The organism is Serratia sp. YWN4, assembly GCF_055790845.1.
This window is the reverse complement of record NZ_CM147696.1, coordinates 3,507,775-3,623,117: the sequence shown is the minus strand read 5'-3', so window position 1 is coordinate 3,623,117 and position 115,343 is coordinate 3,507,775. Positions and strand designations below refer to the sequence as shown.

Annotated in this window: 109 protein-coding genes (2 of these 109 only partly in view); 85 read left to right on the top strand and 24 right to left on the bottom strand. The window is 53.9% G+C overall.

Annotated elements, in window-relative coordinates:
- The 5 genes in view from ACX9GT_RS17040 to mlaA are tightly spaced (at most 32 nt apart) and all read left to right on the top strand, a layout consistent with a single transcriptional unit that may run on beyond the window.
- On the top strand, positions 1–230 hold the 3' end of the coding sequence (locus ACX9GT_RS17040) for a heme lyase CcmF/NrfE family subunit (protein ID WP_473187883.1). Its footprint begins 1,741 nt before the window's first position; 230 of the gene's 1,971 nt are visible here — the last part of the coding sequence; its start codon lies beyond the left edge, outside the window; it ends in the stop codon at positions 228–230.
- A complete protein-coding gene (locus ACX9GT_RS17035; protein WP_473187882.1) occupies positions 227–778 on the top strand; it encodes a DsbE family thiol:disulfide interchange protein in 552 nt (183 codons plus the stop codon). Before ACX9GT_RS17040 ends, ACX9GT_RS17035 begins: the two co-directional genes overlap by 4 nt.
- Positions 775–1,242, top strand: a complete 468-nt coding sequence (locus ACX9GT_RS17030; RefSeq protein WP_473187881.1) for a cytochrome c-type biogenesis protein — start codon at positions 775–777, stop codon at positions 1,240–1,242. Before ACX9GT_RS17035 ends, ACX9GT_RS17030 begins: the two co-directional genes overlap by 4 nt.
- On the top strand, positions 1,242–2,450 hold the full coding sequence (gene ccmI, locus ACX9GT_RS17025; protein WP_473187880.1) for a c-type cytochrome biogenesis protein CcmI: 1,209 nt from the start codon (positions 1,242–1,244) through the stop codon (positions 2,448–2,450). Before ACX9GT_RS17030 ends, ccmI begins: the two co-directional genes overlap by 1 nt.
- Positions 2,451–2,482: 32 nt before the next feature.
- The gene (gene mlaA / locus ACX9GT_RS17020) at positions 2,483–3,244 is read left to right on the top strand and encodes a phospholipid-binding lipoprotein MlaA (RefSeq protein WP_473187879.1); all 762 of its coding nucleotides are present in this window, start codon (positions 2,483–2,485) and stop codon (positions 3,242–3,244) included.
- Positions 3,245–3,344: 100 nt separating this feature from the next.
- Here mlaA and fadL read toward each other — a convergent pair whose 3' ends face one another.
- The gene (gene fadL / locus ACX9GT_RS17015) at positions 3,345–4,622 is read right to left on the bottom strand and encodes a long-chain fatty acid transporter FadL (protein ID WP_473187878.1); all 1,278 of its coding nucleotides are present in this window, start codon (positions 4,620–4,622) and stop codon (positions 3,345–3,347) included.
- Between the two features lie 403 nt (positions 4,623–5,025).
- On the opposite strand from fadL, the gene ACX9GT_RS17010 reads away from it, so the two are divergent.
- From ACX9GT_RS17010 to sixA, 5 genes are all read left to right on the top strand, one after another.
- On the top strand, positions 5,026–5,322 hold the full coding sequence (locus ACX9GT_RS17010; RefSeq protein WP_473187877.1) for a YfcZ/YiiS family protein: 297 nt from the start codon (positions 5,026–5,028) through the stop codon (positions 5,320–5,322).
- A 147-nt stretch (positions 5,323–5,469) separates the two neighbouring features.
- Positions 5,470–6,612, top strand: a complete 1,143-nt coding sequence (locus ACX9GT_RS17005; protein ID WP_473187570.1) for an IS4 family transposase — start codon at positions 5,470–5,472, stop codon at positions 6,610–6,612.
- Between the two features lie 230 nt (positions 6,613–6,842).
- Complete coding sequence (gene fadI, locus ACX9GT_RS17000) at positions 6,843–8,153, top strand: acetyl-CoA C-acyltransferase FadI (protein ID WP_473187876.1); 1,311 nt, start codon at positions 6,843–6,845, stop codon at positions 8,151–8,153.
- Positions 8,153–10,309, top strand: a complete 2,157-nt coding sequence (gene fadJ / locus ACX9GT_RS16995; protein ID WP_473187875.1) for a fatty acid oxidation complex subunit alpha FadJ — start codon at positions 8,153–8,155, stop codon at positions 10,307–10,309. Before fadI ends, fadJ begins: the two co-directional genes overlap by 1 nt.
- A gap of 424 nt (positions 10,310–10,733) precedes the next feature.
- The gene (gene sixA / locus ACX9GT_RS16990) at positions 10,734–11,219 is read left to right on the top strand and encodes a phosphohistidine phosphatase SixA (RefSeq protein WP_473187874.1); all 486 of its coding nucleotides are present in this window, start codon (positions 10,734–10,736) and stop codon (positions 11,217–11,219) included.
- A gap of 58 nt (positions 11,220–11,277) precedes the next feature.
- Here sixA and smrB read toward each other — a convergent pair whose 3' ends face one another.
- Positions 11,278–11,808, bottom strand: a complete 531-nt coding sequence (gene smrB, locus ACX9GT_RS16985; RefSeq protein WP_473187873.1) for an endonuclease SmrB — start codon at positions 11,806–11,808, stop codon at positions 11,278–11,280.
- A 240-nt stretch (positions 11,809–12,048) separates the two neighbouring features.
- Between smrB and prmB the strand changes: the two genes are divergently transcribed.
- The 7 genes from prmB (at position 12,049) to ACX9GT_RS16950 (ending at position 17,643) form a co-directional block, all read left to right on the top strand.
- Entirely contained in the window at positions 12,049–12,981 is a 933-nt protein-coding gene (gene prmB, locus ACX9GT_RS16980; RefSeq protein WP_473191619.1) for a 50S ribosomal protein L3 N(5)-glutamine methyltransferase, read from the top strand.
- 31 nt (positions 12,982–13,012) lie between these two features.
- Positions 13,013–14,098, top strand: a complete 1,086-nt coding sequence (gene aroC / locus ACX9GT_RS16975) for a chorismate synthase (protein WP_473187872.1) — start codon at positions 13,013–13,015, stop codon at positions 14,096–14,098.
- Between the two features lie 5 nt (positions 14,099–14,103).
- Complete coding sequence (mepA, locus tag ACX9GT_RS16970) at positions 14,104–14,931, top strand: penicillin-insensitive murein endopeptidase (protein WP_473187871.1); 828 nt, start codon at positions 14,104–14,106, stop codon at positions 14,929–14,931.
- 37 nt (positions 14,932–14,968) lie between these two features.
- On the top strand, positions 14,969–15,706 hold the full coding sequence (locus ACX9GT_RS16965) for a PDDEXK nuclease domain-containing protein (protein WP_473187870.1): 738 nt from the start codon (positions 14,969–14,971) through the stop codon (positions 15,704–15,706).
- A 201-nt stretch (positions 15,707–15,907) separates the two neighbouring features.
- Complete coding sequence (locus ACX9GT_RS16960; RefSeq protein ID WP_473187869.1) at positions 15,908–16,708, top strand: sulfite exporter TauE/SafE family protein; 801 nt, start codon at positions 15,908–15,910, stop codon at positions 16,706–16,708.
- 76 nt (positions 16,709–16,784) lie between these two features.
- Positions 16,785–17,330 carry an elongation factor P hydroxylase gene (locus ACX9GT_RS16955; protein WP_473187868.1) on the top strand — a complete coding sequence of 182 codons (546 nt, stop codon included), beginning with the start codon at positions 16,785–16,787 and terminating at the stop codon, positions 17,328–17,330.
- 31 nt (positions 17,331–17,361) lie between these two features.
- Entirely contained in the window at positions 17,362–17,643 is a 282-nt protein-coding gene (locus tag ACX9GT_RS16950) for a YfcL family protein (protein ID WP_459401953.1), read from the top strand.
- A gap of 39 nt (positions 17,644–17,682) precedes the next feature.
- Here the strand turns inward: ACX9GT_RS16950 and mnmC are convergent, their stop codons facing one another.
- Positions 17,683–19,704 (bottom strand): bifunctional tRNA (5-methylaminomethyl-2-thiouridine)(34)-methyltransferase MnmC2/FAD-dependent 5-carboxymethylaminomethyl-2-thiouridine(34) oxidoreductase MnmC1, encoded by a 2,022-nt coding sequence (gene mnmC, locus ACX9GT_RS16945; RefSeq protein ID WP_473187867.1) that lies wholly within the window; start codon positions 19,702–19,704, stop codon positions 17,683–17,685.
- Between the two features lie 170 nt (positions 19,705–19,874).
- Here mnmC and fabB point away from each other — a divergent pair, with 170 nt between their 5' ends.
- The 6 genes from fabB to ACX9GT_RS16915 all read left to right on the top strand — a co-directional run bounded on the left by fabB (position 19,875) and on the right by ACX9GT_RS16915 (position 27,956).
- Positions 19,875–21,089 (top strand): beta-ketoacyl-ACP synthase I, encoded by a 1,215-nt coding sequence (gene fabB / locus ACX9GT_RS16940; protein ID WP_473187866.1) that lies wholly within the window; start codon positions 19,875–19,877, stop codon positions 21,087–21,089.
- Between the two features lie 206 nt (positions 21,090–21,295).
- Entirely contained in the window at positions 21,296–21,721 is a 426-nt protein-coding gene (locus tag ACX9GT_RS16935; protein WP_473187865.1) for a hypothetical protein, read from the top strand.
- A gap of 71 nt (positions 21,722–21,792) precedes the next feature.
- The gene (locus ACX9GT_RS16930) at positions 21,793–22,116 is read left to right on the top strand and encodes a copper-binding protein (RefSeq protein WP_473187864.1); all 324 of its coding nucleotides are present in this window, start codon (positions 21,793–21,795) and stop codon (positions 22,114–22,116) included.
- A gap of 10 nt (positions 22,117–22,126) precedes the next feature.
- Positions 22,127–23,386, top strand: a complete 1,260-nt coding sequence (locus ACX9GT_RS16925; RefSeq protein WP_473187863.1) for a TolC family protein — start codon at positions 22,127–22,129, stop codon at positions 23,384–23,386.
- Complete coding sequence (locus ACX9GT_RS16920) at positions 23,383–24,840, top strand: efflux RND transporter periplasmic adaptor subunit (protein WP_473187862.1); 1,458 nt, start codon at positions 23,383–23,385, stop codon at positions 24,838–24,840. The genes ACX9GT_RS16925 and ACX9GT_RS16920 overlap by 4 nt, the downstream gene beginning before the upstream one ends.
- Positions 24,837–27,956, top strand: coding sequence for an efflux RND transporter permease subunit (locus tag ACX9GT_RS16915; protein ID WP_473187861.1), 3,120 nt, complete (start codon positions 24,837–24,839; stop codon positions 27,954–27,956). The genes ACX9GT_RS16920 and ACX9GT_RS16915 overlap by 4 nt, the downstream gene beginning before the upstream one ends.
- A 350-nt stretch (positions 27,957–28,306) precedes the next feature.
- Here ACX9GT_RS16915 and apbE read toward each other — a convergent pair whose 3' ends face one another.
- Positions 28,307–29,338 (bottom strand): FAD:protein FMN transferase ApbE, encoded by a 1,032-nt coding sequence (gene apbE, locus ACX9GT_RS16910; protein ID WP_473187860.1) that lies wholly within the window; start codon positions 29,336–29,338, stop codon positions 28,307–28,309.
- 265 nt (positions 29,339–29,603) lie between these two features.
- On the opposite strand from apbE, the gene ACX9GT_RS16905 reads away from it, so the two are divergent.
- Positions 29,604–30,707: an SLC13 family permease gene (locus ACX9GT_RS16905; RefSeq protein ID WP_473187859.1), complete on the top strand. Its 1,104-nt coding sequence runs from the start codon at positions 29,604–29,606 to the stop codon at positions 30,705–30,707.
- Between the two features lie 28 nt (positions 30,708–30,735).
- Here ACX9GT_RS16905 and pepT read toward each other — a convergent pair whose 3' ends face one another.
- Both pepT and pdxR (ACX9GT_RS16895) read right to left on the bottom strand, forming a co-directional pair.
- Positions 30,736–31,968 carry a peptidase T gene (gene pepT / locus ACX9GT_RS16900; RefSeq protein ID WP_473187858.1) on the bottom strand — a complete coding sequence of 411 codons (1,233 nt, stop codon included), beginning with the start codon at positions 31,966–31,968 and terminating at the stop codon, positions 30,736–30,738.
- Positions 31,969–32,039: 71 nt separating this feature from the next.
- A complete protein-coding gene (gene pdxR, locus ACX9GT_RS16895) occupies positions 32,040–33,473 on the bottom strand; it encodes a MocR-like pyridoxine biosynthesis transcription factor PdxR (protein ID WP_473187857.1) in 1,434 nt (477 codons plus the stop codon).
- Positions 33,474–33,566: 93 nt separating this feature from the next.
- On the opposite strand from pdxR (ACX9GT_RS16895), the gene ACX9GT_RS16890 reads away from it, so the two are divergent.
- Positions 33,567–34,019 carry a rhodanese-like domain-containing protein gene (locus tag ACX9GT_RS16890; protein WP_473187856.1) on the top strand — a complete coding sequence of 151 codons (453 nt, stop codon included), beginning with the start codon at positions 33,567–33,569 and terminating at the stop codon, positions 34,017–34,019.
- On the opposite strand, the gene flk is transcribed toward ACX9GT_RS16890, so the two are convergent.
- Positions 34,016–35,038: a flagella biosynthesis regulator Flk gene (gene flk, locus ACX9GT_RS16885; RefSeq protein WP_473187855.1), complete on the bottom strand. Its 1,023-nt coding sequence runs from the start codon at positions 35,036–35,038 to the stop codon at positions 34,016–34,018. The two genes, ACX9GT_RS16890 and flk, sit on opposite strands and share 4 nt — an antisense overlap.
- A 181-nt stretch (positions 35,039–35,219) precedes the next feature.
- Between flk and ACX9GT_RS16880 the strand changes: the two genes are divergently transcribed.
- From ACX9GT_RS16880 to ACX9GT_RS16865, 4 genes are read left to right on the top strand one after another with little or no spacing between them, the layout of a single operon-like run.
- Entirely contained in the window at positions 35,220–35,588 is a 369-nt protein-coding gene (locus tag ACX9GT_RS16880; protein WP_473187854.1) for a copper resistance protein, read from the top strand.
- A 49-nt stretch (positions 35,589–35,637) separates the two neighbouring features.
- Positions 35,638–37,662, top strand: coding sequence for a protein-disulfide reductase DsbD family protein (locus ACX9GT_RS16875; protein ID WP_473187853.1), 2,025 nt, complete (start codon positions 35,638–35,640; stop codon positions 37,660–37,662).
- A complete protein-coding gene (locus tag ACX9GT_RS16870; protein WP_473187852.1) occupies positions 37,659–38,363 on the top strand; it encodes a DsbA family protein in 705 nt (234 codons plus the stop codon). The genes ACX9GT_RS16875 and ACX9GT_RS16870 overlap by 4 nt, the downstream gene beginning before the upstream one ends.
- Positions 38,356–38,856 carry a protein disulfide oxidoreductase gene (locus ACX9GT_RS16865; protein WP_473187851.1) on the top strand — a complete coding sequence of 167 codons (501 nt, stop codon included), beginning with the start codon at positions 38,356–38,358 and terminating at the stop codon, positions 38,854–38,856. The genes ACX9GT_RS16870 and ACX9GT_RS16865 overlap by 8 nt, the downstream gene beginning before the upstream one ends.
- On the opposite strand, the gene pdxR (ACX9GT_RS16860) is transcribed toward ACX9GT_RS16865, so the two are convergent.
- Positions 38,853–40,307, bottom strand: coding sequence for a MocR-like pyridoxine biosynthesis transcription factor PdxR (pdxR, locus tag ACX9GT_RS16860; protein ID WP_473187850.1), 1,455 nt, complete (start codon positions 40,305–40,307; stop codon positions 38,853–38,855). The genes ACX9GT_RS16865 and pdxR (ACX9GT_RS16860) overlap by 4 nt on opposite strands.
- Positions 40,308–40,477: 170 nt before the next feature.
- Here pdxR (ACX9GT_RS16860) and ACX9GT_RS16855 point away from each other — a divergent pair, with 170 nt between their 5' ends.
- Positions 40,478–41,467 carry a DMT family transporter gene (locus ACX9GT_RS16855; RefSeq protein WP_473187849.1) on the top strand — a complete coding sequence of 330 codons (990 nt, stop codon included), beginning with the start codon at positions 40,478–40,480 and terminating at the stop codon, positions 41,465–41,467.
- A gap of 57 nt (positions 41,468–41,524) precedes the next feature.
- Here the strand turns inward: ACX9GT_RS16855 and ACX9GT_RS16850 are convergent, their stop codons facing one another.
- Positions 41,525–42,157 carry an FMN-dependent NADH-azoreductase gene (locus ACX9GT_RS16850; RefSeq protein WP_473187848.1) on the bottom strand — a complete coding sequence of 211 codons (633 nt, stop codon included), beginning with the start codon at positions 42,155–42,157 and terminating at the stop codon, positions 41,525–41,527.
- A gap of 5 nt (positions 42,158–42,162) precedes the next feature.
- Positions 42,163–42,600 carry a GNAT family N-acetyltransferase gene (locus ACX9GT_RS16845; protein ID WP_473187847.1) on the bottom strand — a complete coding sequence of 146 codons (438 nt, stop codon included), beginning with the start codon at positions 42,598–42,600 and terminating at the stop codon, positions 42,163–42,165.
- 84 nt (positions 42,601–42,684) lie between these two features.
- Between ACX9GT_RS16845 and pdxR (ACX9GT_RS16840) the strand changes: the two genes are divergently transcribed.
- A complete protein-coding gene (pdxR, locus tag ACX9GT_RS16840) occupies positions 42,685–44,121 on the top strand; it encodes a MocR-like pyridoxine biosynthesis transcription factor PdxR (protein WP_473187846.1) in 1,437 nt (478 codons plus the stop codon).
- A 113-nt stretch (positions 44,122–44,234) separates the two neighbouring features.
- Here pdxR (ACX9GT_RS16840) and ACX9GT_RS16835 read toward each other — a convergent pair whose 3' ends face one another.
- The 3 genes from ACX9GT_RS16835 to ACX9GT_RS16825 are packed head-to-tail and all read right to left on the bottom strand — an operon-like array spanning position 44,235 to position 47,194.
- Entirely contained in the window at positions 44,235–45,755 is a 1,521-nt protein-coding gene (locus tag ACX9GT_RS16835) for a tripartite tricarboxylate transporter permease (protein WP_473191618.1), read from the bottom strand.
- An 11-nt stretch (positions 45,756–45,766) separates the two neighbouring features.
- Positions 45,767–46,198, bottom strand: a complete 432-nt coding sequence (locus tag ACX9GT_RS16830) for a tripartite tricarboxylate transporter TctB family protein (protein ID WP_473187845.1) — start codon at positions 46,196–46,198, stop codon at positions 45,767–45,769.
- 15 nt (positions 46,199–46,213) lie between these two features.
- Positions 46,214–47,194, bottom strand: a complete 981-nt coding sequence (locus tag ACX9GT_RS16825; RefSeq protein ID WP_473187844.1) for a Bug family tripartite tricarboxylate transporter substrate binding protein — start codon at positions 47,192–47,194, stop codon at positions 46,214–46,216.
- A 122-nt stretch (positions 47,195–47,316) separates the two neighbouring features.
- Here ACX9GT_RS16825 and tctD point away from each other — a divergent pair, with 122 nt between their 5' ends.
- Both tctD and ACX9GT_RS16815 read left to right on the top strand, forming a co-directional pair.
- The gene (gene tctD / locus ACX9GT_RS16820; RefSeq protein ID WP_473187843.1) at positions 47,317–47,991 is read left to right on the top strand and encodes a transcriptional regulator TctD; all 675 of its coding nucleotides are present in this window, start codon (positions 47,317–47,319) and stop codon (positions 47,989–47,991) included.
- A complete protein-coding gene (locus ACX9GT_RS16815; RefSeq protein WP_473187842.1) occupies positions 47,978–49,390 on the top strand; it encodes a sensor histidine kinase in 1,413 nt (470 codons plus the stop codon). The genes tctD and ACX9GT_RS16815 overlap by 14 nt, the downstream gene beginning before the upstream one ends.
- A gap of 15 nt (positions 49,391–49,405) precedes the next feature.
- On the opposite strand, the gene ACX9GT_RS16810 is transcribed toward ACX9GT_RS16815, so the two are convergent.
- Positions 49,406–50,305 (bottom strand): DMT family transporter, encoded by a 900-nt coding sequence (locus tag ACX9GT_RS16810; protein WP_473187841.1) that lies wholly within the window; start codon positions 50,303–50,305, stop codon positions 49,406–49,408.
- A 108-nt stretch (positions 50,306–50,413) separates the two neighbouring features.
- Here ACX9GT_RS16810 and ACX9GT_RS16805 point away from each other — a divergent pair, with 108 nt between their 5' ends.
- The 18 genes from ACX9GT_RS16805 to hisP all read left to right on the top strand — a co-directional run bounded on the left by ACX9GT_RS16805 (position 50,414) and on the right by hisP (position 67,910).
- Positions 50,414–51,187, top strand: coding sequence for an AraC family transcriptional regulator (locus tag ACX9GT_RS16805; protein ID WP_473187840.1), 774 nt, complete (start codon positions 50,414–50,416; stop codon positions 51,185–51,187).
- Between the two features lie 74 nt (positions 51,188–51,261).
- The gene (locus ACX9GT_RS16800; RefSeq protein ID WP_473187839.1) at positions 51,262–52,383 is read left to right on the top strand and encodes a DUF3410 domain-containing protein; all 1,122 of its coding nucleotides are present in this window, start codon (positions 51,262–51,264) and stop codon (positions 52,381–52,383) included.
- 89 nt (positions 52,384–52,472) lie between these two features.
- Positions 52,473–53,483 (top strand): aspartate-semialdehyde dehydrogenase, encoded by a 1,011-nt coding sequence (locus ACX9GT_RS16795; protein ID WP_473187838.1) that lies wholly within the window; start codon positions 52,473–52,475, stop codon positions 53,481–53,483.
- Positions 53,483–54,304, top strand: a complete 822-nt coding sequence (truA, locus tag ACX9GT_RS16790) for a tRNA pseudouridine(38-40) synthase TruA (RefSeq protein WP_473187837.1) — start codon at positions 53,483–53,485, stop codon at positions 54,302–54,304. Before ACX9GT_RS16795 ends, truA begins: the two co-directional genes overlap by 1 nt.
- Positions 54,305–54,384: 80 nt before the next feature.
- On the top strand, positions 54,385–55,059 hold the full coding sequence (locus tag ACX9GT_RS16785; protein ID WP_473187836.1) for a DedA family protein: 675 nt from the start codon (positions 54,385–54,387) through the stop codon (positions 55,057–55,059).
- 233 nt (positions 55,060–55,292) lie between these two features.
- Positions 55,293–56,201 (top strand): acetyl-CoA carboxylase, carboxyltransferase subunit beta, encoded by a 909-nt coding sequence (gene accD / locus ACX9GT_RS16780; RefSeq protein ID WP_473187835.1) that lies wholly within the window; start codon positions 55,293–55,295, stop codon positions 56,199–56,201.
- A 120-nt stretch (positions 56,202–56,321) separates the two neighbouring features.
- The gene (gene folC / locus ACX9GT_RS16775; RefSeq protein WP_473187834.1) at positions 56,322–57,587 is read left to right on the top strand and encodes a bifunctional tetrahydrofolate synthase/dihydrofolate synthase; all 1,266 of its coding nucleotides are present in this window, start codon (positions 56,322–56,324) and stop codon (positions 57,585–57,587) included.
- Positions 57,588–58,313: a cell division protein DedD gene (gene dedD, locus ACX9GT_RS16770; protein WP_473187833.1), complete on the top strand. Its 726-nt coding sequence runs from the start codon at positions 57,588–57,590 to the stop codon at positions 58,311–58,313.
- Positions 58,314–58,340: 27 nt separating this feature from the next.
- The gene (locus ACX9GT_RS16765; protein ID WP_473187832.1) at positions 58,341–58,763 is read left to right on the top strand and encodes an SAM-dependent methyltransferase; all 423 of its coding nucleotides are present in this window, start codon (positions 58,341–58,343) and stop codon (positions 58,761–58,763) included.
- Positions 58,760–60,052 (top strand): KGGVGR-motif variant AAA ATPase, encoded by a 1,293-nt coding sequence (locus ACX9GT_RS16760; RefSeq protein WP_473187831.1) that lies wholly within the window; start codon positions 58,760–58,762, stop codon positions 60,050–60,052. Before ACX9GT_RS16765 ends, ACX9GT_RS16760 begins: the two co-directional genes overlap by 4 nt.
- On the top strand, positions 60,045–61,496 hold the full coding sequence (locus tag ACX9GT_RS16755; protein ID WP_473187830.1) for a hypothetical protein: 1,452 nt from the start codon (positions 60,045–60,047) through the stop codon (positions 61,494–61,496). Before ACX9GT_RS16760 ends, ACX9GT_RS16755 begins: the two co-directional genes overlap by 8 nt.
- A 265-nt stretch (positions 61,497–61,761) precedes the next feature.
- Positions 61,762–62,262 carry a colicin V production protein gene (gene cvpA, locus ACX9GT_RS16750; RefSeq protein WP_021178573.1) on the top strand — a complete coding sequence of 167 codons (501 nt, stop codon included), beginning with the start codon at positions 61,762–61,764 and terminating at the stop codon, positions 62,260–62,262.
- A 21-nt stretch (positions 62,263–62,283) separates the two neighbouring features.
- Positions 62,284–63,801: an amidophosphoribosyltransferase gene (gene purF, locus ACX9GT_RS16745; RefSeq protein WP_473187829.1), complete on the top strand. Its 1,518-nt coding sequence runs from the start codon at positions 62,284–62,286 to the stop codon at positions 63,799–63,801.
- Between the two features lie 168 nt (positions 63,802–63,969).
- Complete coding sequence (locus tag ACX9GT_RS16740) at positions 63,970–64,542, top strand: UbiX family flavin prenyltransferase (protein WP_473187828.1); 573 nt, start codon at positions 63,970–63,972, stop codon at positions 64,540–64,542.
- Positions 64,543–64,849: 307 nt separating this feature from the next.
- On the top strand, positions 64,850–65,632 hold the full coding sequence (gene hisJ / locus ACX9GT_RS16735) for a histidine ABC transporter substrate-binding protein HisJ (protein ID WP_473187827.1): 783 nt from the start codon (positions 64,850–64,852) through the stop codon (positions 65,630–65,632).
- A gap of 96 nt (positions 65,633–65,728) precedes the next feature.
- Entirely contained in the window at positions 65,729–66,415 is a 687-nt protein-coding gene (locus ACX9GT_RS16730) for a histidine ABC transporter permease HisQ (RefSeq protein WP_473187826.1), read from the top strand.
- The gene (locus tag ACX9GT_RS16725) at positions 66,412–67,119 is read left to right on the top strand and encodes an ABC transporter permease (protein WP_473187825.1); all 708 of its coding nucleotides are present in this window, start codon (positions 66,412–66,414) and stop codon (positions 67,117–67,119) included. The genes ACX9GT_RS16730 and ACX9GT_RS16725 overlap by 4 nt, the downstream gene beginning before the upstream one ends.
- A 17-nt stretch (positions 67,120–67,136) precedes the next feature.
- Positions 67,137–67,910 (top strand): histidine ABC transporter ATP-binding protein HisP, encoded by a 774-nt coding sequence (hisP, locus tag ACX9GT_RS16720; RefSeq protein ID WP_459401988.1) that lies wholly within the window; start codon positions 67,137–67,139, stop codon positions 67,908–67,910.
- Positions 67,911–67,927: 17 nt separating this feature from the next.
- Here the strand turns inward: hisP and ACX9GT_RS16715 are convergent, their stop codons facing one another.
- From ACX9GT_RS16715 to ACX9GT_RS16695, 5 genes are all read right to left on the bottom strand, one after another.
- Positions 67,928–68,833: a TIGR01777 family oxidoreductase gene (locus ACX9GT_RS16715; protein ID WP_473187824.1), complete on the bottom strand. Its 906-nt coding sequence runs from the start codon at positions 68,831–68,833 to the stop codon at positions 67,928–67,930.
- A 27-nt stretch (positions 68,834–68,860) separates the two neighbouring features.
- Complete coding sequence (folX, locus tag ACX9GT_RS16710) at positions 68,861–69,238, bottom strand: dihydroneopterin triphosphate 2'-epimerase (protein WP_473187823.1); 378 nt, start codon at positions 69,236–69,238, stop codon at positions 68,861–68,863.
- 116 nt (positions 69,239–69,354) lie between these two features.
- Positions 69,355–69,984, bottom strand: coding sequence for a GSH-dependent disulfide bond oxidoreductase (gene yfcG / locus ACX9GT_RS16705; RefSeq protein ID WP_473187822.1), 630 nt, complete (start codon positions 69,982–69,984; stop codon positions 69,355–69,357).
- 222 nt (positions 69,985–70,206) lie between these two features.
- Positions 70,207–70,530: a cupin domain-containing protein gene (locus ACX9GT_RS16700; RefSeq protein WP_459401992.1), complete on the bottom strand. Its 324-nt coding sequence runs from the start codon at positions 70,528–70,530 to the stop codon at positions 70,207–70,209.
- 26 nt (positions 70,531–70,556) lie between these two features.
- Complete coding sequence (locus tag ACX9GT_RS16695; protein ID WP_473187821.1) at positions 70,557–71,723, bottom strand: oligogalacturonate lyase family protein; 1,167 nt, start codon at positions 71,721–71,723, stop codon at positions 70,557–70,559.
- A gap of 448 nt (positions 71,724–72,171) precedes the next feature.
- Here ACX9GT_RS16695 and ACX9GT_RS16690 point away from each other — a divergent pair, with 448 nt between their 5' ends.
- From ACX9GT_RS16690 to ACX9GT_RS16635, 12 genes are all read left to right on the top strand, one after another.
- Entirely contained in the window at positions 72,172–73,746 is a 1,575-nt protein-coding gene (locus tag ACX9GT_RS16690; RefSeq protein WP_473187820.1) for an MFS transporter, read from the top strand.
- 66 nt (positions 73,747–73,812) lie between these two features.
- Positions 73,813–75,876, top strand: a complete 2,064-nt coding sequence (locus ACX9GT_RS16685) for a right-handed parallel beta-helix repeat-containing protein (RefSeq protein WP_473187819.1) — start codon at positions 73,813–73,815, stop codon at positions 75,874–75,876.
- Between the two features lie 321 nt (positions 75,877–76,197).
- Positions 76,198–76,959, top strand: a complete 762-nt coding sequence (gene kduD, locus ACX9GT_RS16680) for a 2-dehydro-3-deoxy-D-gluconate 5-dehydrogenase KduD (protein ID WP_473187818.1) — start codon at positions 76,198–76,200, stop codon at positions 76,957–76,959.
- Positions 76,960–77,002: 43 nt separating this feature from the next.
- Positions 77,003–77,647, top strand: coding sequence for an RpiB/LacA/LacB family sugar-phosphate isomerase (locus tag ACX9GT_RS16675; RefSeq protein WP_473187817.1), 645 nt, complete (start codon positions 77,003–77,005; stop codon positions 77,645–77,647).
- Between the two features lie 93 nt (positions 77,648–77,740).
- Complete coding sequence (yfcE, locus tag ACX9GT_RS16670; protein ID WP_473187816.1) at positions 77,741–78,292, top strand: phosphodiesterase; 552 nt, start codon at positions 77,741–77,743, stop codon at positions 78,290–78,292.
- A 160-nt stretch (positions 78,293–78,452) separates the two neighbouring features.
- Positions 78,453–79,028, top strand: coding sequence for an NUDIX hydrolase YfcD (gene yfcD / locus ACX9GT_RS16665; RefSeq protein WP_473187815.1), 576 nt, complete (start codon positions 78,453–78,455; stop codon positions 79,026–79,028).
- 416 nt (positions 79,029–79,444) lie between these two features.
- A complete protein-coding gene (locus ACX9GT_RS16660) occupies positions 79,445–79,813 on the top strand; it encodes a hypothetical protein (protein ID WP_473187814.1) in 369 nt (122 codons plus the stop codon).
- Positions 79,814–79,887: 74 nt separating this feature from the next.
- Complete coding sequence (locus ACX9GT_RS16655) at positions 79,888–80,778, top strand: carbohydrate ABC transporter permease (RefSeq protein WP_459402001.1); 891 nt, start codon at positions 79,888–79,890, stop codon at positions 80,776–80,778.
- Positions 80,771–81,685 carry a carbohydrate ABC transporter permease gene (locus ACX9GT_RS16650; RefSeq protein WP_459402002.1) on the top strand — a complete coding sequence of 305 codons (915 nt, stop codon included), beginning with the start codon at positions 80,771–80,773 and terminating at the stop codon, positions 81,683–81,685. The genes ACX9GT_RS16655 and ACX9GT_RS16650 overlap by 8 nt, the downstream gene beginning before the upstream one ends.
- Before the next feature lie 13 nt (positions 81,686–81,698).
- Entirely contained in the window at positions 81,699–82,826 is a 1,128-nt protein-coding gene (locus ACX9GT_RS16645; RefSeq protein ID WP_473187813.1) for an ABC transporter ATP-binding protein, read from the top strand.
- Positions 82,827–82,841: 15 nt separating this feature from the next.
- Positions 82,842–84,131, top strand: a complete 1,290-nt coding sequence (locus ACX9GT_RS16640; RefSeq protein ID WP_473187812.1) for an ABC transporter substrate-binding protein — start codon at positions 82,842–82,844, stop codon at positions 84,129–84,131.
- Positions 84,132–84,510: 379 nt separating this feature from the next.
- Positions 84,511–85,206, top strand: coding sequence for an oligogalacturonate-specific porin KdgM family protein (locus tag ACX9GT_RS16635; RefSeq protein ID WP_473187811.1), 696 nt, complete (start codon positions 84,511–84,513; stop codon positions 85,204–85,206).
- A 134-nt stretch (positions 85,207–85,340) separates the two neighbouring features.
- On the opposite strand, the gene ACX9GT_RS16630 is transcribed toward ACX9GT_RS16635, so the two are convergent.
- A complete protein-coding gene (locus tag ACX9GT_RS16630) occupies positions 85,341–86,360 on the bottom strand; it encodes a LacI family DNA-binding transcriptional regulator (RefSeq protein WP_473187810.1) in 1,020 nt (339 codons plus the stop codon).
- Positions 86,361–86,661: 301 nt separating this feature from the next.
- Here ACX9GT_RS16630 and ACX9GT_RS16625 point away from each other — a divergent pair, with 301 nt between their 5' ends.
- The 6 genes from ACX9GT_RS16625 to ACX9GT_RS16600 all read left to right on the top strand — a co-directional run bounded on the left by ACX9GT_RS16625 (position 86,662) and on the right by ACX9GT_RS16600 (position 92,084).
- Positions 86,662–87,105, top strand: a complete 444-nt coding sequence (locus tag ACX9GT_RS16625) for a PTS sugar transporter subunit IIA (protein ID WP_473187809.1) — start codon at positions 86,662–86,664, stop codon at positions 87,103–87,105.
- A gap of 93 nt (positions 87,106–87,198) precedes the next feature.
- A complete protein-coding gene (locus tag ACX9GT_RS16620; RefSeq protein WP_076941594.1) occupies positions 87,199–87,480 on the top strand; it encodes a PTS sugar transporter subunit IIB in 282 nt (93 codons plus the stop codon).
- A 23-nt stretch (positions 87,481–87,503) separates the two neighbouring features.
- On the top strand, positions 87,504–88,883 hold the full coding sequence (locus tag ACX9GT_RS16615) for a PTS ascorbate transporter subunit IIC (protein ID WP_473187808.1): 1,380 nt from the start codon (positions 87,504–87,506) through the stop codon (positions 88,881–88,883).
- Between the two features lie 14 nt (positions 88,884–88,897).
- Positions 88,898–89,743 (top strand): transketolase, encoded by an 846-nt coding sequence (locus tag ACX9GT_RS16610; protein WP_473187807.1) that lies wholly within the window; start codon positions 88,898–88,900, stop codon positions 89,741–89,743.
- Positions 89,736–90,701: a transketolase family protein gene (locus tag ACX9GT_RS16605; protein WP_473187806.1), complete on the top strand. Its 966-nt coding sequence runs from the start codon at positions 89,736–89,738 to the stop codon at positions 90,699–90,701. Before ACX9GT_RS16610 ends, ACX9GT_RS16605 begins: the two co-directional genes overlap by 8 nt.
- An 858-nt stretch (positions 90,702–91,559) precedes the next feature.
- Positions 91,560–92,084, top strand: a complete 525-nt coding sequence (locus ACX9GT_RS16600; protein ID WP_473187805.1) for a fimbrial protein — start codon at positions 91,560–91,562, stop codon at positions 92,082–92,084.
- Positions 92,085–92,169: 85 nt separating this feature from the next.
- Here ACX9GT_RS16600 and pta read toward each other — a convergent pair whose 3' ends face one another.
- Both pta and ackA read right to left on the bottom strand, forming a co-directional pair.
- Positions 92,170–94,329, bottom strand: a complete 2,160-nt coding sequence (pta, locus tag ACX9GT_RS16595; RefSeq protein ID WP_473187804.1) for a phosphate acetyltransferase — start codon at positions 94,327–94,329, stop codon at positions 92,170–92,172.
- A gap of 101 nt (positions 94,330–94,430) precedes the next feature.
- Complete coding sequence (gene ackA / locus ACX9GT_RS16590) at positions 94,431–95,633, bottom strand: acetate kinase (RefSeq protein ID WP_473187803.1); 1,203 nt, start codon at positions 95,631–95,633, stop codon at positions 94,431–94,433.
- Between the two features lie 353 nt (positions 95,634–95,986).
- Between ackA and yfbV the strand changes: the two genes are divergently transcribed.
- The 4 genes from yfbV (at position 95,987) to ACX9GT_RS16570 (ending at position 99,729) form a co-directional block, all read left to right on the top strand.
- Positions 95,987–96,442, top strand: a complete 456-nt coding sequence (gene yfbV, locus ACX9GT_RS16585; protein WP_473187802.1) for a terminus macrodomain insulation protein YfbV — start codon at positions 95,987–95,989, stop codon at positions 96,440–96,442.
- Positions 96,443–96,603: 161 nt separating this feature from the next.
- Positions 96,604–97,098, top strand: coding sequence for a YfbU family protein (locus ACX9GT_RS16580; protein WP_473187801.1), 495 nt, complete (start codon positions 96,604–96,606; stop codon positions 97,096–97,098).
- A 43-nt stretch (positions 97,099–97,141) separates the two neighbouring features.
- A complete protein-coding gene (locus ACX9GT_RS16575) occupies positions 97,142–97,798 on the top strand; it encodes a sugar phosphatase (RefSeq protein ID WP_473187800.1) in 657 nt (218 codons plus the stop codon).
- 95 nt (positions 97,799–97,893) lie between these two features.
- Positions 97,894–99,729, top strand: a complete 1,836-nt coding sequence (locus ACX9GT_RS16570; protein WP_473187799.1) for an SLC13 family permease — start codon at positions 97,894–97,896, stop codon at positions 99,727–99,729.
- A 27-nt stretch (positions 99,730–99,756) separates the two neighbouring features.
- On the opposite strand, the gene yfbR is transcribed toward ACX9GT_RS16570, so the two are convergent.
- Together yfbR and ACX9GT_RS16560 are read right to left on the bottom strand one after the other, a co-directional pair.
- Positions 99,757–100,356 carry a 5'-deoxynucleotidase gene (gene yfbR / locus ACX9GT_RS16565; protein WP_473187798.1) on the bottom strand — a complete coding sequence of 200 codons (600 nt, stop codon included), beginning with the start codon at positions 100,354–100,356 and terminating at the stop codon, positions 99,757–99,759.
- Positions 100,357–100,468: 112 nt separating this feature from the next.
- Complete coding sequence (locus ACX9GT_RS16560; protein WP_473187797.1) at positions 100,469–101,683, bottom strand: pyridoxal phosphate-dependent aminotransferase; 1,215 nt, start codon at positions 101,681–101,683, stop codon at positions 100,469–100,471.
- 852 nt (positions 101,684–102,535) lie between these two features.
- Here ACX9GT_RS16560 and lrhA point away from each other — a divergent pair.
- The 12 genes from lrhA to nuoL all read left to right on the top strand — a co-directional run.
- A complete protein-coding gene (gene lrhA / locus ACX9GT_RS16555; protein WP_473187796.1) occupies positions 102,536–103,471 on the top strand; it encodes a transcriptional regulator LrhA in 936 nt (311 codons plus the stop codon).
- Between the two features lie 706 nt (positions 103,472–104,177).
- Positions 104,178–104,618: an NADH-quinone oxidoreductase subunit A gene (locus tag ACX9GT_RS16550; protein WP_473187795.1), complete on the top strand. Its 441-nt coding sequence runs from the start codon at positions 104,178–104,180 to the stop codon at positions 104,616–104,618.
- A 15-nt stretch (positions 104,619–104,633) separates the two neighbouring features.
- Positions 104,634–105,308, top strand: a complete 675-nt coding sequence (locus ACX9GT_RS16545; protein ID WP_380672640.1) for a NuoB/complex I 20 kDa subunit family protein — start codon at positions 104,634–104,636, stop codon at positions 105,306–105,308.
- A gap of 95 nt (positions 105,309–105,403) precedes the next feature.
- Positions 105,404–107,200, top strand: a complete 1,797-nt coding sequence (gene nuoC / locus ACX9GT_RS16540) for an NADH-quinone oxidoreductase subunit C/D (RefSeq protein ID WP_473187794.1) — start codon at positions 105,404–105,406, stop codon at positions 107,198–107,200.
- Between the two features lie 2 nt (positions 107,201–107,202).
- Positions 107,203–107,736 carry an NADH-quinone oxidoreductase subunit NuoE gene (gene nuoE, locus ACX9GT_RS16535; RefSeq protein WP_459402022.1) on the top strand — a complete coding sequence of 178 codons (534 nt, stop codon included), beginning with the start codon at positions 107,203–107,205 and terminating at the stop codon, positions 107,734–107,736.
- On the top strand, positions 107,733–109,085 hold the full coding sequence (nuoF, locus tag ACX9GT_RS16530) for an NADH-quinone oxidoreductase subunit NuoF (protein WP_473187793.1): 1,353 nt from the start codon (positions 107,733–107,735) through the stop codon (positions 109,083–109,085). The genes nuoE and nuoF overlap by 4 nt, the downstream gene beginning before the upstream one ends.
- Positions 109,086–109,182: 97 nt before the next feature.
- A complete protein-coding gene (gene nuoG, locus ACX9GT_RS16525; RefSeq protein ID WP_473187792.1) occupies positions 109,183–111,918 on the top strand; it encodes an NADH-quinone oxidoreductase subunit NuoG in 2,736 nt (911 codons plus the stop codon).
- Positions 111,915–112,892 (top strand): NADH-quinone oxidoreductase subunit NuoH, encoded by a 978-nt coding sequence (nuoH, locus tag ACX9GT_RS16520; protein ID WP_473187791.1) that lies wholly within the window; start codon positions 111,915–111,917, stop codon positions 112,890–112,892. Before nuoG ends, nuoH begins: the two co-directional genes overlap by 4 nt.
- Before the next feature lie 14 nt (positions 112,893–112,906).
- On the top strand, positions 112,907–113,449 hold the full coding sequence (gene nuoI / locus ACX9GT_RS16515; RefSeq protein WP_473187790.1) for an NADH-quinone oxidoreductase subunit NuoI: 543 nt from the start codon (positions 112,907–112,909) through the stop codon (positions 113,447–113,449).
- A gap of 8 nt (positions 113,450–113,457) precedes the next feature.
- On the top strand, positions 113,458–114,015 hold the full coding sequence (nuoJ, locus tag ACX9GT_RS16510) for an NADH-quinone oxidoreductase subunit J (protein WP_473187789.1): 558 nt from the start codon (positions 113,458–113,460) through the stop codon (positions 114,013–114,015).
- Entirely contained in the window at positions 114,012–114,314 is a 303-nt protein-coding gene (nuoK, locus tag ACX9GT_RS16505) for an NADH-quinone oxidoreductase subunit NuoK (protein ID WP_459402028.1), read from the top strand. The genes nuoJ and nuoK overlap by 4 nt, the downstream gene beginning before the upstream one ends.
- Positions 114,311–115,343 carry the 5' portion of an NADH-quinone oxidoreductase subunit L gene (gene nuoL / locus ACX9GT_RS16500; RefSeq protein ID WP_473187788.1) on the top strand. 815 nt of this gene lie beyond the right edge of the window, so only the first 1,033 of its 1,848 coding nucleotides appear in the window; it begins with the start codon at positions 114,311–114,313; the stop codon falls past the right edge of the window. Before nuoK ends, nuoL begins: the two co-directional genes overlap by 4 nt.

Here is a 115,343-nt window from a genome sequence, read left to right as displayed (position 1 = left end):
TGACCGAGGCGGCCATCGACGGTGGCCTGACGCGCGATCTGTATGCCGCTCTGGGTGAAGAGTTGGAAGAGGGTGCATGGGCGGTGCGGCTGTACTACAAACCTTTTGTCCGCTGGATCTGGTTCGGTGGCGTGTTTATGGCGCTGGGTGGCGTGCTGTGTATTCTCGATCCGCGTTACCGCATGAGCAAAAAACTTAAACGTGAAGCCAAATTGGGGGAACAGGCATGAGACGTAATCTGTTGTTTATTCCGTTAATCTTGTTCCTGCTGTTGGTGGCGGCATTGCTGGTGCAACTGACGCGTAACGCCGGGGGGGAAGATCCAACCATGCTGGAATCCGCATTGATCGGCAAACCGGTGCCGACTTTTAAGCTGGAGTCGCTGGAACAGCCTGGCAAAACCTTCGATCAGGCGGTGCTGCGTAACGGTAAACCGATGCTGCTCAACGTTTGGGCGACCTGGTGCCCCACCTGCCGTGCTGAGCATCAATACCTCAATACGCTGGCCGCTCAAGGAGTTCGCGTCGTTGGGCTGAACTACAAAGACGATCGGGCTAAAGCGATCACCTGGCTTAATCAGTTGGGTAATCCTTATGCCCTCAGTTTGTTCGACGGCGATGGCATGCTGGGGCTGGATCTTGGTGTTTATGGTGCGCCGGAAACTTTCCTGATCGACGGTGACGGCATTATCCGTTATCGCCACGCCGGGGACATGAATGAACGTGTCTGGCAGCAGGAAGTTTTGCCGCTGTACCGCAAATACGGGGGTGATGCATGAGGCTGATGACGCTGATGTTGGCTGCATTGCTGAGTTGGAGCGCGGCGGCGGCGATCGACACCTATCAATTCAATTCGGTTGAGCAGGAGCAGCAATACCGCGAACTGACCGAACAACTACGCTGCCCTAAATGCCAGAACAACAGCATTGCCGATTCCAACGCTATCATCGCGGCGGATATGCGCACCAAAGTGTACGAACTGATGATGCAGGGGCAAAACAAGCAGCAGGTGGTTGATTATATGGTGGCGCGCTACGGCAATTTTGTTACCTATGAACCGCCGGTAACTCCCGCCACGCTGATCCTATGGGTTGGGCCGTTGCTGTTTGTGCTGATCGGTGGGGCGGTGGTGTTATTGCGTACCCGCCATTGCCGGGCGAGTACGGGTCATGAAGATTTCTCCGAACAGGAGCAGCAGCGCTTGGCCGCGTTGCTGAAAGAGACTGAGAGGAAGAAACCCTAATGGCTTTTTGGCTGATGGTTATTGTGCTGTTGATTGGGGCTGCCGCTTTGCTGGTGGTTCCCGCGCTGCGCCAGAGTAAAGAGAATACGGCGACCAGCCGTGATGCGTTGAACAAGGCATTGTATCAGGATCGCCTCAGCGAGTTGGAGCAGGATGAACAGCAGGGCGTAGTGGCAGAACGTCCTGAAATGGTCAAGGAACTGCAACAGAACCTGTTGAATGATATCCCTGGGCAGCAGGAAGGGCGGGCGCGGCCCATCAACCGTTGGGCGTTGGTGCCCGGTGTGCTGGTGGTGGTGGTAGCCGTTGGGTTTTATCTGAAAACCGGCGGGTTGGCTCAGGTTCAGGCTTGGCATCAGGTAGAATCGCAGATGCCTGAACTGCGTAAACGCGTGGCTGATGAGCGTGCTCAACCGCTAACCCAAGAAGAGATTGCCCGCCTTGGGCTGGGGTTACGCACCGCGTTGCAGGATGATGACAGGAATATTAACGACTGGATGATGCTGGGCCGCGTCGGGATGGCGCTCAACAATGCCACCACCGCGACGCAGGCTTTCGCCCATGCCTATCGCCTGGAGCCGAATAACATGGATGTGCGCCTCGGCTATGCCGAAGTGTTGACGCGCTCCAACGATCCGCAAGATAATCAGCAAGCTAACGATTTGCTGCGCAAAATGGCGGCTGAAGATCATACTAATCTTCGGGTGTTCAGCCTGCTGGCGTTTAATGCGTTTGAGCAGGGGGATTATCAACAGGCAATCGGTGCCTGGCAGGTAATGCTGAAGTTATTACCGGCTGGCGATCCGCGTAGCGAAGTGATCAAGCGCAGCATTGAACAAGCAAAAGTACAGGCAGGAGAAGAAACTGTTAAACTTGTAGTTAATGTCACACTGTCGCCAGAAGCGGCAAAAGCATTACCGCAACAAGGAACGCTGATCGTTTCGGTTACTGATGGTGCTAGCCCAGTGCCGGTCGCTGTTAAACAATTGCCTTTGAGCCGTTTTCCGCTGTCATTTTCTGTCGATGACAGCAACGCTATGATGCCTGAACGCCTGCTTTCGGCACTGCATCAGGTGAAGATACGTATTCGTCTTTCACAAGATGGCCTGGTTACCCCACAGCCGGGTGATTGGTTTGGTGAAAGTGCGTTGCAGAAATTCAGCGGCAAAGAGCAGGTTAGCGTTCAGATAGACAAACAGGTTCCCTGATAACAAACTGAATGGGTTTCATGGAGAAGCATATGAACTTTCGCCTGACTGGGCTGGCTTTCGCAACGGTACTCTTGGTGGGCTGTGCCAGTACACCTGGCAACAATCCGCAAGGGCGTTCTGATCCCCTTGAAGGGTTCAACCGGGCGATGTTTAACTTTAACTACAACGTGATGGATCCTTATGTAGTTCGCCCAGTAGCGGTGGTATGGCGTGATTATGTGCCGATGCCTGCACGTAATGGCTTAAGCAACTTTACTTCCAACCTGGAAGAACCCGCCAGCATGGTGAACGAATTCCTGCGTGGGAACCCGTATCAGGGCATGATCCACTTTAACCGCTTCTTCCTGAATACCCTTCTGGGGATGGGCGGGTTGATCGATGTGGCTGGCATGGCGAACCCGAAACTGGCGCGTGTAGATGCTCGTCGTTTTGGTGGTACGCTGGGTAACTACGGCGTGGGCTACGGCCCATACGTTCACCTGCCGGTTTATGGTAGTTTTACCATTCGTGAAGATGGTGGTGACTGGGCAGATAGCGTTTATCCGGTGTTAAGCTATCTGACCTTCTGGATGTCGGCAGGTAAATGGGCGGTGGAAGGGGTGGAAACCCGTGCGCGGTTGCTGGATTCCGATGGCCTGCTGCGAAACTCTTCCGATCCTTACGTGCTGACGCGCGAAGCCTACTTCCAGCGTCATGATTTCAAGGCCAGCGGTGGCGCACTCAAGCCACAAGAAAACCCGAATGCCAAGGCAATTCAGGGTGATTTGGACGAGATCGACTCATCGAAATAAGCCCTTTTTTATTACTGAAACCCGCTTAATTGCGGGTTTTTTTATAAAAATGACATATAAAAAGCGCCGTTGCAGGCGCTTTTGGGTATGGCTGAATCGATTAGAAACTGTAGTTGAAGTTGGCGCCAGACAACCAGGCGGTACCTTCAGAATCGAAGGTATATGGGCCTTCGTGAATGGTCACTTTCTGGCCGTGCATATAGGCGAGACCAACATCAACAGAGGCATCTTTGTTGAAGGCGTAGGTGGTACCCAAGCTGAACCAGGTACGGTTCTGATCCGGAATTGAGATAGAACGGTTGGCAGCAGGAACCGGGCTTTGGTCGAAGGCGACACCGGTACGGAAGGTCCAGTTATCGTCATAGAAATAAGTGGTACCCAGCGCCATGCGGTAGGCATCGCGGAAGCCTTCATGCTTATAGAACAATGTTTGCCCATTGCTACCGGTAGCTTTCAATTCTTGGAACTGGCTCCAGGTGTTGTAAGCCATGCTGTAGTGGATAGCCCACTGCGGTGCCACTTTGTTATAACCTGAAACCTCCCACATTTCTGGCAGATTCAGATCCAGCGAACCAGGAATGGTGCTGCCATTGGTACCCCATGGCAAACCAGTGACCGATTGAGCTGGGTTGAAGGCTGAAGGCAGGTCACTCGAGTAATCGCCATCGAAGCTAATCTTCACTTTTGAACGATAGGTGAAGCCATAGCGGTTATTCTCATCGATTTCATACAGGAGACCGGCATTCCAGCCATAACCCCAACGGTTGCCTTCCAGCTTGGAAATCTGCGTAGTCGCAGGAATTCCCTTACTGAGCAAACTCTCACCAGCACGGCGCTCAAGTTTTGCATCGGCGTTAACCGCGTTAAAACCTAACCCGAAGCTGAAGTTCTGATTCAGACGGTAAGCCGTACTGAGGTTCAGGTTGATGGTGGTGAGATCGGTTTTACCCCCGTAAGGGCCTGCGGTGTAGCTGTCACTGAATTCTGTCGCCAAACCGTAGTTACTGATCACAGAACCACTTACGGCCCATTGTTCGTTCAGTGGTTGAATATAGTGCAGGTTCGGCACCCAGGCGGTTGGCGCGATATTTTTCGCATCCAGGCTGGCACCGCTAGGTGATCTGCCGCTGATATCAACGTTTGGGTTAATGAAGACTGCGCCAGCAGAGAGAGTTGGGCGGTCAAACATCATCATAGTTGCTGGGTTACGGCTTGCAGAGGCTGCTGAATCCGCCATTGCGCCTTCGCCAGAATAAGCACGCCCTAAACCGACTGATGAGAACTCATTCAGTTGGAATCCTGCGGCATATACGTTTGAAGAGATAATCGCCACTGCAACTGCAAGAGCTGATTTAGTGAACAGGTTTTTCTGGCTCATGACCAAAACCTCATTTTATATTTTTATTTAAACTATGTTACACAGGGTAACAATGAAAAATAATTGTAGAGGTCTGTTCGCAATTAGACAAATCAGACCAGTGACTGAATTATAGGTCCGACCTGTTGTGTTGTTGCAAGTTTGTTTGGCATTTATTTCGAAAATGATATCAAAAAAGAGATCTGCATTACAAAAAAAGCGAAAGAGTAATGAAACTTTTACTATTTCTTAGCAGACAGCGATTTCTATTCTGTGTTTTTCAGCCCTTGAAGCACTTACAAAAAGTAAGGCTAGTGATTGGACTGCCCGAGGCGTAAAATAACCACAGTATTTTATTTACTTGCGCCAGATCATCAATGGCTTTTGGGGCGAGTTTGATGCAGCCCGTGAGGAGATTTTAAACATGTCAGATGCAATTAATAAATGCAGTACGCAGGAAACCGCAGCCTGTTGCTGTATGGATGTCGGCACCATTATGGATAATACCGATTGCACCGCTTCCTACAGCCAGGTATTTGCCAGTCAGCAGGATGCAGAGCAAACTCTAGCAGCCTTGACCGAAAAGGCGCGCGGCGTTGAATCGGATCCTTGTGATATCAGCAGCAGCATTAAACCGGTTAACGGCGGCGTGCAATTGGATATTGATTTTACTTTTGCCTGCCAGGCAGAAACTCTGATCTTCCAACTCGGCCTGCGTTAATTGCCTTGCAAACCTGCGCAACATTTCTTGCGCAGGTTGTTTTATTCCCTTCTGCCCTTAGCTATCCCCTCATATGAGTGAGGCATGGTACGGCTTCTGAGGTATGATCTCCGTTATTGACCCGCTAATAACGAGCAGACAATCTCCATGCTTAACCACGAAATAATCCTTAACCACATTGATGACATATTCGGGCAGGACATGCATGCCAAGCGTGTATTGTCGCTCGCCAATGCAACCCACGGGGTGATTGAGTCGGGCTCATTGGCCATCCATGCAATTGGCAATGGGCTCTCTTTGGCAAGCGGCCTTGAGCGAAAGCACGCCGTCAAGCAGGTTGATAGACTGCTCACCAACACTAAACTAAACGTCTGGAGCCTGTTTGATGACTGGGTTCCCTATGTGGTGGCTGAACGTACTGACATCGTCGTCTCCATGGATTGGACTGAGTTTGATACTGATGACCACAGCACCCTGGTTATCAGCTTGCAAACCAACCATGGACGCAACACGCCGCTCCTGTGGAAAACCCACCAGAAATCCTTGCTCAAAGGGCAACGCAACGCTCATGAAAAGGCGCTGTTAACCAAGCTCAGGAAGACCTTGCCGCAAGGGGTTTTTGTCACCGTCGTGGCGGACCGTGGCTTCGGTTATATGGCGTTGTTTGAACGTCTTGAACAAGAGTTGGGTTTTGCCTATATCATTCGTTTTAAAAGCAATATTCTCGTTGGCTACCCAGGTATGGCTCAGGTGCCGGCGACTGAATGGCTTACCCCGACCGGGCGAACTCGCACGCTCAAAGAGGTGGAGCTTACCGGGCAACGACAGCGGGTCGAGCGGGTCTATTGCTGTCACAAGAGCGGTATGAAAGAGCCGTGGTTTCTGGCGAGTAATCGCGTCGATTTGAGCGCTGCCAAGGCCTTGAGTCTGTATGGTCAGCGCTGGGGTATCGAGAGCAGTTTTCGGGACATCAAGGACTACAGATTTGGCATGGGAATGGGTCAGGTTCGTGTCAAAAATCCGGCACGACGCGACCGATTATTTCTGTTCAGTGCGCTGGCGATAGTCCTGTTGACGCTGCTGGGCAAGGCGGGTGACAGCGTGGGTCTGGAACGAACGATCAAGGTCAATACCAGCAAAAGCCGAACGTATTCATTTTTCCGACAGGGTGTCATCTACTATCAGTTGCTGCCTAAAATGAAAGAAGCCTACGCGACGTTGTTGATGGAGAAGTTTACTTATTACCTGAGGCAGCATCGGTTATATACCCGCACACTTGGAATTATTTGAGTCTCTAAAAATGAGGGGATCATTGCAGCATCGGTTATATACCCGCACACTTGGAATTATTTGAGTCTCTAAAAATGAGGGGATCATTAAGCCTTCTGCCGGAAAGTTGCTCCCGCTCCCAGTTTTTACTTCTGTTAGTTTGCCAAATATAAACATTCGGTTAACAATGACTCCATCAGGTCAGACCTCTTTTTGCCCGTTGTGTTGACGGCCTATCTTCAGGAGCGTTTATGAGTAAGGCACTGCCGTTGGTTACCCGCAATGGCGATCGTATCGCCATCGTTAATGGATTACGTACCCCTTTCGCCAAACAGGCGACCGCTTATCACGGTATTCCGGCGGTCGATCTCGGCAAAACGGCGGTGAGTGAGCTACTGGCCCGCACGGGGATTGATCCGGCATTGATCGAACAACTGGTGTTTGGCCAAGTGGTGCAAATGCCAGAAGCGCCCAACATTGCGCGGGAGATCGTGCTCGGCACTGGCATGAGCGTGCATACCGATGCCTATAGCGTTTCGCGCGCCTGTGCCACCAGCTTCCAGGCGATCGCCAACGTGGCGGAAAGCATCATGGCTGGCAGCATCAGCGTCGGCATTGCCGGTGGGGCTGATTCCTCTTCGGTGCTGCCGATCGGTGTCAGCAAGGCGCTGGCACGCACGCTGGTGGACGTCAACAAGGCACGTACCCTGTCGCAACGCCTGAAGCTGTTCAGCAAGCTCAAATTTCGCGATTTGATGCCGGTGCCACCGGCAGTCGCCGAGTATTCTACCGGCTTGCGCATGGGCGATACCGCCGAGCAAATGGCAAAAACCCACGGCATTACCCGCGAACAGCAGGATGCGCTGGCGCATCGCTCGCACCAACTGGCTGCCAAAGCCTGGGAGCAGGGGTTGTTGCATGATGAAGTGATGACGGCCTACGTTCCCCCCTATAAAACGCCGCTTGCTGAAGACAACAACGTCCGCAAAGATTCCAGCCTGGAATCCTATGCCCGGTTGAAACCGGCGTTTGATCGTAAACATGGCAGCGTAACCGCAGCCAACAGTACCCCGCTGACTGACGGAGCCGCAGCCGTGTTGCTGATGAGCGAATCCCGCGCCAAAGAACTCGGGCTGGAGCCGCTGGGCTACTTGCGCAGCTTTGCCTTTGCCGCCATCGACGTTTGGGAAGATATGCTGCTCGGCCCCTCTTATGCCACACCGCTGGCGTTGGATCGGGCCGGTATTACCCTGGCGGATCTCACATTGATTGATATGCACGAAGCCTTTGCCGCACAAACCTTGGCTAACCTGAAAATGTTTGCCAGTGCTGAGTTTGCCCGGCAGAAACTGGGGCGTGACCAGGCGATTGGCGAAGTGGATATGGACAAATTCAACGTGCTGGGGGGTTCGATTGCCTACGGCCATCCGTTTGCGGCTACCGGAGCACGCATGATTACCCAGATGCTGCATGAGCTCAAACGGCGTGGCGGCGGCCTGGGGCTGGCAACGGCCTGCGCGGCGGGTGGATTGGGTGCGGCGATGATTGTGGAGGTGGAGTGATGAGCTTCGAGAATGCACTGCATGAACAGCGCGCCAAAGCGTCGGCATTTCATCTGATCTTGCGCCCAGACAATATCGGCGTGATCACCATTGATGTGCCGGGGGAAAAGGTGAATACGCTGAAGGCAGAGTTTGTTCAGCAGGTCAATGAAGTGCTGCTCAAAGCTCAGCAGTTTCCGGCGCTGGAAGGGCTGGTGATCCTGTCTGGCAAACCGGACTCCTTTATTGCCGGTGCCGATATCACCATGATTGCCGCCTGCAAGAGTGCCAAAGAGGCCGAAGCGCTGGCCAAAAAAGGGCAGAGCACCTTGGCACAGATTGCCGCGTTCCCGGTGCCGGTTATCGCCGCCATTCACGGGGCTTGTTTGGGCGGCGGGCTGGAGTTGGCATTGGCCTGCCATGGCCGCGTGTGTTCGCTGGATGACAAAACGGCGCTCGGCCTGCCGGAAGTGCAACTGGGCCTGTTACCGGGCTCGGGTGGCACACAGCGTTTGCCACGCCTGATCGGTGCGCGTCATGCGTTAGATATGATCCTGACCGGTAAGCAGATTCGCGCACGACAGGCGTTGCGCCTGGGGCTGGTGGATGATGCGGTGCCTCAGTCGATTTTGTTGCAGGCCGCCATTGAACGCGTGAAACAAGGCTGGAAATCCCGCCGTGAACTGCCGTGGCAGGAGCGCCTGCTTAACGGCCCGCTGGGCAAGAACCTGCTGTTTAGCATCGTGCGTAAAAAAACGCTGGAGAAAACCCACGGTAATTATCCGGCGGCAGAACGCATTATTCAGGTGGTCCGTACCGGTTTGGATCAGGGCAGCGCCAGCGGTTATGAAGCGGAAGCCCGCGCGTTCGGTGAATTGGCGATGACGCCACAATCAGCCGCGTTACGCAGCCTGTTCTTTGCTTCGACAGCCTTGAAGAAAGAGCGCGGGGGTGATGCACAGCCGCATCAGCTACAGCGCGTTGGCGTGCTCGGCGGTGGCCTGATGGGCGGCGGCATTGCCTGCGTGACGGCCACGCGCGGCGGTTTGCCGGTGCGCATCAAAGATGTAAACGAGCAGGGAATCAACCATGCGTTGAAATACACCTGGGATCTGCTGGGGAAACGGGTACGCAGCAAGCGTATGCGCCCGGCAGAGCGGCAAAAGCAGATGATGCTGATCTCCGGTTCAACCGATTACCGCGGTTTTGAACGCGTCGATATCGTGGTTGAGGCGGTGTTTGAAGATATCACCCTCAAGCAGCAGATGGTGGCAGACATTGAGCAGCATGCGGCTCCGCATACCGTTTTCGCCTCTAATACCTCATCGCTGCCCATCAGCCAGATTGCTGCCAAGGCGGCCAGACCGCAACAGGTTATCGGCCTGCACTACTTCAGCCCGGTAGATAAAATGCCGCTGGTGGAAGTGATCCCGCATGCCACCACCAGTGAAGAAACTATTGCCACTACCGTGGCGTTGGCGCAAAAACAGGGTAAAACGGCGATTGTGGTGGCCGATCGCGCCGGTTTTTACGTCAACCGTATTCTGGCTCCTTATATTAATGAAGCGGCGCGCTGCCTGCTGCAAGGTGAGCCGATCGAATCACTGGATAAAGCGCTGGTGGACTTCGGCTTCCCGGTCGGGCCGATCATGCTGTTGGACGAAGTGGGGATCGACGTCGGCACCAAGATTACCCCGATCCTGACCGCCGAACTGGGGCCGCGTTTTGCCGCACCGGCAGCGTTTGAGGCGGTGCTGAAAGATGGCCGTAAAGGGCGTAAGAATGGCCGCGGTTTTTATCTGTATCCGGCTGAGGGAAGCAAACGCCAGGCACGCAAACGTGAAGATGGCAGCATTTATACGCTATTGGGGATCACCGCCAAAGCCCATATTCAACATGCGGTGATCGCCCAGCGCTGTGTGATGCTGATGCTGAACGAGGCGGCACGTTGCCTGGAGGAGGGGGTGATCCGCAGTGCGCGTGATGGCGATATCGGTGCGGTATTTGGTATCGGTTTCCCACCGTTCCTCGGTGGCCCTTTCCGTTACATGGATCAGCTTGGTGCGGAGAAGGTGGTAAAAACTCTGCGATCTCTTCAACAACAGTATGGTGAACACTTTGCACCATGCGAACGCTTGCAGCGTATGGCTGAGCAGGGCGAACGCTTTTATCCGTAGGGATCAGGTAAGCATTGCGGCCCGGCTTGCGCTACAGTTTGATCAGGGCCGCACTGTGATCGTTATCACTCCTTGCAACACCTGCAATCCCGGATGCTGTACAGGGAGATAGGGGAGAGGTAACGTAGCGTACCGATGGCGGATCACTCAGCACCATCGGGGAACCCATCATAGTCAGGTTAAAATTCAACCTGTTGAATTAATGGCTATGTGGGTAATGAATTTACGTTAGAGCACTGTTGGTGCAATAAACAGCGTTTTCTTTACGTGAACTTTCAGGCAAAATGCCCGGCCGCCATAGAGAGACGGCGCATTATCGTTTTAAAGCTCTTTGCTTTGGGCTTGTGCTCTTGAGTGCAACTCGGCGATACAGCACGCTCGGCGTTTCTGTATGGTGTTATTTTGTCAACAACAGCGGTGCAATATGCAAGTTTTGATTATGCGTCACGGAGAGGCGGCACTTGATGCAGCCAGTGATTCAGTAAGGCCTCTTACTGCGTGCGGCCGTGATGAGTCGCGTCAGATGGCGGCCTGGTTGAACACCAAGTCGGTGGATATTGAACGCGTGCTGGTCAGCCCTTATCTGCGCGCTGAACAGACGCTGGAAGTGGTACGCGAAGCGTTAACGCTGCCGGAAGGCGCAGAAATCTTGCCTGAGCTGACGCCGGGCGGTGATGCCGGGTTGGTAAGCTGCTATTTGCAGGTACTGGCGAAAGAAGGGGTCGGCGCGGTGCTGGTGGTTTCTCACCTGCCGTTGGTCGGTTATTTAGTGGCCGAGCTGTGCCCAGGCGAATGTCCGCCCATGTTTGCCACCTCGGCCATTGCCAATGTCGAGCTGGCTGCGGATGGCAGCAGCGGCACCTTTGAATGGCAGGTTGGCCCGTCGCAGGCGATGTCGAAGGTCTGCTAAACGCGTTGGCATAATAGAAGGGCGATGTACATCATCGCCCTTTGTCATTTCTGTGTGATTACTCTTCCAGTTCGATCAACAGCAGCACCGCCGCATTGCCCCCCCATTCTTTGGGGGCTTGATGAAACGCTAGCACGTCCGGGTGCTGTGCCAGCCATAACGGGGTCTGCTGCTTGAGGACATGCTTGCCGTGGCCGTGCATCACGCAGGCACAATGAACGTGCTCACGTTTGCAGGCGGCGATCATGGCACCTAACTCCTGCTTGGCCTGCAACTGCGTCAGGCCGTGCAGATCGAGAAACAGATCCGGCACGTAATCCCCACGGCGCAGCTTTTTCAATTCGTAGTGATCATAGCCAGGGCGTACATAACGCGTTGGGCCGTCATCATCCAACTGTGGCTGAAATTCGTCAGAAAAATAAAAGCTGTCGTCGACCTGCTCTTGCAACAAGCGCTGCGGGGCGATTTGCCGGGTTTTCATTTTCGGCTTGGGGTGGACGATGGTGTCCTGCCGCAGCCTTCTTGCTCCGGCTACCGACTCCCTGAAGAGCTGTAATTCATCTCTGCTCAATGGGTGTTTATTCTTCATTATTCTCTCACCGGATATCATTTCTGGTTATTGTCCTACACGGCCTTTGGTGCGGTAGAAATACGTAGTCTATTTGTAGGAGCGCACCTAGTTTACCCTGTCGAAGGGTTCTGTCGACGCAAAACTGGGGCCGAATGCCAACGAGAAGGGCTTAACACCACTATTGCTGCTGATTTGTCGCAGGCTTCATGGCAAACTGTGGCGCTAAATCACGAATTACCGCGCCTGCTGGAGGGCAAATTGGACAAAATTTTCGTCGAAGAAGCAGTGAATGAACTGCACACCATTCAGGATATGCTGCGCTGGGCCGTAAGCCGGTTCAATGCCGCCAATATCTACTATGGTCACGGAACCGATAATCCGTGGGACGAAGCGGTGCAATTGGTTCTGCCCAGCCTGTTCCTGCCGCTGGATATCCCTGAAGATATGCGTACCGCACGTCTGACGTCCAGCGAGCGTCAGCGCATCGTTGAGCGGGTGATCCGCCGGGTTAACGAGCGTATTCCGGTGGCTTATCTCACCAACAAAGCCTGGTTCTGCGGTATGGAGTTCTATGTTGACGAGCGCGTGCTGGTGCCGCGTTCGCCGATTGGCGAGTTGATCGACAATCGCTTCAACGCGCTGATCCCGCATCCGCCGCGCTATATTCTGGACATGTGTACCGGCAGCGGCTGTATTGCCATCGCCTGTGGTTATGCTTTCCCAGAAGCGGAAGTGGACGCGGTGGATATCTCTGCGGACGTGCTGGCCGTGACCGAGCGCAACATTCAGGCGCACGGCGTTGAGCATCAGGTGATCCCGATCCGTTCCGATCTGTTCCGCGACGTTCCGGCGATCAAGTACGATCTGATCGTCACCAATCCGCCGTATGTTGATGCCGAAGACATGTCCGATCTGCCGCAGGAGTTCCGCTTTGAGCCGGAGCTAGGCTTGGCGGCGGGCAGCGACGGCCTGAAGCTGGTGCGCCGCATCCTGGCCTGTGCGCCAGACTTCCTGAGCGACGATGGCGTGCTGATTTGCGAAGTGGGTAACAGCATGGTGCATCTGATGGAGCAATATCCAGATATCCCGTTCACCTGGCTGGAGTTTGACAACGGCGGTGACGGCGTGTTTATGCTCACCAAACAGCAACTGATTGACTGCAAAGATCACTTCAGTCTCTATCGCAGCTGATTAATCCAACAAATAATAGTAAGGAGCCGTGATGGCAGGGAACAGTATTGGGCAGTTTTTCCGCGTCACTACATTTGGTGAATCTCACGGTGTGGCGCTGGGATGTATCGTTGACGGCGTACCACCGGGCATTCCGTTGACCGAGGCCGATTTGCAGCACGATCTGGATCGTCGTCGTCCAGGCACTTCACGCTATACCACGCAACGCCGCGAACCGGATCAGGTGAGGATCCTCTCTGGCGTATTTGAGGGCGTCACCACCGGCACCAGCATTGGCCTGATAATTGAAAACACCGATCAGCGCTCGCAGGATTACGGTGCGATCAAAGATGTGTTCCGCCCAGGGCATGCCGATTACACCTACGAGCAGAAATATGGCGTGCGCGACTACCGCGGCGGTGGCCGTTCCTCGGCGCGCGAAACCGCGATGCGCGTGGCTGCCGGAGCGATTGCCAAAAAGTATCTGGCACAAAAATTTGGCGTCCAAGTGCGTGGCTATCTGGCGCAGATTGGTGACGTGAGCTGTGAGCTGAAAGATTGGGATCAGGTAGAACAGAACCCGTTCTTCTGCCCAGACCCTGGCAAACTGGAAGCGTTGGACGAACTGATGCGCGCGCTGAAAAAAGAGGGCGACTCGATCGGGGCCAAAGTCACGGTGGTAGCGGAAAATGTGCCGGTGGGCCTCGGTGAACCGGTGTTTGATCGCCTGGATGCCGATCTGGCGCATGCGCTGATGAGCATCAACGCGGTAAAAGGCGTGGAAATCGGTGACGGTTTTGCCGTGGTGACCAAGCGCGGTAGCGAAAACCGCGATGAAATCACCCCAGAAGGTTTCCAGAGCAACCATGCGGGCGGCATTCTCGGCGGGATCAGCAGCGGCCAGCCAGTGGTGGCGCATCTGGCGCTGAAACCGACCTCCAGCATTATGGTGCCGGGCCGCACCATTAACCGCCAGGGTGAAGCGGTAGAAATGGTGACCCGTGGCCGCCACGATCCGTGCGTCGGTATCCGTGCGGTGCCGATCGCCGAAGCGATGATGGCGATTGTGCTGATGGATCACCTGCTGCGCCAGCGGGCGCAAAACGGTGATGTGATTTCTAACGTTCCTCGCTGGTAATTTTGATGAATAAATGGATGTTAGGCATCGTTGCCCTAATGGCTTCTGGGGCGGCCATGGCGCTCACGCCGTGGCAGAAAATTGATCACCCGGTGGCGGGCAGCCCGCAGGCGATTGGCGGTTTCTCCAATGGCTGTATTGTAGGGGCACAGCCGCTGCCGTTGAATTCCCCGAGCTATCAGGTGATGCGCACCGATCAGCGGCGCTATTTTGGTCACCCGGATCTGCTGGCGTTTATTCAACGCCTGAGTGACCAGGCTCATCAGAAAGCGCTGGGTACGGTGCTGATTGGTGATATGGGGATGCCAGCCGGTGGGCGCTTCAGCAGCGGCCATGCCAGCCACCAGTCGGGGCTGGATGTGGATATCTGGCTGCAACTGCCGCGCCAGCGCTGGAGTGCGCAGCAACTGCTCAAGCCGCAGCCGATCGATCTGGTGTCTGCCGACGGCAAACGCGTCGTCGATAGCCAGTGGCAGCCGCAGATTGAATCGTTGATCAAGATGGCGGCGCAGGATAGCGAAGTGACGCGCATCTTCGTTAACCCGGCGATTAAACTGCGCCTGTGCCAGGATGCGGGTGCGGATCGCAACTGGTTACACAAGGTGCGTCCGTGGTTTGCCCATCGTGCGCACATGCATGTTCGGTTACGCTGCCCGGCGGGCAGTCTGGAATGTGAAGATCAGGCTCCACCACCGGCCGGTGATGGCTGTGGCGAAGAGTTGATGAGCTGGTTCAAGCCTCAGCAACCGAATGCCAACCCGGTGAAGATTGAGCCACCGCCGCTGCCACCTTCCTGCCAGGTGTTGCTGGATAACCATTTCGCCAGCCGTTGATCTGCGAGATGATGAAGTTGCTGCAAGAGGTGCGTTCATGAGTAAAAAAGAGGCAGTGGTAAGCACCACTGCCGACTTTTCCGAAGTAGTACAATTAATAGATGCTGCTCGCAAGCATGCCTATCAGGCGGCCAATACCACCTTGATAGAATTGTATTGGCAAGTGGGCGCTTATATTAGTCACAAGGTTAAAGCGGCAGAATGGGGGGATGGTGTCATTAGCCAACTAGCGCAGCATCTGGCGTTGACGCAACCCAATCTAAAAGGCTTCACTCGCTCCAATCTGTTCCGCATGCGACAGTTTTACGATATATATCAAAATAATACAATTGTCGCGCCACTGGTGCGACAATTGCCATGGACACATAATCTGATCATCTTAGGGCGCAGCAAGCACCCCGAAGAGCGTGAGTTTTATTTACAAATGGCACTCAAAGAGCGATGGACTAAACGCGAACTAGAGCGTCAGTTCAACACCACCTTATTCGAGCGTATGGTGCTCAATCCCGTAAAACGCTCAACGGTGCTGAGTGAAACGCAGCCAGAAGCCTTGGATCGCGATCACAAAAAGCCGCACGAAAACCCTGCCATTGGCGTGTTGCTGTGTGCCAATAAAGACGATGAAGTGGTGGAATATGCTCTTAGCCGTACTTTGTCACCTGCATTGATTGCACAATACCAGAGCACCTTGCCAGATAAGCAATTGTTGCAAGCAAAGTTACATGAATTTTATCTATTAAATATGGCTGAGGGGGCGGGTGATGGGGCGATATAAAGCGTATGGGAAATACCGTGGTGATGAGCCAGTATCGCCTGTCGTCGTAGCACACTGAATTTTTTTAACCCGGAACTTGCCAAAGGGTTCGCCCGCGTGGTGTTTGATATGCTCAAAGGAGCCTGAAGCAGTTGACCGATTGTCTCGATATAATCGGCCGGTTGAGTAGGGTATTGTTTCACTTTTTCAAGCAGGCAATCTATGGAAGGGCTGGTATTCGGTCCCGAATTACTCGGGATCTTGTTTTTTGTGGCAATGTTTGCCGGGTTTATTGATTCCATTGCCGGTGGCGGTGGGCTCCTGACCGTACCGGCCTTGCTGGCTGTGGGCCTGCCGCCAGCGCAGGCGCTGGCCACCAATAAACTGCAATCGGTTGGCGGATCCTTTTCCGCCAGCCTGTATTTTATCCGCCGTCGGGCGGTTGACCTTAACGATCAGAAGCTGACAATTTTCCTGACGCTGATCGGCTCGGTCATCGGTGCGATTCTGGTGCAGCATATGCGCGCCGACTTGCTGCGCCAGATGTTGCCCATTTTGGTGATCGGGATCGGTCTCTATTTCCTGTTAACCCCACGGATAGGGGAAAGCGATCGTCAACGCCGCTTGGGGGCGCTGCCATTCGGGCTGGTCGCTGGGGGTTGCGTAGGATTTTACGATGGCTTCTTTGGCCCAGGGGCGGGCTCATTTTATGCGCTGGCTTACGTCACGCTGTGCGGCTTTAACCTCGCCAAGGCAACCGCTCATGCCAAAGTGCTGAACTTTACCTCCAATCTGGGCAGCCTGGTGCTGTTTATTATCGGCGGTAAAGTGGTGTGGAGTATCGGTTTGGTGATGCTAGTCGGCCAGGTGCTTGGCGCGCGTATGGGGGCACATATGGTGCTGACCAAGGGCCAGAAGCTGATCCGGCCGATGATCGTGGTAGTTTCGCTGATCATGAGCTGCAAGCTGCTGTACGATAATCACGGTGCAGAAATCCAGCAGTGGCTGGCGTTGCATTTTTAACCGGCCAAAAGGGCGGCACGCGGCAAGATATCAGGTATAATTGCCGCCTTAATTTTGTGGTTATTTGAGTTTTTTTATGCCAGACACCCATCAATATTCACAACTGATTGAAGTTTTTAACCAGTGCTTCAGCGATGATTACAATACTCGCCTGGTCAAAGGCGATGATGAGCCGATCTATCTGCCAGCCGATGAAGAACTGCCGTACAACCGCATCGTTTTTGCCCACGGGTACTATGCCAGCGGGATGCATGAAATCTCCCACTGGTGTATTGCCGGGGCTGAGCGCCGCAAACTGGTGGATTTTGGCTACTGGTATTGCCCAGACGGGCGCGATGCCAAGACGCAGAGCGAATTCGAAGTGGTCGAGATCAATCCACAGGCGCTGGAGTGGATGTTCTGTGTCGCTGCCGGTTTCCCGTTCAACGTCAGTTGCGACAATCTCAACGGAGATTGCGAACCGGATCGCATCACATTCCAGCGCAAAGTGCGTACCCGCGTACTGGAACTGCTGGAGCAGGGAATACCCATACGTCCTGCGCGCTTTATTCAGGCGCTACAATCGTTTTACAATACGCCTCCGCTGGCGGCTGAGCATTTCCCTTACCCGGAAGATCTGTGAGGTAACGCCTGTTTTTTAATGAGGACGTTTGATGATCGAAGAATTCGAAGCGCGCATTCTGGCGCTGATTGATGACATGGTAGAACACGCCAGCGATGATGAACTGTTTGCCGGTGGCTACCTGCGCGGTCATCTCACGCTGGCGGTGGCCGAAGCCGAAGCGCACGACGAACACAGCGCCGAACAGCTCAAAGTCTGGGTGCAGAGCAGCCTGGATAAAGCCATCGCTGCTGGTGAGCTTTCCCCCCCGGATCAGGTATTGGTTCTCGGCATGTGGGAAAGGCTGTATCAGGCCGCACTCCCCACTGCGTAATTCTTCGGGTTCAGCGTGCTGAACCCGCTTCCCCTTTTGCTAAACCGCACGTCCTTTCAGTAACTTCCTGACCCACAGGCGATTCGGATTCAGCGCCGCCAGCATTTCGGCATCGCCCGGCAGCGGTTCGCCAAACAGTTGCGCCGCCAGAATTTCTGCGGCCAATGGGGCTGAACACAGGCCGCGCGATCCCAATGCGCCAATAACAAATAGCCCTGGATAAACCGGCGCATCGGCAATGGTTGCCCCGCACCGGCGTTGCTGTTGTAAATCCGCGTACTGCATCAGCGTGGCCGCATAATCCGGCAGTGCCCCTACCATTGGCATATGGTCACGAGTGGCGCTGCGCACGCCACAGCGCGCTTGCTGACCGCTGACATCCACCTGCTGCGGCCACGCTTGATCCGGCAGGCAGCGCAGCAGACGCGCGCGGTTTTCCTGCTGTTCGCTCTCGCGATATTCCGTATCACTTTCCCCGCGCTGATAGCTGGCACCAATGCAGTGCTGCCGGTTGGCTGGGTTGACCGGCGTCAGATAACCGTCGTAACACAGCACCTGTTTCAACCTGCTCAGCGCTGGCGTGGTGGGAATATGTGAAACCTGGCCGCGCACCGCCGTTACCGGCAGCGCTGCACTTTGTGCCAATGTTGGTAACTGATGGCCGTTCGCCAGGATCACCGTCGCGTGCTCGCCGGTATGTCCTGCGGCAAACTGTAGCTGCCAGCGTTCACCAATGCGCTGCAAGTCAGTAAGCATATATTGATAATGGCAAACCAAGCCTTGCTGCTGAGCCAAGGCCAATGCGGCGCGAGTCAGATCGGCAGGGCATAGCCAACCGCCCATTGGGTAACGGATACCGCCAAAGCCGGTGTCGATGCCGCATAGTTCGCTGAGAGTAGCGCGATCGGCCGCTTGCGCCAGCGCGGGTGGCCAGGTAACGGCCAGGATCTTGGCAATTTTCCCGGTGCTCTTTTCGTCATAGGCCAATTGGCTGACGCCGCACCACTGATGATCGAACTCAACCCCTTGTTGTAGCAAAGCATCGTACTGACGGCGGGCAAAAGGGAAGGCGGCGCTGAAGAAGCTTTCCAGCGCATCGCCCCGGCCATTCAGCAGGGGATAAAGCGCGCCTTGGCGGTTGCCGGAAGCCCCTTCTGCCGGTTGTGCATCGGCACAATACAGCGTGACCTTGGCACCGCGCCGCAACAGAGCCAGCGCGGTGAGCGCACTGGCAACGCCGCCGCCGATAATCGCCACATCATCGGTATTCTGGGCCGCCGGGCGCAGAAACCACGGTTGCGGGTGGGGGGCGGGCGGCGTTTCTGCGGGTAAAGTGCCGGTCAGCATTTCGCGCTTCTGACCAAAGCCTTTGCATTTGGCGACGGTAAAACCGGCCTGCTGCAAGCCGCGGCGCACAAACCCTGCCGCGGTGAAGGTGGCAAAACTGCCTTCCGGGCGGGCAAAGCGCGCCATCGCTGCAAACAGCAACTCGCTCCACATATCGGGGTTTTTCGATGGTGCAAAACCATCAAGGAACCAGGCGTCGATCTGGTTATTCATGCTGGCATCGAAATGCGGCAACAGCTCGTTGACATCGCCGAACCACAGATCGAGCGTGATGCGCCCTTCGGCCAGCAGCAGGCGGTGGCAACTCGGCAAGGGCAGCGGCCATTGGGCACGCAGTTCGCTGGCATAGGCGGCCAATTCTGGCCACTGCGCGTGAGCCGCTGCCAGATCGGCTAACTGTAACGGGAATTTTTCGAAGCTGATAAAGTGCAGGCGCTGTAACATTGCCTCGGGGGATTCTGCGTGAAAACGGGCGAAAGCCTGCCACAGAGTAAGAAAATTCAGCCCGGTGCCGAAGCCGGTTTCCGCCACAATAAACAGCGGGCGCGCATGCTGATTAAAACGCTGTGGTAACCGGTTGCCGTTAAGAAATACGTAGCGGGTTTCCTCCAGCCCATCCTGATTAGAAAAATAGACGTCATCAAACTGTTTCGAAACAGGTGTACCCTGTTCATTCCAGCTTAACGCTGCGGTTTGGATGGGGGTATGGCTCACGGTTTATTGCTCGTAATTCAAGGGGTGGCACGATTTTAGCGGCGGTGCTCTTGCGGTGCAAACCGGATAGATATAATACAGAATCATTCTGATCGGACTTGTTCGGCGTACATCTGTACGCTAAAGTGCGTTGCAAAATCCCGAATGTAAAATTGTGGAAGAGGTATTGAATGAAACGTGCAGTGATTACTGGCCTGGGAATCGTCTCCAGCATTGGTAACAACCAGCAGGAGGTCCTGGCAAGTTTGCAGGAAGGACGCTCTGGGATCACCTTCTCTCAGGAGCTGAAAGATTCCGGCATGCGTAGTCACGTATGGGGTGACGTTAAACTGGACACCACCGGTCTGATCGACCGCAAAGTGGTGCGCTTTATGAGCGATGCGTCCGTTTATGCCTTTCTTTCCATGGAACAGGCGATCAAAGACTCCGGTCTGGCCGCTGACCAGGTTTCCAACGATCGCACCGGCCTGGTGGTCGGTTCTGGCGGCGGTTCTCCGCGTAACCAGGTGGCAGGTTCTGACGGTATGCGTGCCAAAGGCCTGCGCGGCGTCGGCCCTTATATGGTCACCAAGGCGATGGCTTCCGGCGTTTCTGCCTGCTTGGCCACCCCATTCAAAATTCGCGGTGTGAACTATTCCATCAGCTCTGCCTGCGCAACCTCTGCACACTGTATCGGCCACGCGATGGAACTGATCCAACTGGGCAAACAGGACGTAGTATTCGCCGGCGGCGGTGAAGAACTGTGCTGGGAAATGGCCTGTGAGTTCGACGCAATGGGCGCGCTTTCTACCAGCTACAACGACACGCCAGAAAAAGCCTCCCGTACTTACGACGCAGCGCGTGACGGTTTCGTCATCGCCGGAGGTGGTGGCATGGTAGTGGTTGAAGAACTGGAGCACGCACTGGCTCGCGGCGCACATATTTATGCGGAAATCATCGGTTACGGCGCAACCTCCGACGGTGCTGATATGGTGGCTCCATCCGGTGAAGGCGCTGTGCGTTGCATGAAAATGGCACTGCAGGGCGTTGATACTCCTATCGATTACATGAACGTACACGGGACTTCTACGCCGGTTGGCGATGTGAAAGAACTGGGTGCGATTCGCGAAGTGTTTGGCGACAACACACCAGCGATCTCTTCCACCAAAGCCATGACCGGTCACTCACTGGGTGCGGCGGGCGTGCAGGAAGCGATCTACAGCCTGCTGATGGTTGAGCACGGTTTTATTGCGCCAAGCATCAACATCGATAACCTCGATGAGAAAGCGGCGGGCATGAATATCATTACCGAGCCAACCCAACGCGAATTGACCACCGTGATGTCCAACAGCTTCGGCTTTGGTGGCACCAACGCGACGCTGGTGATGCGCAAGCTGCAAAAATAAGTTTTTTGCTGCGAAGTTTCAAAAATCGGGCACGCTAAAACGTGCCCGATTTTTTTATGTCTACAATCTGCTTAGTTGACTGAAATCAAAGTATTTTCTGTGTTCAGGAATGTTCTCGGGGTGCTTTGTCAGCAGGTGTAAATTTTATTCCTGCGGTGATTTTCTGCCGATATACTCGGCGAAGTTTATCCATTTGGAATCGTGGCATGTCGGCTTTGGCGTCCATCTCTTTATCCATGCATCGGCTACGCTTCGCAAAGAAGCGGGCAGGCGTATGGCTATTGGCCGTCTGCTGGCTGTTGTTAAACAGCCAACTGGCTATTGCCAGCCATAGCTGTAATTTGCAATTCGCTGCCGAAGCACCGGCAGAGCAGCATATGATGCACATGCAGACAAACGATCCGGCGATGGACAGCATGCAGGCCGAAGGGCCACTGTGTGAAAAGCACTGCATTCCCGATCCTATGCAGCAGGATCACGGCAATTTAGCTTTGGCAGCGATCTTGCCTGCCAGTAGCGAACTGCTGGTGGTTGAACCTACTCAGCAGGCGCAATTCTCCCGCGCTGATTGGCAAACCCCTCCCATAGCAGGCCCTCCGGCAGAGATCGTGTTCTGCCGGTTCCGTGAATAGCCAAACCCTCCGCTTTGCCGTCCAAGACGACGATTTGTGTTGGTTATTGACTATTTTACGGAGCTATCATTATGCGTAACTTATTTGCCGCTGTTTTCATCTCTCTGTTTTTCTCTTCCGCCACTCTTGCTGCGGAAATGCAACACCATCAACCTGCCGCGCCAGCGGAGGATGCCGCTTATCACTCTACCGGGATCGTTAAAGCCTGGAGTGACAAGAAGGTATTGCTCGCTCATCCGGCGATCCCGGCCTTGAGTTGGCCGCCTATGACCATGAACTTTCTTCAGCCCCAACCGCCATTGCCAGCGTTGGCCGCAGGAACCCAGGTTGATTTCAGCTTCCGCCAGGTTGACGGTGGCTATCAACTGACGGCCATCAAAGCCAGCCAACAATAACGGGGGCGCTATGTCCAAATTACTTTCTCACCCATTGCGGGTGGGTTGGCTGCTGCTCGCCTGTTGCACGGCGAGCGTGCAGGCCGCCGAGCTGACGCTGGAGCAATCGCTGGCGGCGGCAGAGCGCTATTCGGCTGAGCTTTCCGCTAATCAGCATCAGGTGAATGCCTTGCAGAACATGGCCGATTCGGCGATGCAACTGCCCGATCCCAAATTAAAGATCGGGATTGAGAACGTGCCGGTGCAAGGCAACAACGCCCGGCGTCTGACCCGCGAGGGCATGACCATGGAGCGGGTTGGCATTATGCAGGACTACGTCAGCAGCAGTAAACGCCAGCGCAAGGCGGATACGCTGCGCGCCGAGGCGAGTAAAACCGCGGCGGGCAGCGCCACCATTCGTGCTCGCTTGCAGCAACAAACCGCGCAGGCGTGGTTGGAGTTGGCGCTGAGCCAGCAAACGCTGAAGGATGCCCAAACGCTGGTTAAAGAGAGTGAACGCCAGATCGCCGCGCAGCATAGCGGCGTTGCCAGCGGTAGTTCACCGGCCACTAACGTGATCGACGCGCGTTTGACCCTGCTGGCGATGCAGGATCGGCTCAGCGAGGCACAGCGTGATGTTGCCATCGCCCAGGCCCGCCTGACGCAGCTCACCGGCCAGCCAGAAGCCAGCACCCGCGGCGCGTTGCCGCACTTTGAACGCTTACCGGCTGAAAGCCAGCTGTTGCAGCAGGCGATCAAACAGCACCCGGAAGTGATACAGGCCAGCCGCGAAGCCGACGTAGCCAAAGCCCGTTCGGCCCAATCGGAAATCGCCGCGATCCCGGACGTGGGGGTTGAGGTGTATTACGGCAAACGGGCCGATGGCTATGAGGATCTGGCGGGCGTGATGTTTACCGTCGATCTGCCGGTGTTCCGTTCACAGCGGCAAGACAAAGATCATGCTGCTGATGTCTCACGCTCCATGGAAGCCAATGACCAACTGACGTTGCTGCTCCGCGATCATCAGGCGCAGCTCGATACGCTGTTGGCTCAGTACCAGGCTGCGCAGACCCAATGGCAGCGCCAGCAACAACAGGCTATTCCGCTGCAACAACAGCGGGTGGCGCTGCAACTGGCACAATACCGCAGTGGCAAAAGCGATCTTTCATCGGTGCTGGAGGCGCGCCGGGCGTTGCTCGATAGCCGCCTTAGCGCCGGTAAAGCGGCGCGCGAATTGGCGCAGTTGTGGGCTGCGATTCGTTACCTGACCCCGCAGGAGATAGCACAATGAAAATGCGTTTTAGCTTGGCACTGCTGGCCGCGTTGGTTGGGGGCGGAGTGGCCGGTTACTGGTTTGCCACTCAGCAAACTGCGGTGGCCCAGCCCACCGGCAATGCCGCTGAACGGCAGGTGCAGTATTGGTACGATCCTATGGTGCCCGGCCAGCGGTTTGATAAACCGGGCAAATCCCCTTTTATGGACATGGAACTGGTGGCGCGCTATGCCGATGAGCAGGAACAGGACGGCGGCGTTACCATCAGCGCCCGCCAGCAGCAAAACCTCGGGGTGCGTACCGCTGCGGCACAGTTGCGTGAGCTGAATGTGCAGATCAACGCCTATGGCAGCGTGGCGATCAACGAGCGCAGCGTGCAGGTGATCGCCGCACGCGCCAGTGGTCTGGTAGAGAAACTGTACGTGCGCGCCAGCCAGCAACAGGTCAAAAAGGGTGAAGCGCTGGCGCAACTGTGGATCCCGGATTGGAGTGCGGCGCAGCAGGAGTACTTAGCGATCCGCACGCTGGGGGATAGTGCGCTGACCGCGGCCGCCCGCCAGCGTCTGGAGTTGCAGTTTATGCCGGAAGCGATTATTCGCCAGGTAGAACGCAGCGGCAAACCGCAGACGCGTATGACCGTCACCGCGCCGGAAAGCGGGTTTATCAACAAACTGGATGTGCGCGAAGGCGCACAGGTAGTCGCCACGCAAGGGCTGTTTGAGTTGGCGAGCCTCGATCCGGTGTGGGTAGTGATCGATTATCCGCAGGCGCAGGCCGGTTTGTTGCAGGTGGGGAACGCGGTACAGGCCAGTTCCGCCAGTTGGCCGGGCGAACGCTTTAGCGGTGAGGTGAGTGAATTGCTGCCGAACGTTGATCCGCTGACGCGCACCTTCAAGGCGCGTATTGTGCTGCAAAACCCACAGCAGCGGCTAAAGCCGGGCATGTATCTGCAAGTGTCGCTGGCGGCAAACGCCGGGGCCAAACCGGTGTTGGCGATCCCGCAGGAAGCGCTGATCGGCAATGGCGATCGTAATCGAGTGCTGGTGGCGGCAGGCAATGGCCATTTCACCCCGGTTGAGGTGGTGGCCGGGCTGGCACAAAGCGGCTGGGTGGAGATCAAACAAGGGCTGCAAGCCGGGCAACAGGTGGTGACTTCTGGCCAGTTCCTGATCGATTCAGAAGCCAGCATGCGCAGCGCCCTGCCGCAGTTGGCCGGGGAGCAGGCGGTGAAACAGTATCAGGCGCAGGCGGTGGTTGAAGCGTTGGACGGCAATGAGATTACGCTGTCGCACGAACCGGTGCCGGAGCTGCAATGGCCAGCGATGACTATGGACTTCACTCTGCCGAAAGGCGGGTTGCCTGCCGGGATCGGCATCGGCAGTAACGTGATGATCCACTTCAGCGTGGATGAAAACGGCTCACACATCAGCCAAATCCAGCCGCAAGCCACAGAGCACGGAGGCCACCCATGATTGCCTCGGTGATTCGTTGGTCGATACGCAATCGTCTGCTGGTGTTGCTGGCGTCAATATTGCTGGCTGCGTGGGGGATTTGGGCGTTGCAGAAAGCACCGCTGGATGCACTGCCCGATCTTTCCGATGTGCAGGTGATCGTGCGCGTGACTTATCCGGGGAAAGCGCCGCAGGTGATTGAGGATCAGGTGACTTACCCGCTGACCACCACCATGCTGACGGTGCCGGGTGCCACCACGGTGCGCGGTTTCTCGATGTTTGGTGATGCTTATATTTACATCCTGTTTGAAGACGGCACCGATCCCTATTGGGCGCGTTCGCGGGTGCTGGAGTCGTTGAGCCAGGTGCAATCCTCATTGCCCGCGCAGGCAAAAGTGGCGCTGGGGCCAGATGCTACCGGTGTCGGTTGGATCTATGAATATGCGCTGGTAGATAAAAGTGGCAAGCATAGCCTGGCGGACCTGCGCGCCTTGCAGGATTGGACGCTGAAGTTCGAATTGAAAACCGTGCCCAATGTGGCCGAAGTGGCCAGCGTCGGCGGCATGGTGCGTCAGTATCAGGTGGTGTTGAATCCAGAGAGTATGCGGGCGTTGAACGTTACGCATCAGCAGGTGGTCAGTGCGATCCAAGATGCCAATCAGGAAGGCGGTGGGGCGCTGCTGGAGATGGGCGAAGCGGAATATATGGTGCGCACCTCCGGTTACCTGAAACAGCTCGATGACTTCAACAACGTGGTGATTACCGCGCGCGACGGCGTGCCGATCCTGCTCGCACAGGTGGCTGCGGTGCGCGAAGGGCCGGAAATGCGCCGTGGTATTGCGGAACTGAACGGTGAAGGCGAAGTGGCCGGTGGCATTGTGGTGATGCGTTACGGCAAAAATGCGCTGGAAACCATCAAGGCGCTGAAGGTCAAGTTGCAGCAGATCCAGCAAACGTTGCCGCCGGGCGTGGAGATTGTGGCGGTTTATGACCGTTCCCAACTGATTGAAAACGCCATCGACACGCTGTCGTTCAAACTGCTGGAAGAGTTTCTGGTAGTGGCGGTGGTCTGCACGCTGTTTCTGTCGCATTTCCGCTCGGCATTGGTGGCAATCGTCACTTTGCCGCTGGGGATCCTCGGGGCGTTTGTGGTGATGCACTATCAGGGCGTCAACGCCAACATTATGTCGCTGGGGGGGATTGCGATCGCCATTGGTGCAATGGTGGATGCGGCGATTGTGATGATCGAGAACATGCATAAAGTGCTGGAGCAGTGGCGACAGCGCCATCCTGGCCAACAGCCTACCTCGCAGGATTATTGGCGTATCTCCGAACAGGCAGCGGTGGAGGTTGGCCCGGCGCTGTTCTGCAGTTTGCTGATCATTACCCTGTCATTTATCCCGGTGTTCTCGTTGCAGGCGCAGGAAGGGCGGATGTTTGCACCATTAGCCTTCACCAAAACTTACGCCATGGCGGTCTCCGCCGGGTTGGGGATCACCTTGGTGCCAGTGTTAATGGGGTATTTTATCCGTGGACGTATTCCAGACGAGCACGCCAACCCGCTTAACCGCTGGCTGATCCGCCTGTATCAGCCGTTGTTGGCGGCGGTGCTGGCACGGCCAAAAACCACGCTGGGGATATCCGCCGCGCTGCTGGTGCTGACGCTGTATCCGCTCAGCCGTTTGGGCAGTGAATTTATGCCGCCGCTGGACGAAGGCGATCTGCTGTATATGCCATCCACCTTGCCGGGGATTTCCGCCCGCGAAGCGGCGCGGTTGTTACAGTTGACCGATCGCTTGATCAAAACCGTACCGGAAGTGGATACGGTGTTCGGCAAGGCTGGTCGGGCAGAAACCGCCACCGATCCGGCACCGTTGACCATGCTGGAAACCACCATTCGCTTTAAACCGCGCGAACAGTGGCGACCCGGCATGACCATGGACAAGCTGGTGGCAGAACTGGACAGCGTGGTGAAGGTGCCGGGCATTGCCAACGTCTGGGTGCCGCCGATCCGCAACCGGCTGGATATGCTGGCAACCGGCATCAAAAGCCCGGTCGGTATCAAGGTTAACGGTAGCAATATTGCCGACATCGAACGCGCCTCCAACCAGATCGAACAGGTGGTGAAACAGGTTCCGGGGGTGACTTCGGCGCTGGCAGAACGTATTGCCGGTGGGCGCTATGTGGATATTGATATCGATCGCCAGCGCGCGGCGCGTTACGGCGTTTCGGTCAAAGAGCTGCAATCGATCGTGGCAACGCTGGTGGGCGGTGAGAACATCGGTGAAACCATTGAAGGGCGTGCACGTTACCCGATCAACGTCCGTTATCCGCGCGAGATCCGTGATTCGTTGCAGGCCTTGCGTGAGCTGCCGGTGGTGACCGCGGCGGGCAGCCAGGTGCCGTTGGCAGAACTGGCGGATATTCGGCTGACCGAAGGCCCGCCAATGCTGAAAAGTGAGAACGCACGGCTGTCTGACTGGATCTATGTCGATCTGCGCGGGCGTGACCTGAAATCGGCGGTGGAAGAGATGCAGCGCGCGGTAGCGCAACAGGTAACGCTGCCTGCCGGGGTTTCTGTCAGTTGGTCCGGGCAGTTCGAATATTTGGAGCGCGCCAGCGCCCAGTTGAAGATCGTGCTGCCGGTAACGCTCGGGATTATCTTCGTGCTGCTGTTTGTCACTTTCAACAGCGTGCGTGATGCGTTGCTGATCATGGCAACGCTGCCGTTTGCGTTAATCGGTGGGGTATGGCTGCTGTTCCTGCTCAATTACAACCTGTCGGTGGCCGGTGCGGTGGGCTTTATCGCTCTGGCGGGCGTTGCGGCGGAGTTTGGCGTCATTATGGTGCTGTATCTCAATCAGGCGCTGGCAAAGCACCGCCAGCCCGGCGAGCCGTTAAGCCACCAGCAACTGATGGCTGCCATCAGCGAAGGGGCGGTATTGCGCGTTCGGCCAAAGGTGATGACAGTGGCCACCATTATGGCCGGTTTGCTGCCGATCATGTGGGGCGGCGGTGCGGGGTCGGAAGTGATGCAGCGGATCGCCGCACCGATGATCGGCGGGATGGTGAGTGCGCCGCTGTTGTCGATGCTGGTGATCCCGGCGGTGTATTTGTTGTTGCATAGGAAGCGTTAGGGGACTCATACATAATGCTTTCGTCTATGTCAGCCAGGTGTAATGGGAATTGCCGTAAAAATGGCGTGATTCCATGAAACAATAGTGCACGGCAATTGCAGGGCCCAAGGCGGGGCCCTGCACCCGCGCCAACGCTTAACATGGCCTGCCCGCTGCGCGGGTGCCTTCGCGGCGTCACCGTTGCCGAGCGGGTCGGCTCAATTCACGTCCATGTTCATATCGCCTCAACCGGCCATTCATGGCCGGTTGCCCCTGGCACCGGTGTCTTGCTCAGCAGGTCATGATGCGCTCAACGTCAACACCCGAATCTGTTATCACCGGGCAACTTTTGCACTTTACGCTTAATGGTATTACTGCACCAAAAACGCCTTAAACTGCGGTGTCATTACCACGCTGAAACCGTCGTCGGTTTTGCTGATCAAGTACACCGCCAGCCCTTGCTCTTCTGCCAGCTTCAGCGCTTTTTCCGTGCCCAAGACCATCAACCCGGTATCCCAGCCGTCGGCTTCCAGCGCCGTGGGGGCGATCACCGTGGCGGAAACCAGCCGGTGGTTAATCGGGTGGCCGGTAGTGGGATCGATCACATGGGAATAACGCTGCCCGTCCTGTTCGAAATAGTTACGGTAACTGCCCGAGGTGCTAATACCGTAGCCTTGCAGATCGACCATGGCCTGTACCGCGTTCTCACGATCGGTGGGTTTCTGAATGGCGACGCGCCAAGGCTTGCCCTGGCCGTTGACGCCACGTGAGGAGACCGCACCGCCCACCGACACCAGATAGTGGGTGATACCTTTCCGCGCCATCAGGCGTACCAACTGATCCACGCCGTAACCTTCCCCCAGCGTAGAGAGATCGACATACATCTCCGGCAACTCTTTCTGTAGCCATTCGCCACGGTTATCGCTAAGCAGTTTCAGGTGTTGCAGGCCGGTATTGCGTTTGGCCGCATCGATTTGCTGCTGCTGTGGGATTTTGACCGCACGCTTATCCGGGCCGAAGCCCCACAGGTTCACCAGCGGGCCGACGGTGATATCCATCGCACCGCCGGTATCGCGGCCAATCCGCTGGGCCATCAGGATAATATCGGCCATGCCGCGTGGAATGGGCTGCGGCTCGTTGCTGTGATTCTGATTGAAACGGGATAACACCGAATTCGGGCGATAGGTGGAAATATCGTCGTTAGCCTGCTCCAGCAGGGCATCGATCTCCTGCTGCAACTGCTGTTTATTCTCATCAATATTGCCGCTGATCTTCACGCTGTAGAAGGTGCCCATGGTTTTGCCTTCAATGTCGATCTGTGGGCGGGTTGCGGTGTCGTTACAGGCGGCAAGCAGGGTGAGTGCTGCGGTCAGCAGCAACCGGCTGGCAAAGGTGTGAACCATGGGAAGATCCTTAAAAGTAAACGAAAGATGATGGATATACCCGTCATACTTCAAGTTGCATGTGCGTTGGCTTTCCTCGCTCACCCCAGTCACATAGTGGCCTATGCTCCTGGGGATTCGCTCCGTCGCCGCCTTCCTGAAACTCGAATTATTTAGGGTATATATAGTAAGGCATGGCAAATGAAAAGCTTTTTAAGTGGCGTAATTTGCGTGCTTCGGCTAACGTCTTTGCCCTGCATTCTGGCTGTTTTGCGAAGCGAAAAGTATGAGTTCAAATGCTGTAACCCGCCTGCTGAGGCCGTTTTTTCACGACCGTTTTTTACACGCGCTGCTGCTGATCGGCGTGCTGCTGTTTGCTCTCGAACCACAGCCGCTGGCCCAGTTTATCGACTGGCGCACCATTATCACTCTGCTAGGGTTGATGCTGCTGACCAAGGGCGTGGAGGTGAGCGGCTATTTCGATTTTATTGGCCGCCAGATCGTCAACAGGCTGCGCAGTGAGCGCTGGCTGGCGCTGTTTCTGGTGTTTTCCGCCGCGTTGCTGTCATCATTCCTGACCAACGATGTGGCGCTGTTTATCGTGATTCCCCTGACCATCACGCTGAAAAAACTCTCTGCGTTGCCGGTTAATCGGCTGATCGTTTTTCAGGCGCTGGCGGTGAATGCGGGTTCATTACTGACGCCGATCGGCAATCCGCAAAACATTCTGCTGTGGAGCAAGTCATCACTGTCATTCCTCGGTTTTATCGGCCAGATGGCGCCTTTCGGCGCGGTGATGATGCTCAGCCTGCTGGTGGTGACCTGGTTCAGTTTCCCGGCGCGCGATATTGTTAAAAAGACCCAAGCCCAGAGTTACCCTTACCAAAAACACCTGTTGCTCAGTTGCGTGGTGCTGTATGGGGTGTTTCTGATCTGCCTGGATTTTGCGCTACCGCTTTACGGACTGTTGGCGGTGTTTGTCGGTTTCCTGCTGTTGGCCCGGCGGGTAATGCTGCAAATCGACTGGAGCCTGATTTTTGTGTTTATCGCCATGTTTATCGATGTCGGGTTGTTCACCCGGTTGCCGGTGATGCAGCCGTGGTTTAACCACATCGCCGCGCTGCCAGAGGGGGCGGTCTATGCATTGGGCATTGGCCTGTCACAAATCATCAGTAATGTGCCCGCCACCATTTTGCTGCTTAACTATGTGCCTTCCAGCGCCTTGGTGGCCTACGCGGTGAATGCCGGGGGCTTTGGCTTGGCGATCGGCTCCTTGGCTAACCTGATTGCGCTGCGTATGGCTGGGGATCGGCGGATCTGGCTGCGTTTCCATTACTATTCGCTGCCGTTTCTGGCATGGGCGGCGTTGATCGGCTGGTTAATGTTGTGACGCCGCGGGTGGCCCCGCGGCTTGAGGGTTAACCGCGTGCGGCCAGCAGGCAGATGCTGCGGGTAACCTGATAAGATTTCACAAAGGAACTGATTGGCAGGAACTCGAAGCGCGAATGGAAGTTGTGCGCGCCGGTAAAGTAGTTCGGGGTGATCAGGCCACGGCTGGAAAGCGCCGCACCGTCGGTACCACCGCGCATCGGGATCACTTTCGGCGTAATGCCATGGGCGGCCAACGCACCAAAAATCAGCTCGATGGCGCGTTTGTCCTCGCCGATGGAGTTGCTGATGTTGCTGTAAATATCCTGCACCGTGCAACTGACCTTGGCGCGCGGATAGTTGGCTGCCACCTGCTGCACCACTTCCTGCAAACGTGCCTTGCGGTTGTTGAAGGCGGCCAGATCAAAATCGCGGATCGACACTTTCAACGTGGCGTTATTAGAGTTGGCCACCATATCGTTGAACCAGAAATAACCTTCGCGCCCTTCGGTGTGCTCTGGCGTATCCTGAATATCAAACTGGTTGATGATATCGGTGGCGATGCGGATTGGGTTAATCAGCACGTTTTTTGCCGACATCGGGTGCGCCGTCACGCCCTCAATGCGGATTTCTGCCCCGGCGGCGTTGAAGTTTTCATACACCACTTCGCCCAGTTCGCAGCAGTCGATGGTATAGGCGAAATCAACGTCAAAGCGCGCCAGATCCAGCGCTTTAGCCCCGCGCAGGCCGACTTCTTCGTCCGGCACAAAGGCCACCACGATATCGCCGTGACGATCGGTAGCGCTCAGGTTCGCCAGCAGCGTCATCACCACGGTCACCGCCGCTTTATTGTCGGCACCCAGTACGCTGGTGCCGTCGCTGAAAATAATCTCTTCGTTGGGATAAGCCAGGATCTCCGGGTGCTCGGTGGTGCGCAGCCAGATATCCTGCTCAGCGTTCAGGCACAGATCTTCGCCGGTAAAGCGCAGGCGCTGCGGGTGGATCTCGGCGGCCAAACCCACGTCAACGGTATCAATATGGGTGATAAAACCGATGCGCGGTGCGCCGGGCTGATTGCCGGGTTTGCGGGCGGTGACGGTGGCGTGTTCGTCGACCAGTACGTCTTCCAGCCCAAGCTGGCGCAGTTCGGCGGCTAACAGTTGCGCCATATCATGCTGACCTGCTGTGGTTGGCAGCGTGGTGGCTGTGGCATCACTTTGGCTGGTGACCGCCAGATAACGGAAAAAACGTTCGGTAAGTTGTTCGGCAATAGCGTTGCTCATTAAGGTTCCTCGTGATCGGCAATACAAAGGTTTTAAAGCCAAATCAGTCGGTTGTCCAATGCAATAACGGGTTAGCCACGGGCAATTTTGCTCAGTTGCTCAACGGCTGCGCTGATTTCCCCCGGTGTCAGGGCGGAGAAGCCCAGTAGCCAACCATCGCGCCGTGCCTGTGGCGTCATAAACTGTGCCGCCAGGCCGGGGGTGATCACCCCTAATTGCTGCGCTTGCCGGGTTAAGCAGGCTTCCTGGCCGGGTGGCAGCCAAAGGGTCAGTTGCAAGCCACCGCTGGCCGGTTGTGGTGTGGCGAAGTCCTTCAACTGCTGTTCTACCTGCGTCAGCAGCCAGTCGCGGCGGCTGCGATACAGCTGGCGCATGTAACGGATATGCGCCGCAAAATGCCCCTGCTGGATAAACTCTGCCGTTACCGCCTGCATCAGTTGGGCGCTGTGGCCGTCGTACAGCGTGCGGGCGGTGCTGAATGCGGTGACCAGCTCTAGCGGCACAACCAGATAGGCCAATCGCAGCGAGGGGAACAGCGTTTTGGAAAAGGTGCCGAGATACAGCACATTACCGTGGCGATCCTGGCTCTGCATGGCGGGCATCGGCTGGCCGTCGTAGTGAAACTCGCTGTCGTAATCATCCTCAATAATCCAACTTTGCTCACGCCGCGCCATCTCCAGCAGGGCCAAGCGTCGCGGCAAGCTGAGTGCCACCCCGGTAGGGTAATGATGAGCGGGAGTCAGATAGATCAGGTGTGGAACGGGCAATGCGCTATCGGGCCGCAGGCCTGCCTCATCGACATTGACCGGGATCAGATGGGCTCCAGCGCTGGTAAAAGCGTTTCTGGCCCCGAGGTAACCGGGTTCTTCCATCCATACCTTGTCGCCATGATCGAGTAACAGAGTGGCGATCAACTGCAATGCCTGCTGTGAACTGGTTAACACGATGACCTGTTGCGCATCACAGTTCACCCCGCGAGTTTGACCAACGTAACCGGCAATGGCTTCACGCAGTGGCAGGTAACCTTGCGGGTCGCCATAGCGCAGCAGCTTTTCACCGCGCACGCGCAGTTGCTGAGCGGTGAGCTGTTTCCACAGTTTCAACGGGAATGCCCGCAGATCTGGTGAACCGGCGGCAAACGGCAGGGGTTGCTGCGGATCGTGGCAGCCACCGGTTTGCAGAATCGATGTGCCACGCTGCGACAGCCGCAACTGGCCAGTCATTTTGCGTACCGCTACTGGCTTGACGATCTGAATAGCGACAAAGGTGCCTTGGCCTACCCGACGCTGTAGATAGCCTTCGGCTTCCAGTTGTGCATACGCTGCTTCGGCGGTAACGCGCGAAACTCGCAGGTCTGCGGCTAACAGGCGTGAAGAGGGTAAACGTTGGCCTGCGCTTAACGCACCGCTGTGGATCGCGTTGCGCAAGGTGCTACAAACCTGTTCACGTAGCGTAGCGGCAGCGTTTTCCGGCTGTTGAAACAGGGTCAGTAACACCTGATGCATGATCGGTCTTATCATTGAGTGAGAATTGGTATCAATGATAAGACCAAAATCGGGCATGATTGTCACTCGTCTTTCTGCACAGGAACCTTCGCTATGACCACTGCATCACTCGTTCTGGCTTTCCCTCCCGCTAGCGCCGCACAGAGCCTGGACTATCTGACGGCCAAGCTCAGTTATTACGCCGATTCATCGGATGTGGCAGAGGATTTACGCAACGGCATCAGCGGCATGGTGGTGATCGATACCCGCGCCGAAGCGCTGTATGCCGCCGGGCATATTCCCGGGGCGATCAGCTTCCCGCACCGCCTGATGGATGAACAGAGCACTGCCGCACTGGATCGGGACAAGGTTTATGTCACCTACTGCGACGGCATCGGTTGCAACGGTTCCACCAAAGGCGCTTATAAACTGGCAAAACTGGGGTTTCGGGTGAAGGAGTTGATCGGCGGGCTGGACTTCTGGCAACGCGATGGCCATCCGCTGACCATCGGGGTTGAAACAGGAAGTATGCAAGGGCAGAGCAACGTTGCGGAGTGCGGCTGCTAAAACAGCCAGATCAGTAGCAAGGCCAGCACCAGGAGGATGGCAATCAGCACTAGGGGTTTACTGAACGTGGCTTGCAGCGGCTGTGGCAGCACGGCAATCAGCGAGTGGAGCAACGGTTGCGGCGGCACGTTTTCACTGGTTAACGGCTGGCCATGGCTTTTCTCCAGGCGGCGAGTAAACAACTGCTGAATAACATCGTTGATCTGCGTATGGGTCAGCGGTGTATTCAGGCCGCTGCTGAAACGCGTCTGGCAATAGTCGCTGAGCTGTTGCTGTTCCTGCTGGTCTGCCGGTTGCTTCAATACCACCAACAGGTTGTGCAACGTGGGGGCACTTTGTGGGCTGAGCGCCACTTTCACCTGCAAGAATTGGCTGAGTAGTTGGAAATGGCGCGCGGGCAGCGGATCGTGGGTGTTTACCCCCACCAGATCGAACAGCGCTTGCCATATTTTAAGCGGCGCTTCACCGGTAGCGGCGCTGAGTTTGGTCACCTGCTGTTGCAGATGCTGGTGTTCCGCAGGCAGCAATGGGCGATCGCTGGTGATGGTTTGCTGTGGATGAGGGATGGTCAGGCTGCCGGTTTGCAGCAGGTTGAGCACCTGTTGCAGTTGCGGAGGGCTTAACTGGCTTAACACCGTGTGGCCAAACTGCTGGCGGATAAAATCACTCACCGCCAAGCGGTTATTGCCCTGCGGTAACAGATCGGTCAATTGTTGCAGTAATTGACGGCTGGCATGGCTTTGCTGCGCTAGGGTAAGACGGTTCTGTAACAGCTGTTCAGCGGGTTGGAAATGGCGCGCCAGCAGTTCGCTACTGTTGTCTGCTCCCAGTTCATGACGCAGGGTAGCCCAGATTTCTGCCGATTTGGCCGGGCTGAGCGCCATGATTTTCACGATCAGTTTTTCAAGCTGGGTGCGCTGCGCCGGAGAGAGCGGGAGCTCGTCGGAGTGCGGAACGTTGCCCTGGGCCGGAGGGTGATTAGGGGCGTTGGGGGCACCTGGCCCACTCAAAGGTTGCATATCACCCGTCCTTCGCGGCAAAGAGAATCAGTATACCCGGCGAGAAGCACAGGTTGAATCGGTCATGATACCTGTAATTCGGTGCTATCAATACCGCCATCAAGACATTTCTTTACAGGCCAATCGTTGCGTATCTGGTTTACGCCGCTAAGATAAGCGCAGATACGGGATTGGGAACGTTATGATTAATCGTCAGCGGATTGCAAAATGGTTTTTATGCCTGGCTTGCCTGGTAATGCTCACCTGCATCACCCAGCGCATGGCGGGTCTGCATGCGTTGCAATTGGCGATGGTTTTTTCCTCCGCGAGCGCCAGCCCCGTATTGGTAACGGGTGATGATGCTGAAGCGGCGGTCACTCCCTGTGAGTTGAGCGCCAAATCGTTGTTGACTGCACCGCCGGTGATGTTTGAAGCCCTGCTGTTTGGCCTCGGCATGTTGCTGGTATTACTGGCACCCATCATTGCTCCGCGCTTGCGCATCCCGCCGCCTCGAGTCATTTCCCCCACCACCCTCAGGGTTCATCTTCGATTATGCGTGTTTCATGAATGAGTTAATCCCCCGTCAGATTCGGTGATTAATTAATTTATGGAGAAAAAACATGTTGAATATCATCAGGCTGGCCTTCGCTTGCCTGCTATTACTGTGGCAGCCTGCGTTACAGGCGGCGGACAGCGGCTGGCTGCAAAGCCCGCAAAACCATCACGCTAAAGTCAGGCTGCGTGCCGATACCAGCAACGGTGCTGAAACCCGCGTATTGCTGTCTGTTGAACTGGAAAAGGGCTGGAAAACCTACTGGCGATCGCCGGGGGAAGGCGGTATTGCACCTGCGATCGTCTGGCAGGGCGATCCCCCTGCGGCAACCTGGTTCTGGCCGGTTCCCCAACGTTTTGACGTGGCAGGGATTTCTACTCAGGGCTATCACGATCGGGTGACCTTGCCGATGGTGCTGAAAGGGAGCCCCCCTCAGCAACTCGCGGGCACGCTGACGCTCTCGACCTGTAACAACGTCTGCATTCTGACCGATTACCCATTCAGCCTGGATCTCGGTGCGCCGAACGATACGCAGTTTAACCACGACTTTGCTCAGGCGATGGGGCAGGTGCCGATCGCCAGCGGCCTGCTCGACAGCATCCGAGCCGGTTATCAGCGCGGTGAATTGCAAATCAGCGCCGAGCGGGCGGCAGGCTGGCAACAGCCGGAGTTGTTTTTCGACACTCTAGAGGATGCCTCTCTGGGCCAGCCCAAGGTAAACCACGACGGGGCTAACTTGCAGGCGCGCATCCCGGTCAGCGACGGCTGGGGCGAGGCGGCCCCCGATCTGCGCGGTAAAACGCTGCGGTTGGTGGTCAGCGATGGTGGATTGGCTCAGGAAGCGACGCTGACCATCGGCGGGCCACTCGGATTGTCTCCCTTGAGTGGTTTCCCATTATGGCAGGCGGTGCTGATGGCGTTAGCCGGTGGCTTTATCCTTAACCTGATGCCTTGTGTGTTGCCGGTGTTGGGCATGAAGTTGGGCTCGATTTTGCAGGTAGAGCAGCGCGATCGGCGCAGCGTGCGCTTACAGTTCCTGGCTTCCTCCGGCGGCATTGTGGCGTCGTTTATGGCGCTGGCGTTGCTGATGACGCTATTACGGTTAAGTAATCACGCGCTCGGTTGGGGCATTCAGTTCCAGAACCCGTGGTTTATCGGCTTTATGGTGCTGGTTACTTTGCTGTTTAGCGCCAACCTGTTTGGCCTGTTCCATCTGCAACTCTCTTCCTCGCTCAATACCCGGCTGGCAACCCATAACGGCCAGGGGCTGAGCGGGCACTTCTGGCAGGGGGCATTTGCCACGCTGCTGGCGACGCCGTGTTCCGCGCCTTTTCTGGGAACCGCGGTGGCGTTTGCCTTGGCGGCACCGTTGCCGGTGCTGTGGGGCATGTTTGTCGCGCTGGGGCTCGGTATGAGTTTGCCGTGGCTGTTCATCGCCGCCTGGCCTGCATTGGCGCTGCGCTTGCCGCGTCCGGGCCGTTGGATGAACGGTATGCGCCTGGTGCTTGGCCTGCTGATGTTGCTGTCTTCGCTGTGGCTGCTTAGCCTGATGAGTAATCATATTGGTATGCAATCGACTCTGATTACCGGTGCGGTGTTGATGCTAGGCCTGCTGTTGGCGGTTTGGCAACGGCTGGGATGGCGTACCGCAGCCAGCGTGGCGGCAGTGGGCGGTTTGGCACTGCTGATCGGTTCGTTCAGCGCTGGCCTGTGGCGGCAACCGCTGCATGACAATATTGCTTGGCAGCCGTTGTCTGAGCAGGCGATCACTCAGGCACTGGCTCAACATAAGCGGGTGTTTATCGATGTGACCGCCGATTGGTGCGTCACCTGCAAAGTCAACAAGCTCAACGTGCTGATGCGCGATGATGTGCAACAAGCCCTCAGTGCTGACGATGTGGTGGCGCTGCGCGGCGACTGGAGCCGACCATCAGCGGCGATCTCCGCCTTCCTGCAACAGCGCGGTAGCGCCGGGATCCCGTTCAACCAAGTTTATGGCCCTGGCAGCCCGCACGGTGAGGTGATGTCACCGCTGTTAAGCCGTGATGCCGTGCTGAAAGCCCTGTCTGCCGCCAAAGGAACCGAACAATGAAAACATTACTGATTTTGCTGATGTTGATAATCACCCCAGCTTGGGCCGCTGCGCCCTTTACTGCCGAGCAGGAGGCGCGGATTAAGGTGCTGATCCGCGAAACGCTGGTGGCTAACCCGCAGATTCTGGCGGAGGCGGCCGATGCCTGGCAGCAGCAAACCAGCAATCAGGTACTCAAACAACAAGACAAAACCTTGTTCGGCGATCCCGCCAGCCCGCGTTTAGGGGCCAAAAATGCCAAACTGACGCTGGTGGTTTTTACCGACTACAACTGCCCGTACTGCAAACAGTTTGATCCGTTGCTGGAGAAGATCGTCAAGCAATATCCCGAGGTGGCGCTGGTGATGAAACTGGTGCCCTTCAAGGGCGAAAGCTCGATCGCCTCGGCCCGCGTTGCGCTCACCACTTGGCAACAGCACCCGGAACAGTTTTGGCCGCTGCATGAGCGTTTGATGGCCAAAAAAGGCTTTCACGATAATGCCAGTATCGCGGCGGCTCAGCAGAAAACGGGCGTTACGCCGGTAGCCCCTAGCGAGCAGAGCATGACCACGTTGCGTACCAATATGCAACTGGCAGAACAGTTGGGGGTGCAGGGCACGCCCGCCACCGTGATTGGCGACCAGATCTTGCCGGGCGCGGTATCCTATGAGGATCTGGAGGAACTCGTGAAGCAGCAATTGGCAAAGGTGAAAAATGGCTAAGCTAACGCGTTGGGCGCGTGAACTGCTGGTGCTTGCGCTGATAGTGTGGGCTGTGATGCTGGCCATGGATTGGCTGCGTGCGCCGCAGGCTCCCCCGGCTTTCAATAACCAGATGCTGGAAACGCTCGACGGTGAACTGGTATCACTGACCCAACTCAGCCAAAGCAAACCGCTGTTGGTTTACTTTTGGGCCAGTTGGTGCAGTGTTTGCCGTTTTACGACGCCAAATGTCGCTAAGCTGGCGGCCAACGGCGGTAATGTGCTGAGCGTGGCGCTGCGTTCCGGTGATGATCGGCAGGTTGAGCAGTTTCTGGCTCACAAACAGTTAAGACTGCCGGTGGTTAACGATCGGCGCGGCGAACTGTCGGCGCAGTGGCAGGTGGGTGTGACGCCGACCTTTGTGGTGATCTCTCAGGGCAGGGTGGTGCAGAGCACTACCGGCTGGACCAGCTATTGGAGCATGAAACTGCGGCTGTGGTGGGCCGCGGTTTAATTACTCTGCACCTCGGCGATTGCCCGGCATAGCCGGGCGATCCCTTCTTCGATCAACTCTGGCGTATTGGCGGCAAAGTTCAGCCGCAGCCCCTGCGCCCCACGCGCTTCATCGGCATGAAAACACTCACCGCGCGCAAAGGTGACGCCTTGCTGCCAGGCGGCGGGCATTAACGCCGTGGTGGTGATGGAGGCTGGCAGTTGCAGCCAGATAAACAAGCCCCCTTCTGGCACCTCAAACCGGCAGCCCGTTGGCAAGTGCTGCTGCAATGCTGCCACCATGGCATCGCGATGCAGGCGATAGACCCTTCCCGCCCGGCGTAGCTGTTTGTCGTAGCGGCCAACGGTGACAAAAGCATCCAGGGCACGCTGGATCAGGTTGGAACTGGTGAAGCTGTCGACGTGTTTCAGCGCTGACAGGCGCAGATAATGTTCGCTGTCGGCCACCAGATAACCGATACGCATACTGGGTAGCAACATTTTGGAAAAGGTGCTGACATAAATCACCGTACCCGGCGCTGCCAATGCGCGCAGCGACGGCAGGCTTTTGCCGTTGTAACGCAGATCGCCAACAAAGTCGTCTTCCAGAATCACGATGCCCGCTTGCTGCGCCAGGGCCAGCAAACGGCGGCGGCGCGCCTCACTCAGGCAGCGCCCGGTCGGGTTGTTGAAGTTGGGGATGGTATAGATCATTTTCGGCTGATGCTGCTGGATCAACGCGGGCAGCAGGTCAACGCACATGCCGTGCCGATCGCTGGGAACGGAGACAATGTTGATGCGGTGCAGGCGCAGCAGGCCCAGCGCTTCGGCATAGGTGGGCTCTTCGACAATCACCGTATCGCCCGGCTGCAACAGCGTCTGGAAAATCAGGCTGATGGCATGCTGCGAGCCGTTGGTGATCAGTACCTGTTCGGCGCGGGTGGGGATCCCTTGTGCGGTCAGGATGCGCCCCAGCGTGTCGCGCAACGGGTAGTAACCGCAGTAATCACCGTAGCTGAAGGCCTCCTCCGCGTGGCGACTGAGGATCGACAGCAGAATTTTGCGAAACTCCTCCAGCGGGAACACTTTAGGGCTGCCAACCCCGGCAGCAAAGTTGATGATGTGCTCCGGCAGTGGGATATCCGGGTAGCCGTCCAGCCGCGAAGTGGCGGTAGTGAAGCGAACGAGCGGGAAGGGTTCACTGGAAAGGGGCTGCTGCCGGATAGGAACCGGTTGCTGATGGCGAACATAAGCTCCGCTACCGCGCCGCTGTTGCAGCAATCCTTTGGCAGTCAGTTCGGCATAGGCATTTTCCACCGTCAGGCGGCTGACGGAGAGCTTGGCTGCCAGGCTGCGCGTTGAGGGCAGCTTGTCGCCATCGGCAAAAGTACCACTCAGAATGGCGCGGCGTAACGCCTCTTCGATTTGCAGATACAGCGGAATATCCTGCTGGCGATCTAACGGAATATGCATGCAAACTGGCCCGGTGTCTGAAAGGATTTTTTAATATATCCCATTATTATAAGGCTTCAAGCAAAGAAAAGTGGCCTGCATAACATCGGGGTAAAGTGGCTATGGTGGCAAAATGTGGCCGCGTTAGAATCTCAGCCAGAATAGTTATCTGATGGATATTTGAGGCTGCTATGTCATCACCAACGAGTATTTCCGCAGAGCCGCTGGTAGGCGCTGGGTGTGTTTTAGCTGGCCGTAGCCAAGGTTATGCGATCGCCATTATCAGCGCCATGCTGTTGGCGTTTACCGCGATCATTATCCGTGCGCTGACGGAGTATTTTCACCTGCCGACTTTTGTGCTGGCCTTTTGGCGTGCGGCGTTGGTGGCGGTGGTGCTGTTACCGCTGTTGTTGCTATTCAAACCTGAGTGGGCCCGCCTGCGGCGTGAGCAGGTGCTGTTTTATGTCGGTTACGGCCTGTTGCTGGCTCTCTTCAACGGTTTGTGGACGCTGTCGGTGGCCCTGAACGGTGCTTCGGTAGCCACTATCCTGACTTATTGCTCGGTGGGCTTCACCCTGTTTCTCGGTTGGGTGCTGTACAGCGAGCGTCTTAGCCCGCGTGAGCTGTTGGTGATTGCCGTCAGCCTGGTGGGCTGCTTTCTGGTGAGCAACGGCGACAGCATGGGCAACAGCCGCTTCGATCTGCTGGGGCTGGTGGTCGGCCTGTTGTCCGGCATCGGCTATACCCTGTATACCCTCGGCGGGCGCATTGCCAGCGAGCGGCGCTACCCGGTGTGGAACACTATTCTGTATGTGTTCGGTTTTTCTGCGGTTTATCAGTGGCTGTTTAACGCCACGCTGACGTTTTTCCCTCTGGCGGCGTTCCAGGGCATGACTGGCGATCTGTGGTTCCTGTCGCAAGGGGCACAAGGCATCCAGTGGAACGGTTGGCTGCTGTTGGTCACCTTAGCTGCCGGGCCGACATTGTTGGGGTTCGGCCTGTACAATATCAGCCTGAAAACCCTGCCATTGGCGGTGGCTAACCTGATCCTGTCGCTGGAGCTGGTGTTCACCGCAGTGATCGCCTATTTCCTGTTGGGGGAAAACATGAATCAGCTACAACTGCTCGGCAGTGCGCTGGTGATGGGCGGAGTACTGATGCTGAAAAAGCGTGAAGGATAAGCCGCTGATCTTCGTTGAGCGTGCTGAAGGGCAATAGCAGCCCCCCGGTATCTCAAGTTAAAAAGCCATTTGGTTATTAACCTCAAAGTAATTGCTGATTTCTGCTGTTGTACGCTCACGGACATTTTGCAGTGTCATTTCTTCCTGAACCGTCCCCTCGACTGAGAAAAACTGAATATTATGCAGGCCAATCGTATTGAGTACGGTCTTAAGATAAGGAGTCAGAAAATCAGGTTGCCTTGGATTTTCTCCAGAAAATCTCCCGCCAGACGAGACGGCGACAAATACTGGACGATCGCGCAGCGTTCCGATCTTTCCTTCTGATGTATTGATAAATGTGATGCGTACACGTACTACGTGATCTACCCAGGCCTTCAAAGCGGAGGAAATAGTGAAGTTATGCATGGGTGCAGCAATGACAACATATTTGGCATCAATAAGTGACTGGATCAACTGATTGGACCGGTGTAATGAGCCTTGATTGGCCGTTCCGTCTGATGGTTCTACCGGATTGCTTAATGCAATAGCGTAGTCGTTGTCTATATGAGGTAGCTCAAAAGCATTAACCTCCGTGATATCGGCCGGGGTGTAATGGTTCAGTTTGAGAATATGGTCGACAATGACCTGTGACAGCCGCTGGCTTTCGGACTTTTTTCCACGCGGACTACAATTTATACGCAGGATACTCATAACGCTTATTTCCCTAATGGTTTGTTAAATCTGATCGCGCTGGTGAGGAGCCCTTGGCGGAAATAGAAACGCTGTGCCAGCGTATTGTTCAAGCCTGTATCGAGTACAAATTGCCGACAGTCTGATCTTACAGCAATTTCTTCTAGACTCTTGATGAGCGCGGCACCGGATTGATGACCACGGTTGTTCTTCGCAACGATCAGATCGTCTACATAAAGAAAACGGCCGTATATCAGGTTTTCCTGGATCCTATATCCAGCCAATGCAACCACTTCGCTACCTTCCCACATGGCCAGCAGACGATAGCCCTCTTGGCTCATGCGTTTAACGCGATTGATAAAGTCATTGGCGCAGTCGAGTCGGGGACGCAATTCCTGCATTACCCGAAACGATGCCCCTAGTTCTTCGTTGGTTTCAATCAAGCGTATGGCTGGCTTATTCATGGGGCACCCTTGCGAAATTTTTATTTATCCTACCGATGTCATGCCATACTGAAAAGTACCATAAATTGACTTATTAGCTGGTCCATGATCTCTTCGTCTTCCAAGAACTTCCTGCTTCTCTCCCCAACCAGCAAAGAGCCGCTTTATCGGCAGATTTATGACCGATTCCGCAGTGCGATAGAGGAGGGGATACTCAAGCCCGGGGATCGTATTGCTTCGGCACGTGCGCTGGCTAAGGAGCTGGGCGTGGCCAGAGGAACGATTGAAACGGCGTATGCGTTATTGAGGGCCGAAGGTTATATACAATCCCGTGGCCAGGCCGGAAGTGTCGTGACGCCAGGGTTGCACCCGTCGTCTGGCGCGATGCCGGTTGCCTCGCGGTCACGTCCGAAGGCGCTCAACTCAGGATCGCAATCCCCTGGTATTTTACCTTTCCAAATGGGCTTGCCTGCACTTGATGCTTTTCCTAGAAATACCTGGGCCCGGTTAAGTACCAGATACCTTAGAGCCGCTCAACCTGCTGATTTTGCCTATCCTCCTGCGTATGGCAACGAGGCATTGCGAAATGCAATTGCTGCATACCTCCGGGTTGCGAGAGGGATCCAATGCTCGCCAGCGCAGGTGTTCATCACATCGGGGTATCGCAGTACAGTGCAACTGGTGATACAGGCACTGCTGCGGCAGGGGGATCGGGTTTGGGTAGAGGATCCGGGCTATCCTCCGACTCGAGTGTTGCTGTCTCAGGGGGGAATGGTACCGATTACCGTTCCTGTTGATGGTGAAGGTTTGGTGGTAGCGCGCGGAATTGAGCTGGGCGAACAGGCGAGAGCGGCGGTTGTAACGCCAGCACACCAAAGCCCGCTCTGTATGTCGCTTTCACTCCTGCGGCGGCAGGCGCTTCTTGAATGGGCCTCGGTACAAAAAAGCTGGATTATTGAAGACGACTACGACGGTGAATACCGCTATGCCAGTCGGCCCCTTCCCGCATTAAAAAGCCTGGATCGCCATGGCCGGGTGCTCTATGCCGGAACCTTTAGCAAGGTCTTGTTCCCTGGGATCCGGGTTGCCTATCTGGTTGTCCCTGATGCGCAGGTAGAGAAATTTGAGCGGGTGAGTACGGTGCTGGCGGACGGGGTGCCCGCGGTGACACAGGCAACGATCGGCGCTTTTATGGCGGATGGGCATTTTTCCCGTCATATCCAGAGTATGCGCCGACTCTATAGCGAACGCCGTGACGCTACTGCCAGAGGTTTGGCACAGGCTTTCGGTTCGCGGATACATATTGAACCACAACCCGGTGGTATGCACTTGGTCGTGCGCATCAGCGGGGAGCAGACCGACAGACAATTGGCCAGGCTGATGATGCAACAGGGCATGTATGCCGAGCCTTTGTCGAGCTGGTCATTTGGCGAGAACCGTGAGGCAGGGCTGCTGTTGGGCTTTACGAACATCAACTCTCAGGTTCATGCTGAGGCGCTTGGAACGCGAATTGTGCATCTGATGAGAGACTCATTGATATAAAAACCTGTAATCGGCGGCGGTTCTTTTGAGGTTTGTTCATGACCCGGGTTAATCACCGCGGGATAATATCTCATGTGGCATCAAGAAGGGGCCGATTGCGGCCCCTTAGGTGATTAGTCTACCTTGGCGGCTTCTACGGTAATGCTGCGGCGCTTGCGCAGTTTACGCAGTAACGGCGGCAGCACCAAAACGGCAACGGCCAGCACCAGCAGGCATTGCGCAATGCTGCTGCTCCACAGGATGCCGAATTCACCGTTGCTGATCGACAGCGCGCGACGCAGGTTCTGCTCCAACATTTCTCCCAGCACAAAACCGAGGATCAGCGGCGACATCGGGAAGTGCATCTTCCGCAGCAGATAGCCAAATACCCCAAGCCCGACCATCAACAGCAGATCGAAGGTAGTGCTGTGCACGGCATAAACCCCGACCGCAGAGATGGCGGCAATGGCGGGCACCAGGAACCACAGCGGCACGGTCAGCATGCGGGTGAACAGACCGATCAACGGGATGTTCATGATCAGCAGCATCACGTTGGCGATCAGCAGTGCGGCGATCAGCCCCCAGACGATGTCCGGTTGCTCGGTGAACATCGCCGGACCCGGGGTGATGTTATACAGCGTCAACGCCCCCATCATCACCGCCGTGGTGCCGGAACCCGGCACCCCCAGCGTCAGCATCGGGATAAACGAACCGCAGGCCGACGCGTTGTTGGCGGCTTCCGGCGCAGCCACGCCACGAATGTCCCCTTTACCAAAGGAGTCGCTGTTGCCGCTGATCCTCTTCTCGGTCATATAAGTCAGCGCACTGGCAATGGTGGCCCCCGCGCCCGGCAGGATGCCGACGAAAAAGCCGATAAATGAGGAGCGCAGGGTAGGGCCAACGCATTCTGCCGCCTCTTTGCGATTGAACAGCAGACGGCCGGTTTTGCGGATCAGTTTCTGGCCGGAACTGGTGCTTTCCAGCATCAGCAGGATCTCACTGACCGAGAACAGACCAATCACCACCACGATAAACTGAATACCGTCGGAAAGGTGCACGCTGTCGAAGGTGAAGCGGTAAACGCCGGTATTGGCATCCACCCCCACCGTCGCTAACCCCAGGCCGATCAGCGCTGCCAGCAGCGATTTCAGCGGGTTTTCGCTCATCATGCTGCCAAGGCAGGCGATGGCAAACACCATCAGTGCGAAGTATTCCGCCGGACCAAAGGCCAGCGACCAACGCGCCAGCATCGGGGCGAACAGGATGATCCCCATGATGGCAATCAGTGAACCGACAAAAGAGCTGACCGCCGAGATCGACAGCGCCACACCTGCACGCCCTTGCTGTGCCATCGGGTAGCCATCCAAGGCGGTCATGATCGCGGCGGCATCGCCCGGCACGTTGAGCAGAATCGACGAGATACGCCCACCATACTCACAGCCGATATACACCGTGGCCAGCAGGATCAGTGCTGATTCTGCGGGTAATTTCAACGCGAACGCCAGCGGCAGCAGGATCGCCACGCCGTTGATTGGCCCCAGGCCGGGCAGCAAACCGACGATGGTGCCGACGAAGCAGCCGATCAGAGCGATAATCAGGTTCTGTGGCAACAGCGCCACTTCGAACCCTTGTGACAAATACATCCAGGTTTCCATCATCGTCTCCGTTAGCTCAGCCAAGCGCCGAGTGGCAGCGTGACATCGAGTAAATAATCAAAGGCGAAAAACAGCGACACGCCCATTACTACGCCAGAGATCAACGCGGCCGTTACCGTGGCCTGGAACAGCATACCGATGCTGAAGGTCAGCAACGCCGTCGCCAGCGGGAAGCCGAGCCATTCAAATCCCCAGGCGTACAGCACCAGCGTAATAATCAGTATCAGCAGGCGTTGCAGCACTTTTTTATGCGGCCATTCGATAACCTGCGGTCTGCGTAGCAGCAACAAGGCTGCACACAGGGCCATCAGGCCGAGGATAGCCAGCGGAAAAGGGCGTGGCCCCAAGGGTTCATAGCTGTATTCGCTTTGAATGCCCCAGCCGATAAACAGGCCGCCGAGGCACAGCAACAGCCAGATGCAGGCAAAAATACGATCGCTCATAGGGTGCCTCGGGGTTTATTTGGCCAGACCGAACGTTTTTGCCTGTTCACGGTACTGGTTCACCTGATTTTTCACGTAGGCATCCAGTTCTTGACCGGTCATGTTGAACTCAAACAGGCCGCGCAGATCGCGCTGTTTCTTGAATTCATCGGTGGCCATGGTTTTCTTGAAGGTGTCGATCCACCATTGATACTCTTCTGCGCTGACTTTCGGGCCAATGTAGAAACCACGGATGATCGGCCAGACCAGATTAAAACCCTGCTCCTTGGCGGTAGGCACGCTGGCCAACTCACCCGGCAGGCGTTCTTCGGCATACACCGCCAGCACGCGGATTTTATCGCCCTGTAGGTGAGGCACCATCTCGCTCAGATCGCCGGATACCGCCTGAATGTGGTTGCCCAACAGCGCGGTGACCGGTTCGCCGCCGCCTTCAAACGCCACGTAACGCATCTTGTGCGGATCGATACCCACTTCGCGCGCCAGCAGCGCGGTTTTCATCCAGTCCTGGCTGCCGATGGAAGCCCCGGCACCAAACACCACGCTGTTCGGATCTTTTTTGAACGCCGCCATCAGATCTTGCAGCGTTTTGTAAGGCGAGTCGGCACGAACTGCGATCATGCCGTAATCGGTGCCTACGGCGGCCAGCCACTTCACGTCATCCACGTTGTAGCGGCCAAATTTCCCTTGCGACAGGTTCAGCAGCGAGCCGCCAGAGAAAGCGACCACGGTGCCAAACTCTGCCGGGCGCTGGGCGACGATGGCGTTATAGGCCACAGCACCCACGCCGCCGGGCATGTAGGTGACACGCATCGGTTTATCGATCGCTTTGGTTTCCTGCAACGAAACCTGGATCAGTTTGCAGGTAAGATCGAACCCGCCGCCGGGTTTGGCCGGGGCGATACATTCAGTGCGGCTCGGAGCTTCAATGGCGAATGCCTGGTTAGCGGCAAGCAGCAGCGCAGTAGCGGTCAGTGTACGGGTAATTATTGTTTTCATTGCTTTTCCCATCAGTTTTGTTTTGGATTGTGAGAGTCCCCGCTGACACGGGGTTGCTGAATTGTTAAAACAATAACCTTTCATTTACCTTTCACCGGGCTGCAAAGTTTACAGGATGTGATATGCGTCTCTTGTTAGTAGAAGATCACCCCGAGTTATCTCATTGGCTGCAAAAGGCCCTGACCGGCTTGGGATTTGCGGTGGATGTCGCCGCCGACGGGCTGATCGCCGATCACCTGCTCTTGCACGAAAGCTATGCGCTGGTGGTGCTGGATGTGGCGTTACCGCGGTTGAATGGTCTGGAGCTGCTGGCACGGCTACGCAAGCGCGGGCAGGAACTGCCGGTGCTGTTGCTGACGGCGCGGGCCGACGTGGCCGATCGCGTTAAAGGGTTGAACCTGGGTGCTGATGACTACCTCACCAAACCGTTTGAACTGAACGAGCTGGAAGCGCGCATTCGGGCGCTGCTGCGCCGCAGCGTTGGCGGTATGCAGCGAGCGCTGAAATACGGTGGGCTGACTTATCACGACGAAGGCTATTTCCTGTTGGGGGAAAAGCCATTAGCACTGACGCCGCGCGAACTGGCGGTGCTGACCGCCTTGATGCACCGCCGTGGCCGCCCGGTCGCCAAGCAGCAACTGTTTGAGCAGATATTTACCCTGACGGATGAAGCCAACCCGGAAAGTATTGAGCTGTATGTGCACCGGGTACGCAAAAAGCTACAGGGCAGTAACGTGATGATCGTGACGTTGCGCGGCTTGGGCTACAGCCTGGAGCTATGCGATGAAGTGGTTTAAAGCGCCGCGTTCGCTGTTTAACCAGTTGCTGCTGTTCTTTGGCTTGCCGCTGCTGGTGCTGGGGGGGATTTCGATCTACACCCACTATTTCAGCGCGATGAGTGCTGCAACGCTGGCGTACGATCGCACGCTGCTGGCTTCGGCGCGCACGGTGGCGGAACGGCTGGTGGTGCGCAATCAGCGGCTGGAAGTGGACGTTCCTTACGTGGTGCTCGACAGCTTTGAACGCAATATGAACGATCAGCTTTACTATCAGGTGATCTCCCCAGAGGGCAAAAGTATCTCCGGCTACAGCGATCTGCCCGAGATGCCTGCCTATATTCCGCGATCCAATCTTTACCCGGCGTTGGTGCATTTTTACGACGCTGATTACCGTGGTCGGCCGATCCGCGTTGCGGCGCTGTTTCAGCCGGTGAATGAGTCCGGCGTTGTGGGGATGGCGACCATCGTGGTGGCAGAAACGCTGGAATCCCGCCGCTATCTGGCGCGGCAGATGCTGCTGGCGGCATTGCTGAGCCAGGGAACGGTGGTGGTACTGACGCTGATCCTGGCTTATGTGCTGTTGAAAAAGGTGCTGAAGCCGATGCGTAAACTCTCCGGCATTATGCTGCGGCGCGATCCGGGGGAATTAACCCCTTTGCCGATGGTGCTGCCGTGGTCCGAAATGCAGCCGTTGCTGCTGGCGTTCAACCGCTATATTGAGCGGCTGCGGGTGATGGTGGCGCGTCAGGAGCGTTTTAGCGCCGATGCTTCTCACCAGCTCAGAACGCCGCTGGCGGTGCTGAAAACTCAGGTGGGAGTCGCACTGGCCAGCAATCGGCCCGAACAGTGGCGGGAGAGCCTGGAGGGGATGAGCACCACCTTGGATAGCACCGTGGCGTTGACCGATCGCTTACTGCATCTCTCACGCCTGAAGGCGCATGAGCGCGATGCCGATCGCCAGTTGCGGCCGGTTGACCTGGCGCAGGTATTACGCGATGCCTGTTTCTCACGTTTACCACAGGCGCGCAGCAAGCGCATCGATCTGGGCTATGAAGGCGCTGAACAGTGCATGGTCGCCGGGGAGGCTTTGCTGCTCACCGAGCTTTGCGCCAACCTGCTCGATAACGCGCTGAAATACACCCCGCCTCAGGGCATCGTGACCGCGCGTTTGGTGCTTGAGGGAAAACAGGGCGTACTGGAGATTGAAGACAGCGGGCCGGGCATTGCAGCGGAACAGACCCAAGCGGCGTTCCAGCCGTTCCATCGGTTGGATAACGTGGGCGCTCAACCGGGGGCAGGGTTGGGGCTGGCGTTGGTGAAAGATATTACCCATTACCACCGCACCCGCCCGGAACTGTTGGCCTCTGCTCTGCTAGGCGGCCTGTTGGTGCGGGTGCGTTTTGAGTTGTTACCCTGATGTTTGGCCCGAAAGTCACTCTTTACAGGTAGCTGGCACTTTTTTCCGCCCCAGCGGAGTGCGTAAGCGCTGCGACAGGATCACGCCCAGCAGGGTAATGCCGCCGCCAATCAGGTGATAGCTCTGCAAATGTTCGTGCAGGAAGAGTACGGCGATAATGGCGGTGAATACCGGTGCCAGATTCATAAAGATCGAGGCGGTATTGGCCCCCAGGCGCATCACGCCCTGGATCCACAGAAACGGTGCGAGAATAGACGCCGGAATGCCAGCGAACAGCACCAGCGGGATATTCTGGCTGTTAAGCTGTACATCCGGCGTCAGCAGGAAATTAGGCAGCAACAGCACCACGCCGAACAGGATCTGCACGTACAAGGATTGCCAGTTTGGCAAGGCGATCGCCCAACGTTTGGTGAGCACGCCGTATAACGCATAAGACGCCGAAGCGGCAAACATCATCAGTTCGCCCGGGCCGATGCCATGCTCCAGCAAGCGCCCCGGCTGACCGGCGCTCACCAGCCACACCAAGCCAGCCAGCGACAAAACAGTGCCCAGCGCGATGCCGACGGTGGGCGCCACGCGCAGCACGACAATGCTGATGAGTACGGTCAATAGCGGGATCATTGAGTTAAGAATGCCCATAAACAGCGCGCTGACGCTATGTGCGGCGTAATACGCCAGGCTTTGGTACAACACCATCCCCAACAGGCCGAGAATCAGCAGTTTCCACCAGTTGGCGCGCACCGCTGGCCAGTTGCGGATTACGCCCGGTAGTGCAAAAGGTGTCAGAACGATTAACGCCAGCAGCCAGCGGTAGAAGGAGATCGCCGCCGGATCGATGGCGGTTGCGGAAACTTTGCTGACGACGGCATTAATCGACCAAATCAGTACGGCCAGCAGCGGGAAAAGCATGTTCATGATAATTATTCTCAACAACGGATTACTTGCTGGCTAGTCTACCGGTGTCCGGTTTATTATATATAGTGATAATCAGACACTCTTTCGCGAAATCAAGACAACTTCACTATGGCTGAAACCCGCAATTCTCCTACCGCCGAGGTGGCGGCACCGCGTACCTTGTTCTTCCACTGCGAAGAGACCAATGCGGATACCGAATATCTGCCGCACAGCCACGACTGGGGGCAGTTGGTTTGCGTAAAAACCGGTGTGATTGCCTTGAACATCGCCGGGCAGCGCTTTCTGGCACCGCCGGAGTTTGCGGTCTGGCTGCCAATCGGCATGGAGCATTCCAGTTATAACCGCAAGCCCGCGTTGTTTCGCACGATCAATATTGCCAAATCGCTGTGCGTGGGTTTGCCGGAGCAGGCCTGTTTGCTCAACGTGTCGCCGGTGTTCAGCGCGATTGTTGAAGATTGCCTGGCGCGGCGGATGCTGGAACCGCAAAGCAAAGAGGATCTACGCCTGTGCCGGGTGCTGATCGATCAACTGCGTATTTCGCCGATCCAGCAAACCTATCTGCCAACCTCGCAGGACAAATTCCTGGCTCCGGTGCTGCAAGCGCTGGAACGTTGTCCATCGGATAATACCTCGCTGGCGGTATGGGCCGGGCGGGTGTATACCACTGAAAGAACCCTATCGCGCCGCTGTCAGCAGGAGTTGGGGATGTCGTTCAGTGAATGGCGTCAGCGCCTGCGCTTTTTGCACGCGCTTTCGCTGCTCGAACAGGGGAAAACCGTGCAGGAGGTGGCGCTGGATGTTGGCTACAGCTCAGCTTCCGCGTTTATCGTCATGTTCCAGCAGATTGCCGGAACCACCCCAGAGCGTTTCCGTCGCGCGTAACAACGCTTGGGTTTCTGCGCCATTCGGTGGCACACTATTTTGCAGCTTGAGCGCCAATCCCGTCGGAGAATAACGTGAAGATTTTAGTTGATGAAAATATGCCCTATGCGGTGGAACTGTTTGGCCGCTTAGGTGAAGCGCTGGCCGTGCCCGGCCGCCCGATCCCGCGTGATGCGCTGGCCGATGCTGACGCGCTGATGGTGCGTTCGGTGACCAAGGTGAACCAGGAACTGCTGGCGGGCACCGGTATCGGTTTTGTCGGCACCGCCACCGCGGGCACTGACCACGTTGATGAAGCGTGGTTGCAACAGGCGGGTATTGGTTTCTCGGCAGCACCCGGCTGTAACGCCATTGCGGTGGTTGAATATGTCTTTTCTGCCCTGATGCTGCTGGCCGAGCGGGATAGCTTTCATCTGCGCGATAAAACTGTCGGCATCGTCGGTGTGGGCAATGTGGGTTCCCGCCTGGATGCCCGCCTGAAAGCGCTGGGGGTGCGTACTCTGCTGTGCGATCCGCCGCGTGCCGATCGCGGTGATGCGGGTGAATTCTGGCCATTAGAAAAGCTGGTGGCTGAAGCTGATGTGCTGACTTTCCATACCCCGCTGAACAAGTCCGGCCCGTATAAATCACTGCACTTGGCCAACGCAGATCTGCTCGACGCCTTGCCGGATGACCGCATCCTGATCAACGCCTGCCGTGGTGCGGTGGTGCATAACGCCGCGTTGCTCAAGGTGTTGGAACAGGGCAAACGGCTTAGCACGGTGCTGGACGTGTGGGAACCGGAACCGGAACTTTCTCTGCCGCTGCTGGATTGGGTGGATATTGGCACCGCCCATATCGCCGGTTATACGCTGGAGGGCAAAGCGCGCGGCACCACTCAGGTGTTTGAAGCCTTCGCTCAACACCTGGGGCAACCACAGCAGATCGCACTCGCTTCGCTGCTGCCGGTGCCGGAATTCAGCGAAGTCCGCCTCAACGGGCCGTTGGATGAAGGCAAGTTAAAACGATTGATGCACTTGGTGTATGATGTGCGCCGCGATGATGCGCCGCTGCGGAAAGTGGCTGGGCTGCCGGGTGAGTTCGATCGCCTGCGCAAGCATTATCAGGAACGCCGCGAGTGGTCTTCGCTGCGGGTGCTGTGTGATGACAGCGCCAGTGCGGAACTGCTGCACAAGCTGGGTTTTGGCGTTCAATAAGGTTGCCTTAAGCAAATGGGGTTAACCTCTTTTATCCGGGCGGTGGTTTCACCGCCCGCTTGCAAATGAAATACTCTGGAGATGACCCAATGTCTGACGGCTGGAATATCGCTCTGCTTGGCGCGACGGGCGCAGTAGGTGAAGCGTTGCTGGAATTGTTACAGGAACGCCAGTTCCCGGTGGGTGAACTCTATCCTTTAGCCAGTGAACGCAGCGCGGGTGCGACGGTGCGTTTTAATGGCAAATCCCTGTTGGTGGAAAACGCCGAGGAATTTGACTGGTCCCAGGCGCAGTTGGCGTTTTTTGTCGCCGGGACTGAAGCGGCCGCTCGCTATGCGGAGGAAGCGGGCAATATGGGCTGCCTGGTGATTGATACCAGCGGCCTGTTTGCTCTGGAACCGGATGTGCCGCTGGTGGTGCCTGGCGTTAACCCGCAGGTGCTGGCGGATTACCGCAATCGCAATATCGTGGCGGTGGCCGACAGCATGGTGAGCCAACTGCTGACGGCGATTAAACCCCTCACCGAGCAGGCCGGGCTTTCCCGTTTGCATGTTACTACGCTGATGTCGGTTTCGGCACGTGGCAAAGTGGCGGTGGACGATCTGGCAGGCCAGAGCGCACGTTTGCTGAACGGCATTCCTGCCGAACCGGGCGTGTTTGCCACGCAATTGGCCTTCAACATCTTGCCTTTGATGGCCGATGAGCAGGGCAGCGTGCGTGAAGAGCGCCTGATCGTCGATCAGGTGCGCAAAGTGTTGCAGGACGAAGGGTTGCCGATCTCGGTAAGCTGCGTCCAGTCGCCGGTATTCTACGGCCACGCGCAGGTAGTGCATCTGGAAGCGCTGCGCCCGATCGCCGCAGAAGAAGCGCGCCAGGAACTGGAGCAGGCCGAAGATATTCAACTGAGTGAAGAAGACGATTATCCGACTCAGGTGACGGAAGCGTCCGGCAGCGATGTGCTGTGTATCGGTTGCCTGCGCAATGATTATGGTATTCCTGAACTGTTGCAGTTCTGGTCGGTGGCCGACAACGTGCGCTTTGGCGGCGCGCTGATGGCGATCGAAACCGCTGAACGCCTGTTGCAGGAGCAGATGTACTGATGTCTGAAGTGGAGTTGCCAACCCCACCAATGCTGAAAATTGCGTTGGGGATTGAGTATGACGGCAGCCGTTATTATGGCTGGCAACGTCAGCAGGAAGTCACCAGCGTCCAGGCTTGCCTGGAAAAAGCGCTGAGCAAGGTCGCGGATGCGCCGATCGGCGTGTTCTGCGCCGGGCGTACCGACGCCGGGGTGCATGCCACCGGCCAGGTGGTGCATTTTGACACCGCTGCGCGCCGCAAAGATGCTGCCTGGACGATGGGCGTGAACAGCCACCTGCCGCCGGATATCGCTGTGCGCTGGGTCAAGGAGGTCAGTAGTGATTTCCATGCGCGTTTTAGCGCCACCGCCCGCCGCTATCGTTACATCATCTTTAATCACCGTTATCGCCCGGCGGTGTTGCAGCAGGGGGTGACGCATTTTTATCACCCGCTGGATGCCGATCGCATGCACCGTGCGGCACAGGCATTGTTAGGGGAGAATGATTTTACCTCGTTCCGCGCCGTGCAGTGCCAGTCGCGTACCCCGTGGCGTAACGTAAAGCAGGTTAAAGTGACGCGCTACGGCGAATATATTGTGGTAGATATCAAGGCCAACGCCTTTGTACATCATATGGTGCGCAATATCGTCGGCAGCCTGATGGAAATTGGCTGCGGCAATCAGGATGAAAACTGGATGGCCGAACTGCTGGCGTTGAAGGACCGCAATCTGGCGGCCGCAACGGCGCGGGCAGAGGGGTTGTATCTGGTCGCTGTCGATTATCCTGAGCAGTTTGCCTTACCCCGGCCACCGATGGGGCCGCTGTTTTTAGCTGACGATTAAGCCGCCTGATGGCAGATTAATGCGTTGTTCACTGGTGCAAGCGCCGAGTGGGAGAGACATTCGGTTAGACGAGAGAGTTTATGGACATCATCATTAATTTTATTCTTTATATTGTTGATTTCATTCTGCATATTGACGTGCACTTGGCGGAACTGGTGGCGCAATATGGCATGTGGGTTTACGCCATTCTGTTCCTGATCCTGTTTTGTGAAACCGGGCTGGTGGTGACGCCGTTCCTGCCGGGAGATTCCCTGCTGTTTGTCGCCGGTGCGCTGGCCGCGTTGCCGTCCAACGATCTCAACGTACACACCATGGTCGTTTTGATGGTGATTGCGGCGGTGATCGGTGATGCCGTCAACTATACGATTGGCCGGTTGTTTGGCGAGAAGTTGTTCAGCAACCCGGATTCAAAAATTTTCCGCCGTAGCTATCTGGATAAAACCCATCAGTTTTATGAGAAGCATGGGGGTAAAACCATTATTCTGGCACGATTTGTGCCGATCGTGCGGACATTTGCGCCGTTTGTTGCCGGGATGGGGCATATGTCCTATCGTCATTTCGCTGCGTATAACGTGATTGGTGCGCTACTTTGGGTACTGTTGTTCACTTATGCTGGTTACCTTTTTGGCGACTTGCCGATCGTGCAGGAAAATCTGAAATTGTTGATCGTTGGGATCATCTTTGTTTCAATTCTGCCGGGCATTATTGAGATTTGGCGCCACAAGCGCGCAGCTGCCCGCCAGCAAAAACAGTAAAAACAGCGCTTAACCTATCGGTTCGACCAGTTTTTTATCCACAGAATCGGGCCGATATGGTTTAATGAGCGACATTTATGGTCTGTTCCTGCGAACAACCTTGAAACCAGTGCCTCGGCAGCGCGCAGGTCGTGCTTAGCTCGGGGGCTTTTTCATTAGGTCTGTTTTCGGGGGGATTGTTACAGCATGAACAGCGGACTGGCGTCTGCCAGGTTCAAACAGAAAGGTCATCGATGAGCTGGATTGAACGAATTCTTAACAAGAGCAATATTACACAAACCCGTAAGGTGAGCATTCCCGAGGGGGTTTGGACCAAATGCGATAGCTGCGGCCAGGTTCTCTATCGTGCCGAGCTGGAGCGTAATCTTGAGGTTTGCCCTAAGTGCGATCACCACATGCGTATGTCGGCGCGTATGCGTTTGCATACCCTGCTGGACGAAGGCAGTGAAGTGGAGTTGGGCAGCGAACTGGAGCCGAAAGATGCTCTGAAGTTCAAGGATTCCAAGAAGTATAAAGACCGCTTGGTTGCCGCACAGAAAGCGACCGGCGAGAAAGACGCGCTGGTGGTGATGAAGGGCACGCTGTACGGCATGCCGATCGTTGCGGCCTCCTTCGAATTCGCCTTTATCGGCGGTTCGATGTCTTCCGTGGTCGGTGCGCGCTTTGTGCGTGCGGTTGAGCAGGCGCTGGAAGATAATTGCCCGCTGGTCTGCTTCTCCGCCAGCGGTGGCGCGCGTATGCAGGAAGCGCTGATGTCGCTGATGCAGATGGCGAAAACCAGCGCGGCGTTGGCCAAATTGCAAGAACGTGGTCTGCCGTACATTTCTGTACTGACCGATCCGACTATGGGCGGCGTTTCTGCCAGTCTGGCAATGTTGGGCGATATCAATATCGCCGAACCGAAAGCGCTGATTGGTTTTGCTGGCCCGCGCGTGATCGAGCAGACCGTGCGTGAAAAACTGCCGCCGGGCTTCCAGCGCAGTGAGTTCCTGATCGAAAAGGGCGCGATTGATATGATCGTGCGCCGCCCGGTGATGCGTCAGACCTTGGCAAGCATTCTTTCCAAGCTGACCAACCAACCGCAGCCGCAGTTTGATGATGCAGCCCCGGTTACCGCACAAGAAAATCAGGCTGATGCCTGATCCGCAAAGGAGCGGCCGCACCGGCAACTGACCGGTGCGGTATTTCAATCGCTATGTTGTGGCTAAGCGCGGTTGAAAACGCAAAGCGTCGCCTTACGGGTATATGAAGCGATGGAATCCATGCAAAACCACTCAATTCCCCAAGCCACGTCGCCATTGAGCTCGTGGCTTTATTATCTGGAACGCTTGCACAGCCAGGCGATCGAACTCGGCCTGGAGCGCGTGCAGCGCGTTGCGGCGCATCTTGACTTGCTCACCCCTGCTCCCACGGTATTCACCGTTGCCGGTACCAACGGCAAAGGCACCACCTGCCGCACGCTGGAAGCCATTCTGCTGGCCGCCGGGTTGCGCGTCGGTGTCTACAGTTCGCCGCACCTGGTGCGTTACACCGAACGGGTGCGCGTTCAGGGTGAGGAACTGAGCGAAGCGGAACACAGCCGTTCATTGGCGTTCATCGAAGCCGGGCGAGGTGAAACCTCTCTGACGTACTTCGAATTTGGCACGCTGTCGGCGTTGCAACTGTTCAAACAGGCTAAGCTTGACGTGGTGATCCTGGAAGTCGGATTGGGCGGGCGCTTGGATGCGACCAATATCGTCAACCCGAGCGTGGCGGTAGTAACCAGTATCGCTTTGGATCATACCGACTGGCTGGGTAACGATCGCGAGAGTATTGGCCGCGAAAAAGCGGGGATTTTCCGCAGCGGTAAACCGGCGATCGTCGGCGAACCGGATATGCCACACAGCATTCAGCAGGTGGCCGAAAATTTGGGCGCCTCATTGTATCGCCGTGGCGATGCCTGGAGCTTCAGCGAGCAGGGTGAACGTTGGCAGTGGGAAGGGTGCGGTACCAGGCTGACTAATCTGCCTATGCCGAACGTGCCGCTGGCGAATGCGGCCACCGCGCTGGCAGCGCTGCACTATGCTGCGCTTGAGATTGATGAGAAAGCGATTTTTGCCGGGTTGCAGCAGGCGGCGTTGCCAGGGCGCTTCCAGATTGTGCAGCGGGATCCGCTGCTGATCCTGGACGTTGCGCATAACCCGCATGCGGCAGGTTATCTGGCCGGGCAACTGGCGAAGTTGCCGCGTAATGGCGGCAAGGTGCGGGCCGTGGTGGGCATGCTGTCAGATAAAGACATCGCCGGTACGCTGGCTTGCCTGAGCGAGCAGGTGGATGCTTGGTACTGCGCACCGCTGGAAGGCCCACGTGGTGCCAGCGTTGAGCTGTTGGCGCAGTATTTAACGGAACCACAGCAGTTTGCCGATGTTCAAACGGCTTGGCGTCAGGCGATGCAGGATGCAGATATTCAAGACATTGTGATCGTCTGTGGATCGTTCCACACCGTTGCCCATGTGATGGCGGCGCTAGACGAGAGGCGGGGAGTGTGAGTGGCAAGTAAATTTCAGAACCGACTGGTTGGCACCGTGATTCTGGTTGCCCTGGGGGTCATTATCCTGCCGGGGTTACTGGACGGAAAAAAGAGGCATTATGAGGATGAGTTTGCGGCCATTCCTCTGGTGCCGAAACCGGGTGATGCGCACGAAACCGACGTGATACCGCTGGTGAATCAGCCGTTGCCAGCCCAGCCACCGGAAGGTGCGGGGGCGTTGGTTGAGCAGCAGGCCGCGACCGAAGCAGCAGCACAGCAGGCGGCGAATCAACGGGCGCAGCAGCAGGAACAGCAGCAGCCTGTGTTGGTGACACCACCGCCGATCGAAACCAAACCGATACAGCAGCCCAAACCGGTAGAAACCAAACCGCTGGAAGTGAAGCCAAAACCGGTAACACCGCCGAAGGTTGAACCTAAGCCGGAAGTGAAGCCGGAGCCTAAGCCAGAACCAAAACCAGCGGCTGAGGAAAAAGCGCCGGTAGGGCAGGCTTATGTGGTGCAACTGGGGGCGCTGAAAAATGCCGCCAAGGTTAACGAGATCGTCGCATCGCTGCGTTTGTCTGGCTACCGAGCCTATACTGTGCCTTCAACGCCGGTACAGGGGGAGATTACCCGGATCTTCGTCGGCCCGGATGCGTCGAAGCAGAAGCTGCAAGCGTCGCTGCCTGCACTGAATGGCATCAGTGGCCTGAGCGGGCAAGTGAAAGCTTATAGCGCACGTTGATGAATGTTATTGTTGCCAAGGAGAGTGATGATGCAGGCCGACTTTCTCGATGCTCATGAAAGGCATTGGAATGATGCAGAAATATTATTTCGGGAGCAATGTTGGGCAAATGCCGATCATCTGTATGGTTTTTCGGCGGAATGTGGTTTAAAGGGACTGATGGTAGCTTTTGGTATGCAGCAGGACGTGAATAAAGAGGGTATGCCTGCGAGCAAATCTGACCAAAAGCACATCGATAATTTAAGAATTCGTTATGAAACTTATCGCGCAGGTGCAAATGCTGCGAGTTATCTGTTGGTTGCTGGAGATCCGTTTTCAAATTGGAAAGCGAGTGATCGTTATGCTGGGCGAAGTAACTTCTCAGAACAACATGTGGTCCCTCATCAACAGGGAACACTTGAAATTCGAAATCTGATAAGCAGGGCTCGCAGAGAGGGATTAATTGTATGACATTCGATCAGGTCCTTCCGGGGTTACGAACGATTTTCATGCGTCATGCTGATGCGCTCGAACCTTATAAACCCATTCTTATTAACCGTGATCTTAATGCCAAGGTGCGCCTTATCGTCTCTGGAGATTATGAAGAGGGAGATGGTCGAAAAGCGTTGGACAGCTTAGCTGGAGATATCTTTCAAGAGTTGGGTTCAAAACATGCTTATCCTGTTAGCCAAGCTTTACTATTTGAAACCGATATACAAAAAGAATGTAAAAGCGGACAACCTTTCGAATTAGATAGTGCACTGCGTTCTATATATGTTGTCGATCGTTTAGTGACTTCAACGAATTGGTCACATATTGCCCCTGTAAGTTTACATGCTGAAAGAACCGTGTTTTTTTCGATAAAAGGTGGGGTGGGGCGTTCGTCTGCCCTTGCTGCAACTGCTTGGTCTCTTGCTGAGTCTGGTAAGAAAGTGATGATACTAGATTTAGATTTGGAGTCTCCAGGATTATCATCATCATTATTGCCAACTGACAGGCGCCCCAAGTTTGGTATTTGCGATTGGTTGGTTGAGGATCTCACTGGCAATAGTGATGCCATATTTGATGATATGGTTGCTTCTAGTCCTCTTTCTCATAATGGAGAGATTCTCGTTGTTCCTGCCCATGGCGGTGATCCTGGCGAGTATATAGCTAAACTTGGACGAGTCTGGATGTCTACCAGAGGTGTAGATGGTTCAATCATCACATGGTCTGAACGACTCGCTAACTTGTTAGGCAAGCTAGAAAATCGCTGGTGTCCAGATGCTGTGTTGATTGATTCTCGTGCTGGTATTGATGAGGTTGCTTCAGCATGTTTGACGGAATTGGGTGCGGCTAATATTTTACTGTTTGCAATTAGCGGCGATCAGACGTGGTCAGGTTACCGTATTTTATTCAAGCATTGGCGTACTACCGGTGTCATCCGAGATATTAGGGAGCGTTTGCAACTGGTTGGTGCAATGCTTCCAGAACTCAATACTGAAGAGTATTTCAGAGATTTACGCGAAGAGGCTTGGGATCTGTTTGCCGATGAGATTTATGATGAACTCCCTGCTGGTGATAATAGTGGATGGAGCTTTGATGCAGTAGATGAATCAGCACCTCATCATCCTCTTGCGATTCGTTGGCATCGCAGCTTCTCTGGACTAAAGACTTTACATGGTCGTTTAAATGAAATCGATCGTGAAGAGGTAATGAGGATCTTTGGGCCAGTGATCGATTTTCTGATGACTGAGGGTAGTGAGGGCGAATATGAGTAATCGTGAGATTGGTGAAGCGATTAAAAGTGCATTACCGGAAAGAACGTCAAATTATGGTCAGAAACCGAATAGTAAACATGTTTACGTCCCTCCGTCACATGTAAAAGCATTGCGCTTGGAATGTAATCTGGTCGTCGGTGGTCGTGGGGTTGGTAAAACTTTTTGGAGTGCTGCCCTGACGGATCCTTCGATACGGAGCCTGTTAGGTAAGGCCGTGCCTGACTTGTCGGCTGTCGTGGTTCGTACTGGTTTTTCTGAGCGTCCAGCGTTGGATAACTACCCTGATGACCGCGTTTTCCCTGCATTACTTGAGCGAGGTTTTTTGCCTTATGATATCTGGTCAGCAGTATTAGGACGCTGTTTAGCCAGTGAGATTGGTGATGTAATCCCAGTAACTTCATGGGAAGAGACAACTTTGTGGGTGCAAGATAACCCTGAGCTGTTCAGCCGTTTATTAGAGAAATCAAGTCAACATTATCAGCAAAGTGGCAGTTCAATCTTAGTCGTTTTCGATGCTTTGGATCGTACCAGCCAAGATTGGCAAAAAATGGATGGGATTGTGCGGGATTTATTACGTCTGGTCTTGTCGCTAAAACGCTACCCACGGCTGCATACCAAGGTTTTTCTGCGCGAAGACCAATTTCATGGGCGAAAGGTAACAGATTTCCCTGATGCCTCAAAAATTCTGGCAACGCATGTTGAGCTAACCTGGGCCAGTAATGATTTACATGGATTGTTATGGCAGCATTTTTGTAATGCGCCAAATCATCATGGCGTGGTTTTACGACATTTGTATCACGAAGTGGTTGGCCAAGTTGCAATACCGGCTGAAAATGACGTATGGCTGCTTGATGAGCGGGTAAAGCGTGACGAGACATTGCAAAGATCGCTGTTTATGAAGATTGCGGGGCCGTGGATGGGGCGAGATCGCCGACGGGGTGTGCCGTATACCTGGGCGGTTGGACATTTGGCGGATGGTAGGGGAAGGACATCACCAAGATCTTTTTTGTTAGCCCTACGAGAAGCCGCTGAACATTCTTTAGAACGGCATCCTGAACCTGAGTATCCTCTACATTTTGAAAGTATTAAGCAAGGTGTGCTCAAGGCTTCAGAAAATAGAGTGGACGAAGTTGCAGAAGATTATCCCTGGGTTAGGGCCTATATGAAACCGTTGTCTGGGCTGACGGTGCCGTGTTCTTTTGAAACAGTTTCAGATCGCTGGAAGAATAGTTTAAGTGCTGACAAAGACCAACTGTTCCAGGACCGGTTGCCACCTGAACACTATGATGATGGTTATCCTGGTGTTCGTTCAGATTTACAAGGGCTTGGGATTTTCGAAACGATGAAAGATGGTCGGGTTAACATGCCTGATCTCTACCGTGTTGGCTTTGGACTTGGCCGTAGAGGTGGAGTGAAACCCGCTAGAAAATCCAGTGATGATTAAGAATTTATGGATTTCAACAGGTATGCAGAATGTACCCGCTATCTGATTGAGAAACATATCTCTATGCGGCGATTAAGAAATTTTTTATCGCCGTTTTTATTTGTTACGTGGTGGGAAATCCCCTACGCAAACGTTTTCTTTTTCTGTTAGAATTCGCCGCGAATTGGTCATACCCGATAACATTCGAGCGGTATCAGGGCAGTTAACGCTGATGCAGCCTGAAGGATAGAGGGGATGCAAGGGGCGATTCATTATTGGAATGGTCATGGTCTGGATTGATTACGTCATTTTAGCGTTGATTGGATTTTCGGCTTTGGTGAGCCTGATCCGAGGGTTTGTGCGTGAAGCCTTGTCACTGGTGACATGGGGATGTGCGTTCTTTGTTGCCAGCCATTTCTACCCTTACCTTGCAGCCTATTTCACTCGTTTTGAAGATGAACTGGTACGGAACGGCATCGCGATTGCCATTTTGTTTATCGCGACGCTGATCGTAGGCGCTATCGTTAACTATGTGATTGGTTCACTGGTAGAAAAAACCGGATTATCGGGCACCGATCGGGTGTTGGGCGTGTGCTTCGGCGCACTGCGCGGCGTGCTGATTGTGGCGGCGATACTGTTTTTCCTGGATACCTTTACCACCCTGTCGCAAAGTGCGGACTGGAAACAGTCACAGCTTATCCCCCAGTTCAGCTATATCATCAGGTGGTTTTTTGACTATCTGCAGAGCACGTCGAGTTTCTTACCAACCCAATTACCGGGGCGGTAGCGGCTTAGAGGAAAAGACAACATGTGCGGTATTGTCGGTATCGCCGGTTTCATGCCGGTAAACCAGTCGATTTATGATGCGTTGATGGTGCTTCAGCACCGTGGGCAGGATGCCGCAGGCATCGTCACTATTGATGACCATAACGGGTTCCGTCTGCGTAAGGCAAACGGCCTGGTGAAGGATGTGTTTGAAGCACGCCACATGCAGCGTTTGCAGGGCAATATGGGGATCGGCCACGTGCGTTACCCGACGGCAGGCAGCTCCAGTGCTTCAGAGGCGCAACCTTTTTATGTCAACTCGCCGTTTGGCCTTACGCTGGCACACAACGGTAACCTGACCAACGCCCATGAACTGCGCCAAAAGCTGTTTGAAAGTGGCCGCCGTCATGTCAATACGACCTCCGATTCCGAGATCCTGCTGAACGTGCTGGCTACCGAGCTTGACCGTTTCCAACATTATCCGCTGGAGTCAGATAACATTTTCACCGCGGTGGCGGCGATGCATCAGCAACTGCGCGGTGCTTACGCCTGCGTGGCGATGATTATCGGCCACGGCCTGGTTGCGTTTCGCGATCCGAACGGTATCCGTCCGTTGGTGATCGGCAAGCGTGAACTGGAGGATGGCCGCTGTGAATACATGGTGGCATCCGAGAGCGTCGCGCTGGATACGCTGGGCTTTGAATTCCTGCGTGACGTTGCGCCGGGTGAAGCGGTGTACATCACCGAAAAAGGCCAGTTGTTTACTCGTCAGTGCGCCGAGAATCCAAAGAACAATCCGTGCCTGTTCGAATACGTCTATTTTGCCCGTCCTGACTCCTTTATGGACAAAATTTCTGTCTACAGCGCCCGCGTGCGCATGGGGCAGAAGCTGGGCGAAAAGATTGCCCGCGAATGGGAAGATCTGGATATCGACGTGGTGATCCCGATCCCGGAAACCTCTTGCGATATCGCGCTGCAAATCGCGCGCATTCTGGATAAACCCTATCGCCAGGGCTTTGTGAAGAACCGCTACGTTGGCCGCACTTTTATCATGCCGGGCCAGCAGGCTCGCCGCAAATCAGTACGCCGTAAGCTGAATGCCAACCGTGCCGAGTTCCGTGACAAGAATGTGCTGTTGGTGGATGACTCCATCGTTCGTGGCACCACCTCTGAGCAGATTGTGGAAATGGCGCGCGATGCCGGGGCAAAACGTGTTTATCTGGCTTCTGCCGCGCCGGAAATCCGTTTCCCGAACGTTTATGGTATCGACATGCCGAGTGCCACCGAGCTGATCGCCCATGGGCGTGAAGTGGACGAAATCCGTCAACTCATTGGTGCCGATGGCCTGATCTTCCAGGATCTGGACGATCTGATCGAAGCCGTGCGTGAAGAGAACCCGGATATTACCCAGTTTGAATGCTCGGTGTTCAACGGTATTTACGTGACCAAAGACGTTGACCAGAGCTATCTAGAATATCTGGAAACGCTGCGTAATGATGATGCCAAAGCATTGCGCGGGCAGGCGGAAGCGGAAAATCTGGAAATGCATAACGAAGGCTAGGTTGCATTTTGGTACTACCAACATAGTTTCTCGCCAAAAAGGTGCACCGTGGCGTCCGTCGCGGTGCATCGCTTTATCTCCCTTAGCTTGCTAATCGACTAAGCTTGCTGCACAGTCTGCGCTGATTCGACTATTCTAACCAAATATTCCCCGGCAGAGGCCCATTTCATGAAAAGACTCATTATCGGTATTTCCGGCGCCAGCGGCGCAATCTACGGCGTACGTTTGCTACAGGTATTACGTGGCGTCGAAGGTGTGGAAACCCACTTGGTGATGAGTCAGGCAGCGCGGCAGACATTGGCTCTGGAAACCTCGCTGAACCTGCGTGATGTGCAGGCATTGGCCGATGTGGTGCATGACGTGCGCGATATTGCCGCCAATATCTCTTCTGGCTCCTTCAAAACGCTGGGAATGGTAATTTTACCTTGCTCAATCAAAACCTTATCCGGTATTGTCAATAGTTACAGCGATGGTTTGCTGACGCGTGCTGCTGATGTAGTGCTGAAAGAACGTCGGCCTTTGGTGCTGTGCGTGCGTGAAACACCGCTGCATCTTGGGCATTTGCGCCTGATGACGCAGGCGGCGGAAATGGGTGCGGTGATCATGCCGCCGGTGCCTGCTTTTTACCATCACCCGCAGAGCGTTGAGGATATTATCGATCAGACGGTTAACCGCGTGGTCGATCAGTTCGGCATTGAGCTGCCAGAGGATTTATTTACGCGTTGGCAGGGTGCCAATTAACAAATTCGCATCTAATTTAATACATTTGTGCAACTCAGCACTGATTTAGTGCGAAGTATGCACCATAATGATCCTGCTTCACCATGCTCACTGTTTCAGGGTTAGGTTTTTTGCGGGTTAACCATGGCGCGGCCTGTGCTGGCCGATCAATTTTTGCGGTTATCGTCCCAGGAAACAGTTTTCAACGGGCCGGAGTCGTTCCCTCCGTCTTGTAACAACCAATGTGGCACGATTACTGCAAATTGATTTTGGTGGGACGCAGTCTAAAGCCTGTAGCGGCATCAAAAAATCAATTTGAGGGTAATTTATGAAAAAGCGGGTTTTGATTCTTCCTTTAGTCTTGGCTTTAAGCGCGATCGGCAGTGCATTTGCGGCTATACCGTCAACGCTGAAAGTGGGCACCGATCCAACCTATGCGCCGTTCGAGTCTAAAAACGCTCAAGGGGAACTGGTAGGTTTTGATATCGATCTGGCCAAAGAGTTATGCAAACGTATAAATACCCAATGTACCTTTGTGGAAAGCGACTTTGATGCGCTAATCCCTTCTCTCAAGGCGAAGAAAATCGACGCCATCATCTCTTCTCTCTCCATTACCGAAAAGCGCCAGCAGGAAATTGCCTTTACTGACAAACTTTTTGCGGCCAACTCCCGGCTGATTGCCCCGAAAGGTTCAACGCTGTTGCCAAATGTTGAATCCCTGAAAGGCAAGAGCGTCGGCGTGCTGCAAGGCACCACGCAGGAAGCTTACGCCAATGCTCTGTGGCAGCCGAAAGGGGTCACGGTAGTGCCTTATCAGAATCAGGATCTGGTGTATGCCGATCTGGCATCCGGGCGTATTGATGCGGCATTCCAGGATGAAGTGGCGGGTAGCGATGGCTTCCTGAAACAGCCTCCAGGCAAGAATTACGCTTTTGCCGGTGAATCGGTGAAAGACGATAAATTCTTCGGCGTGGGTACTGGTATGGGGTTACGCAAGGATGAAACCGAGCTGAAAGCTGCGCTGGATAAAGCGCTGGCTGAAATGCGCAAAGACGGTACTTACGATAAGTTCGCGAAAAAATACTTCGATTTTGACGTTTACGGCGGTTAATTCCCGTCCCGTATCATGCTGGCTGCGGGTCCGGCTTGCCGGGCCCGTTCAAGCCTCATGTCGTGTTCGGGATCACATAACGACAGGATGAAGTAGATGCTGCAAGGCTATTCCCAATTGATATTCGAGGGTGCTCTGGTGACGCTGGAGTTGGCTCTCAGTTCTGTTTTGCTGGCGGTGGTGATTGGTTTGATCGGCGCCGGTGGTAAACTTTCACAAAATCGCATTATCTCAACGATATTCGGCGCTTATACCACCCTGATCCGCGGTGTGCCGGATCTGGTGTTGATGTTGCTGATCTTCTACGGCCTACAGATTGCTCTGAACAGCCTCACTGAATTAATCGGTTTCTCGCAGATTGATATCGATCCGCTGAGCGCGGGGATTATCACCCTGGGCTTTATCTATGGCGCTTATTTCACCGAAACCTTCCGTGGTGCCTATATGGCGGTGCCTCGTGGCCAGGTTGAGGCGGCAACGGCTTTTGGCTTCTCCAGCAGCCAGATTTTCCGCCGTATCCTGTTCCCGGCGATGATGCGCTTCGCGTTACCCGGTATCGGTAATAACTGGCAGGTTATCCTGAAGGCCACGGCGCTGGTGTCGATTCTTGGCCTGAACGATCTGGTAAAAGCAACCCAGTTGGCGGGTAAAGGCACCTATCAGCCTTTCTTCTACGCTCTGGTTGCCGGGGTGGTATATCTGGTTTTCACTACCGTTTCCAACGGCGTGTTGCTGTGGCTTGAACGGCGTTATTCATTGGGCGTCAAAAGGGCCGAATTATGATCGATATTTTGCATCAGTATTGGCAATCGCTGTTGTGGAGTGACGGCTATCGTTTTACCGGGGTCGCGGTTACGTTATGGCTGCTGATTTCATCGGTGGCGATGGGGGGATTGCTGGCGATCCCGATGGCGGTGGCGCGGGTTTCTTCCCTTCCCTGGCTGCGCCTTCCGGTGTGGTTTTATACCTATATCTTCCGTGGCACCCCGTTGTATGTGCAGTTGCTGGTGTTTTACTCCGGCATGTACAGCCTGGAAATTGTGCGTGGGACCGAATTCCTCAATGCGTTTTTCCGCAGTGGGCTGAATTGCACCATTCTGGCGTTGACGCTCAACACCTGCGCATATACCACCGAGATTTTCGCCGGAGCCATTCGCTCAGTGCCGCACGGGGAAATTGAAGCGGCCAATGCCTATGGTTTTTCGCGTTTTAAAATGTATCGCTGCATTATTTTGCCTTCGGCGCTGCGCACCGCATTACCGGCGTACAGCAACGAAGTCATTCTGATGCTGCACTCAACGGCGCTGGCCTTTACCGCCACCGTACCGGATCTGCTGAAGATTGCCCGTGATATCAATGCGGCAACCTATCAGCCGTTCTATGCGTTCGGCATTGCCGCGGTGTTGTATCTGATTATCTCCTATACGTTGATCAGCCTGTTCCGTAAGGCAGAGAAACGCTGGATGGCACACGTAACTCATCGATGACTGACGGGAATAACACCATGTCTGAAAATAAATTAGCCGTCACCGAACTGCACAAGCGTTATGGCGACCATGAAGTGCTGAAAGGGGTTTCCCTGGCGGCCAATGCGGGGGATGTGATCAGCATTATCGGTTCTTCCGGTTCGGGTAAAAGTACCTTTCTGCGCTGTATTAACTTCCTTGAGAAACCGAGTGAAGGTTCGATCAGCCTGAATAATGAAGATATCCGCATGGTGCGCGACAAAGACGGCCAGTTGAAGGTGTTCGATAAGAAACAACTGCAATTGCTGCGTACCCGCCTGACCATGGTCTTTCAGCATTTCAACCTGTGGAGCCACATGACGGTGCTGGAAAACGTGATGGAAGCGCCGGTGCAGGTGTTGGGTTTGAGCAAGGCAGAGGCGCGCGAGCGTGCGGTGCGTTATCTGGATAAGGTGGGCATTGACGAGCGTGCGCGGGGCAAATATCCGGTACACCTTTCCGGCGGCCAGCAGCAGCGTGTGTCGATTGCGCGCGCATTGGCGATGGAGCCGGAGGTGTTGCTGTTTGACGAACCGACTTCCGCGTTAGATCCCGAGTTGGTCGGCGAAGTGTTGCGTATCATGCAGAAACTGGCAGAAGAGGGTAAAACCATGGTGGTGGTAACGCATGAGATGGAGTTTGCGCGCCACGTATCGAACCATGTGATTTTCCTGCATCAGGGATTAATCGAAGAACAGGGGCCACCGGCTGAAGTTTTCGGTAATCCGAAAAGCCCGCGTTTGCAGCAATTCCTCTCAGGTGCCCTTAAGTAAGGGCACCGCATATCACTCTAGGCCTGCTGGTTGATCACATCATCCAGCGCCTGTTCCAGCTCAAAGAAGCGGAAGCTGAAACCCGCTTCTTCCAACCTTCTGGGCACCGCGCGCTGGCCGCCCAACACTAGCACCGCTGCTTCCCCCATTAATAGCCGCATGACGAACGCGGGTGCGCGTAGAAACGCCGGGCGATCCAACACGTTGGCCAAGGTTGCAGCGAACTGTTCATTATGCACCGGATAAGGTGCGACCATATTGAACGGGCCGCGCAGGTTGCTGTGATCCAGCAGGTAAATGATGCCGTTAACCATATCGTCGATATGGATCCAGGGCAGATATTGGCGGCCATTACCGATCGGCCCGCCAAGGCCCATGCGAAAAGGCGGCAGCATTTTGGCCAGCGCGCCACCCTTGGGGGCCAGCACTACACCGGTACGCAGCAGGCAGACGCGGGTGGTGCTGCTTTGCGCCCGCAGCGCCAGTGCCTCCCAACGTTGGCAGAGCTGATGGGTAAATTCATCGTGCGGGGTTTCATCTTCGGTCACCACCGCCTGGCCCTGATCGCCGTAATAACCGACGGCAGATCCTGAAATCAGTACCGCAGGCGGTGTGGCGCTGGCGTTGATCAGCGCCGCCAGCCGTTCGGTCAACCCCCAGCGGCTATGGCACAGGCGGTCTTTCTGGGCCTGGTTCCAACGTTTGTCGGCAATGGGCTCACCCGCCAGATTGATGACGGCATCAAAGCCATCCAGAGAGTGTTGATCGCTGAGTGAAGGCCAATAGCTGACCTGCTCGCCAAACTTAGCCTGCGCACGTTTTACATCACGTGTCAGCACGGTAATCTCATGCGAAAGGTGCAGCAGTTGTCGAGTCAGGCTACTGCCAATCAGCCCTGTAGCGCCGGTAATCAGGATCCGCATAGTCGGCCTCCCTGAGCGGTGTGGATATTATGCTGTGTGGCGGCGATAGCTCATGGTCATAGAAACCGAATCGGCGTAACGCAGAGCCAGCAATTTATCTATCTCTACTTCAGCATAGGTTACCCAGGGATGTTGTTTCACGATATCGAGCACATCCTGAGTTAATTTTTCCAGCAAAGCGAAGCGGTTACCTTCAATGTGATGAATGATCGCCTTGGTAATGGTGCGGTAGTTCAGCGCATCGTCAATGTCTTCGCTGTTACGCGCTTTATCCGCCGGGTAATGGATCGTCACGTTGATCAGGATATCCTGACGATTATTGATTTCTTCTTCCTTGATACCGATGAAGGTACGTAACCGCAGGTTTTTAATACGGATAACGGCATCGGGTTGGTTAGACGGCATCAGAGATTCTCCAGAGGTCTGAATGTTTGCCCCCCAGAATACACGGAAACTAAAGAAATGGTAACGCAGCCAAACGGTTAAACAGAGCCACAGGGAGGTGGCTCACAGTAAATCGGTTAAACCTGCTCTGCCAGCTTGTAGGCACGCTTGGTGGCTGGTCGGTTGCTGATACGTTCAAACCAATTACGTACCGCCGGGTAATCAGCCAGATCGATGCGTTGGCGGGGGTGAGAAACAACCCAAGGATAAGTGGCAATGTCAGCAATGCTGTAGTTGTCTCCACCCAGGTAAGGATGCTTTTGCAACTCGGTATCCAGCACAGCATACAGGCGCTTGGTTTCCTGTTGATAACGTTCGATGGCGTAAGGCACCGGCTGTGGGGCGTAGTGGTTGAAGTGATGGTTCTGGCCGAGCATGGGCCCAAATCCGGCCACCTGCCAGAACAGCCACTGTAGCGTTGCTGCGCGATCACGCAGCCCTTTGCTCAGCAGTTTGCCGGTTTTCTCCGCCAGATAAAGCAGGATTTCACCTGATTCAAACAGGCTGATCGGGGCACCGCCGTCAAGCGGTTGCTGATCGACGATGGCCGGGATTTTATTGTTGGGAGAGATGGCCAGAAACGCCGGTTGGAACTGAGCACCAGCGCTGATATTGACGCGGTGGATACGGTAGGGTAGGCCAACTTCCTCAAGGAACAGAGTAATTTTGTGGCCATTAGGAGTCGGCGCGTAATACAGGTCAATCATAATTTATCCTGCGACAAAGTGATCTGTAAGTTATTACACGTACATTACTGCGGTCTGCGCCGCAGACAAAGAGATATCAGATTTCCTATTAAAGAATAATAGTGCTGAACAAGAGCAGGCCGTGGGGAATGTGTACCAGTAAGATGGATTAGGCGGCAGCGGAAACGGGGGGCATGAAGTAGAAATCCCCGGTACTTCCGCACCGGGGATTGAAGGAAAGGCTTAGCTCAGGAAGTCTGCGCGCTGCGGAGTAAAGGTATCCAGCAGCGTTCCAGCTTCCAGGCAGACGCAGCCGTGTACGACGTCAGGCTTTTTGTACAGAGTATCCCCGGCACTGACCTCTTTAGTGACACCATCAATGGTGAAGCTGAAGCGGCCAGACAGCACGTAAGTCAGCTGCTCGTGCGGGTGGCTGTGCAGCGTGCCGACGGCATCTTTGCTGAAGTTGACTTCCACTGCCATCATGGTTCCGCCGTGAGCGAGAATACGCCGCGTGATGCCGTTCCCCAAGTCCTCAAGCGCGCATTCTTGTTTGTAGATGAACATGACTTTTCCTCAGTAATAAACCGTAATTAAGCAAACAGGTTTTCAGGCAATTTGGCCAGATAGAGTGCGGGTTCACCTTCAAAATCTGAGGTAAACAGCACTTGGCGGTTGTCTGGCGTAAAGGAAGGATGCGGGTGCGTGACCTGACGATCGCCCTTCAACACGCGCCATGAACTGTTGTGCGCCGCCAGACGAGCCTGGCGCTTATTCTTGGCATCAAACACGTAAAGCCAAGGATCGTTCTCGATGGTATAACCCGCGGAATCCTTGATATCTACTGGGGATGCAGAACCGTCACCCACCAGCATGCTACCGTCGTGGTTGCTCATCAGGTGAGAACAGGCTGGCATGCTCATCACAATTTCATTCACGCCGCTTTCTGGATCGAAACGGTAAATGTTGCGATCCTGCTGGCCTTTCATATAGGAAACGTACATCAATGCTGAACCATCTGGTACCCAGAATTCGTGGGTGCAGCTTTCACCTTCGGCGTGGGTTTTCACCTTACGCATATTGGTGCCGTCTTCATTGATCAGCCACATACGAGCATCCACCAGATCGTGCGGGCCTTCGTGGCAGAAGGCAACGCAGTTATCGTGGTAAGGGCGATAAATCGGGTGGCCCAGCCAGACGTTATCCTGATAGATCACGCGTGAGTCGCCGCTATGGAGATCGACACGCAGCAGGCGGCAACGCGGATTCTTGGTGAAGAAGGTGTGGAAAATTTTCCAGTCGGTCAGCGGTTCCCAGTCGTTGCGATCGATTTCGATGCCCACCAGACTGGTGCATTCGCTGTTGGCGACCCAGGTACCGTAACCTACCCACTCTTCAGGCACCTGATAAACCGTCTGCTCATGGCAGTTGCTGAGTTCAACCCGGCGCAGCTCGCGTTCATTTTTCACGTAGTAGAGGAAACGATCGTCTGGCGATAAGAAACCCCCGAACGTATTGTCGCCTGTGCCTTCGGTCAGTTGAACTGCCTGCTGTTTTTCCAGATCCAACAGGTAATAGTTACGGTTACCGTCAAATTCCCCAGCGAACAACAGCTTGCGCCCGTCATTGGTGAAGCATTTCTGGTAGAAGTAATTCCGGTGGCACAGTACGTCTGGCGGCGTTAAGCGAGTGATTTGTGCGCCGGTACTCGCATCGGTTGAACGGTGAAAATTGAATTCGAGGATTGAACCTTTAGCCACGATGGCCTCCCTTAAACTGATTGATGAACCGCCAGAGACTGAACAGTTCCTTAATTACTAAAACGTTGTTTCATTAAATTAGAAAAATGATATCAAAGTGACGCAGCAGGCCAACCCATACGGGTGATTTATGCGACCGGCATCGCATAAATTGCTTCTCTCTCGCCGTTTTACTCAAGATACCCGTTTGCATCATGGTTTGCGGGTGCATAACTGTGCATTCTGTGCCGCTATTCAGCGTAAGCCACTTTACGGTTGGGAAAACCAACATCGCCCAGAGAAGGGGCTGTAGCCGGATGCTGCTCACGCTTAAAAACGCCGCAGTTGATTACCCTTACTTTTTTTCTGTGATTTCTGTCACATCAATATCGTTCGCTGACCAGTATAAAACATCATTCCTAAAAAAATGAAATAATAGTTCATTTTTAGTAACGAAATGAGACGGTAGATGAGAACAACGAGTATTAAGCCTTTGGGAGAAGGTCGGGCGGTCACGCTGGGGCACCAGTTGGCATATGGTGGTGGCAACCTGTTGGGCAGTGGTGCTCTGGCAATCAGCGGAGCTTGGTTACTGTATTTTTACACCACATTTTGTGGGCTGACGCTGTTGGAAGCGTCGTTTATCTTTTCTGTGGCCAGCGTTATTGATGCGATCAGTAACCCGGTGATGGGGTATCTGACCGATAACTTCGGTCATACCTGGCTTGGCAAACGTTTTGGTCGGCGTCGTTTCTTTGTGTTGATTGGCGCACCGCTGATGATTTTCTACCCTCTGCTGTGGGTAGAAGGTTTCGGTTTCTGGTACTACCTCGCCACTTATGTGATTTTTGAACTGATCTACACTTCGGTGATGGTGCCTTATGAAACATTGGCCACCGAAATGACCGATGATTTTGCCGTGCGCTCCAAGCTTACCGGCTACAAAGCGATTTTCGGCAAGATGGCCAATTTCCTGGCCGCGTTCATTCCTGGGCAATTCATCCTGATCTACGGTAAAGAGTCAGCGCAGCCTTTCCTGTATACCGGTATCACCTACGGCGTGATTCTGTTTATTGCTGTTGGCGTGCTTTATCTGTTCTCTTGGGAGCGAAAAGATGAAGGGGTCGCGGTTGTTAAGCAGAAGAAATCGCTGCTGAACACGCTGATCTCTCTGGCCAGAGATATGCAATCCACTTTCTATCTGCGGGTGTTCCGCAAGCATTTGGGCATGTACCTGTTCGGCTTTGGTGCCGAGTGGCTGTTCGCCTCTGTCTTTACCTATTTCGTGATCTTCGTGCTGCAATACGATCCGGCGATTCTTGCCGGGCTGAACAGCCTGAACGCCATGTTGCAGTTATTCTCCACGGCACTGTTTATTGGTCTGTGTGTGAAAAAAGGCTTCAGCAAACCGTACAGTTGGGCGCTCGCTATCGTTATTTTTGCCGTCTGCTGTTATTCGCTGCTGCGCTTCTTCAACCTGCCAGCGCATTATGCGACGGCTGCCATCATCGGGGTGACCGTGATCTTTGGCCTGGGTACTGGCGGGGTGTATTACATTCCCTGGACGGTATATACCTTCCTGGCCGATGTGGATGAAGTGTTTACCGGCCGCCGCCGTGAAGGGATCTACGCGGGTGCCATGACCTTCTCTGGCAAAATTGTCCGCTCAATCATCGTCTTCACCATGGGGGCGATCCTCAGCTACTACGGCTTCCAGTCGAAATCCCATACTCAGCCGGAAACTGCCATCACAGCGATCTCCTGGGTGTTCTTTGCTGGCGTGATCATGCTGGCATTGGTGGCGATCGTCTTTAGTGGCCAGATGACGCTGAATCGCCAAACCCATCGTGTGGTTTTAGATGAAGTTGCGCGAATCAAAGCCGGTGGCAAGCTTGGCGATATTCAACCCGAAGTGCGCCTAGTGATCGAAAAGCTGGTGGGCCTGCCTTATGAACAATGCTGGGGCAACAGCGAGATCTGCCAGAAGATGAATATTGTCCCTGAAGTGAAAGCCAGCGTGCGTGAAGCCGTCTCACAGGCCTGATGTTGCCACGATTCATTGATGAAACCTTCCTGCATTTGGGCAGGAAGGTAATAAAAGGAAAGGGAAATGAAGAACGTTCCTCTGTCGTTATGCCTTGCTCTGGTCAGCATCTGCAACAGCAGTGGGGCCGCGTCATTGCCCGCTCCTAATGAATTGGTATGGCAGGCGATCGCTTTTGGCCAGTCAACCGATGTCAACTTTGCTACCAACGTGTTGCCGGGTAAGGTGGGCACTAATCAGGTAACGTTGGCTAATGGCCAGCCATTATTGGCCGGGCCGTTGAGCACGCCGTTCCACGTCGAAAGCCGTGGCGGCAAGATCGGCAACAGCCACGATGGGTTAACGTTCTATTACACGCGTATTCCTGCCAGCGCTAATGTGCTGCTGGAGGCGGACATTACGGTCGATCAGTTTGGCCCGGAAAGCGGTGCGTTACCTGCCGGGCAGGAAGGGGCCGGATTGTTGATCCGCGATATTCTCGGTAAGCCACGGTTGGAAAAAGTGCAGCCGGGATATGAAGAGTTTCCAGCCGCGGCCAACATGGTGATGAATGCCATCATGACGCAGGATAAAAAAGACCACCACCGGGTCAAGATGACGATGATCTCGCGTAACGGCGTGATCAATTCCTGGGGCAACGCCGGTATTGAGATCAAACGTGCAGGCTACCAACCGGAGATCGATCTCAAGAAAACGCCCCGTTTCCGTTTACGCTTGGCTCGCACCGATGAAGGTTTTATCGCGGCCTATGCGCCAGAGGGCAGTGATAACTGGATCAGCCAGACGGCCGGAGATGCGCATCGTGTCAGCGTGCTGGAACCTGATGGCTATTACGTCGGTTTCTTTGCTTCGCGTAACGCGCGCATCACCGTGAATCAGGCTAGCCTGACGCTGAGTCAGAGCGATCTGCCTGTGGCGGAGAAGTTCGTCGCTAAAACGCCAGCGACACAAATTGAAGTGGCTTCAGCAGCGATAGCTGCCACGGATGACTATGTTTTCCAACTGCGCAGCAACGAGAAGGGCACCTTGACCGTCAGCAAAGACGGCATCGTCGTGGCCAGTGAACGTACCGTACAGCCGGGTGAAATGCTGGCGCTGAATATCCCGTTGACCAAGCCGACAACTCGCTTGGATTACCGCTTCACTACGCAAAACGACAGCACCCTCGATAACCACTTGGAAGTGCGCAAAATCGGCTATGCCGATGCCAGCAACCTGTATGTTTCTGCGCAGGGTAAGGCTGACAACGATGGCAGCCAGCAGCATCCGCTCGATCTCGCCACGGCAGCGCAAGCGCTGGCTCCAGGTGGCGTGCTGTGGTTGGCGGAGGGCGATTATCCGCACAGCGTCTTGCCAGCTTCCGCCAGCGGAACCGCCGCGCAGTTGAAAAAACTCCGACCGTTGGGGCGTAATGTGGTGCTGCATGGGCTGAATCTGGATGCCAGCTATTGGGACATCCAGGGGATTACGGTGACCGAGAAGAGTTTCAGAATTGCCGGTAGCCATAACCGTATCGATCGGGTCGTAGCGCATCATACCGATGATACCGGCATCATTGTCTCTTCTCCGGCTGATACCGATCGGCCGCTGTGGGCCAGCCATAATTTGATTTCCCGTGCGGAATCCTACGGTAACAAAGATCCCGGCTTGATCAATGCCGATGGTTTTGCCGTCAAAATGCGTGTGGGCGAGGGTAACCGGCTGGTGGCTTGTTTCTCGCACGATAACGTGGATGACGGTTTCGATCTGTTCAACAAGATTGAGGATGGCCCGAACGGGCGGGTGATTATTGAAAACAGCGTTGCGCTGCGTAACGTCAATAATGGTTTCAAACTGGGCGGCGAAGGGTTACCGGTCGATCATCAGGTTTCGGGCAGTATTGCCATAGAGAACGGCATGGATGGATTTACCGACAACTTTAATCCTGGGGCATTGCAGCTCACTAACAATACCGCCATTGATAATCATCGGTTTAACTATATTTTCCGCCCTGGCCCCTATACCACCAAGGAAAAACAGGGCGTGTTCAGCGGCAATGTCTCCCTGCGCACCAAGCCGGGGGAATATGCTGATGCCGTCGTGGGCCAGATCGCCGGGAATAACGCCTTTATCTTGGCAGAGAACAAATAGCAGTGCACCGGGTTCGTTTTATGGCAGGCCAATAATTTCCGCGTTTCCGTGGCTCCGTTAGGCAGACAGGAGCCACAATCTGCACTACTATGTCGATCGCCATCAAATAAATGAAAAATACCTTTCACAAAAATCAAAACATTGTTTCAATTTTATTGATTGCCATGGGGATAAGCGCTAGACTTGCCGCATCATGATGACAGGGACGGGCAATAGAGCCTGCTCTGTGCGGCAGCAAGCTGCAAATACTGGCGGGATTGCACTGTTATCCCCACTTTTTTGACAAGGGCCGATGATGCCCTGAGTACTAAGGAAAAGAGCATGATTCTCGATAATTTCTCGTTGCAGGGTAAAGTGGCTGTCGTGACTGGTTGTGACACCGGTCTGGGTCAAGGCATGGCACTTGGGCTGGCGCAGGCGGGTTGTGATATCGTCGGCATCAACGTGGTTGAGCCAACGGAGACCATCGCGAAAGTTGCAGAAATTGGACGTCGTTTCCTGAGCCTGAAAGCTGACCTGAGCAACCTGGACGTGCTGCCTTCCCTGGTTGAACGTGCTGTGGCAGAGTTTGGCCATATCGATATTCTGGTGAACAACGCAGGTATTATCCGCCGTCAGGACGCGCTGGAGTTCAGCGAAAAAGACTGGGATGATGTGATGAACCTGAACATTAAAACGGTCTTCTTTATGTCTCAGGCCGTAGCGCGCCAGTTCATTGCTCAGGGTAAGGGCGGCAAGATCATCAATATCGCCTCTATGTTGTCTTACCAAGGTGGTATTCGCGTGCCTTCCTATACGGCGTCGAAGAGCGCGGTAATGGGTGTGACTCGTCTGTTGGCCAATGAATGGGCCAGCCATGGCATCAACGTGAACGCTCTGGCACCGGGTTATATGGCAACTAACAACACCCGCCAGTTGCGCGACGATCAGGCTCGCAGCGAAGCGATCCTCGAGCGTATTCCTGCTGGGCGTTGGGGCCTGCCAGAAGATCTGATGGGGCCAGCGGTATTCCTGGCTTCACCGGCTTCAGATTACATTAACGGCTTTACCCTGGCGGTAGACGGCGGCTGGTTGGCGCGCTAAGCCTGAAAAATAACGCATTGATTTTATTTGCAGAGAGGAAACGATGAATATTGCACTGATGATGGAAAACAGCCAGGCGGGTAAAAATGCGCTGGTTCTCGAACAACTGCAGGCCGTAGCGGCTGACAATCATGATGCAGTGTTCAACGTCGGCATGAGTGACGAGAAAGACCACCATCTGACCTATATCCACCTGGGGATCATGGCCAGCATCCTGCTGAACGCAGAAGCGGTCGAGTTTGTGGTTACCGGTTGCGGCACCGGCCAGGGCGCAATGATGTCACTGAACGCTCACCCAGGTGTGGTTTGCGGTTACTGCATCGAGCCTGCGGACGCCTTCCTGTTCGCCCAGGTTAACAACGGTAACGCACTGGCTCTGCCGTTTGCCAAAGGTTTTGGCTGGGGTGCGGAACTGAACATCCGTTACATCTTTGAGAAAGCGTTTACCGGCCGTAAAGGTGAAGGCTATCCTGTCGATCGTAAGGAACCTCAGGTACGCAACGCCGGTATTCTGAGCCAGGTTAAGCGTGCAGTGAGCAAAGATAACTATCTTGATACGCTGCGTGCCATCGACCCAGAATTGGTGAAAACCGCCGTCAGCGGCGCACGTTTCCAGGAATGCCTGTTCTCACATGGCAAGAAAGCCGAAATCGTGGCCTTCGTAAAAGATATTATCAACCGCGCTTGATTTTTCTTCAGGTGGCCGCTTGTCGGCCACCTGCTTCATCGGTTAGCGTTACTGCGTTAGAATGGGTTTCATATTCCGTACCAAGGGAAGCTTATGAAGCTGATGTTCGCCTCTGACTTACATGGTTCACTTTCCGCCACTGAAAAAATTCTTGAACTGTTTGAGCAAAGTCATGCCGATTGGCTGATTCTTTTGGGTGATTTACTCAATCACGGGCCGCGTAATGCGCTGCCAGATGCCTATCAACCTGCCCAGGTTGCTGAACGCTTGAATCACTATCGCACTAAGATCATTGCCGTTCGTGGCAATTGTGATAGCGAAGTCGATCAGATGTTGCTCTCATTCCCCATTACCGCTCCGTTTCAGCACGTATTGCTGCCAAACAGACGGCTGTTTTTAACCCATGGTCACCTTTATCATCCCGGTATCTTGCCGCCTTTATCCCAGGGTGACGTGTTGGTGTATGGTCACACGCACTTACCACAGGCAGAACGACAGGGGGATATTTATTGCTTTAATCCCGGTTCGGTAAGCATCCCCAAAGGGGGCTTTCCTGCCAGTTATGGCATACTGGAGCAGGATATTTTGCGCGTAGTCAATTTGTACGGTGGTGAGGCGGTTGCAGAGCTGGCATTAACACACTAGTTTATATATCCAATGGCTTTAGAGTGCAGAGTTATGAATTGGGCGTCGGTGCTTCTGCAACTTTAAAGGTGAAGAGTGTACGCATATTAAAAATCATAAGTACATTCATTAATTAACCAATGCGCGGCATTCATCGCGCCAAAATAGAAGGTCTTAGAGGATGGCGGAACAGGGTCAGGCTGCGGATACCGAATGGGTGGATATCGTCAACGAGCAAAACGAAGTGATTGCTCAATCCAGTCGTCAACAGATGCGTGCTCAACGGCTGCGTCACCGTGCTACCTATATTGTGGTGCATGATGGAATGGGGCGAATTCTGGTGCAGCGTCGCACTGAAAACAAAGACTTCTATCCGGGCTGGTTGGATGCCTGCGCCGGTGGCGTGGTGCAAAGCGGTGAGAATGTGCTTGATTCTGCCCGCCGCGAAGCAGAGGAAGAACTGGGCATTGCCGGTGTGCCTTTTGCCGAACATGGCATGTTCTATTTTGAAGAGCACCAGTGCCGCATTTGGGGGGCTTTATTCAGCTGCGTGTCACACGGCCCTTTTGCCCTGCAAGAGGAAGAAGTTGCTGAGGTAAGCTGGATGATGCCGGAGGAGATCACCGCGCGCTGCGACGAGTTTACCCCAGACTCGCTGAAGGCTCTGTCACTCTGGTTGACGCGTAACAACGATCAGGATTACGGCAAACCCCTACAGCGCGAGAGCAAAGTCGAGTCAGGTGAAGAGAATCTCTGACCACTCTACCGGCTGTGTTTCTGCGAGGTTTTGCAATAACACAGCCTGATTTTCCTATCGGGCTCCTTTCTTAACCTCCACTCAAAAAGTGTAACCGCGGGTTACCCTACCGAATGCTCGCCAAGCAGACCGCGTTCTGCTGATTTTTGCCCATAACACAATTGGCTAACCTATTTTCCACAAATCAAGATCGTTAATGCCACAATCCGTACTCATTATTTTATTGTTTAAAATCAATCAGTTGATTATTCTCTGTGATAGGGTTTTTAATGGGTATGCAAGCCGGTCAAAAAAAATAAAACAACGTTCCTACTTTGGTCACACTTTTGCCATCCGCTCAATGACGCTGAGAAAAATTTGGATATAATAATTTGAAATAGTGTTTCAGTTTGTTGGCTGATGTGTGGAGACCGAAAATGGACTTAACGTGCTGCACTCAAGTGATCGACAGTGCCATGATGGATCGGCCATCAGCGTTTTACCGACAGCTTAACCAAGCCAAAAGGGGCGGGCAAACTCAACCTGCGCCTTTGTGGCATGGATTTGTTTTGTCTTTCCATTTTATCCATGACTTGTATCAACACCATGCACAGGGAGCACATGGTGCAAACGCCTTAGAATCTTATATACGAAAATTATTATTCATTTGTTTAGGGTATGCATTGCGGTTGCAGATCACTTTTGTTGGTGATGAGCAGTTACAAAAGCAGGGTGATTCACTGCTTCAGCGCGGCATGTTGTTATCAGAGCGGAGGTTAAAGCACTGTACCTTGGGTTGTATCTGATTGCTGTCGAGTCTTTTTATAACGTTAATTAAATTTTTCTTTATTTAATTTTTCTATCTCTATGGGTAATAACCATGAATGAAAACAGAATGCTGGGGTTAGCCTATATATCACCTTACATTATAGGGTTGATAATATTTACGGCGTTTCCTTTTGTGTCATCATTCTTGTTAAGTTTTACAGAATATGACCTGATGAATCCGCCGGTGTTTAACGGGATCGAAAACTACCGTTATATGCTTACGGAAGATCACCTCTTTTGGAAATCCATGGGCGTAACCTTTGCTTATGTGTTTCTGACCATTCCTTTAAAATTGGCATTTGCGCTGGGTATTGCTTTCGTTCTTAATTTTAAGCTGCGTGGTATTGGATTTTTCCGAACGGCGTATTACATTCCTTCGATTCTTGGCAGCAGCGTGGCTATTGCCGTATTGTGGCGTGCGCTGTTTGCCATCGATGGTCTGTTAAACAGCTTTATCGGTGTCTTTGGCGCAGACCCAATCAACTGGTTGGGTGAGCCTTCACTGGCGTTGATGTCGGTGACTTTACTGCGCGTATGGCAATTTGGTTCTGCCATGGTTATTTTCCTGGCGGCATTGCAGAACGTTCCGCAGTCACAGTATGAAGCCGCGATGATCGATGGCGCTTCGAAATGGCAGATGTTTATGAAAGTCACCGTGCCACTGATTACGCCGGTTATTTTCTTTAACTTCATCATGCAAACAACGCAGGCGTTCCAAGAGTTTACCGCACCTTATGTCATAACGGGTGGTGGCCCAACTCACTATACCTACCTGTTCTCACTTTATATTTACGATACCGCATTTAAATATTTTGATATGGGTTACGGTGCTGCGCTGGCTTGGATACTGTTCCTGGTCGTGGCCTTGTTTGCCTCAATCGCCTTTAAATCATCGAAGTATTGGGTCTTCTACTCAGCGGATAAGGGAGGCAAAAATGGCTGATATGCACCAAGACAACGTAATCATGAGCGATGCTCAGAAAGTTGCTGAGCAAGAGGTACAGCGGACGTTACGCAAAGAGAAAGTCAGTGCGTTTATCCGTTATATCGTCCTGCTGTTTGTGGGCTTGCTGATGCTTTATCCACTGGTGTGGATGTTCTCTGCATCGTTCAAGCCGAATCATGAGATCTTCACGACGTTGGGATTGTGGCCTGATAATCCAACCTCAGACGGTTTTGTTAATGGCTGGAAAACCGGGACGGAATATAACTTTGGTCACTACATGCTTAATACCTTTAAGTTTGTTATTCCTAAAGTCATATTGACCATTATCTCTTCAACCATTGTGGCCTATGGATTTGCGCGTTTTGAAATTCCATGGAAGAAATTCTGGTTTGCAACGCTGATCACCACCATGTTGCTGCCGAGCACGGTGTTACTGATCCCTCAGTACATCATGTTCCGTGAAATGGGGATGCTGGACAGCTATCTGCCGCTGTATTTACCGCTGGCATTTGCCACTCAAGGTTTCTTCGTCTTTATGTTGATCCAGTTTTTGCGTGGCGTGCCACGTGATATGGAAGAAGCCGCCCAGATTGATGGTTGTAACTCTTTCCAGGTGCTGTGGTATGTGGTGGTACCGATTCTGAAACCGGCGATTATCTCTGTTGCCCTGTTCCAGTTCATGTGGTCAATGAACGACTTTATTGGACCACTGATTTACGTGTACAGCGTAGATAAATACCCTATTGCCCTGGCGCTGAAAATGTCCATCGACGTCACCGAAGGTGCTCCTTGGAACGAAATTCTGGCAATGGCGAGTATCTCTATTCTGCCGTCTATCATCGTGTTCTTCCTAGCCCAACGCTATTTCGTGCAGGGTGTTACCAGCAGCGGTATTAAAGGTTAATTGAGGATTTATCATGGCTGAAGTCGTATTCAATAATTTAGAGAAAGTGTACACCAACGGTTATAAAGCCGTTCATGGTATCAATTTAACCATTGCCGACGGTGAGTTCATGGTGATCGTCGGGCCATCCGGCTGCGCCAAGTCAACCACTCTGCGTATGCTGGCGGGGCTGGAAACCATCAGCGGTGGTGAAGTTCGCATCGGCGATCGCGTGGTGAACAACCTGGCACCTAAATCCCGTGGTATTGCCATGGTGTTCCAGAACTATGCGCTTTATCCGCATATGACGGTGAAAGAGAACCTGGCGTTTGGCCTGAAGCTGAGCAAACTTCCTAAAGAGCAGATCGAAGAGCAGGTAACCGAAGCGGCAAAAATTCTGGAACTGGGCGAATTACTGGATCGTTTACCGCGTCAGTTGTCAGGCGGGCAGGCACAGCGCGTGGCGGTTGGCCGTGCTATCGTCAAGAAACCCGATGTTTTCCTGTTCGATGAGCCGTTGTCCAACCTGGATGCCAAATTACGTGCATCGATGCGTATCCGTATTTCCGATCTGCACAAGCAACTGAAAAAGAGCGGCAAACCGGCGACCACTGTTTATGTTACCCATGACCAAACAGAGGCGATGACCATGGGTGACCGTATCTGTGTCATGAAGCTCGGTCATATCATGCAGGTTGATACACCGGATAACCTTTACCACTTCCCGAAAAATATGTTCGTCGCTGGCTTTATCGGTGCGCCAGAAATGAATATCAAACCTAGCAAGCTGGTAGAACAAGACGGCAAGATAGGTTTGACAGTGGGGAACTACACGCTGACGCTAAATCCGCATCAGCAGGAAAAAGTGGCGGGCCATGTGGGCGAAGACGTGTTCTTCGGTGTTCGTCCTGAATTTATTACCATTTCAGAGTCACCTTTCGAGGGGAATCACTCTCAGGGTGAATTAGTTCGTGTTGAAAACATGGGCCACGAGTTCTTTGTCTACCTCAAGGTTAATGATTTTGAATTGACCTGTCGTATCCCATCTGATGATGTTAAACCTATCCTCAAAAATGGGCTGCATCGTCCTGTTTACTTTAAATTTGACATGAATAAATGCCATATATTTGATGCGAAAACAGAAAAAAATATCTCTCTTTAACAGGAGTTGTAGACAATGAAAAAAAGATTATTACAAGTTTTGATTGCTTCATCTATTGCTATGTTTGCGCACCAGTCATTTGCTGCTGAACAGGTTGATTTGCGTATGTCCTGGTGGGGCGGGAATAGCCGCCATCAGATGACGCTGAAAGCGATTGAAGAGTTTCAGAAACAAAACCCTGATATTAAAGTTAAATCAGAATATACCGGTTGGGATGGCCACCTTTCTCGCTTGACCACGCAAATCGCGGGTGGGACCGAGCCGGATGTTATGCAGACCAACTGGAACTGGTTACCGATCTTTTCAAAAGATGGCGGTGGCTTCCATGATCTGAATAAAGTCAGTGAGTATCTGGATCTGACCCAGTTTGATCCAAAGGAACTGAAGACCACCACGGTTAATGGCAAACTGAACGGGATCCCGATCTCAGTGACCGCACGTGTCTTCTACCTGAATGATGTTACCTGGAAAAACGCTGGGGTAGCCTATCCTAAGACCTGGGATGAATTACTGGCGGCGGGTAAGAAGTTCCAAGAAGTATTGGGTGATAAATATTATCCTGTGGTGCTTGAGCACCAGGACTCTTTCGCCCTGTTACGTTCATATATGATACAGAAGCATAATATCGATATCGTAAATGAAAGTAAGAAGAAGTTTAACTACACCGATGATCAGTGGGTTGAATTCTTCCAGATGTATAAAGATATGGTCGATAGCCATGTGATGCCGTCATCCAAATATTTTGCCTCTTTCGGCAAGAGCAATATGTATGAAATGAAGCCATGGATTGCGGGTGAGTTTGCAGGCACTTACATGTGGAACTCCACCATTAAAAAATATTCCGATAACCTGAAGCCGCCAGCAAAACTGGAATTGGGTAATTACCCGATGCTGGAAGGCGCTACGGATGCGGGCTTGTTCTTTAAACCAGCCCAAATGTTCTCGATTGGTAAAAGCAGTAAGCATCCGCGTGAAGCTGCCATGCTGATTAACTTCTTGTTAAACAGCAAAGAGGGCGTTGAAGCACTGGGGCTGGAGCGTGGTGTGCCACTGAGTAAAACTGCGGTTACCCAATTACGTGACAGCGGTGTGATTAAAGATACCGATCCGGCCGTTTCTGGCTTGAATCTGGCCCTGTCTTTACCACATGCAATTAATGCTTCACCTTACTTCGACGATCCGCAGATTGTGGTGTTGTTCCAAGATGCCATTCAGTCAATCGACTACGGTAAGAAAACGGTTAAAGAAACGGCTGCTGATTTCCAATCACAGGGTGACCGTATCCTGAAACGTGCAATGAGATAAAGAGTTGCTGGTAATAGCTCCACCATGATACGTGGTGGAGTTATTATAAAATAAATAATTTGAACTGGTCGTGAAATTATTGCTTTATTGATTTGCTATTTTAAATAACGATGATATAACACAATAGAGGCTTTAAATTTTTTACTGTATAATTTAACGTTTCTTTAATAGGGGAAAATATCACTTCGTCTGCTTTGAAGGGTAAAAACACGTAATGCTTTACCTTGCTGGTAATCAGAAGGGCTAGATGTGTTTTATTCAAAGCAGGATTAAACTAAATGTTTATATAATTCACTCACTGTTGTTTTCAATACTTCTGAGACTCCCTTTATTCTAGGGCGCGGTTTCTTGTATTATTAAATTATAAGGGATGGGAACAATGAAATTAAAATTATTAACTCTGGTGATGACGTCAGTAATCAGCCTCAGCGCCGCAGCGGTAACAATTGATTATCGACATGAGCTTATGGATACCGGTAAAGGTGATCATAAAGATCGTTTGTTGATGTCACATCGCTTTGCGAATGGTTTTGGTTTATCTTTAGAAGCCAAATGGCGTCAGGATCCTTCAGATACGACACCGAATAAACTTTACCATGAGCAGGTGAGTAATGGTACTGAAGTGGTCGCCAGCTATCAGCAAAGCCTGACGGATGAGTTTTCTTTACAGCCAGGTTTCTCGCTGGAATCTAGCAGCAATAATAATGGTTACCGGCCTTTCTTGCGTGCGCAATATAATCTGACCAAAGAACTCTATGTTGCAGCCAGATACCGTTATGAGTATAAGCGTACCACCTCAAAAGGTTCTGATGCAGATGAAAAAACCAACCGCGGTGATTTCTGGTTAGGTTATACCTTCCTCAAGGACTGGCAGGCTGAATATAACTATGTTTATAAAAATAGTAATCAAATTATCTTCGATGATGGTAAAACCGATTACGAACATAACGTAAAACTGGCTTATAAGTGGGATAAAAACTGGAAGCCTTATATTGAAGTCGGTAACGTAAAACAAGACAGTAAGAACGATAATCGCCAGACTCGTTACCGCGCTGGTATCTCTTACAGCTTCTGATTATACACGCAGGGCGGTTATTACCGCCTGATGTTGAGAAACGTCAGGCGGTTTTCGATGTTATTGTGTTAAGGCCACATCGGGATAAAACTTTTCAACTACCCATATTGTCTGCTGCACTGCGGAACTCATGCTCAGCAGCTATCGCGGCGACACAGTGCCGAAGGGATCGTACCTTCAGGCTGCCATTCCTCATCATTCAGGCGTGCCAACAGCGCTTTACCTGCCTGAATACCAATCTCTTTGTGCGGCACGGTCATGGTGGTCAGCGGCGGTTGGCATACCTGGCTGACGTCGCTATTACCAAAGCCCACTATCGCCAACTGATCCGGCACCTTGATTCTGCGTCGTTGGCATTCATACAGCGCGCCGCAAGCCAGCTCATCTGACGCACACACCAAGGCATCCAGTTCAGGCCAGGCCAGCAGGAATTCTGGCAGTTGTTGCGCACCGGTGCTGAAACTGGCCGGTTGTGCGGCGTTGATCACCCGGTGTGGTGACATATGATTGCGCAGCAATGCCTTGTGCCAGCCCTGCAAATGTTGCTGAAAAATCCACTGTTCCTGATTGGCACACAACAAACCCACGTTCTGGTAGCCGCTGGCGATCACCGTTTGGGTTAATTGATACATTGCCGCGACATAATCAATACCAATATTCATATCGATTGGATCGGTACGTATGGCACCAATCTCTACCACGGGAATATGAGCTGCCATCAGCGCCTGACGCGTATTGGGTGAATGCTCGACGCTGAGCAACACGGCAGCGGCCAGGTTGTAGGAAAGCAGCGTTTCCAGCAGCTTTTCTTCACGCTCCAGATGATGTTGTGATTCGGCCAGCATGATTTGGTAACCCGCAGGTTGCAGCACGCGCTGTAATCCGGCAAACATATCTGCACAACCTGACTCGGAAAAACTCGGCACCACCATGGCGATGGTGTAAGAGGATGCCGAAGCCAGCGAACTGGCGGCCAGGTTGGGCAAGTAACCCAATTCACTGACCGCGGCCTCAATTTTTTCTCTCAGCTTGTCTGAAACCTGCTCTGGCGTGCGTAATGCTCGCGATACGGTCATGCTACCCACGCCCGCCAATTGGGCAACGTCGGCCAGCGTAACCCGGCCAGTGCTGCGTCGTTTTTTACCGATCGACATTCGTAATCCTGACTGAAATGCGCTAATGGTCCGAAACCCGATTATCGGTGGTTCGGCAATCCTGCTTTGGCTGACATTCTAACCCGTTCTCTGGGCGAGGGATAAAAAAACTGCGCTAGGCGATTATCGCATCCGACTATTTGATAGCGCTATCACAGATCCGCATGATAGATTTTTGGTAGCGCTATCTTTGTGGCTTTGATCACAGTTGATACTCTGGTCGTTGATTAAAGTTTTATCGTCGCCGAGGAGTGACACACCGGTAACACCTAATCGTAACCAGGCTATCTGAGGGGGAAACGTGCTCAACGACTGGCTGAACGCCGACCATATTCAACTGTGTGAGGAAGTCACGGACTGGCAGGACGCGGTAGCGCTGAGTGCTCAACCGCTGCTGCAACGCGGCATCATTACTGACGACTATCTGGCGGCAATATTCCGCCAATATCAGGCGCTGGGGCCGTATTTTGTTCTGGCTCCCGGTATTGCCATGCCACATGCCAGACCGGAAGAGGGGGCGAAGGCGTTAGGCCTTTCGCTGTTAAAAATTAACCAGGGAGTGCGTTTTCATTCTGAAGATAACGATCCGGTGTTCGTGGTGGTGATGCTTTCAGCTCCAGACAGCAGCAGCCATATCGAATTAATCTCGCAGCTGGCTGAATTATTTTCAGACAACGAAGCGATGGAGAGGTTATTCCGCGCTGAGAGCCGACAGCAGATCGAGGATATTATTGCCAACTATTAATTCTTAACGGTTAGGCCAATTGATTACAGCAAATAACATCAGATAACCATCTGGTGATGTTATCTCTTATTCGAAATTCAGCGGGTGAACATAATGAAAATCATGGCTATTTGTGGTTCAGGGTTGGGCAGCAGCTTTATGGTGGAAATGAATATCAAGAAAGTGCTGAAGAAAATGGCGATTGAAGCGGAGGTTGAGCACTCCGATCTCTCCTCCGCCACACCGGGCGCGGCGGATATTTTCGTGATGGCAAAAGATATCGCCGATAGCGCCAGCGTACCGGCCAGCCAACTGGTGGTGATCAGTAACATCATCGATATTAATGAACTCGAAGCCAAGCTGCGTGCCTACTTCGAAGCTCATTCCATCATTTAATCAAACCAGTCGGCGAGGTGGATATGTTTATCCAAGAAACGCTTAAATTTGTGGTTGATATATTAAAGGTGCCTGCCGTATTGGTGGGTGTGATTGCGTTAATCGGTTTGCTGGCGCAAAAGAAATCATTTTCTGATGTGGTAAAGGGCACGGTGAAAACCATTCTCGGTTTTATTGTGCTTGGCGGCGGTGCCACGGTATTGGTCGGGTCACTTAACCCGCTGGGTGGTATGTTTGAACATGCTTTCAATATTCAGGGCATTATCCCCAATAATGAAGCCATCGTGTCTATTGCCTTGGAAAAATATGGCGCTTCCACTGCGTTGATTATGGCGTTTGGTATGGTGGCCAATATTATCGTTGCCCGTTTTACTCGCTTGAAATACATCTTCCTGACCGGCCACCATACTTTCTATATGGCCTGTATGATCGGTATTATTCTGACGGTCGCCGGTTTTGAAGGGGTACAGCTGGTGTTTACTGGTGCGCTGACCTTGGGTTTGGTGATGGCGTTCTTCCCGGCCATTGCTCAGCGCTATATGCGCCGCATCACCGGGAACGATGATATCGCGTTCGGCCATTTCGGCACGCTGGGTTACGTACTGGCCGGTTGGATCGGTGAGCGCGCTGGCAAAGGCTCACGCTCCACCGAAGAGATGAACCTGCCGAAGAACCTCAGCTTCTTGCGCGACAGCTCCATTTCCATCTCGATGACGATGATCATTATCTATCTGATTCTGGCGATTTGTGCTGGGCAGACCTACGTCGAAAGCCAGCTCAGCGGCGGGCAGAACTATCTGGTGTATTCGATTATCCAGGCGATTACCTTTGCGGCCGGAGTCTTCATCATCCTGCAAGGGGTGCGGCTGATCCTGGCGGAAATCGTCCCGGCGTTTACCGGCTTTTCAGAAAAGCTGGTGCCCAACGCGCGCCCAGCGCTGGATTGCCCGGTGGTTTACCCTTATGCCCCTAATGCAGTGCTGATTGGCTTCCTGTTCAGCTTCCTCGGTGGGCTGGTTGGCCTGTTCCTGCTCGGGCAAATGAAAATGGTGCTGATCCTGCCGGGCGTAGTCCCTCATTTCTTCACCGGTGCGACCGCTGGAGTATTTGGTAATGCCACCGGCGGGCGGCGCGGTGCGATGTTGGGGGCGTTGGCCAATGGCTTGCTGATTACCTTCTTGCCGGTGTTGCTGCTACCGGTGTTAGGGGCGCTGGGCTTTGCCAATACTACCTTCTCTGATGCGGACTTCGGCGTAGTAGGGATCGTGCTGGGTAACATGGCGCGTTTCCTGACCAAAGAGATGATCATGGTGGCGATCATCGCCATCTTTGCGCTGCTGGTTGCGCATAACTTCCTGGGTAAACGCAAGAGCGCTCCGGCGGCAGATCGCGTTGAGAAATAAGTGAGGGCAGTTTGATGAACAACACAGTGACTGATATTGGCGAACTGCGCGCGCTGGCGCGGGCGATCCGCCTGGAAACGTTGAAAGCCCTCACCGGGCTGGGTTTTGGCCACTACGGCGGCTGCATGTCGGTGGTGGAAACGCTGGCGGTATTGTATGGCGAAGTGATGCATATCGATCCGGCGGATCCCGACTGGCCCGAGCGAGACTACTTTGTGCTGTCAAAAGGTCATGCAGGCCCGGCACTTTACAGCACGCTGGCGATCAAAGGCTATTTCCCACAAGAAGAACTGAAAACGCTGAACCAGAATGGCACCCGCTTGCCAAGCCACCCGGATCGTCTGCGTACCCGTGGCGTGGATGCCACCACCGGCTCTCTTGGGCAGGGGGTTTCCATTGCTGCCGGGATAGCGCTTTCGCACCGGTTGGCCGGCAGGCGCAATCGGGTTTTCAGCATTCTGGGCGACGGTGAACTCAACGAAGGGCAGTGTTGGGAAGCCTTCCAGTTTATTGCTCACCACAATCTGCATAACCTGACGCTGTTTATCGATTACAACAAGCAGCAGTTGGACGGCGCGTTGGATGAGGTGATCAAACCCTTCGATCTGGCGGGCAAATTCACCGCCTTTGGTTTTGACGTGCAAACCGTTTTGGGGGATGACATTGCTGCGATCCGTGACGCGGTGCTGCCGGTGCGCAGCGGTGAACAACGCCCGCTGGTGGTGATTTTGGACAGCGTTAAAGGGCAGGGCGTGGCCTATCTTGAGAGTTTACACAACTCTCATCACCTGCGTTTGACGCCGGACGTACAGCAGGCAATCGAAAAAGCCATTGCCGATCTGGAGGTTGCTCATGTTTAACGTGGTAACACAGCTGGAAAAAGACGGTATAGAGATGCGCAAAGTGTATGCCAGCATGATGCGTCAGCAAATCGAGGCGGGCAAACCGGTTATTGCGTTGGAAGCCGATCTGATGAGTTCGATGGCGATGGATGGCGTGCATAAGGATCACCCGCAGCAGGTGATCAACTGCGGCATCATGGAGGCCAATGTGATCGGCGTTTCCGCCGGATTGTCGCTGACCGGGCGTATACCTTTTGTGCATACGTTTTCCGCATTTGCCAGCCGTCGCTGTTTCGATCAGCTTTTTATGTCGTTGGACTATCAGCGCAATAACGTGAAGGTGATCGCTTCGGATGCGGGGGTAAGCGCCTGCCATAACGGCGGTACTCATATGTCATTTGAGGATATGGGTATTGTGCGCGGGTTGGCGCATTCGGTGGTGCTGGAAGTGACCGATGCCACGATGTTCCAGAATATTTTGCAGCAGTTGGTGGATCTGAAAGGTTTCTACTGGGTGCGCACCATCCGTAAGCAGGCAACGCGTATTTATCAGGACGGCTCGCGCTTTACCATCGGTAAAGCCAATCTGTTGCGTGATGGCAGTGACATCACGCTGATTGCCAACGGCATTATGGTGGCCGAAGCGCTGAAGGCAGCACAGGAACTGGAACAGCAAGGGATCAGCGCAGCGGTGATCGATATGTTCACGCTCAAGCCAATCGATCGTGACATCATTACAACCTATGCAGCAAAAACCGGCAAAATGGTAACCTGCGAAAATCACAGCATTCATAACGGATTGGGCTCAGCCGTGGCCGAGGTGCTGGTCGAAGAGTGTCCGGTGCCGATGCGGCGGGTTGGCGTGAAAGAGCGTTATGGGCAAGTGGGAACTCAGGCGTTTTTACAACAGGAATACGGCCTGACGGCAGAACATATTCTACAGGCGGCAAATCAGTTGCTGGGTTGTGTGCCGTAATTGCAGGTGAACACTGCTAGCGCTTAACGGGCTCACCGCACCATTTGTACTGTGAGCCCTCATCAAAATGATGCGAGAAAATACCGAGAATTGCTGAGCGTTAAGCAATCTCGCATTTACGCTTATCATTGCTCAGTGATTTGAATAAAACATAATGATTAGCGTATAACTTAAACAGAATATTTGAATTATCCTGCTTTTATTCTGGTGTAAGAATGGGTCACATTCTGAAATGTAAGCAACCGCAATTAATTTTTAGAGCGAGTATGACTCATCAAACCCCTGTGAGTTGATGAGTGGCGTTGGGATTATCTGGGGCAGAGTGGCGAGATATAATCTTAAAATGCTTAGAAATGTATGCTTTTTAGGGATGGATGTTGACTTTTTTAAGGCTAAAAATCACATGTAACATAATTGTTTTTTATTATTCATATCGGTTATTTCTTGTTTATTTCTTATTTGATACTTATTTTTTAATTTAAGTCTTTAAAATACAGTATTTTACTTTTTTTATTTTACTGCGTTATCATAAATAAAAAATATGGAAGAGTGATGGATGTGACGCTGTTTGAATATTTTTACTCTTTACATTAAAGCGCTTTTAACTAAAATGGGCCTCATCAGGTTAGGCTATTATTGGTTGGTAATATGTTTTGGTGTTTCTATGCTTAGATTGTTCTATCTGCTCATCTTAAAACCTGCTTTCCCCCTGACCCTCTGAGAGTAATTTATGAACTTTGAGATTTTTGAGCTAACGCTTAAATGAGATATCTCGTTCAACTTGTCTGATGCTGCAAGTAAAATAGCATTAATTTTATATAGGGCAATTTATACCCATAGGATATGGAGTTTCTAATAGTGAAAAAAATTTTTTGTGTTACTACCTTGGTTGCCGCAAGTTTAGGCCTGTCTGCCGGGGCATCTGCTGCTGATGGTCAGGTGAACTTTGAAGGGCAACTGATCACTGAGGCCTGTCAGGTTGTTAACAACATGAGCAATCCTGCGGAAGTGCCATTGGGCCAAATAGCGGCCAGCGCTTTCCCTAAGAAGGGTGATACTGCGAGTCCGCAAAAGTTCATTTTGAGCCTGCGGAATTGTCCACCGTCTGTGAGTGCCGCTCAAGTATCGTTTGATGGTAATGCAGTAACTGGCGATAGCAGTGCGTTAGCCCTCACGCAGGTGGCTAACATGGCGACAGGGGTGGCGGTTCAAATCTCCGATACCTCTGCCGTATTGCCTTTGCGCACCCCTTCTGTGGCATACCCACTGACTGCTGGTGTGGATAATAACCTGGCGTTTGTCGCACGCTATGTCGCAACATCAGATACTGTGACCCCAGGGCCAGCAAACGCAGTAGCGACCTTTGGCATCACTTATAACTAATAACATTTTAGCGATATAAATTAAGCGGCCCGTTTAATCACGGGCCGCTTATTTTTTTAGTGCTCAGCAAGCTGGGGGCTTGCCATCAGGCTTGTTCTGCCAGAGCATCCGCCTGGGCAGACTGAATTGCCGTCAGCGCCACGGTGTAGACGATATCATCCACCAGTGCGCCACGTGACAGGTCGTTTACCGGCTTGCGCATCCCTTGCAGCATTGGCCCGATAGACACCAGATCGGCGGAACGCTGTACCGCTTTATAGGTGGTGTTACCAGTGTTCAGATCCGGGAAGATGAACACGGTGGCTTTACCCGCCACTGGCGAGTTAGGCGCTTTGGACTTGGCAACGTCAGCCATGATTGCTGCATCGTATTGCAGTGGGCCATCGATGATCAGATCTGGGCGCTTTTCCTGCGCCAGGCGGGTGGCTTCACGCACTTTCTCCACGTCGCTGCCTGCACCGGAATCACCGGTGGAGTAAGAGATCATCGCCACACGCGGTTCGATACCGAAGGCCGCTGCGGAGTCGGCAGACTGGATAGCAATTTCAGCCAGTTGCTCAGCGGTGGGATCCGGGTTGATTGCACAGTCACCGTAGACCAGAACCTGGTCCGGCAACAGCATGAAGAACACGGAAGAGACCAGCGAACTGCCCGGTGCGGTTTTGATCAACTGCAACGGTGGGCGGATGGTGTTGGCAGTCGTGTGAACCGCACCGGAGACCAGGCCATCAACTTCGCCTTTTTCCAGCATCAGGGTGCCGAGCACCACGTTGTCTTCCAGTTGTTCACGGGCCACCACTTCGGTCATGCCCTTGCTCTTACGCAATTCAACCAGGCGCGGCACGTATTTTTCACGGACGGCAACCGGATCGACGATCTCAATACCTTTGCCCAGCTCAACGCCTTGCGCAGCCGCTACGCGTTTGATCTCATCTGGGTTGCCCAGCAACACGCATTCTGCGATGCCACGTTCGGCACAGATTGCCGCCGCTTTCACGGTGCGTGGCTCATCCCCTTCCGGCAACACAATGCGCTTGCCCGCTAGACGTGCCAGTTCGGTCAGCTCGTAACGGAATGCCGGTGGTGATAGACGGCGTGAACGTTCGGAGGTGGCGGTCAGTGAGTCGATCCACTCGGTGTTGATGTGGCTGGCCACGTAGTTCTGCACCTGCTCGATACGCTGATGGTCGTCTGAGGGCACTTCAAGGTTGAAGCTCTGTAGGCTCAGTGAGGTCTGCCAGGTGTTAGTGTCGACCATAAATACCGGCAGGCCGGTTTGGAAGGCGCGTTCACAGAGTTTCTTGATAGAGCCATCAATTTCGTAACCGCCGGTCAGCAGCAGGGCACCAATTTCTACACCGTTCATCGCCGCCAGGCAGGCAGAAACCAGCACATCAGGACGATCGGCGGAGGTCACCAGCAGCGAACCTGGGCGGAAGTGTTCCAGCATATGCGGAATACTGCGTGCGCAGAAGGTCACGGATTTCACCCGGCGGGTCATGATATCGCCTTCGTTGATCACGCGCGCTTTCAGGTGGCGGGCCATATCAATGGCACGGGTGGCGATCAGATCGAAGCTCCAGGGTATACAACCCAGGACCGGCAGCGGGCTGTTGGTAAACAGGTGTGCAGGATCAACGTTGGCCACGCTGGCCTTGGTGGAGTCATCAAAGATTTCCGACAGATCCGGGCGGGTACGGCCCTGATCGTCAACCGGAGCATTCAATTTATTGATGATCACGCCGGTAATGTTCTTGTTTTTGCTGCCGCCGAAGCTGCTGCGAGCCAGCTCGATGCGCTCTTTCAACTGTGCCGGGGAATCGTTGCCCAGCGCCAGAACGAAGACGATTTCTGCGTTCAGAGTTTTGGCAATTTCAAAGTTCAGCGCACTGGCAAACTGGTGCTTGCGGGTTGGCACCAAACCTTCGATCAGCACCACTTCCGCGTCTTTGGTGTTTTCGTGGTAACGCGCCACGATCTCTTCCATCAGCACGTCTTGCTGGTTGGAGCTCAGCAGGCCCTCCACGTAGCTCATGCGCAACGGTTCGGCGGTCGGGATGGTGGAGTTGCTGCGAATGATGGTGGTGGTTTGATCGAGGGTATCACCGCCGGTACGCGGTTGGGCGATCGGTTTGAACACGCTCAAACGAACGCCTTTTTGCTCCATGGAGCGAATGACACCCAAGCTGACGCTGGTCAAACCAACGCTGGTGCCGGTGGGGATCAACATAATTGTACGTGACACAGAATAGTCCTCTTCACGGTTTTTTCAGTCTGCGGTAAACGCGCAGGCACATCTTGGCTCTGAAACAACACCGCCAGCCTGGGCTGACGGTGTTGGGAGCATTAAGCGGTCAGGCGGGCTGCGTCCTGCGCGATAACCAACTCTTCGTTGGTTGGGATCACCAGCGCCAGGCGGCTGCCATCTTTAGTGATGTTGCCGGATTTGCCGAAGCGGGCGACCAGGTTGCGTTCATGGTCGATCTCAAAGCCCAGCAGGCCCAGTTTATCCAGAGTCAACTCACGCACCATGGCGGCGTTTTCGCCGATGCCACCGGTGAAGATCACCGCATCCAGGCGGCCATCCATCAGCGCGCTGTAGGCGCCGATGTATTTGGCCAGACGATGGCAGAACACGTCCATGGCACGTTTGGCGTCGGCTTTGGTGGCGTAGTTGTCTTCAACGTAGCGGCAGTCGCTGGTGACTTCGGTCAGGCCCAGCAGGCCGGATTCTTTGGTCAGCATTTTGTTGATCTGGTCAACGCTCATGCCCATAGAGTCATGCAGATGGAAAATGATGGCCGGATCGATGTCACCGCTACGGGTACCCATGACCAGGCCTTCCAACGGGGTCAGGCCCATAGAAGTATCAACACATTTACCGTTGCGTACTGCGCTGACGGAACCGCCGTTACCCAGGTGACAGGTAATAACGTTCACTTCGTCAACCGGCTTGTTCAGCATCTTCGCTGCTTCTTGCGTCACGTAGAAGTGGCTGGTGCCGTGCGCGCCATAGCGACGGACGCCGTGGTCACGGTACAGGCTGTACGGCAGGGCGTACAGGTAGGACTCTTCCGGCATGGTCTGGTGGAATGCAGTATCGAACACGGCTACGTTTTTATCGGCCAGATTCGGGAAAGATTTCAATGCTTCAGCGATACCGATCAGGTGAGCTGGGTTATGCAGTGGTGCAAAGGGTACTGAATCTTTGATACCCTGCAGGACTTCGTCGTTGATCACGGCAGAAGCAGTGAACTTCTCGCCGCCGTGCACGATACGGTGGCCGATAGCGGTCAACTGTGCAGAAAGCTCTGGTTTTTGTGCCAGAATAGTATTAACAATGAAGTTCAGCGCTTCGCTGTGTGCTGCACCAGCACCCAGTGCTGCTTCTTGTTTACCGCCGTCCATTTTCCATTTGATGCGGGCTTCTGGAAGGTGGAAGCATTCGGCAAGACCAGAAAGATATTCTTCACCGTTGGCTGCATCAATGATAGCGAATTTCAGGGAAGAACTGCCGCAGTTAAGAACCAGTACTAGCTTACTCGACATGGAAGTACCTACTTATAGTTCGTGTTGTTAGTGAACCCAGAACACGTGGTGAATAAATTGTCAAACAGACATCAAGCGTAGCGCATAATGGCGTTGACATTTATGATTAGCATCATGTCAATGACAGAAAACACATGATGATAAAAAAACCGATGATTTCTCCGCGGTTTAAGTAATCTTGCTTTTAAATGGGCGAAAAGTTGACAGACTTGGTGTCATCTTCTACCGGCCAAAAGGCCGGCTTAGGATACCGATAGCCCGTCGCAAACACAAAATAAATTTAAAGCTTCAACTTTTTTGTTGGTGTGTTTGTGGAAATATTTCATTTTTTATACGTGAAGTTGAGGTAAGCAATGACGAGCAAGCCATCCGGTTCCGTGAGTTGGTTCCAGATATTCCAGCGTGGGCAGCATTACATGAAAACCTGGCCAGCAGAAAAACGGCTGGCACCGGTGTTCCCAGAGAATCGCATTGCGCGTGCCACCCGCTTTGCCATTCGCTTTATGCCGCCGCTGGCGATCTTTACCCTGGCCTGGCAAATTGCCCTTGGCGGCCAACTCGGCCCGGCCATTGCGACAGCGCTGTTTGCTTGCAGCATGCCGATGCAGGGTCTGTGGTGGTTGGGGCGCCGTTCGATCACTCCGCTGCCTCCCACCTTATTACAGTGGTTTCATGAGGTACGTAATAAACTGGCAGAGGCCGGGCAGACGTTGGCCCCGATTGAAGGAACTCCCACCTATCAAGCGTTGGCGGATGTGCTGAAACGTGCCTTCAAGCAACTGGATAAAACCTTCCTCGACGATCTCTGATCCCTCTATTTTCACGCTACCGGGCTTTTGAAGCCCGGTGGGGATAAACTCTCTCTCCCGCGATAACCCCGGTTCAAATCAAAGAAGGTGCGAGTTGTGGTTCCACGCCATAACGAAGTCATGCGATGCTCTCGCCAATTTGCAGAACTGAGGAATATGAAATGGAAATGACTAATGCCCAGCGTTTGATCCTGTCGAATCAGTATAAAATGATGACGCTGCTCGATCCGGACAATGCGGATCGTTATCGCCGTTTGCAGACCATTATCGAACGTGGTTTCGGCTTGCAGATGCGTGAGCTTGATCGTGACTTTGGTGAGATGAGCGAGGAAGTATGCCGTACCATCATCAACATTATGGAAATGCACCATGCGTTGCAGGTGTCCTGGGAAAATCTCAAAGATCGGCAAGGGCTTGACGCTCGCCGTTTGGCCTTCCTCGGCTTTGATGCGGCAACCGAAGCGCGTTACCTGAGCTATGTGCGTTTCCTGGTCAGCACCGAAGGGCGGTATACTCATTTCGACTCCGGCAGCCACGGCTTTAATGCCCAAACCAAAATGTGGGAAAAGTATCAGCGTATGTTGGCAATCTGGCTGTCATGCCCACGTCAATACCATTTGAGCGCCGTTGAGATTGCGCAAATCATTAATGCCTGATGATTTGCAGTGTGAAAGATAACGGAGATAAAAGAGGTTTTCTGTGGAATGTAAGGGTTTTTTGTTCGACCTTGATGGAACGTTAGTGGATTCATTGCCCGCAGTGGAACGCGCCTGGACTCACTGGGCTGAGCGCCACGGTATCAGCCCACAGGAGGTGTTGGCGTTTATTCACGGTAAACAGGCAATTACCTCGCTGCGCCATTTTATGCCAGGGGCGACAGAAGCGGCGATCCAGCATGAGTTTGATTTGCTGGAGCAGAGGGAGGCGCAGGATACCGATGGCGTCAGCGCACTGCCCGGTGCTGTGGCACTGTTGGAGCGGCTCAATGCACTGGGTATTCCCTGGGCGATAGTCACTTCGGGTTCGATCCCGGTCGCCAGCGCACGGCGTAAGGCCGGCGGTTTGCCGCAGCCGGAAGTGTTTATCACCGCAGAACTGGTGAAGCAGGGCAAACCGCAGCCGGATGCTTATCTGCTGGGGGCCGAACGTTTGGGCCTGGCTCCGCAGGTCTGCGTGGTGGTAGAGGATGCGCCTGCCGGGATCCTGTCCGGCTTGGCGGCAGGGTGCCAGGTGATTGCGGTTAACGTACCGGCAGAAGCACCGAAGCTTGACCAGGTGGATCTGAGACTCTCTTCGCTGACTCAGATTAAGGTTGAGAAGGCACCGCAGGGTGCAAGCATCGAACTTATTGCTTAATCTGTATTTTTTACCTCAAATTGATTAGACCCCGCATCTGTGGGGTTTTTTTATGCTAATTTTTAAGACCTGGATCACTGTAGGATGAGGCCGTTTTGAACAGCGAATTGCTTTGGGTTTTGATTTTATTGTTGATAGCCATTGTGCTGTTTACTACCAACAAGCTGCGCATGGACGTGGTGGCTTTGCTGGTGATCATCGCGTTTGTGCTGAGCGGCACCCTGACTCTGCAAGAGGCGACGGCGGGTTTTAGCGATCCTAACGTGATTTTGATCGCTGCTCTGTTTGTGATTGGTGAAGGTCTGGTGCGCACCGGCGTGGCTTATCAGGTCGGCGACTGGTTGGTGAAAGTGGCGGGCAGCAGTGAAACTAAAATGCTGGCGCTGTTGATGTTTACCGTGGCCGGGCTGGGTGCATTTATGAGCTCCACCGGTGTCGTGGCGATCTTCATCCCGGTAGTCCTCAGCGTGGCGGTGCGGATGAAAATCTCACCGGGGCGGTTGATGATGCCGTTGAGCTTTGCCGGGCTTATCAGCGGCATGATGACGCTGGTGGCCACGCCGCCAAATATGGTGGTTAACAGCGAATTGGTACGCGAGGGGCTTGCCGGTTTCAGCTTTTTCGGCGTGACGCCAATCGGCCTGATCGTGTTGTTGATGGGGGTGGGTTACATGCTGATCGCCCGCCGTTGGCTGGGCAACAGCGGCGGTGCGAAAAACACCAAGGTTACCTGGCAGCGCCGCACGTTTCGCGATCTGATCCGGGACTATAAATTGACCGGGCGAGCGCGTCGTTTAGCGGTGCGCAGTGGTTCACCGCTGATTGGCCGCTCTCTGGATGAAGTGCATCTGCGTGCTCGCTACAGTGCCAACGTCATCGGCATCGAGCGTTGGAAACGTTTTCGGCGTGTGATGATCAGCGCTTTCGGTAGCACGGAACTGCGAGAAGGGGACGTGCTGTTGATTGATATGTCGGATTGCGACATCGATCTACGCCAGTTTTGCAGCGAACAGCTATTGGAGCCGATGATCCTGCGCGGTGAGTATTTCTCTGAACAAGCGCGCAACGTGGGGATGGCAGAAGTGTCGCTCATTCCCGATTCAGCCTTACTGGGGAAATGCGTGCGCGATGCAGCTTTCCGCAGCCGTTACGATCTGAACGTGGTCGGTATTCGCCGCAACGGCAAAACGCTGGAAGGTAAGCTGGTCGATGAACCGCTGACGCTGGGGGATATCCTGCTGGTGATCGGTGACTGGAAAGCGATCCGCCAGTTACAGGCCAAAACGCGTGACTTTATCGTGCTGAATCTGCCCGCGGAAGTGGATGAGGTGGCGCCAGCCATCACTCAGGCACCGCATGCATTGTTCTGCCTGGCACTGATGGTAGCGATGATGCTGACCGATGAGATCCCGAATCCCATCGCCGCATTAATTGCCTGCCTGCTGATGGGGCGTTTCCGCTGTATTAATATGGAAAGCGCTTATAAAGCGATCCATTGGCCCAGTATTATTTTGATCGTCGGCATGATGCCCTTTGCCCAGGCATTGCAGAAAACCGGCGGTGTGGATTTGATCGTGCAAGGGCTGATGGATATCGCCGGTGAGGCAGGCCCGCGTGTCATGCTGGTGTGCCTGTTTGTACTTTGTGCCTCCATCGGGCTGTTTATCTCCAATACCGCCACGGCGGTATTGATGGCACCTATCGCCATTGCGGCGGCGCATAAGATGGGAGTTTCGCCTTATCCGTTCGCCATGATTATTGCCATTGCGGCTTCGGCGGCTTTTATGACGCCGGTGTCATCACCGGTGAATACCCTGGTATTAGGGCCAGGGAATTACAAGTTTGGCGATTTTGTGCGCATCGGCGTGCCGTTCACGGTGTTGGTGATGATCGTCAGCGTGGTGGTGGTGCCGTGGCTGTATGCGTTTTAGGCCCGGGCCTCAGGCCTATGATGATGATTACAATGGAGAATCACTACTGATCTCATCCAGCGACAGGCTAAAGCTCGGGATAAACACCTGCATAAAATAATCCATTTCCGGGCTTTGACGCAGTTGCAGTGTTTTTTCCAAGCGTGCTTTAGCCAACGTAAATTCGTTATTTCCGGCAGACAGCTCTTCCAGGCATTTCAGGTAGGCACACAGGGCGTCAGCCTGTTTTACCAGTAATTTCTCATCCTCGGTGTAATAGTGCTCATCAAGAATCGAACGGAAATCGTTCTGTAGTTCTTTTGGAATCATCTCCAGCAGTTTTTGTTGCGCGATTTTCTCGATTTTTTTGTATTCATGGGCGATCTGCGGATTGTAATACTTGATCGGTGTGGGCATATCTCCGGTCAACACTTCGCTGGCGTCGTGATACATCGCCAACAGCGCAACACGCTCGGCATTCAGGTTACCGTTAAATTTGCGATTCTTGATCACTGCCAGCGCATGGGCGACAAACGCGACTTGCAGGCTGTGCTCGGAAACGTTTTCGGTACGCACGTTGCGCATCAGCGGCCAGCGACTAATCAGTTTCAAACGGGAAAGGTGGGCAAAGAAATGGCTCTGGCTCATGGTGCTCTCTTTATACAACGGCAAGTGAGGCGGTTATTGTGAGCAGTGGCGGCGGGTTATGCAAACCCAGTCGTGCTGTATGGGCGCAGCCAGCACACTGCGCCCATAACAATTATTGATGGTAGGTTTCGAGGAAACGGCCCAGTTTACCCACGGCCATTTCCAGCTCATCGACGCGTGGCAAAGTTACGATACGTACATGGTCAGGGTAGGGCCAGTTGAATGCGCTGCCTTGAACCAACAGGACTTTTTCCTGCAACAGCAGATCCAGCACCATTTTCTGGTCGTCGCGGATATTAAAGCGCTTGGCATCAATACGCGGGAACATATACAGCGCGCCCTGGGGCTTCACGCAGGAAACGCCTGGAATATCATTCAGCAATTCCCAGGTGCGGTTGCGCTGTTCATACAGGCGCCCGCCGGGTTGAATAAATTCGCTGATGCTCTGATAACCGCCGAGCGCAGTCTGGATCGCATGTTGCATTGGCACGTTGGCACAAAGGCGCATCGATGCCAGCATTTCCAACCCTTCGATATAGCCTTTGGCGTGTTTCTTCGGCCCGTTAAGCACCATCCAGCCTTGGCGGAAACCGGCCACGCGATAGGTTTTGGATAAACCGTTAAAGGTGACCGTCAGCAGATCCGGTGCCAGTGCGGCAATGGAGTGATGCACGGCATCGTCGTAAAGGATTTTGTCGTAAATTTCATCGGCAAAGATGATCAGGTCGTGCTGACGGGCGATCTCGACGATCTGCTCCAGCAGCTCTTTGCTGTAGACCGCACCGGTTGGGTTGTTGGGGTTGATGATCACAATACCGCGGGTGCGCGGGGTGATTTTGCTGCGGATATCATCCAGATCCGGGAACCAGCCGGATTCTTCGTCGCAGATATAATGCACCGCTTTGCCGCTGGAGAGCGAAACCGCCGCCGTCCACAACGGATAGTCGGGAGCTGGCACCAGCATTTCGTCGCCAATATTAAGCAGCGCCTGCATGGATTGCACGATCAGCTCAGAAACACCATTACCAATGTAGATATCCTCAACGGTCACATCACGCATGTTACGTGCCTGATAGTGCTGCATGATCGCCTTACGCGCCGAGAAGAGCCCTTTGGAGTCGCAATAGCCCTGTGCCGTAGGGAGATTACGGATCACATCGACTAGAATTTCATCAGGGGCATCAAAACCGAACGGCGCAGGGTTACCGATGTTCAATTTGAGGACTTTGTTGCCTTCTTCTTCAAGACGTTTAGCTTCTTTGAGCACCGGGCCACGAATGTCATAGCAGACGTTGTCCAGTTTGCTGGATTTCTCAATGGGGGACATAGAAAGTTGAGCCTTTTGCTGGGATGGGGGATGATCCTACCGTGGAACACCGCAACCTGCCCAATGTACTCCTGGCGCTGCCGATTTTGAAGGGTTGTGCGCGCCTTTGGTGCAAACGATCGGCTAAATTGGTGATTTAAGCGATGATGCGTCTGTTATAACTCATTTGTTAGAATTAAATTCTATAAAATGGCTATTTTTCGGTTTTTTGTTTAAATAAAAGTGTCTTTGGGTAAAGGTTATCGGCCACATGTCTCTCTTGGTGCGTACGCTACGCGTTCATAAGAAGACGTAGAATACGGCTAAAATTGTAAAAAAATGATAATGAGAGAATTATCTTATGGTTGGCAGTGGTTAGTAATACGACACTTCTTAGTAAACTAAAATTGTATTAGAGGAATTTCAGTAATTAGCTTAAGGATTTTTTAAGTAAAATTGTATGTAATTTAATAATAAAAAACCTTACTGATTGAATTGATTAAATTCGTGAATAAATGAACCCAATGATACACAAGAAGAAGGTCATCTATTGAACGAAAAGTAGCAATAGGATCATGCAGTCTGGCCCGTCTAGCTCTGCAAGATCGGTGTGGAAAGGCGATGGTTTGGATACAGTGAACCGTCAATTATTCTGTGCCTAAGTACTTTTCGTCGTAACTTTGCCTTGTATCAATAAGCTATTGCGATAGATCGTGGATAAAAAGCGATAGAGATAACGAAATATAAGTAATTTTTTTGCCCTCCTCTAATGAGTGGGGTACTGTCATGTCTGGCGCTTGCCCTTTTTAGCAGTGCCTTAGAAATACACCAGGGTAGTTTGTAAATTAGAATTTAAAAAGTGAAGAAAACACTATGATAAATGCAAATCGTCCGATACTTAATCTCGACCTCGATCTGCTAAGAACCTTTGTTGCTGTTGCTGATTTGAATACTTTTGCGGCGGCTGCCGTCGCCGTTTGTCGTACTCAGTCAGCAGTCAGTCAACAAATGCAGCGGTTAGAGCAATTGGTTGGCAAAGAGTTATTTGCTCGCCATGGGCGCAATAAATTATTAACGGAACACGGTATTCAGCTTCTCAGTTATGCCAGGAAAATCCTGCGTTTTAACGATGAAGCCTGTACCTCATTGATGTATAACAATATCAAAGGAACCCTGACGATCGGCGCTTCTGATGATACTGCGGATACCATCCTCCCTTTCCTGCTTAATCGAGTGACGTCGGTCTATCCCAAGCTGGCCATTGATGTACGGGTGAAACGTAGCCCGTTCATGATTGACATGCTGAAAAACGGTGAGGTGGATTTGGCTATTACCACGGTGGATACGGAAGGGCATCCTCATATTGTCCTGCGCACGTCACCTACGCTGTGGTATTGCGCGGCGGACTACTATTTCCAGGCAGGGGAACCCATTCCGCTGGTGGTGCTGGATGAACCCAGCCCATTCCGCGCAATGGCGATCAAACAACTGGATGCTGCCGGTATTCCTTGGCGTATTGCCTATGTGGCGTCAACGCTATCTGCAGTGCGGGCGGCGTGTAAAGCTGGCTTGGGGATTACCGCACGGCCTATCGAGATGATGAGCCCGGATCTGCGGGTGCTGGGGGCGACGGAAGGTTTACCGCATCTTCCTGATACCCAATACGCATTGTGCAAAGATATGAAGTGTGAAAATGAGCTGGCAATGGCGATTTTCAGCGCAGTGCAAAATGGTAACGAGACTTATCATTTCAGCGGGGAGCCTGTTGTGGTAGATGACTCCTGCCTAGCTGATGGTGAAGAAGAGTAACCATTAAGCGGGTTGTTTTATGCGAAAACCTCTGCTTTGGCGGAGGTTTTTTTTACCTGGGAATCGGTGAAGTAACGATTTATATCCAGTTTTCCCTATTTATTAAGCGAAAGCGTTATTTCTTCCACTATCCTTGGGGGGGCAGATTGGGTCTGGATAGCAAAAAATCCGTTTTGTCTGTTTTTTATACAGAAATAACAAGGGGTAAAATTCTGGAGTTCATGGGGGCGTTTTGATACTTTAGTGCGGTCATTTTTTAGCTGTAATTGATAAAAATTGTTAAAGTGCCACACTTTTTTTAAAGTTTTCTGTCTGAAACGTGTCTTGGATCAAAAAAATACCCCTAGGTAGTGAGTGGAACAACAGGGAAATCCTGAGAGAATGGTATAGTAAAACTGAAATATACATGTTGGTTTATATCTATCTGTTTCTACACGGCAATTAACTGACACGATTTAGCCTAAGCTAGCGCATCATATGTTAATCAAATGGCGCATATGTAAACTAATGTGTAGATTCTTTTGTCGAAGTTGACAAAAGGTTATAGAAAGGAGTAAAAAGCCCACAGTAAAAATACTGCCTAACTCTCTGTAAAAGCAGTGTGTTTGTGTGGTTATTTATCCTTCCCTTAAATCGATGTGGTGCACTAACTGCCAGTAACAAGAGCAGAACGATCGACGCCACTTTTGATGAGTAAGCATAGAGTATGTCAACAACCACTGAAGTTATCGCTCATCACTGGGCGCTCGCTGTATTTCTTGTCATGGCAATCGGGCTTTGCGGCTTCATGCTGCTGGGTGCGTTCTTCTTGGGCGGGAGAGCCCAGGCGCGCGCTAAAAACACCCCTTATGAGTCTGGGATCGACTCGGTAGGTTCGGCGCGCATGCGTCTTTCCGCCAAGTTCTATCTGGTCGCCATGTTCTTCGTTATTTTCGATGTTGAAGCCCTGTATCTGTATGCCTGGTCGGTCTCCATTCGTGAGAGCGGTTGGGTAGGCTTTATCGAAGCCGCCATTTTCATTTTGGTGTTATTGGCTGGTTTGGTTTATCTGGTGCGTATCGGCGCATTGGATTGGACTCCGGTGCGTTCCAAGCGCCTGAGCAAGCCAAGCACAATCAAAAACGCTAGCAACAGTCATCCGCAGTAACAGCGAGGCATTAAGATGGACTATACGCTCACCCGCATAGACCCGAACGGTGAGAATGACCGTTATCCCCTGCAAAAACAGGAGATCGTTGGCGATCCCCTTGAGCAGCAGGTTCACCGGACGGTTTACATGGGTAAACTCGAACATGCTTTGCATGACATGGTGAACTGGGGGCGTAAAAACTCTCTCTGGCCGTACAACTTCGGCCTTTCGTGCTGTTATGTGGAAATGGTGACCTCGTTTACCGCCGTGCATGACGTGGCGCGTTTTGGTGCGGAAGTGTTGCGTGCTTCTCCTCGCCAGGCGGATTTCATGGTGGTTGCCGGTACCTGTTTCACCAAGATGGCCCCGGTTATTCAGCGCCTGTATGAACAGATGCTGGAGCCGAAATGGGTGATCTCGATGGGGGCCTGTGCCAACTCCGGCGGTATGTATGATATCTATTCCGTGGTGCAGGGCGTCGATAAATTCCTGCCGGTTGATGTGTATATCCCAGGCTGTCCACCACGCCCGGAAGCCTACATGCAGGCGTTATTGCTGCTGCAGGAGTCCATTGGCAAAGAACGCCGCCCGCTGTCGTGGGTCGTTGGCGATCAGGGCGTTTACCGCGCCAATATGCAGTCTGAAAAAGAGCGTAAGCACGCCGAGCGTATTGCGGTGACCAACCTGCGATCGCCTGACGAGATTTAAGCTCGCTGATAAGCGCTAATCTCGCTGCATATGTGTGGTAACAAAGAGTAGTTAAGCTTGCGGTAAAAATGACCATTTAATGTGGTGAAAAAATTATGACAGATTTAACGACGCCCGACGCCCAGCCTGCTTGGCACACCCGTGACCATCTTGACGATCCGGTGATTGGCGAACTGCGCAACCGTTTTGGGCCGGAAGCCTTTACTGTTCAGCCCACCCGTACCGGAATGCCCGTGGTATGGGTTAAGCCTGGTCAGTTACTGGAAGTCATGACATTCCTGAAAAAACAGCCAAAGCCTTATGTGATGCTGTTCGATCTGCATGGTGTTGACGAGCGTCTTCGTACTCACCGCCAGGGTCTGCCTGCTGCAGATTTCTCCGTTTTCTATCATCTGATTTCGATCGAACGTAACCGTGACATCATGCTGAAAGTGGCGCTGTCTGAAAAAGACCTGCACGTGCCCACAGCGACCAAAGTGTTCCCGAATGCCAACTGGTATGAGCGCGAAACCTGGGAAATGTTCGGTATTACCTTCGACGGCCACCCGCACTTGACGCGCATCATGATGCCGCAGAACTGGGAAGGCCACCCACTGCGTAAAGACTATCCGGCGCGCGCCACCGAATTCGATCCGTTTGTCTTGACCAAACAGAAAGAAGACCTGGAGATGGAGTCGCTGAAGTTCAAGCCGGAAGATTGGGGCATGAAACGTGGCACCGAGAACGAGGACTTCATGTTCCTTAACCTCGGCCCCAACCACCCCTCTTCACACGGCGCATTCCGTATTATTTTGCAGTTGGACGGCGAAGAGATCGTCGACTGCGTGCCAGACGTGGGTTATCACCACCGCGGTGCCGAGAAGATGGGCGAACGCCAATCTTGGCACAGCTACATTCCGTACACTGACCGCATCGAGTATCTCGGTGGCTGCGTGAACGAAATGCCTTACGTACTGGCGGTTGAAAAGCTGGCTGGGATCGTGGTGCCGGATCGTGTCAACACCATCCGCGTGATGCTCTCTGAACTGTTCCGCATCAATAGCCACCTGCTGTATATCAGTACCTTTATCCAGGACGTGGGCGCGATGACCCCGGTGTTTTTCGCCTTTACCGATCGTCAGAAAGTGTACGATCTGGTGGAAGCGATTACCGGTTTCCGTATGCACCCGGCCTGGTTCCGTATTGGCGGTGTCGCGCACGATCTGCCGCGCGGCTGGGATCGCCTGCTGCGTGATTTCCTCGATTGGATGCCGAAGCGTCTTGATTCTTACGTCAAAGCCGCGCTGAAAAACAGCATTCTGAAAGGCCGTTCTGTCGGTGTTGCTTCTTACAACGCGAAAGAGGCGCTGGATTGGGGTGTGACCGGCGCGGGCCTGCGCGCGACCGGTGTTGAGTTTGACGTGCGTAAATGGCGTCCTTATTCCGGTTATGAAAATTTTGATTTCGAAGTGCCGGTCGGCGACGGCAACAGCGACTGCTACACCCGCGTGATGCTGAAAGTGGAAGAGCTGCGTCAGAGCCTGCGAATCCTTGAGCAATGCCTGAACAATATGCCGGAAGGCCCGTTCAAGGCCGATCACCCGCTGACCACGCCGCCGCCGAAAGAGCGCACGTTGCAGCATATTGAAACGCTGATCACCCACTTCCTACAGGTTTCCTGGGGCCCGGTGATGCCAGCCAATGAATCATTCCAGATGATTGAAGCCACGAAAGGGATCAACAGCTACTACCTGACCAGCGACGGCAGCACCATGAGCTATCGCACCCGGGTACGTACGCCAAGCTTTGCTCACTTGCAGCAAATCCCTGCGGTAATCCGTGGCAGCCTGGTCTCTGACCTGATCGTCTATCTGGGTAGTATCGATTTTGTAATGTCAGATGTGGACCGCTAACTATGCATGATCATAACGATGCACTTGAGCCGATTAATGCAGCTGCTCCCCAAAATGGTGCTGATGCATTTGTGCTGAGTGCGCAAGAGCGTGATGCGATCGAGCACGAAAAGCACCATTACGAGGATCCTCGTGCAGCCTCTATCGAAGCACTGAAAATTGTGCAGAAGCAGCGCGGTTGGGTTCCCGATGGGGCGATTTATGCCATTGCTGAAGTGCTGGGCATCCCTGCCAGCGACGTAGAAGGCGTAGCCACGTTCTACAGCCAGATTTTCCGCCAGCCAGTCGGGCGCCACATCATCCGTTACTGTGACAGCGTAGTGTGTCACATCAACGGTTATCAGGGCATTCAGGCGGCACTGGAGAACAAACTCAATATCAAGCCGGGTCAAACCACCTTCGATGGCCGCTTTACGCTGCTGCCGACCTGCTGCCTGGGTAACTGCGACAAAGGCCCGAGTATGATGATCGATGAGGATACTCACGCTCATCTGACGCCGGAAAATGCGGTCGAATTGCTGGAGCGGTATAAATGATGATAGATATCAAACGTACTGCCGAAATGCACCCGCTCACCTGGCGGTTGCGCGATGACGAACAGCCGGTCTGGCTGGATGAATACCGTAGCAAAAACGGTTACGTGGGCGCTGAAAAAGCCCTGAAAGGCTTGGCACCTGACGAGATCGTCAATCTGGTAAAAGACGCCGGGCTGAAAGGCCGTGGCGGCGCAGGTTTCTCCACCGGTTTGAAGTGGAGCCTGATGCCGAAAGACGAATCCATGAACATCCGTTACCTGCTGTGTAACGCCGATGAAATGGAGCCAGGCACTTACAAAGACCGTTTGCTGATGGAACAACTGCCGCACCTGCTGGTGGAAGGCATGCTGATCTCGGCATTCGCGCTGAAAGCCTATCGCGGTTACATCTTCCTGCGTGGCGAATATATCGAAGCGGCCGTGCATCTGCGCCGCGCGATTGCCGAGGCAACCGAAGCGGGCCTGTTGGGTAAAAATATCCTGGGCAGCGGCTTCGATTTTGAGCTGATCGTCCACACCGGTGCTGGCCGTTATATCTGTGGTGAAGAAACCGCACTGATTAACTCGCTGGAAGGCCGCCGCGCTAACCCGCGTTCCAAGCCACCGTTCCCGGCTTCTGCCGGTGTGTGGGGCAAACCGACCTGCGTAAACAACGTCGAAACCCTGTGTAACGTGCCCGCTATTCTTGAGCACGGCGTTGACTGGTATCAAGGGATCTCTGCCGGTAAGAGTAACGATGCCGGTACCAAACTGATGGGCTTCTCCGGCCGGGTGAAAAACCCAGGCGTGTGGGAGCTGCCGTTTGGCACCACCGCGCGTGAAATTCTGGAAGACTACGCGGGTGGTATGCGCGATGGCCTGAAATTCAAAGCCTGGCAGCCGGGCGGTGCCGGGACCGACTTCTTGACCGCCGATCATCTGGATCTGCCGATGGACTTTGAGCATATCGGCAAAGCCGGTAGCCGCTTGGGTACGGCGTTGGCGATGGCGGTGGACCACGAAATCGGCATGGTTTCCCTGGTGCGTAACCTGGAAGAGTTTTTTGCCCGTGAATCTTGTGGCTGGTGTACGCCGTGCCGCGACGGCTTGCCGTGGAGCGTTAAGATCCTGCGAGCGTTGGAGAATGGCCAAGGTCAGCCGGGGGATATTGAAACCCTTGAGCAACTGTGCCGCTCCCTCGGCCCAGGTAAAACCTTCTGCGCCCATGCGCCAGGTGCCGTAGAGCCACTGCAAAGCGCGATTAAATATTTCCGTGACGAGTTTGAAGCCGGTATTGCCCCTCAGTATTTAGGCAACCTCCAGGCGATTGGCGGCATTCAGCCAAACAACTTGTTGAAACAGCGCTGGTAAGCCAGCTTTGTTGGGGTGCGGTAAGCGTGCTCCGAAAACGGCCAGAATTTTTGATTAACGCCTGCCATAAAGCAGGCCACTTGGAAGCATGCTGACTATGGCTACGATTCATGTAGACGGCAAAGAATACGACGTAGATGGAGCCGACAACCTGTTACAGGCGTGTCTCTCCCTCGGGCTCGATATTCCTTACTTTTGCTGGCATCCGGCGCTGGGAAGCGTCGGCGCTTGCCGCCAATGTGCGGTAAAGCAATACCAAAACGCGGACGATACGCGTGGCCGTTTGGTGATGTCTTGTATGACACCGGCATCCGATGGAACTTTCATTTCCATTGATGATGCTGAAGCCAAGCAGTTCCGTGAAAGCGTGGTTGAATGGTTGATGACCAACCATCCGCACGATTGTCCGGTATGTGAAGAGGGCGGTAACTGTCACTTGCAGGATATGACAGTAATGACCGGCCACAGCTTCCGTAGATACCGCTTCACCAAGCGTACCCACAACAACCAGGATCTGGGGCCGTTTATCTCTCATGAGATGAACCGCTGCATCGCCTGTTACCGCTGTGTGCGTTACTACAAAGATTATGCCGACGGCACCGATTTGGGTGTCTACGGCGCGCACGACAACATCTACTTTGGCCGACCAGAAAGTGGCACGCTGGAAAGCGAGTTTTCCGGCAACCTGGTAGAAGTGTGCCCGACCGGCGTATTCACCGACAAAACGCACTCCGAACGCTACAACCGTAAATGGGACATGCAGTTTGCCCCGAGCATCTGCCAACAATGCAGCATCGGTTGTAACACCAGCCCTGGTGAACGTTACGGCGAACTGCGCCGCATCGAAAACCGTTACAACGGCAGCGTGAACCACTATTTCCTGTGTGATCGTGGTCGTTTTGGTTATGGCTATGTCAATCTGAAGGATCGTCCGCGCCAGCCGCAACAACTGCGTGGCAACGACTGGATCACCCTGAACGCCGAACAGGCGATGCAGGGCGCAGCAGATATTCTGCGTCAGGCGAAGAAAACCATCGGTATCGGCTCACCGCGTGCCAGTCTGGAAAGCAACTTCGCTTTGCGTGAACTGGTGGGGGCGGAAAACTTCTATACCGGCATCAATCAGGCCGAACAACAGCGCCTGAACCTGATGCTCAACGTGCTGAAAAACAGCGGCGTGACGACGCCTAATCTGCGTGAAATCGAAAACTACGACGCGGTGTTGGTGCTGGGTGAAGATCTGACCCAGACCGGCGCGCGTATCGCGCTGTCGGTGCGTCAGGCGGTGAAAGGTAAAGCCCGCGCCATGGCGGCGGCGCAGCGCGTTGCCGACTGGCAGATCGCTGCGGTGCAGAACATTGGTCAGCATGCTAAGCATCCGTTGTTTGTGACCAACGTCGATGACACCCGTCTGGATGATATTGCTGCCTGGAACTACCGTGCACCGGTTGATGAGCAAGCGCGTTTAGGCTTCGCTATTGCCCATGCGCTGGATGAGTCCGCACCGGCAGTGACCGATCTGGCCGCAGGCCTTAACAAGAAAATTGATGTGATCGTGCAGGCGTTGGCCGGTGCGCAGAAGCCGTTGATCATTACCGGCAGCAATGCGGGCAGTGATGCCATTATCGAAGCGGCAGCCAACATCGCTAAAGCGCTGAAAGGCCGTGGTGCCAACGTCGGTATCACCTTCGTGGCCGCCGCTGCCAATAGCATGGGGTTGGCGATGATCGGCGGTGGTTCTCTGGATGAAGCACTGTCACAACTGGAAAGCGGCGCAGCCGATACCGCGATCGTGATGGAGAACGATCTCTACCGTCATGCTCCGGCAGAGAAGGTGGATGCGGCACTGGCCAAGGTTAATAACCTGATCGTTGCCGATCATCAGCGCACCGCCATCATGGACAAAGCCAACCTGATCCTGTCTGCGGCCAGTTTTGCCGAGAGCGACGGTACGTTGGTCAACCAGGAAGGCCGCGCACAGCGTTTCTTCCAGGTGTATGACCCGGCTTATTACGATGATGCCAAGAAGAATATCCACAGCGTGATGCTGGAAAGCTGGCGTTGGATGCACTCGCTGCATTCTACCTACGCCAGCCGCCAGGTTGACTGGACGCAGTTGGACGACGTGATCGAAGCCTGCGTGGCCGCGTTACCGCAACTGCAAGGGATTGTCGAAGCCGCGCCAGACGCCACCTTCCGTATTCGTGGGCAGAAACTGGCGCGCTCGCCGCACCGTTACAGCGGCCGTACCGCGATGCGTGCTGATATCAGCGTGCATGAACCGCGTCAGCCGCAGGATAAAGACACCATGTTCGCCTTCTCGATGGAAGGGAACAACAGCCCGTTGGCCGATCGTCAGCAAATCCCATTCGCCTGGGCACCCGGTTGGAACTCGCCGCAGGCTTGGAACAAGTTCCAGGCCGAAGTAGGCGGCAAGCTGCGCCATGGCGATCCGGGTATCCGTCTGATCGAAGCGGGGGAGGGGAGCCTCAGTTACTTCACCTCGATCCCGGCGGCATTTAAAGCCGAAGGCTGGCGTGTTGCGCCGTATTACCACCTGTTTGGCAGTGATGAAATGTCACAGCGTGCTGATGTGATTCAGCAGCGAATGCCGCAGGCTTATGTGATGGTTAACAGTGCCGATGCCGCCCAGCTTGGTGTGAATGCTGGTGCCTGGCTGGAGTTTAGCTGTGCTGGTCAAACGCTGCGTTTGCCGGTGCGCCTGAGTGAAACCCTGACCCAGGGCCAGGTTGGTTTGCCGCTCGGCTTGCCAGGGATCCCGCCGGTGTTGGTGGGCGCAACGGTTGAAAATCTGCGGGAGGCAGCACAATGAGCTGGTTTACGCCTGAGGTGATCGACATCCTGATCGCCATTCTGAAAGCGGTGGCGATCCTGCTGGTGGTTGTCACCTGTGGAGCCTTCATGAGCTTCGGCGAGCGCCGTCTGCTGGGGCTGTTCCAGAACCGTTACGGGCCAAACCGTGTCGGCTGGGGCGGTTCGCTTCAGTTGGTCGCCGACATGATCAAAATGTTCTTTAAAGAAGACTGGGTGCCGACCTTCGCTGACAGAATGATCTTTACCTTGGCACCGATGATCGCCTTTACTTCTCTATTGCTGGCTTTTGCTATCGTCCCGGTCAGCCCTAGCTGGGTGGTGTCCGATCTCAACATCGGCATCCTGTTCTTCCTGATGATGGCTGGCCTGGCGGTGTACGCCGTGCTGTTTGCTGGCTGGTCGAGCAACAACAAATACTCGCTGTTGGGTGCCATGCGTGCTTCTGCGCAGACCCTGAGCTATGAAGTGTTCCTCGGTTTGTCACTGATGGGCGTGGTGGCGCAAGCCGGTTCGTTCAATATGCAGGCGATCGTCGAGTCACAGGCTCACGTCTGGAACGTCATTCCGCAATTCTTTGGTTTCCTGACCTTCGCCATTGCCGGGGTTGCGGTGTGCCACCGCCATCCGTTTGACCAACCGGAAGCCGAACAGGAACTGGCAGACGGTTATCACATTGAATATTCCGGTATGAAATTCGGTCTGTTCTTTGTGGGGGAATACATCGGTATTGTTACCGTGTCTGCCCTGATTGTGACGTTGTTCTTCGGCGGTTGGCAGGGTCCGTTCCTGCCGCCATTTATCTGGTTCGCACTGAAAACGGCCTTCTTCATGGTGATGTTCATTCTGATCCGTGCGTCGCTGCCGCGTCCGCGTTATGACCAGATGATGTCATTTGGCTGGAAAGTTTGCCTGCCGTTGACGCTGCTGAACCTGCTGGCAACTGCCGCGGTCATTTTGTACAACGCTCAATAAGGGGTGAATAAACCATGACATTGAAAGAGTTATTGGTTGGTTTCGGCACCCAGGTGCGCAGCCTTTGGATGATTGGCCTGCATGCCTTCGCCAAGCGCGAAACCCAAATGTATCCAGAAGAGCCGGTCTACCTGCCGCCGCGCTATCGTGGCCGCATCGTGCTGACGCGCGATCCGGACGGCGAAGAGCGTTGCGTGGCCTGTAACCTGTGTGCGGTGGCTTGCCCGGTCGGCTGTATTTCGCTGCAAAAAGCCGAGCGGGAAGATGGCCGCTGGTATCCAGAGTTTTTCCGCGTCAACTTCTCACGCTGCATCTTCTGCGGCCTGTGCGAAGAAGCTTGCCCCACCACGGCTATCCAGCTCACGCCGGATTTCGAAATGGGTGAGTTCAAACGCCAGGATTTAGTGTACGAAAAAGAGGATCTGTTGATCTCGGGGCCGGGTAAATATCCGGAATATAACTTCTACCGGATGGCCGGTATGGCAATTGACGGCAAAGCCAAAGGCGAAGCCGAAAATGAAGCCAAGCCGATCGACGTCAAAGGTCTGTTGCCGTAGGAGCAAGCATGGAAATTGCCTTTTATCTGGCAGGTTTGATTGCGATTGTCGCGACAATTCGCGTGATTTCGCATACCAATCCTGTACATGCGCTGCTGTATCTGATCGTTTCATTACTGGCGATCTCGGCAGTCTTTTTCTCACTGGGTGCCTACTTTGCCGGTGCGCTGGAAATCATCGTTTACGCCGGGGCCATCATGGTGCTGTTCGTGTTCGTGGTGATGATGCTGAACCTCGGTGGTGCGGTGCAGCAGCAGGAACGTGAGTGGTTGAAGCCATCGGTGTGGATCGGTCCTGGCCTGTTGTCACTGGTTTTGCTGGTGGTGCTGGTTATTGCGATCCGCAGCTTGGACGATCAGGGCATCAGCGGTGAGATGGTGGATGCTAAAGCGGTTGGGATCAGCCTGTTTGGTCCTTACGTTCTGGCTGTTGAGTTGGCTTCAATGCTGCTGTTGGCAGGTCTGGTTGTTGCCTTCCACGTTGGCCGTGAGCACAAACCGGGTGAGGTGCTGAGCAATGCCCCGGCAAGTGAAATGGCGAAAAGAAAATCGGAGGAGCAAGCATGATCCCTCTCCAACATGGTTTGATTCTGGCGGCGATTCTGTTCGTCCTGGGGCTGACCGGGTTGCTGATCCGTCGTAACCTGCTGTTTATGCTGATCAGCCTGGAAGTGATGATCAACGCCGCAGCGTTGGCGTTTATCGTGGCAGGCAGTTACTGGGCCCAGCCGGACGGGCAGATAATGTATATCCTGGCGATCAGCCTGGCAGCGGCGGAGGCCAGCATCGGCCTGGCGTTGCTGCTACAGCTCTACCGTCGTCGTCATACCCTGAATATTGATACTGTCAGTGAGATGCGCGGATGAACCTATTATATTTAACTATTCTGCTACCGCTGATCGGGTTCCTGCTGTTGGCATTTTCCCGTGGCCGCTGGTCTGAAAACACGGCGGCTACCGTCGGCGTGGGTTCTATTGGTTTAGCGGCATTGGTCACGGTATACGTTGCGATCGATTTCCTTGGCCAGAAAGCCACCGGCGTGCAGCTGTACGAGCAAAGCCTGTGGAACTGGATGGCCGTCGGTGATTTTAACGTCGGTGTGACTCTGGTTCTGGACGGTTTATCGCTGACCATGCTGTCTGTGGTCACCGGCGTCGGCTTCCTGATCCACATGTTCGCTTCCTGGTACATGCGCGGTGAAGAAGGCTATTCACGCTTCTTCGCCTATACCAACCTGTTTATCGCCAGCATGGTGATCTTGGTGCTGGCAGATAACCTGTTGCTGCTGTACTTGGGTTGGGAAGGGGTGGGCCTGTGCAGCTACCTGTTGATCGGCTTCTACTATAAAGATCCGGCCAACGGTGCGGCGGCAATGAAAGCCTTCATCGTGACCCGCGTTGGTGACGTGTTCCTGGCCTTTGCACTGTTCATTCTGTATCGCGAACTGGGTACGCTGAATATTCGTGAACTGATGGTGCTGGCACCGCAGAAACTGGCGATCGGCGATACCGCCATCACCTGGGCAACCCTGATGTTACTGGGGGGGGCAGTCGGTAAATCGGCACAGCTGCCATTGCAAACCTGGCTGGCAGATGCGATGGCTGGCCCAACGCCGGTATCTGCACTGATCCACGCGGCAACCATGGTCACCGCCGGTGTCTACCTGATCGCCCGTATGCACGGTCTGTTCCTGATGGCACCGGAAGTGTTGCATCTGGTGGGCATCGTCGGGGCGGTAACCTTGCTGCTGGCGGGTTTTGCCGCGCTGGTACAGACCGATATCAAACGCGTACTCGCTTATTCCACCATGAGCCAGATTGGCTACATGTTCCTGGCGTTGGGCGTGCAGGCGTGGGATGCGGCGATCTTCCACCTGATGACCCACGCGTTCTTCA

Bases quoted from the DNA above. Each gene is read 5' to 3' on its own strand.
- ACX9GT_RS17035 (WP_473187882.1), top strand. From the start codon at position 227: ATGAGACGTAATCTGTTGTTTATTCCGTTAATCTTGTTCCTGCTGTTG.
- ACX9GT_RS17030 (WP_473187881.1), top strand. From the start codon at position 775: ATGAGGCTGATGACGCTGATGTTGGCTGCATTGCTGAGTTGGAGCGCG.
- ccmI (WP_473187880.1), top strand. From the start codon at position 1,242: ATGGCTTTTTGGCTGATGGTTATTGTGCTGTTGATTGGGGCTGCCGCT.
- mlaA (WP_473187879.1), top strand. From the start codon at position 2,483: ATGAACTTTCGCCTGACTGGGCTGGCTTTCGCAACGGTACTCTTGGTG.
- fadL (WP_473187878.1), bottom strand. From the start codon at position 4,622: ATGAGCCAGAAAAACCTGTTCACTAAATCAGCTCTTGCAGTTGCAGTG.
- ACX9GT_RS17010 (WP_473187877.1), top strand. From the start codon at position 5,026: ATGTCAGATGCAATTAATAAATGCAGTACGCAGGAAACCGCAGCCTGT.
- ACX9GT_RS17005 (WP_473187570.1), top strand. From the start codon at position 5,470: ATGCTTAACCACGAAATAATCCTTAACCACATTGATGACATATTCGGG.
- fadI (WP_473187876.1), top strand. From the start codon at position 6,843: ATGAGTAAGGCACTGCCGTTGGTTACCCGCAATGGCGATCGTATCGCC.
- fadJ (WP_473187875.1), top strand. From the start codon at position 8,153: ATGAGCTTCGAGAATGCACTGCATGAACAGCGCGCCAAAGCGTCGGCA.
- sixA (WP_473187874.1), top strand. From the start codon at position 10,734: ATGCAAGTTTTGATTATGCGTCACGGAGAGGCGGCACTTGATGCAGCC.
- smrB (WP_473187873.1), bottom strand. From the start codon at position 11,808: ATGAAGAATAAACACCCATTGAGCAGAGATGAATTACAGCTCTTCAGG.
- aroC (WP_473187872.1), top strand. From the start codon at position 13,013: ATGGCAGGGAACAGTATTGGGCAGTTTTTCCGCGTCACTACATTTGGT.
- mepA (WP_473187871.1), top strand. From the start codon at position 14,104: ATGAATAAATGGATGTTAGGCATCGTTGCCCTAATGGCTTCTGGGGCG.
- ACX9GT_RS16965 (WP_473187870.1), top strand. From the start codon at position 14,969: ATGAGTAAAAAAGAGGCAGTGGTAAGCACCACTGCCGACTTTTCCGAA.
- ACX9GT_RS16960 (WP_473187869.1), top strand. From the start codon at position 15,908: ATGGAAGGGCTGGTATTCGGTCCCGAATTACTCGGGATCTTGTTTTTT.
- ACX9GT_RS16955 (WP_473187868.1), top strand. From the start codon at position 16,785: ATGCCAGACACCCATCAATATTCACAACTGATTGAAGTTTTTAACCAG.
- ACX9GT_RS16950 (WP_459401953.1), top strand. From the start codon at position 17,362: ATGATCGAAGAATTCGAAGCGCGCATTCTGGCGCTGATTGATGACATG.
- fabB (WP_473187866.1), top strand. From the start codon at position 19,875: ATGAAACGTGCAGTGATTACTGGCCTGGGAATCGTCTCCAGCATTGGT.
- ACX9GT_RS16935 (WP_473187865.1), top strand. From the start codon at position 21,296: ATGTCGGCTTTGGCGTCCATCTCTTTATCCATGCATCGGCTACGCTTC.
- ACX9GT_RS16930 (WP_473187864.1), top strand. From the start codon at position 21,793: ATGCGTAACTTATTTGCCGCTGTTTTCATCTCTCTGTTTTTCTCTTCC.
- ACX9GT_RS16925 (WP_473187863.1), top strand. From the start codon at position 22,127: ATGTCCAAATTACTTTCTCACCCATTGCGGGTGGGTTGGCTGCTGCTC.
- ACX9GT_RS16920 (WP_473187862.1), top strand. From the start codon at position 23,383: ATGAAAATGCGTTTTAGCTTGGCACTGCTGGCCGCGTTGGTTGGGGGC.
- ACX9GT_RS16915 (WP_473187861.1), top strand. From the start codon at position 24,837: ATGATTGCCTCGGTGATTCGTTGGTCGATACGCAATCGTCTGCTGGTG.
- apbE (WP_473187860.1), bottom strand. From the start codon at position 29,338: ATGGTTCACACCTTTGCCAGCCGGTTGCTGCTGACCGCAGCACTCACC.
- ACX9GT_RS16905 (WP_473187859.1), top strand. From the start codon at position 29,604: ATGAGTTCAAATGCTGTAACCCGCCTGCTGAGGCCGTTTTTTCACGAC.
- pepT (WP_473187858.1), bottom strand. From the start codon at position 31,968: ATGAGCAACGCTATTGCCGAACAACTTACCGAACGTTTTTTCCGTTAT.
- pdxR (WP_473187857.1), bottom strand. From the start codon at position 33,473: ATGCATCAGGTGTTACTGACCCTGTTTCAACAGCCGGAAAACGCTGCC.
- ACX9GT_RS16890 (WP_473187856.1), top strand. From the start codon at position 33,567: ATGACCACTGCATCACTCGTTCTGGCTTTCCCTCCCGCTAGCGCCGCA.
- flk (WP_473187855.1), bottom strand. From the start codon at position 35,038: ATGCAACCTTTGAGTGGGCCAGGTGCCCCCAACGCCCCTAATCACCCT.
- ACX9GT_RS16880 (WP_473187854.1), top strand. From the start codon at position 35,220: ATGATTAATCGTCAGCGGATTGCAAAATGGTTTTTATGCCTGGCTTGC.
- ACX9GT_RS16875 (WP_473187853.1), top strand. From the start codon at position 35,638: ATGTTGAATATCATCAGGCTGGCCTTCGCTTGCCTGCTATTACTGTGG.
- ACX9GT_RS16870 (WP_473187852.1), top strand. From the start codon at position 37,659: ATGAAAACATTACTGATTTTGCTGATGTTGATAATCACCCCAGCTTGG.
- ACX9GT_RS16865 (WP_473187851.1), top strand. From the start codon at position 38,356: ATGGCTAAGCTAACGCGTTGGGCGCGTGAACTGCTGGTGCTTGCGCTG.
- pdxR (WP_473187850.1), bottom strand. From the start codon at position 40,307: ATGCATATTCCGTTAGATCGCCAGCAGGATATTCCGCTGTATCTGCAA.
- ACX9GT_RS16855 (WP_473187849.1), top strand. From the start codon at position 40,478: ATGTCATCACCAACGAGTATTTCCGCAGAGCCGCTGGTAGGCGCTGGG.
- ACX9GT_RS16850 (WP_473187848.1), bottom strand. From the start codon at position 42,157: ATGAGTATCCTGCGTATAAATTGTAGTCCGCGTGGAAAAAAGTCCGAA.
- ACX9GT_RS16845 (WP_473187847.1), bottom strand. From the start codon at position 42,600: ATGAATAAGCCAGCCATACGCTTGATTGAAACCAACGAAGAACTAGGG.
- pdxR (WP_473187846.1), top strand. From the start codon at position 42,685: ATGATCTCTTCGTCTTCCAAGAACTTCCTGCTTCTCTCCCCAACCAGC.
- ACX9GT_RS16835 (WP_473191618.1), bottom strand. From the start codon at position 45,755: ATGGAAACCTGGATGTATTTGTCACAAGGGTTCGAAGTGGCGCTGTTG.
- ACX9GT_RS16830 (WP_473187845.1), bottom strand. From the start codon at position 46,198: ATGAGCGATCGTATTTTTGCCTGCATCTGGCTGTTGCTGTGCCTCGGC.
- ACX9GT_RS16825 (WP_473187844.1), bottom strand. From the start codon at position 47,194: ATGAAAACAATAATTACCCGTACACTGACCGCTACTGCGCTGCTGCTT.
- tctD (WP_473187843.1), top strand. From the start codon at position 47,317: ATGCGTCTCTTGTTAGTAGAAGATCACCCCGAGTTATCTCATTGGCTG.
- ACX9GT_RS16815 (WP_473187842.1), top strand. From the start codon at position 47,978: ATGAAGTGGTTTAAAGCGCCGCGTTCGCTGTTTAACCAGTTGCTGCTG.
- ACX9GT_RS16810 (WP_473187841.1), bottom strand. From the start codon at position 50,305: ATGAACATGCTTTTCCCGCTGCTGGCCGTACTGATTTGGTCGATTAAT.
- ACX9GT_RS16805 (WP_473187840.1), top strand. From the start codon at position 50,414: ATGGCTGAAACCCGCAATTCTCCTACCGCCGAGGTGGCGGCACCGCGT.
- ACX9GT_RS16795 (WP_473187838.1), top strand. From the start codon at position 52,473: ATGTCTGACGGCTGGAATATCGCTCTGCTTGGCGCGACGGGCGCAGTA.
- truA (WP_473187837.1), top strand. From the start codon at position 53,483: ATGTCTGAAGTGGAGTTGCCAACCCCACCAATGCTGAAAATTGCGTTG.
- ACX9GT_RS16785 (WP_473187836.1), top strand. From the start codon at position 54,385: ATGGACATCATCATTAATTTTATTCTTTATATTGTTGATTTCATTCTG.
- accD (WP_473187835.1), top strand. From the start codon at position 55,293: ATGAGCTGGATTGAACGAATTCTTAACAAGAGCAATATTACACAAACC.
- folC (WP_473187834.1), top strand. From the start codon at position 56,322: ATGCAAAACCACTCAATTCCCCAAGCCACGTCGCCATTGAGCTCGTGG.
- ACX9GT_RS16765 (WP_473187832.1), top strand. From the start codon at position 58,341: ATGATGCAGGCCGACTTTCTCGATGCTCATGAAAGGCATTGGAATGAT.
- ACX9GT_RS16760 (WP_473187831.1), top strand. From the start codon at position 58,760: ATGACATTCGATCAGGTCCTTCCGGGGTTACGAACGATTTTCATGCGT.
- ACX9GT_RS16755 (WP_473187830.1), top strand. From the start codon at position 60,045: ATGAGTAATCGTGAGATTGGTGAAGCGATTAAAAGTGCATTACCGGAA.
- cvpA (WP_021178573.1), top strand. From the start codon at position 61,762: ATGGTCTGGATTGATTACGTCATTTTAGCGTTGATTGGATTTTCGGCT.
- purF (WP_473187829.1), top strand. From the start codon at position 62,284: ATGTGCGGTATTGTCGGTATCGCCGGTTTCATGCCGGTAAACCAGTCG.
- ACX9GT_RS16740 (WP_473187828.1), top strand. From the start codon at position 63,970: ATGAAAAGACTCATTATCGGTATTTCCGGCGCCAGCGGCGCAATCTAC.
- hisJ (WP_473187827.1), top strand. From the start codon at position 64,850: ATGAAAAAGCGGGTTTTGATTCTTCCTTTAGTCTTGGCTTTAAGCGCG.
- ACX9GT_RS16730 (WP_473187826.1), top strand. From the start codon at position 65,729: ATGCTGCAAGGCTATTCCCAATTGATATTCGAGGGTGCTCTGGTGACG.
- ACX9GT_RS16725 (WP_473187825.1), top strand. From the start codon at position 66,412: ATGATCGATATTTTGCATCAGTATTGGCAATCGCTGTTGTGGAGTGAC.
- hisP (WP_459401988.1), top strand. From the start codon at position 67,137: ATGTCTGAAAATAAATTAGCCGTCACCGAACTGCACAAGCGTTATGGC.
- ACX9GT_RS16715 (WP_473187824.1), bottom strand. From the start codon at position 68,833: ATGCGGATCCTGATTACCGGCGCTACAGGGCTGATTGGCAGTAGCCTG.
- folX (WP_473187823.1), bottom strand. From the start codon at position 69,238: ATGCCGTCTAACCAACCCGATGCCGTTATCCGTATTAAAAACCTGCGG.
- yfcG (WP_473187822.1), bottom strand. From the start codon at position 69,984: ATGATTGACCTGTATTACGCGCCGACTCCTAATGGCCACAAAATTACT.
- ACX9GT_RS16700 (WP_459401992.1), bottom strand. From the start codon at position 70,530: ATGTTCATCTACAAACAAGAATGCGCGCTTGAGGACTTGGGGAACGGC.
- ACX9GT_RS16690 (WP_473187820.1), top strand. From the start codon at position 72,172: ATGAGAACAACGAGTATTAAGCCTTTGGGAGAAGGTCGGGCGGTCACG.
- ACX9GT_RS16685 (WP_473187819.1), top strand. From the start codon at position 73,813: ATGAAGAACGTTCCTCTGTCGTTATGCCTTGCTCTGGTCAGCATCTGC.
- kduD (WP_473187818.1), top strand. From the start codon at position 76,198: ATGATTCTCGATAATTTCTCGTTGCAGGGTAAAGTGGCTGTCGTGACT.
- ACX9GT_RS16675 (WP_473187817.1), top strand. From the start codon at position 77,003: ATGAATATTGCACTGATGATGGAAAACAGCCAGGCGGGTAAAAATGCG.
- yfcE (WP_473187816.1), top strand. From the start codon at position 77,741: ATGAAGCTGATGTTCGCCTCTGACTTACATGGTTCACTTTCCGCCACT.
- yfcD (WP_473187815.1), top strand. From the start codon at position 78,453: ATGGCGGAACAGGGTCAGGCTGCGGATACCGAATGGGTGGATATCGTC.
- ACX9GT_RS16660 (WP_473187814.1), top strand. From the start codon at position 79,445: ATGGACTTAACGTGCTGCACTCAAGTGATCGACAGTGCCATGATGGAT.
- ACX9GT_RS16655 (WP_459402001.1), top strand. From the start codon at position 79,888: ATGAATGAAAACAGAATGCTGGGGTTAGCCTATATATCACCTTACATT.
- ACX9GT_RS16650 (WP_459402002.1), top strand. From the start codon at position 80,771: ATGGCTGATATGCACCAAGACAACGTAATCATGAGCGATGCTCAGAAA.
- ACX9GT_RS16645 (WP_473187813.1), top strand. From the start codon at position 81,699: ATGGCTGAAGTCGTATTCAATAATTTAGAGAAAGTGTACACCAACGGT.
- ACX9GT_RS16640 (WP_473187812.1), top strand. From the start codon at position 82,842: ATGAAAAAAAGATTATTACAAGTTTTGATTGCTTCATCTATTGCTATG.
- ACX9GT_RS16635 (WP_473187811.1), top strand. From the start codon at position 84,511: ATGAAATTAAAATTATTAACTCTGGTGATGACGTCAGTAATCAGCCTC.
- ACX9GT_RS16630 (WP_473187810.1), bottom strand. From the start codon at position 86,360: ATGTCGATCGGTAAAAAACGACGCAGCACTGGCCGGGTTACGCTGGCC.
- ACX9GT_RS16620 (WP_076941594.1), top strand. From the start codon at position 87,199: ATGAAAATCATGGCTATTTGTGGTTCAGGGTTGGGCAGCAGCTTTATG.
- ACX9GT_RS16615 (WP_473187808.1), top strand. From the start codon at position 87,504: ATGTTTATCCAAGAAACGCTTAAATTTGTGGTTGATATATTAAAGGTG.
- ACX9GT_RS16610 (WP_473187807.1), top strand. From the start codon at position 88,898: ATGAACAACACAGTGACTGATATTGGCGAACTGCGCGCGCTGGCGCGG.
- ACX9GT_RS16605 (WP_473187806.1), top strand. From the start codon at position 89,736: ATGTTTAACGTGGTAACACAGCTGGAAAAAGACGGTATAGAGATGCGC.
- ackA (WP_473187803.1), bottom strand. From the start codon at position 95,633: ATGTCGAGTAAGCTAGTACTGGTTCTTAACTGCGGCAGTTCTTCCCTG.
- yfbV (WP_473187802.1), top strand. From the start codon at position 95,987: ATGACGAGCAAGCCATCCGGTTCCGTGAGTTGGTTCCAGATATTCCAG.
- ACX9GT_RS16580 (WP_473187801.1), top strand. From the start codon at position 96,604: ATGGAAATGACTAATGCCCAGCGTTTGATCCTGTCGAATCAGTATAAA.
- yfbR (WP_473187798.1), bottom strand. From the start codon at position 100,356: ATGAGCCAGAGCCATTTCTTTGCCCACCTTTCCCGTTTGAAACTGATT.
- ACX9GT_RS16560 (WP_473187797.1), bottom strand. From the start codon at position 101,683: ATGTCCCCCATTGAGAAATCCAGCAAACTGGACAACGTCTGCTATGAC.
- lrhA (WP_473187796.1), top strand. From the start codon at position 102,536: ATGATAAATGCAAATCGTCCGATACTTAATCTCGACCTCGATCTGCTA.
- ACX9GT_RS16550 (WP_473187795.1), top strand. From the start codon at position 104,178: ATGTCAACAACCACTGAAGTTATCGCTCATCACTGGGCGCTCGCTGTA.
- ACX9GT_RS16545 (WP_380672640.1), top strand. From the start codon at position 104,634: ATGGACTATACGCTCACCCGCATAGACCCGAACGGTGAGAATGACCGT.
- nuoC (WP_473187794.1), top strand. From the start codon at position 105,404: ATGACAGATTTAACGACGCCCGACGCCCAGCCTGCTTGGCACACCCGT.
- nuoE (WP_459402022.1), top strand. From the start codon at position 107,203: ATGCATGATCATAACGATGCACTTGAGCCGATTAATGCAGCTGCTCCC.
- nuoF (WP_473187793.1), top strand. From the start codon at position 107,733: ATGATGATAGATATCAAACGTACTGCCGAAATGCACCCGCTCACCTGG.
- nuoG (WP_473187792.1), top strand. From the start codon at position 109,183: ATGGCTACGATTCATGTAGACGGCAAAGAATACGACGTAGATGGAGCC.
- nuoH (WP_473187791.1), top strand. From the start codon at position 111,915: ATGAGCTGGTTTACGCCTGAGGTGATCGACATCCTGATCGCCATTCTG.
- nuoI (WP_473187790.1), top strand. From the start codon at position 112,907: ATGACATTGAAAGAGTTATTGGTTGGTTTCGGCACCCAGGTGCGCAGC.
- nuoJ (WP_473187789.1), top strand. From the start codon at position 113,458: ATGGAAATTGCCTTTTATCTGGCAGGTTTGATTGCGATTGTCGCGACA.
- nuoK (WP_459402028.1), top strand. From the start codon at position 114,012: ATGATCCCTCTCCAACATGGTTTGATTCTGGCGGCGATTCTGTTCGTC.